The sequence below is a fragment of the Shewanella sp. BJSY2023SW001 genome, assembly GCF_047314685.1.
GTDB classification, from domain to species: Bacteria; Pseudomonadota; Gammaproteobacteria; order Enterobacterales; family Shewanellaceae; genus Shewanella; species Shewanella indica.
Genome location: NZ_JBKORF010000080.1, coordinates 1 through 115,343, shown reverse-complemented (window position 1 = coordinate 115,343; position 115,343 = coordinate 1). Strand labels below are relative to the sequence as shown.

The 115,343-nt window shown below is 53.5% G+C and carries 106 protein-coding genes (1 of these 106 running past the window's edge); 44 read left to right on the top strand and 62 right to left on the bottom strand.

Annotated elements, in window-relative coordinates; translation table 11 throughout:
* A protein-coding gene (locus tag ACMHXH_RS18105) for a LysR family transcriptional regulator (protein WP_039033136.1) crosses the window boundary here: on the top strand, positions 1-642 show its 3' portion. Its footprint begins 333 nt before the window's first position; 642 of the gene's 975 nt are visible here — the last part of the coding sequence; its start codon lies off the left edge, out of view; its stop codon occupies positions 640-642.
* 124 nt (positions 643-766) lie between these two features.
* Positions 767-1,654, top strand: coding sequence for a universal stress protein (locus ACMHXH_RS18100; RefSeq protein ID WP_335911840.1), 888 nt, complete (start codon positions 767-769; stop codon positions 1,652-1,654).
* Between the two features lies 1 nt (position 1,655).
* On the opposite strand, the gene folM is transcribed toward ACMHXH_RS18100, so the two are convergent.
* Complete coding sequence (folM, locus tag ACMHXH_RS18095) at positions 1,656-2,363, bottom strand: dihydromonapterin reductase (RefSeq protein ID WP_200887981.1); 708 nt, start codon at positions 2,361-2,363, stop codon at positions 1,656-1,658.
* A gap of 281 nt (positions 2,364-2,644) precedes the next feature.
* On the opposite strand from folM, the gene ACMHXH_RS18090 reads away from it, so the two are divergent.
* Positions 2,645-3,115 (top strand): DUF4920 domain-containing protein, encoded by a 471-nt coding sequence (locus ACMHXH_RS18090; RefSeq protein ID WP_039033133.1) that lies wholly within the window; start codon positions 2,645-2,647, stop codon positions 3,113-3,115.
* A complete protein-coding gene (locus ACMHXH_RS18085; protein WP_335911843.1) occupies positions 3,105-3,665 on the top strand; it encodes a PepSY-associated TM helix domain-containing protein in 561 nt (186 codons plus the stop codon). The genes ACMHXH_RS18090 and ACMHXH_RS18085 overlap by 11 nt, the downstream gene beginning before the upstream one ends.
* An 82-nt stretch (positions 3,666-3,747) precedes the next feature.
* Here ACMHXH_RS18085 and ACMHXH_RS18080 read toward each other — a convergent pair whose 3' ends face one another.
* The 6 genes from ACMHXH_RS18080 to ung all read right to left on the bottom strand — a co-directional run bounded on the left by ACMHXH_RS18080 (position 3,748) and on the right by ung (position 10,628).
* Complete coding sequence (locus tag ACMHXH_RS18080) at positions 3,748-5,751, bottom strand: TonB-dependent receptor (protein ID WP_335911845.1); 2,004 nt, start codon at positions 5,749-5,751, stop codon at positions 3,748-3,750.
* A 108-nt stretch (positions 5,752-5,859) separates the two neighbouring features.
* Positions 5,860-6,669 (bottom strand): class I SAM-dependent methyltransferase, encoded by an 810-nt coding sequence (locus tag ACMHXH_RS18075; protein ID WP_039033132.1) that lies wholly within the window; start codon positions 6,667-6,669, stop codon positions 5,860-5,862.
* Positions 6,670-6,709: 40 nt separating this feature from the next.
* Positions 6,710-7,450, bottom strand: a complete 741-nt coding sequence (locus ACMHXH_RS18070) for an ABC transporter ATP-binding protein (protein WP_039033131.1) — start codon at positions 7,448-7,450, stop codon at positions 6,710-6,712.
* Positions 7,447-8,454 (bottom strand): FecCD family ABC transporter permease, encoded by a 1,008-nt coding sequence (locus ACMHXH_RS18065; RefSeq protein ID WP_071475806.1) that lies wholly within the window; start codon positions 8,452-8,454, stop codon positions 7,447-7,449. The genes ACMHXH_RS18070 and ACMHXH_RS18065 overlap by 4 nt, the downstream gene beginning before the upstream one ends.
* Entirely contained in the window at positions 8,451-9,476 is a 1,026-nt protein-coding gene (locus tag ACMHXH_RS18060) for an ABC transporter substrate-binding protein (protein WP_144361567.1), read from the bottom strand. Before ACMHXH_RS18060 ends, ACMHXH_RS18065 begins: the two co-directional genes overlap by 4 nt.
* 483 nt (positions 9,477-9,959) lie before the next feature.
* Positions 9,960-10,628: a uracil-DNA glycosylase gene (ung, locus tag ACMHXH_RS18055; protein WP_335911847.1), complete on the bottom strand. Its 669-nt coding sequence runs from the start codon at positions 10,626-10,628 to the stop codon at positions 9,960-9,962.
* 332 nt (positions 10,629-10,960) lie between these two features.
* Between ung and ACMHXH_RS18050 the strand changes: the two genes are divergently transcribed.
* Together ACMHXH_RS18050 and ACMHXH_RS18045 are read left to right on the top strand one after the other, a co-directional pair.
* On the top strand, positions 10,961-11,287 hold the full coding sequence (locus ACMHXH_RS18050) for a DUF3144 domain-containing protein (protein ID WP_071475804.1): 327 nt from the start codon (positions 10,961-10,963) through the stop codon (positions 11,285-11,287).
* A 189-nt stretch (positions 11,288-11,476) separates the two neighbouring features.
* A complete protein-coding gene (locus ACMHXH_RS18045; RefSeq protein ID WP_335911849.1) occupies positions 11,477-12,376 on the top strand; it encodes a LysR family transcriptional regulator in 900 nt (299 codons plus the stop codon).
* Here ACMHXH_RS18045 and ACMHXH_RS18040 read toward each other — a convergent pair.
* Positions 12,365-12,982: a LysE family translocator gene (locus ACMHXH_RS18040; RefSeq protein ID WP_039033127.1), complete on the bottom strand. Its 618-nt coding sequence runs from the start codon at positions 12,980-12,982 to the stop codon at positions 12,365-12,367. The two genes, ACMHXH_RS18045 and ACMHXH_RS18040, sit on opposite strands and share 12 nt — an antisense overlap.
* A 191-nt stretch (positions 12,983-13,173) precedes the next feature.
* On the opposite strand from ACMHXH_RS18040, the gene ACMHXH_RS18035 reads away from it, so the two are divergent.
* From ACMHXH_RS18035 to ccoG, 3 genes are all read left to right on the top strand, one after another.
* Entirely contained in the window at positions 13,174-13,716 is a 543-nt protein-coding gene (locus ACMHXH_RS18035) for a thioredoxin family protein (RefSeq protein ID WP_335911851.1), read from the top strand.
* Between the two features lie 84 nt (positions 13,717-13,800).
* A complete protein-coding gene (locus tag ACMHXH_RS18030) occupies positions 13,801-15,222 on the top strand; it encodes a sigma-54 interaction domain-containing protein (RefSeq protein WP_335911852.1) in 1,422 nt (473 codons plus the stop codon).
* Between the two features lie 184 nt (positions 15,223-15,406).
* Complete coding sequence (gene ccoG, locus ACMHXH_RS18025; protein WP_335911853.1) at positions 15,407-16,813, top strand: cytochrome c oxidase accessory protein CcoG; 1,407 nt, start codon at positions 15,407-15,409, stop codon at positions 16,811-16,813.
* Positions 16,814-16,862: 49 nt separating this feature from the next.
* On the opposite strand, the gene ACMHXH_RS18020 is transcribed toward ccoG, so the two are convergent.
* Positions 16,863-17,432, bottom strand: coding sequence for an NADPH-dependent FMN reductase (locus ACMHXH_RS18020; protein ID WP_162206808.1), 570 nt, complete (start codon positions 17,430-17,432; stop codon positions 16,863-16,865).
* A gap of 222 nt (positions 17,433-17,654) precedes the next feature.
* On the opposite strand from ACMHXH_RS18020, the gene ACMHXH_RS18015 reads away from it, so the two are divergent.
* The gene (locus ACMHXH_RS18015; RefSeq protein ID WP_162206809.1) at positions 17,655-19,271 is read left to right on the top strand and encodes an AMP-binding protein; all 1,617 of its coding nucleotides are present in this window, start codon (positions 17,655-17,657) and stop codon (positions 19,269-19,271) included.
* Between the two features lie 63 nt (positions 19,272-19,334).
* Here the strand turns inward: ACMHXH_RS18015 and ACMHXH_RS18010 are convergent, their stop codons facing one another.
* Positions 19,335-19,859, bottom strand: a complete 525-nt coding sequence (locus ACMHXH_RS18010; RefSeq protein WP_039033120.1) for a cytochrome b/b6 domain-containing protein — start codon at positions 19,857-19,859, stop codon at positions 19,335-19,337.
* A 12-nt stretch (positions 19,860-19,871) separates the two neighbouring features.
* On the bottom strand, positions 19,872-20,414 hold the full coding sequence (gene hemG / locus ACMHXH_RS18005) for a menaquinone-dependent protoporphyrinogen IX dehydrogenase (RefSeq protein ID WP_234501206.1): 543 nt from the start codon (positions 20,412-20,414) through the stop codon (positions 19,872-19,874).
* 309 nt (positions 20,415-20,723) lie between these two features.
* Between hemG and ACMHXH_RS18000 the strand changes: the two genes are divergently transcribed.
* Both ACMHXH_RS18000 and ACMHXH_RS17995 read left to right on the top strand, forming a co-directional pair.
* Positions 20,724-21,926, top strand: coding sequence for an MFS transporter (locus ACMHXH_RS18000; protein ID WP_039033118.1), 1,203 nt, complete (start codon positions 20,724-20,726; stop codon positions 21,924-21,926).
* A 65-nt stretch (positions 21,927-21,991) separates the two neighbouring features.
* A complete protein-coding gene (locus ACMHXH_RS17995) occupies positions 21,992-22,822 on the top strand; it encodes a TIGR03899 family protein (RefSeq protein WP_039033117.1) in 831 nt (276 codons plus the stop codon).
* Between the two features lie 14 nt (positions 22,823-22,836).
* Here the strand turns inward: ACMHXH_RS17995 and cysC are convergent, their stop codons facing one another.
* From cysC to cobA, 5 genes are read right to left on the bottom strand one after another with little or no spacing between them, the layout of a single operon-like run.
* Positions 22,837-23,475: an adenylyl-sulfate kinase gene (gene cysC / locus ACMHXH_RS17990; protein ID WP_025009979.1), complete on the bottom strand. Its 639-nt coding sequence runs from the start codon at positions 23,473-23,475 to the stop codon at positions 22,837-22,839.
* 9 nt (positions 23,476-23,484) lie between these two features.
* Positions 23,485-25,221 (bottom strand): SLC13 family permease, encoded by a 1,737-nt coding sequence (locus ACMHXH_RS17985; protein WP_413738424.1) that lies wholly within the window; start codon positions 25,219-25,221, stop codon positions 23,485-23,487.
* Position 25,222: 1 nt separating this feature from the next.
* Positions 25,223-26,638, bottom strand: a complete 1,416-nt coding sequence (gene cysN, locus ACMHXH_RS17980) for a sulfate adenylyltransferase subunit CysN (protein ID WP_335911858.1) — start codon at positions 26,636-26,638, stop codon at positions 25,223-25,225.
* Positions 26,638-27,546: a sulfate adenylyltransferase subunit CysD gene (gene cysD / locus ACMHXH_RS17975; RefSeq protein ID WP_335911859.1), complete on the bottom strand. Its 909-nt coding sequence runs from the start codon at positions 27,544-27,546 to the stop codon at positions 26,638-26,640. The genes cysN and cysD overlap by 1 nt, the downstream gene beginning before the upstream one ends.
* An 18-nt stretch (positions 27,547-27,564) precedes the next feature.
* Positions 27,565-28,386 (bottom strand): uroporphyrinogen-III C-methyltransferase, encoded by an 822-nt coding sequence (gene cobA, locus ACMHXH_RS17970; protein WP_319618935.1) that lies wholly within the window; start codon positions 28,384-28,386, stop codon positions 27,565-27,567.
* A gap of 383 nt (positions 28,387-28,769) precedes the next feature.
* Here cobA and ACMHXH_RS17965 point away from each other — a divergent pair, with 383 nt between their 5' ends.
* Positions 28,770-29,681 carry a phospholipase A gene (locus ACMHXH_RS17965; RefSeq protein WP_186300054.1) on the top strand — a complete coding sequence of 304 codons (912 nt, stop codon included), beginning with the start codon at positions 28,770-28,772 and terminating at the stop codon, positions 29,679-29,681.
* 71 nt (positions 29,682-29,752) lie between these two features.
* Positions 29,753-31,225 (top strand): S41 family peptidase, encoded by a 1,473-nt coding sequence (locus tag ACMHXH_RS17960; RefSeq protein WP_335911862.1) that lies wholly within the window; start codon positions 29,753-29,755, stop codon positions 31,223-31,225.
* 547 nt (positions 31,226-31,772) lie between these two features.
* Here the strand turns inward: ACMHXH_RS17960 and ACMHXH_RS17955 are convergent.
* The 3 genes from ACMHXH_RS17955 to ACMHXH_RS17945 are packed head-to-tail and all read right to left on the bottom strand — an operon-like array spanning position 31,773 to position 36,071.
* The gene (locus ACMHXH_RS17955) at positions 31,773-32,534 is read right to left on the bottom strand and encodes a phosphoadenylyl-sulfate reductase (protein WP_039033112.1); all 762 of its coding nucleotides are present in this window, start codon (positions 32,532-32,534) and stop codon (positions 31,773-31,775) included.
* Positions 32,527-34,233 (bottom strand): assimilatory sulfite reductase (NADPH) hemoprotein subunit, encoded by a 1,707-nt coding sequence (cysI, locus tag ACMHXH_RS17950; RefSeq protein ID WP_335911864.1) that lies wholly within the window; start codon positions 34,231-34,233, stop codon positions 32,527-32,529. The genes ACMHXH_RS17955 and cysI overlap by 8 nt, the downstream gene beginning before the upstream one ends.
* Positions 34,234-34,265: 32 nt before the next feature.
* Positions 34,266-36,071 (bottom strand): assimilatory sulfite reductase (NADPH) flavoprotein subunit, encoded by a 1,806-nt coding sequence (locus ACMHXH_RS17945; protein WP_335911867.1) that lies wholly within the window; start codon positions 36,069-36,071, stop codon positions 34,266-34,268.
* 434 nt (positions 36,072-36,505) lie between these two features.
* Here ACMHXH_RS17945 and pntA point away from each other — a divergent pair, with 434 nt between their 5' ends.
* From pntA to ACMHXH_RS17930, 3 genes are all read left to right on the top strand, one after another.
* The gene (pntA, locus tag ACMHXH_RS17940; protein WP_039033109.1) at positions 36,506-38,032 is read left to right on the top strand and encodes a Re/Si-specific NAD(P)(+) transhydrogenase subunit alpha; all 1,527 of its coding nucleotides are present in this window, start codon (positions 36,506-36,508) and stop codon (positions 38,030-38,032) included.
* Positions 38,033-38,043: 11 nt separating this feature from the next.
* The gene (gene pntB, locus ACMHXH_RS17935) at positions 38,044-39,528 is read left to right on the top strand and encodes a Re/Si-specific NAD(P)(+) transhydrogenase subunit beta (RefSeq protein WP_144361577.1); all 1,485 of its coding nucleotides are present in this window, start codon (positions 38,044-38,046) and stop codon (positions 39,526-39,528) included.
* Positions 39,529-40,013: 485 nt separating this feature from the next.
* Positions 40,014-40,721 (top strand): hypothetical protein, encoded by a 708-nt coding sequence (locus ACMHXH_RS17930; protein ID WP_144361578.1) that lies wholly within the window; start codon positions 40,014-40,016, stop codon positions 40,719-40,721.
* Positions 40,722-41,151: 430 nt separating this feature from the next.
* On the opposite strand, the gene mrcB is transcribed toward ACMHXH_RS17930, so the two are convergent.
* The 3 genes from mrcB to ACMHXH_RS17915 all read right to left on the bottom strand — a co-directional run bounded on the left by mrcB (position 41,152) and on the right by ACMHXH_RS17915 (position 48,285).
* Positions 41,152-43,479: a penicillin-binding protein 1B gene (gene mrcB, locus ACMHXH_RS17925; RefSeq protein ID WP_039033105.1), complete on the bottom strand. Its 2,328-nt coding sequence runs from the start codon at positions 43,477-43,479 to the stop codon at positions 41,152-41,154.
* 14 nt (positions 43,480-43,493) lie between these two features.
* Positions 43,494-46,049, bottom strand: a complete 2,556-nt coding sequence (hrpB, locus tag ACMHXH_RS17920; protein ID WP_335911868.1) for an ATP-dependent helicase HrpB — start codon at positions 46,047-46,049, stop codon at positions 43,494-43,496.
* Between the two features lie 64 nt (positions 46,050-46,113).
* Entirely contained in the window at positions 46,114-48,285 is a 2,172-nt protein-coding gene (locus ACMHXH_RS17915) for a putative bifunctional diguanylate cyclase/phosphodiesterase (protein ID WP_335911870.1), read from the bottom strand.
* Positions 48,286-48,441: 156 nt separating this feature from the next.
* On the opposite strand from ACMHXH_RS17915, the gene thpR reads away from it, so the two are divergent.
* A complete protein-coding gene (gene thpR, locus ACMHXH_RS17910) occupies positions 48,442-48,990 on the top strand; it encodes an RNA 2',3'-cyclic phosphodiesterase (protein WP_335911871.1) in 549 nt (182 codons plus the stop codon).
* 1 nt (position 48,991) lies between these two features.
* Here the strand turns inward: thpR and ACMHXH_RS17905 are convergent, their stop codons facing one another.
* Together ACMHXH_RS17905 and pepB are read right to left on the bottom strand one after the other, a co-directional pair.
* Positions 48,992-49,450: a GNAT family N-acetyltransferase gene (locus ACMHXH_RS17905; protein WP_335911873.1), complete on the bottom strand. Its 459-nt coding sequence runs from the start codon at positions 49,448-49,450 to the stop codon at positions 48,992-48,994.
* 91 nt (positions 49,451-49,541) lie between these two features.
* Positions 49,542-50,819, bottom strand: a complete 1,278-nt coding sequence (pepB, locus tag ACMHXH_RS17900; protein WP_144361583.1) for an aminopeptidase PepB — start codon at positions 50,817-50,819, stop codon at positions 49,542-49,544.
* 164 nt (positions 50,820-50,983) lie between these two features.
* Here pepB and sfsA point away from each other — a divergent pair, with 164 nt between their 5' ends.
* From sfsA to ACMHXH_RS17860, 8 genes are all read left to right on the top strand, one after another.
* A complete protein-coding gene (sfsA, locus tag ACMHXH_RS17895; RefSeq protein ID WP_144361584.1) occupies positions 50,984-51,688 on the top strand; it encodes a DNA/RNA nuclease SfsA in 705 nt (234 codons plus the stop codon).
* A gap of 168 nt (positions 51,689-51,856) precedes the next feature.
* Positions 51,857-52,300: an RNA polymerase-binding protein DksA gene (gene dksA, locus ACMHXH_RS17890; protein ID WP_025010051.1), complete on the top strand. Its 444-nt coding sequence runs from the start codon at positions 51,857-51,859 to the stop codon at positions 52,298-52,300.
* 68 nt (positions 52,301-52,368) lie between these two features.
* Positions 52,369-53,238, top strand: a complete 870-nt coding sequence (gene gluQRS / locus ACMHXH_RS17885; RefSeq protein ID WP_144361621.1) for a tRNA glutamyl-Q(34) synthetase GluQRS — start codon at positions 52,369-52,371, stop codon at positions 53,236-53,238.
* A 113-nt stretch (positions 53,239-53,351) separates the two neighbouring features.
* On the top strand, positions 53,352-54,737 hold the full coding sequence (pcnB, locus tag ACMHXH_RS17880) for a polynucleotide adenylyltransferase PcnB (RefSeq protein WP_202932874.1): 1,386 nt from the start codon (positions 53,352-53,354) through the stop codon (positions 54,735-54,737).
* A gap of 1 nt (position 54,738) precedes the next feature.
* Entirely contained in the window at positions 54,739-55,227 is a 489-nt protein-coding gene (gene folK / locus ACMHXH_RS17875) for a 2-amino-4-hydroxy-6-hydroxymethyldihydropteridine diphosphokinase (protein ID WP_071475782.1), read from the top strand.
* Positions 55,228-55,304: 77 nt separating this feature from the next.
* On the top strand, positions 55,305-56,099 hold the full coding sequence (gene panB / locus ACMHXH_RS17870; protein ID WP_039033097.1) for a 3-methyl-2-oxobutanoate hydroxymethyltransferase: 795 nt from the start codon (positions 55,305-55,307) through the stop codon (positions 56,097-56,099).
* Positions 56,100-56,118: 19 nt separating this feature from the next.
* A complete protein-coding gene (panC, locus tag ACMHXH_RS17865; RefSeq protein ID WP_039033096.1) occupies positions 56,119-56,964 on the top strand; it encodes a pantoate--beta-alanine ligase in 846 nt (281 codons plus the stop codon).
* Positions 56,965-57,122: 158 nt separating this feature from the next.
* Complete coding sequence (locus ACMHXH_RS17860; protein ID WP_071475781.1) at positions 57,123-57,629, top strand: DUF4124 domain-containing protein; 507 nt, start codon at positions 57,123-57,125, stop codon at positions 57,627-57,629.
* Position 57,630: 1 nt separating this feature from the next.
* On the opposite strand, the gene ACMHXH_RS17855 is transcribed toward ACMHXH_RS17860, so the two are convergent.
* From ACMHXH_RS17855 to mpl, 5 genes are all read right to left on the bottom strand, one after another.
* A complete protein-coding gene (locus ACMHXH_RS17855) occupies positions 57,631-58,401 on the bottom strand; it encodes an ABC transporter permease (RefSeq protein ID WP_071475780.1) in 771 nt (256 codons plus the stop codon).
* Positions 58,398-59,336 carry an ABC transporter ATP-binding protein gene (locus tag ACMHXH_RS17850; protein WP_039033093.1) on the bottom strand — a complete coding sequence of 313 codons (939 nt, stop codon included), beginning with the start codon at positions 59,334-59,336 and terminating at the stop codon, positions 58,398-58,400. Before ACMHXH_RS17850 ends, ACMHXH_RS17855 begins: the two co-directional genes overlap by 4 nt.
* A gap of 126 nt (positions 59,337-59,462) precedes the next feature.
* Positions 59,463-59,993, bottom strand: coding sequence for a hypoxanthine phosphoribosyltransferase (hpt, locus tag ACMHXH_RS17845; protein ID WP_039033092.1), 531 nt, complete (start codon positions 59,991-59,993; stop codon positions 59,463-59,465).
* 7 nt (positions 59,994-60,000) lie between these two features.
* Complete coding sequence (locus ACMHXH_RS17840; protein ID WP_025010042.1) at positions 60,001-60,642, bottom strand: flavin prenyltransferase UbiX; 642 nt, start codon at positions 60,640-60,642, stop codon at positions 60,001-60,003.
* The gene (mpl, locus tag ACMHXH_RS17835) at positions 60,639-62,021 is read right to left on the bottom strand and encodes a UDP-N-acetylmuramate:L-alanyl-gamma-D-glutamyl-meso-diaminopimelate ligase (RefSeq protein WP_144361585.1); all 1,383 of its coding nucleotides are present in this window, start codon (positions 62,019-62,021) and stop codon (positions 60,639-60,641) included. Before mpl ends, ACMHXH_RS17840 begins: the two co-directional genes overlap by 4 nt.
* Before the next feature lie 253 nt (positions 62,022-62,274).
* Between mpl and ACMHXH_RS17830 the strand changes: the two genes are divergently transcribed.
* Positions 62,275-65,349: a DUF2339 domain-containing protein gene (locus ACMHXH_RS17830; protein WP_335911879.1), complete on the top strand. Its 3,075-nt coding sequence runs from the start codon at positions 62,275-62,277 to the stop codon at positions 65,347-65,349.
* An 87-nt stretch (positions 65,350-65,436) separates the two neighbouring features.
* Complete coding sequence (locus ACMHXH_RS17825) at positions 65,437-65,898, top strand: DUF1090 domain-containing protein (RefSeq protein WP_335911881.1); 462 nt, start codon at positions 65,437-65,439, stop codon at positions 65,896-65,898.
* Between the two features lie 38 nt (positions 65,899-65,936).
* Here the strand turns inward: ACMHXH_RS17825 and ACMHXH_RS17820 are convergent, their stop codons facing one another.
* From ACMHXH_RS17820 to ACMHXH_RS17800, 5 genes are all read right to left on the bottom strand, one after another.
* A complete protein-coding gene (locus tag ACMHXH_RS17820) occupies positions 65,937-67,214 on the bottom strand; it encodes an O-acetylhomoserine aminocarboxypropyltransferase/cysteine synthase family protein (protein ID WP_335911884.1) in 1,278 nt (425 codons plus the stop codon).
* A gap of 132 nt (positions 67,215-67,346) precedes the next feature.
* Positions 67,347-67,961 (bottom strand): disulfide bond formation protein B, encoded by a 615-nt coding sequence (locus ACMHXH_RS17815; RefSeq protein WP_039033087.1) that lies wholly within the window; start codon positions 67,959-67,961, stop codon positions 67,347-67,349.
* A gap of 10 nt (positions 67,962-67,971) precedes the next feature.
* Positions 67,972-68,586, bottom strand: coding sequence for a thiol:disulfide interchange protein DsbA/DsbL (locus ACMHXH_RS17810; RefSeq protein ID WP_226684395.1), 615 nt, complete (start codon positions 68,584-68,586; stop codon positions 67,972-67,974).
* Between the two features lie 48 nt (positions 68,587-68,634).
* Positions 68,635-70,395, bottom strand: coding sequence for an aryl-sulfate sulfotransferase (locus ACMHXH_RS17805; protein ID WP_335911886.1), 1,761 nt, complete (start codon positions 70,393-70,395; stop codon positions 68,635-68,637).
* A 15-nt stretch (positions 70,396-70,410) separates the two neighbouring features.
* The gene (locus ACMHXH_RS17800) at positions 70,411-71,151 is read right to left on the bottom strand and encodes a hypothetical protein (RefSeq protein WP_335911889.1); all 741 of its coding nucleotides are present in this window, start codon (positions 71,149-71,151) and stop codon (positions 70,411-70,413) included.
* Positions 71,152-71,382: 231 nt separating this feature from the next.
* Here ACMHXH_RS17800 and ACMHXH_RS17795 point away from each other — a divergent pair, with 231 nt between their 5' ends.
* The 4 genes from ACMHXH_RS17795 to ACMHXH_RS17780 all read left to right on the top strand — a co-directional run bounded on the left by ACMHXH_RS17795 (position 71,383) and on the right by ACMHXH_RS17780 (position 75,210).
* On the top strand, positions 71,383-72,093 hold the full coding sequence (locus tag ACMHXH_RS17795; protein ID WP_039033084.1) for a TetR/AcrR family transcriptional regulator: 711 nt from the start codon (positions 71,383-71,385) through the stop codon (positions 72,091-72,093).
* Between the two features lie 232 nt (positions 72,094-72,325).
* Complete coding sequence (locus tag ACMHXH_RS17790; RefSeq protein WP_039033083.1) at positions 72,326-73,663, top strand: Na+/H+ antiporter NhaC family protein; 1,338 nt, start codon at positions 72,326-72,328, stop codon at positions 73,661-73,663.
* A 99-nt stretch (positions 73,664-73,762) separates the two neighbouring features.
* Positions 73,763-74,437: a hypothetical protein gene (locus ACMHXH_RS17785; protein ID WP_052247930.1), complete on the top strand. Its 675-nt coding sequence runs from the start codon at positions 73,763-73,765 to the stop codon at positions 74,435-74,437.
* Between the two features lie 59 nt (positions 74,438-74,496).
* Positions 74,497-75,210, top strand: a complete 714-nt coding sequence (locus ACMHXH_RS17780) for an RNA pseudouridine synthase (RefSeq protein WP_144361622.1) — start codon at positions 74,497-74,499, stop codon at positions 75,208-75,210.
* 275 nt (positions 75,211-75,485) lie between these two features.
* Here ACMHXH_RS17780 and ACMHXH_RS17775 read toward each other — a convergent pair whose 3' ends face one another.
* From ACMHXH_RS17775 to ACMHXH_RS17765, 3 genes are all read right to left on the bottom strand, one after another.
* Positions 75,486-77,096, bottom strand: coding sequence for a hypothetical protein (locus ACMHXH_RS17775; protein ID WP_260852993.1), 1,611 nt, complete (start codon positions 77,094-77,096; stop codon positions 75,486-75,488).
* A 125-nt stretch (positions 77,097-77,221) separates the two neighbouring features.
* Positions 77,222-77,731 carry a hypothetical protein gene (locus ACMHXH_RS17770; protein WP_039033082.1) on the bottom strand — a complete coding sequence of 170 codons (510 nt, stop codon included), beginning with the start codon at positions 77,729-77,731 and terminating at the stop codon, positions 77,222-77,224.
* Positions 77,724-78,470 (bottom strand): winged helix-turn-helix domain-containing protein, encoded by a 747-nt coding sequence (locus ACMHXH_RS17765; RefSeq protein WP_039033081.1) that lies wholly within the window; start codon positions 78,468-78,470, stop codon positions 77,724-77,726. Before ACMHXH_RS17765 ends, ACMHXH_RS17770 begins: the two co-directional genes overlap by 8 nt.
* A 426-nt stretch (positions 78,471-78,896) precedes the next feature.
* Between ACMHXH_RS17765 and ACMHXH_RS17760 the strand changes: the two genes are divergently transcribed.
* Complete coding sequence (locus tag ACMHXH_RS17760) at positions 78,897-79,718, top strand: hypothetical protein (protein WP_039033079.1); 822 nt, start codon at positions 78,897-78,899, stop codon at positions 79,716-79,718.
* Between the two features lie 10 nt (positions 79,719-79,728).
* Positions 79,729-80,271 (top strand): hypothetical protein, encoded by a 543-nt coding sequence (locus ACMHXH_RS17755; RefSeq protein WP_039033078.1) that lies wholly within the window; start codon positions 79,729-79,731, stop codon positions 80,269-80,271.
* Positions 80,272-80,274: 3 nt separating this feature from the next.
* On the opposite strand, the gene ACMHXH_RS17750 is transcribed toward ACMHXH_RS17755, so the two are convergent.
* The 7 genes from ACMHXH_RS17750 to ACMHXH_RS17720 form a co-directional block, all read right to left on the bottom strand.
* Complete coding sequence (locus ACMHXH_RS17750) at positions 80,275-80,880, bottom strand: hypothetical protein (RefSeq protein WP_071475773.1); 606 nt, start codon at positions 80,878-80,880, stop codon at positions 80,275-80,277.
* Positions 80,873-81,661 carry a helix-turn-helix domain-containing protein gene (locus ACMHXH_RS17745; protein WP_335911894.1) on the bottom strand — a complete coding sequence of 263 codons (789 nt, stop codon included), beginning with the start codon at positions 81,659-81,661 and terminating at the stop codon, positions 80,873-80,875. Before ACMHXH_RS17745 ends, ACMHXH_RS17750 begins: the two co-directional genes overlap by 8 nt.
* Before the next feature lie 110 nt (positions 81,662-81,771).
* Positions 81,772-83,226, bottom strand: coding sequence for a sodium:proton antiporter NhaD (gene nhaD, locus ACMHXH_RS17740; protein ID WP_335911898.1), 1,455 nt, complete (start codon positions 83,224-83,226; stop codon positions 81,772-81,774).
* Between the two features lie 220 nt (positions 83,227-83,446).
* Entirely contained in the window at positions 83,447-84,184 is a 738-nt protein-coding gene (locus tag ACMHXH_RS17735; RefSeq protein ID WP_039033075.1) for a YdiY family protein, read from the bottom strand.
* 139 nt (positions 84,185-84,323) lie between these two features.
* Complete coding sequence (locus ACMHXH_RS17730) at positions 84,324-84,416, bottom strand: DUF2474 family protein (protein WP_226684478.1); 93 nt, start codon at positions 84,414-84,416, stop codon at positions 84,324-84,326.
* A 73-nt stretch (positions 84,417-84,489) separates the two neighbouring features.
* Positions 84,490-85,497, bottom strand: coding sequence for a cytochrome d ubiquinol oxidase subunit II (gene cydB, locus ACMHXH_RS17725; protein WP_162206911.1), 1,008 nt, complete (start codon positions 85,495-85,497; stop codon positions 84,490-84,492).
* Positions 85,498-85,499: 2 nt separating this feature from the next.
* A complete protein-coding gene (locus ACMHXH_RS17720; RefSeq protein WP_335911905.1) occupies positions 85,500-86,897 on the bottom strand; it encodes a cytochrome ubiquinol oxidase subunit I in 1,398 nt (465 codons plus the stop codon).
* 141 nt (positions 86,898-87,038) lie between these two features.
* On the opposite strand from ACMHXH_RS17720, the gene ACMHXH_RS17715 reads away from it, so the two are divergent.
* Positions 87,039-88,454, top strand: coding sequence for a PLP-dependent aminotransferase family protein (locus ACMHXH_RS17715; protein WP_039033071.1), 1,416 nt, complete (start codon positions 87,039-87,041; stop codon positions 88,452-88,454).
* Between the two features lie 163 nt (positions 88,455-88,617).
* Here ACMHXH_RS17715 and fba read toward each other — a convergent pair whose 3' ends face one another.
* From fba to tkt, 4 genes are all read right to left on the bottom strand, one after another.
* A complete protein-coding gene (gene fba / locus ACMHXH_RS17710; protein WP_039033070.1) occupies positions 88,618-89,685 on the bottom strand; it encodes a class II fructose-bisphosphate aldolase in 1,068 nt (355 codons plus the stop codon).
* 114 nt (positions 89,686-89,799) lie between these two features.
* Positions 89,800-90,975, bottom strand: a complete 1,176-nt coding sequence (locus ACMHXH_RS17705) for a phosphoglycerate kinase (RefSeq protein ID WP_039033069.1) — start codon at positions 90,973-90,975, stop codon at positions 89,800-89,802.
* A gap of 87 nt (positions 90,976-91,062) precedes the next feature.
* Positions 91,063-92,079, bottom strand: coding sequence for an erythrose-4-phosphate dehydrogenase (epd, locus tag ACMHXH_RS17700; protein ID WP_039033068.1), 1,017 nt, complete (start codon positions 92,077-92,079; stop codon positions 91,063-91,065).
* Positions 92,080-92,210: 131 nt separating this feature from the next.
* A complete protein-coding gene (tkt, locus tag ACMHXH_RS17695; protein WP_413738414.1) occupies positions 92,211-94,205 on the bottom strand; it encodes a transketolase in 1,995 nt (664 codons plus the stop codon).
* 445 nt (positions 94,206-94,650) lie between these two features.
* On the opposite strand from tkt, the gene metK reads away from it, so the two are divergent.
* Positions 94,651-95,802 carry a methionine adenosyltransferase gene (metK, locus tag ACMHXH_RS17690; RefSeq protein ID WP_039033066.1) on the top strand — a complete coding sequence of 384 codons (1,152 nt, stop codon included), beginning with the start codon at positions 94,651-94,653 and terminating at the stop codon, positions 95,800-95,802.
* Positions 95,803-95,867: 65 nt separating this feature from the next.
* On the opposite strand, the gene ACMHXH_RS17685 is transcribed toward metK, so the two are convergent.
* Positions 95,868-96,197 carry a hypothetical protein gene (locus tag ACMHXH_RS17685; protein ID WP_039033065.1) on the bottom strand — a complete coding sequence of 110 codons (330 nt, stop codon included), beginning with the start codon at positions 96,195-96,197 and terminating at the stop codon, positions 95,868-95,870.
* A 26-nt stretch (positions 96,198-96,223) separates the two neighbouring features.
* Entirely contained in the window at positions 96,224-96,760 is a 537-nt protein-coding gene (locus tag ACMHXH_RS17680; RefSeq protein ID WP_143078352.1) for a GNAT family N-acetyltransferase, read from the bottom strand.
* Positions 96,761-96,889: 129 nt separating this feature from the next.
* On the opposite strand from ACMHXH_RS17680, the gene ACMHXH_RS17675 reads away from it, so the two are divergent.
* Both ACMHXH_RS17675 and ACMHXH_RS17670 read left to right on the top strand, forming a co-directional pair.
* Positions 96,890-97,843, top strand: coding sequence for a GGDEF domain-containing protein (locus ACMHXH_RS17675; protein ID WP_039033063.1), 954 nt, complete (start codon positions 96,890-96,892; stop codon positions 97,841-97,843).
* A 120-nt stretch (positions 97,844-97,963) separates the two neighbouring features.
* The gene (locus ACMHXH_RS17670) at positions 97,964-98,830 is read left to right on the top strand and encodes a diguanylate cyclase domain-containing protein (protein ID WP_071475764.1); all 867 of its coding nucleotides are present in this window, start codon (positions 97,964-97,966) and stop codon (positions 98,828-98,830) included.
* Between the two features lie 54 nt (positions 98,831-98,884).
* Here ACMHXH_RS17670 and ACMHXH_RS17665 read toward each other — a convergent pair whose 3' ends face one another.
* Entirely contained in the window at positions 98,885-99,052 is a 168-nt protein-coding gene (locus tag ACMHXH_RS17665; protein WP_226684119.1) for a hypothetical protein, read from the bottom strand.
* A gap of 136 nt (positions 99,053-99,188) precedes the next feature.
* Between ACMHXH_RS17665 and ACMHXH_RS17660 the strand changes: the two genes are divergently transcribed.
* Positions 99,189-99,602: an META domain-containing protein gene (locus ACMHXH_RS17660; RefSeq protein ID WP_039033061.1), complete on the top strand. Its 414-nt coding sequence runs from the start codon at positions 99,189-99,191 to the stop codon at positions 99,600-99,602.
* A gap of 61 nt (positions 99,603-99,663) precedes the next feature.
* Here ACMHXH_RS17660 and ACMHXH_RS17655 read toward each other — a convergent pair whose 3' ends face one another.
* Complete coding sequence (locus tag ACMHXH_RS17655) at positions 99,664-100,986, bottom strand: dicarboxylate/amino acid:cation symporter (protein WP_039033182.1); 1,323 nt, start codon at positions 100,984-100,986, stop codon at positions 99,664-99,666.
* 297 nt (positions 100,987-101,283) lie between these two features.
* Here ACMHXH_RS17655 and ACMHXH_RS17650 point away from each other — a divergent pair, with 297 nt between their 5' ends.
* Positions 101,284-101,733, top strand: a complete 450-nt coding sequence (locus ACMHXH_RS17650) for a GNAT family N-acetyltransferase (RefSeq protein WP_039033060.1) — start codon at positions 101,284-101,286, stop codon at positions 101,731-101,733.
* A gap of 2 nt (positions 101,734-101,735) precedes the next feature.
* Here the strand turns inward: ACMHXH_RS17650 and ACMHXH_RS17645 are convergent, their stop codons facing one another.
* The 3 genes from ACMHXH_RS17645 to ACMHXH_RS17635 form a co-directional block, all read right to left on the bottom strand.
* Positions 101,736-103,100, bottom strand: a complete 1,365-nt coding sequence (locus ACMHXH_RS17645; RefSeq protein ID WP_144361595.1) for an L-serine ammonia-lyase — start codon at positions 103,098-103,100, stop codon at positions 101,736-101,738.
* 15 nt (positions 103,101-103,115) lie between these two features.
* Complete coding sequence (locus ACMHXH_RS17640) at positions 103,116-104,429, bottom strand: aromatic amino acid transport family protein (RefSeq protein ID WP_071475762.1); 1,314 nt, start codon at positions 104,427-104,429, stop codon at positions 103,116-103,118.
* A gap of 418 nt (positions 104,430-104,847) precedes the next feature.
* Positions 104,848-107,409 (bottom strand): acylase, encoded by a 2,562-nt coding sequence (locus ACMHXH_RS17635; protein WP_071475761.1) that lies wholly within the window; start codon positions 107,407-107,409, stop codon positions 104,848-104,850.
* 232 nt (positions 107,410-107,641) lie between these two features.
* On the opposite strand from ACMHXH_RS17635, the gene yjjX reads away from it, so the two are divergent.
* Both yjjX and ACMHXH_RS17625 read left to right on the top strand, forming a co-directional pair.
* Positions 107,642-108,178 (top strand): inosine/xanthosine triphosphatase, encoded by a 537-nt coding sequence (gene yjjX, locus ACMHXH_RS17630; protein ID WP_071475760.1) that lies wholly within the window; start codon positions 107,642-107,644, stop codon positions 108,176-108,178.
* A 191-nt stretch (positions 108,179-108,369) separates the two neighbouring features.
* Positions 108,370-109,371: a bifunctional helix-turn-helix transcriptional regulator/GNAT family N-acetyltransferase gene (locus ACMHXH_RS17625; protein ID WP_083399750.1), complete on the top strand. Its 1,002-nt coding sequence runs from the start codon at positions 108,370-108,372 to the stop codon at positions 109,369-109,371.
* A gap of 5 nt (positions 109,372-109,376) precedes the next feature.
* Here ACMHXH_RS17625 and ACMHXH_RS17620 read toward each other — a convergent pair whose 3' ends face one another.
* From ACMHXH_RS17620 to rplU, 7 genes are all read right to left on the bottom strand, one after another.
* Positions 109,377-109,766 carry a DUF3718 domain-containing protein gene (locus tag ACMHXH_RS17620; protein WP_039033055.1) on the bottom strand — a complete coding sequence of 130 codons (390 nt, stop codon included), beginning with the start codon at positions 109,764-109,766 and terminating at the stop codon, positions 109,377-109,379.
* Positions 109,767-109,899: 133 nt separating this feature from the next.
* Positions 109,900-110,382, bottom strand: coding sequence for a type 3 dihydrofolate reductase (folA, locus tag ACMHXH_RS17615; protein ID WP_039033054.1), 483 nt, complete (start codon positions 110,380-110,382; stop codon positions 109,900-109,902).
* A 23-nt stretch (positions 110,383-110,405) separates the two neighbouring features.
* Entirely contained in the window at positions 110,406-110,873 is a 468-nt protein-coding gene (locus ACMHXH_RS17610) for a threonine/serine exporter family protein (protein WP_174840187.1), read from the bottom strand.
* Positions 110,873-111,634, bottom strand: coding sequence for a threonine/serine exporter family protein (locus ACMHXH_RS17605; protein WP_039033053.1), 762 nt, complete (start codon positions 111,632-111,634; stop codon positions 110,873-110,875). The genes ACMHXH_RS17610 and ACMHXH_RS17605 overlap by 1 nt, the downstream gene beginning before the upstream one ends.
* A 23-nt stretch (positions 111,635-111,657) precedes the next feature.
* Positions 111,658-112,824 (bottom strand): Obg family GTPase CgtA, encoded by a 1,167-nt coding sequence (gene cgtA, locus ACMHXH_RS17600; protein ID WP_071475759.1) that lies wholly within the window; start codon positions 112,822-112,824, stop codon positions 111,658-111,660.
* A 135-nt stretch (positions 112,825-112,959) separates the two neighbouring features.
* Entirely contained in the window at positions 112,960-113,214 is a 255-nt protein-coding gene (gene rpmA / locus ACMHXH_RS17595; protein WP_011760936.1) for a 50S ribosomal protein L27, read from the bottom strand.
* A gap of 14 nt (positions 113,215-113,228) precedes the next feature.
* Positions 113,229-113,540: a 50S ribosomal protein L21 gene (gene rplU, locus ACMHXH_RS17590; protein WP_025012063.1), complete on the bottom strand. Its 312-nt coding sequence runs from the start codon at positions 113,538-113,540 to the stop codon at positions 113,229-113,231.
* Between the two features lie 273 nt (positions 113,541-113,813).
* Between rplU and ispB the strand changes: the two genes are divergently transcribed.
* Positions 113,814-114,785 (top strand): octaprenyl diphosphate synthase, encoded by a 972-nt coding sequence (gene ispB, locus ACMHXH_RS17585; RefSeq protein WP_039033051.1) that lies wholly within the window; start codon positions 113,814-113,816, stop codon positions 114,783-114,785.
* Positions 114,786-114,930: 145 nt separating this feature from the next.
* On the top strand, positions 114,931-115,343 hold a 413-nt coding region (locus tag ACMHXH_RS17580), incomplete at its 3' end, for a transposase domain-containing protein (protein ID WP_413738410.1).

The window sequence follows — 115,343 nt, the reverse complement described above, 5'->3', positions numbered from 1 at the left end:
AACTGGTTTCCAGAGTTAATAGAACAAGCCAATCAAATCGCTCCTAGAATGATACTTTGTACCCGCAGTTGGAATCAAAATAGTTTTGATGAAATTCTCACCGGCTCTATCAACTTTGGCATTCACGTTAACCAAACCTCGCTCAGTTCTCTCTACAAGGTAGATCTGCTACCCTGTTGCAGGTATTTCTTTATGCGTCATGATCATTACCTGGCGAAGAAAGGACATATTGATCTAAAGGATCTATTGGATTTCCCCGTGGTATTGCACGACTTGTGCGGTTTCAACTCTTATGGTCAATCCCTGATCGAAAAGACCATGAAGCTCAAATTTCCACACTTCAAGATCAGAGCTAAAATTAGCAGCATCAGTGAGATAATCGAAGTCCTCAAGAGCAGTAACGCCCTGGTGTATACCTCGGCACTGGCTTTCCCTCTGGAAGAAATAGGTACTGAGCTTTGTGTACTGGAAGCACCAAGCAGTCTATCCGATGTCGAGTTTATTTATAAACTGTATATCTCTTCCGCTCGCTACGGCTCAGTGGAGTCCGACTGGTTAATCAGCTTTATCAGCGAATCATTCCGTCATTTTGCCTGCCGTAAATATCAGCTGCTGGAGTCACTGATCTGCAACCAAGTCTAAGCAACCAAACAGAGCAAAAGCCACTATTGACAGGCGTTTCAAGAGCAAAAGGATCTGATGGCGCAGCCTGGTATAGCTAGACTTATACGAAGCCAAGATTAGACTTGGCTTCGAGGATAGCGTCATGAGTGTCTTTACACGCCTGCTGGCCGTTTCAGACGACAGCAATAGAGGAAAACTGGCCCTGAGAAAGGCTGTGCAACTGGCCAATGCCAGCCATGCCGAGCTCACACTGCTCAGAGTCAAAACCCCCCAGTATCAGGGTATTGGTCAGTGGTTACAGCAAAAAGTACATCCCCAGCCCTTGGTTTCCCATCTAAGGGAAAAACGCCCCCATTATCCATCGAGAGAGTTGAACCTTTGCGTGAAGCAATGTCAGGCCAAAGATCTGCCTACCGCCATTCTTATTGAGCTCAAACAAGCACATTACGATCTGCTGTTGGTAGAACATCACAGTTACTCAGCCCTGCAGTGTGAGTTGGGCCATACCTATGACTGGCAACTGCTGCAACGAGTTCCCCTGCCGGTGATGTTTGTCAGCGACTCTCCCTGGGAACAACAAGGGTCGTTGCTGGCGGCTTTGGAGCTGGATGAAGACACGGAAGATCATGCCCATTTCAATCACAGGTTGTTGCAACAAGCCAATGAATTTGCCGGATTACTTAAACAAAAATTACATCTGCTCAATTGCTATCAGGAAGCCGACATCAGCATGGCCTTCGATAACCTATTACCCGGCTGTCGCTCACTGAAAGACAATCAATGGCATAAACTGCGACAGGTTGCCAGGCCTTTGGCTTTGAGTGACGAACAGTTGCATCTGGCCAGCGGCATGCCGGATCATGTAGTACCGGAAGCCGCTCAAAAATGGCACAGCAACATAGTTATCATGGGGGCGGCAGAGCACAGGGGCTTGTTGAGTGAACTCAACGGCCACGCCTCAGAGCAGATGCTCAATCAACTGCGCTGCGATGTACTGGCGTTAAAACTCAGTTGCCCCTTGCTGCATTAAATCACTTCAGCGGCCGCCCACCATCAAGTGATAGAGTGCGGCCCGTTATATAGCGGCTGGTCATCAGATACTTCACCGCGGTCAGCATCTCCTGCTCGCCGCCCTCTTTAGGCAATAATGCCTTGGCAAGCGCCTTTTGCCGGTAGGCCGTGTCATCCTGCTCATTGAACAGCATCAGTGCCGGTGCTATGCCGTTGACCTTGACACCCGGCGCCAGCTTGGCGGCAAATGACAGGGTTAAATTATCCAGCGCCGCCTTACTGGCGGCATAGGCTATGTGCTTCTTACTGCCCTTCTGCGCCACATAATCGCTGATGTGGATAATATCTCGGCTGCCTATCTCATCTGTCTGCAGTAGCGGCGCCAGTGCCAGATTCAACTGATAGGGCACGGAGGCGTGGATCTGCATCATGCTGTCAAAAACCTCTGCGGCATCTATGTCAGGCCGCTCCGGCATCCAATCCGAGGCGTTGTGAATGATTGCCCGCAGAGACTCATGCTTGCTTTTTACCTCGGCAATAAAGGCTTTGATCTCGCTATTTTGCAAAAGATCCACTCGATACAGCTCAGCGCCCGCTGCCTTGAGATCGTCGATAGCAGCATAGTGGCTGCGATAAGTGCCGATAAGTGGGTAGCCCTGAGCCATCAAATCCTTGGCCATTGCCAGTCCCAGACGCTTTCCTATGCCGGTGATCAAAATAGGCTGCATGTATTTTCCTTTCATGTGTCAGTCACACTATTGTTTCACGTTAGGCCGCACTCTGACCAGTCTCGGACAGTGCTCTAACCTGGGCGCAGATGCTAATCTGAACATATTGGAAACCCTATGAAAATAAACAGATAACCTTGACTAATCGGCAAAGTGCCAACTCGCTCGCATATTTGAATTTCAAAGCCATAAATACTGCTACACCTGTGCTCGCTTCAACAGTATCGCCATACAAATACCCAGTATTATCAATTAAAAATTCAACTACAAAGGTCACTCCCATGCGTCTCAATCAGTTAATCTTATTGGTAGCCCTGTTTATTTCCCCTCTGGCCTACAGTGCCAACAGCCTGTTTGGCAAAGCGGTCGATCTGAATATCTTAGTGCCCATTTCCACATTGATGGCATCGCCGAATGACTATCTGGGTAAGGAACTCACAGTGGAAGGCACCATAGTCTCAGTGTGCAGTAAGCGAGGCTGCTGGATGGAGCTGGCAACCGACGACAGCTTTGATCGTTTGAGAATCAAGGTTCGTGACGGTGAGATGGTCTTTCCCATCAGTGCCAGAGGGCAAAAAGCCTATGCTACCGGAGCTTTAGAGGCAATTGAGCTGGATCTCGAACAAACCCGCGCTTATCTCGGACATCAGGCCCTGCAACACAACAAACCTTTCGATCCCGAGTCTATTACTCAAGCCGTGACTTTCTATCAGTTGCATCCATACGGGGTCGAGATCCGTGATGCTGAATAATAAGCTGCGCAAAAGGATACGTTTATTACACAGAGACATAGGGTATCTGTGCATAGGCATGACTCTGGTGTATGCCATTTCGGGAATTGCCGTCAATCATATCAATGACTGGAACCCCAACTATCAGATAACCCAAAGCGAAAGCCGTGTCGAAGGGCTGAGTCCTTCACTGGGTAATAATGACATTCAAAGCCTGTTGAGCAGGCACTTTTCGCTGCAGGATAATATCCGCAGCGGTTACCGCGCCAGCGCCACCGAGTACCAACTATTTCTCAAAGACGGCAGCCTGCTGAGCGCCAACCTGGTATCCGGCACAGTCTCGGCCGAGATGGTAAACAACAGGCCATTGTTGCAGGCGCTCAACTATCTGCACCTCAACCATGCCCGTGACGCCTGGACTTGGATTGCCGACATCTATGCCGCCATGCTGCTGTTTTTGGCATTATCTGCGCTAGTGATGTTGCGTAGCAGTAACGTGATGAAAAGCCGCAAGACCTGGCTGACACTCACAGGTATCCTACTGCCATTGCTGTTTATTCTGCTGCGCTAACGCTCTCTGAGCAAAAACGCTAGCAGATAACAAAGAACCCGGTCATAGCCGGGTTCTTCCGTTTTCTGTCCCCTTGAAGAGCTTAACGACCGAAACGGTATTCCACTCCCAACCAATAGTTACGTCCCTCCTCGGGGAAGCCCTCACTGTAGGCGTAGTTGCGGTCAAACAGATTATTGACCGAGGCATTAACACTCAGCCCCTGCCAGAGACGGTAATCGAAGCGAATGCCGGTCACGCCAAAGCCACTGGCTACCTGAGTGCCTCTGGAGCTGCTGAGGCTGTCGCTGCGAGCTTCCTGACTCAGGATGATGTCCAGCTTATCCAGCGGGGTCAGCTTAACCCAGGCAAAGAGTTGATGATCCGGCAGGCCGGTAACATCAAGCTGTTCATCCTCAACATCGGCGTGAATATAGCTGTAGCTCAGGCCTACACTGGCCCAATCGCTGAGATCGCCATAAAGCCCCAGATCCAGCCCGCTGTAATCTACCCTGCCGCTGTTGCGGTTTTGGATAAGCGTCGGGGTGATGTTATGGGTCAAAATCGCATCGGACACCCGGTTATAATAGACACTGCTGTCCAGTTGCCAGTTAGCGGCCAGAGTTGTCTGATAACTGAGTTCCAGGTTAGTCGCCCGCTCAGGCTCCAAATGCGGGTTGACTATGGCAGTTTGGCCATAGGCGGGCCTGAAAGTGGTGTAGCGTTCTTTCAATGTCGGAAAGCGACTGCGCTGGGATAGAGACAGTTGCAGTGTATCCAGGTTATCCAACTCATAACGGGCCATCACTTGCCAATTGAAAGCGTGCTGCGAGTTGTCTTCATAGCGGGTCAGGCTGCCATCCTTTTCATGTTTGTAGCCTTCAAGGCTCTTGCGGGAGTCATAGCTGATGCCCCCAACCAGATCCAGGCTCTCTCTCAGGGCCCATTGATACTCCACTGCCGCCGACAGGGTTCTGTCCTTGTACTTGTCAAACTCCCCCCCTGGCTCCCCCTGTTCCTTGTGCAGATCTTCCTTCCAGTGAGCGGCAAACGACAAGATATCGTCTTTGCGCATATCGATACTGAGCTGCAGACCGGCACCATTGCTGGCATCGTCATAATGACTGTAGGGGCCTTTTTGTTGCTGCAGGTTTTTCAGGCTCTTGTATATCCTCAGGGTGTTTTCAAATTCATCGCGATAGAGGCGACTGTGCAGCACAACCCCAGGGGTGAACTCTGTATAGCCGCTGTAGTAAAAGCTCTGTTTGTCGTACTGCGGCCACTGCCAATAGGTAGGGCGAATATCGGCTTCAGTGCCGGCATAAGGCGGACTGTTCTTTTCCCCTTCCTGGCGGATATAAGTAAAAATGTACTCGTCTGTTTCATTGGGAGTCAGCCCCAATTTGGCGGTGCCGCGGCTATCGCTGTATGCCGAGTTGGCGCGTTTGCCGTCACTGCCGGCGATCGGGTTGTCGTTATCGTGGGACAGGCCAACAAAGTCTTTGTCCAGCTTATTGCCGCTCAATTGGATAAAGCCCCAATCATTACTGCCGGCCAGGCTGGCATCCAGGCTATAACCGTTGTCCTCTCCACGGGCCCAACCTTGAGAAGCGCTCAGTTGTGCTTCAAAGCTCTTCTTGGGTCTGCGGGTCGTCAGGTTGATGGCACCGCCCATCATATTCGGTCCCTGCAGCAAAGAAGCATACCCCTTGGAGACTTCCACTGAGGCCAGATCCGACGCCAAAAAACGCCCCAAGTCCAGATTACCGTCATAGGGGATGTAAATCGGGACTCCATCAAAAAACAGCGGTACCTGCCTACTATCAAAACCCCGAACCTTAACCTGTACCTCGTTACGACGACCGGATTTTTGCAGGCTAACCCCAGGAATAATATTCAGCGCCTCTGCCACGTTCTGCTTATTCAGCATCTTGATGGTGTCTTGATTGACACTGTCCTGATTGGCGGCAATCGGGCTGCCCCAGACACTGATCCTTTCTATTTTAGTTTCGTTTTTACTCTCAGGTTCAGCCACGCTGCCATCGGCAAGCGCCAACGGAGAAGCCAGCATCAGCGGCAGAATAGAGTAATAGTGCTTTGGTTTCATACTACAGACCTTCAACATCCAATCGATATATAAATCTCTATATATCGATAATTAAAAAAATACCCGGAGCTCGGTGCGAGTCCGGGCAATAACTAATCAGACTCTGACTCAGGACAGGGGAGTCGCATCCCAATAGACCATGGCCCAGCTGCGATCGCCGGTTCGCAGCGGTTTGTCCTGTTGCTTATGACGCTGATAATACTCTTGCAACCGCAGTTTTTCGGGTTCATCCAGCGGCCCCAGCGACCAGGCAACGTTGTCTTCAAACTGAGCGTAACTCTCAGCCTGGTTCATGCAACCACTGGACTCGATGAAGTCCACCTTGGGCTTAATACCCATCTGCTGCAAAATATTCACCGCATACAGATAGTTAGGCAGAGTCACCACCTTACGACCTATGGCTTGAATAATGGCGGGGTCGATAAAGGTTGAGCTGACTGTATGTGTGGTATAAACCCTTTTGCGGGCCTGACGATTGAGCTTTTCCAGGGCACTCTTGAGGCAGCCCACCAGAGTCGAGCGCGACGCTACTGCGATATCACACACGGGGATATCACTCCAATCATCTTCCCAGGCTCTCTTAATCAGAGTGACATTGCTCAAACCTTCCGCATCGGCGCGGCGTTTGGCCACTTCCAACATGCCGCTGCTGTAATCCAGGCCATAGACGGCCTGCATCTTGTCGGCCAGCCCCAGACACACTGAGCCAGGGCCACAGCCCATATCCAAAAGCGTGTCGCAATCACTCAAGTCCATCAGCTTGAAAAAGCCCTCCAAGTAACTGTCCTTGGGTCTGGCGCAGTTTTCGGCCATCTTTTCCGCGCGCTTGTCCCAATGTTCGGCACTCTTGTGGCTACGTTCAGCCCTTTGCAGGTGCTCGCGGTACATGGCGGCAAAGTCCAGCTCTTCTATTATCATGAAATCACCTTGCTTAAAATTTAGCGCTCCCGTCAACACCTCAAAGGTGCTCGGCAATCGCAGATTCACTGACGCCATAGAGCTGCGCCAGTCCTGATACTTGCAACTGCCCGGCCACTGCGCCTTGTCTCAGGCCATGACCGGGTTCCACCAAGGCCACGCTATCGGCCAACAGCTCGGCATGACGTGGATGGTGAGTCGACATCAATACTGCGATTCCCTGCTGCTTGAGTCGTTTAACCTGAGCCAGCAACTTGATTTGATTGCCGAAATCCAGGCTGGCGGCCGGTTCATCCATCACCAGCAGTCTTGGCGATTGCAATAGGGCCCTGGCAATCAATACCAGTTGTCGTTCGCCGCCGCTTATCTGATCCATGGCGCAATCGGCCAAGTGAGCTATATCCAACTGCTTCAAAGCCGCCAACGCCCGCTTCTGCTCATTGGCGCCGGGCACGGCAAACGGCCCCAATCGCGACTGGCAGCCCATGAGCACCATTTCCAACACCCGAAATGAAAAACGGCTCAACTGCGCCTGCGGCACATAGGCCATCTGCTGTGCCAGCTCGCGCTGCGACCATTGATGAATTTGCCTGCCGGCTATCTTTATCTCACCGGCCAGTGGTTGCAGCAAGCCAAGCAGCGTTTTCAATAAGCTGGTCTTGCCGCTGCCATTACAGCCGAGCAAACAGACGATTTCAGCTTCCGGCAAACAAAGCTCTACATTTGCCAGCAAAGGCTTACCGGCATAGCCCACTGTGACGCCTTGCATGCTGGCGATCATTGGCCCCGACCTCCGCCTCTTAACAGTAAAAACATAAAGAAAGGCGCGCCGATACACGCGGTTAAAATCCCCAGCGGCAACTCGATTGGCGCCAGAGTGCGCGCCAGAGTGTCGGTCAGCAGCAACATAAAGGCACCCAGTAGCATGGACATGGGCAACAAGCGTCTGAAATCGGCGCCCACCAGCAGGCGGGCTATATGCGGCACCACCAGCCCAAGCCAACCTATGATACCGGCGATGGATACCGCCGCCGCAGTCAGCAAAGTAGCCGCCAAAATAAATATCAGCCGGGTTTTCGCTATATTAAGCCCAAGACTGCTGGCCTCATCGTCGGCCAGGCTTAACAGATTCATACGCCAGCGCAGCAGCATTAACGGTACCAAGCCCAGCAACATCGGCAGCAAGCTGGACTTGAGGTCTGCCAGCGTAATATCCGACAACCCACCCATCAGCCAGAAAGTAATGGAAGGTAACTGACTGTAGGGATCGGCCAACAATTTCATCAATGAAATACCGGCGCCACACAAGGCGCCAATAGCTATGCCCACCAGAACCAAAGACAATACTGGATCGCCCTGACGACTGAGCCGCGCCAGCAGACAAACCAGAGCCACCACCAGCAAACCGCCGAGAAAGGCAAACAGCTGGATGTTGTAAACCGGTAAGTCCAGGTAGATGCCCAGAACAGCCCCCAGGCCAGCCCCGGCGGAAACGCCCAGAATATCAGGTGATACCAGAGGGTTACGGAACATCCCCTGATAGGCGGCGCCGCTGGCGGCCAGACCGGCTCCTATCATAAGCGCCGCCAAAATTCTGGGCAGCCGCAAATGCCAAAAGACACTGATACTCTTGCTGTCCAGGGCGGCAACATCGCCGCCGATAGCATGCCATAGCGCTTGGCCCTGCTGCACCAGGCTAAGCGGATACTGGCCACTGGCCGCAGCAAAACAGAGAATACCGAGACAGATCCCGGCCGCCAGTGGGTATTTAATTCTGTCGTTCATGCGGAGCGCAGCAGATTGGCAGCCTGCTCTCCACTCAGCTCACTGTGGTAAAAATCGCGGTAGAAATCCTTAACCAATGCTTGCTTGGCCTGCTCATCAGCGCCGGATAAAAGCAGTCTAAGATAACTCATGCCCAGCAACCGGTTTATTCCCGGCGGTGAGTCAATCCAACCAAAGGGCTTGTTCGGCAACCAATAGACCCGCTGATTACGCACAGCCGCCAGCGTGCCCCAGACCGGGTCTTGACGAATATGGCGGATAAAGGCGGGATCCTGACTTATGATTAGCTCAGGCTCCCAGGCCATTAATTGCTCCAAAGAGACTTTGGCCAAGCCGCGGTAGTCACCGGCCTTGGCGACATTCTTAAGCCCAAGCTGCTCTATGGCTTCGGTATGAATGGAACCTGTAACTCCGGTTTCAAGCCCTGTCGCCCCGCGGCCGAAGTAAAAAGAGAGCGGCTCCCCCAAACTGCGGCCAAACTCTCTGGCATCACTGAGTATTTCGGCCGTACGCTTGGCAACAAAATCGGCTCGCTCGTTGACTCCCAACACCTGCCCCAATTTTCTCAGCTGTGCCGGAGTACCTGCGAGTGAGCCATCGAGCAGCAAAAACGGCACGCCGCTGATGCGTTCCACCTTTTGTGCCATCGACTGGTAGTTTTGGCTGAGGTTGCCATAGTCAACAACAAGATCGGCATCCAGAGTCATCAGCTTTTCCAACGAAAGACTGGCATTGCGGCCCACCAAACGGCCCAGTCTGGGCTTTTGCCACAGACTCGGAGCAAATCCATGCTGTTGTAACAAAGCCGGCTTGAGATGGGCGTAGCCGAGCAGTTTTTCCGGACTCAAGGCCAGCAACAGCAGATCAGCCGGCCCGCCGGCACTGACCACCCGCTTGATATCTTTAGCCTGTGGCAGCGACAATTGCCCATTTGGGGTCAACTCAGTTCCATTGGCCAGCATGGGCAAAAAGGCCAACAAGCCTAGACTTAAGCCGCCCTTAATAACACTCCTTCTATCCAATCTTGTTATCCTCACCGCCAATCGATATATACAAAAATATACAGCGCTGAAAATTACCTTTATCCACCCACTTTGGCAATGGATGGAGATCACAATTAAAAGATTTGCAACAGCGAACACTTAAAAACGCTATACAAGCGCGTGGAAGAAATAACTTAAAAGGCAGATAGTTATCTGGCAAACATAGACAAGGGTATCCGCACCGGCTCCTTTCTCGAACCAGTCAATAACACAATCAAATTATGGTCTTGCTGCTCAGGAATTATCAAGGCAGATCTGTGGCTTCATCCTATGTTCCCATAGATGCATTCGGGGCTGGTTGAGCATTATGGGGCAGGAGCGTGCAGACCTCAGTCGCCGCTCCGGCGCAGCATATAATTTATGTCGGCACACTAGCGTACCTTGATGAAATAGTCCGGCACTGCTGGCCTGCGCGGCGCAGTTCAAAGTTTACAGAATCAAAAGGGAGTCTGGGGATACGTCCTATACCTGCCAGTCTATTTCCGCTTGCTGCCACTGCTTGAGTTGCTGATTGATGGCCGAGAAATGGCCACAACCAAAGAAACCGCGATAGGCAGAAAGAGGTGAAGGATGCGGGCCGCTTAAGATCTTGTGCTGCGGCGCCCTGATAAGTTTGCCTTTCTTAATGGCATGACTGCCCCAAAGGACAAAAATAATCGGTTCTTCACGCTGATCGAGCAGCTGCAGCGCCCTGTCGGTGAAGGTTTCCCAGCCCGCTTTGGCATGGGAGTGCGCCTTGCCCTGTTCCACTGTCAGCACAGTGTTGAGCATCAAGACCCCTTGTTTGGCCCAGTTTACAAGATGGCCGTGATCCGGGATTGTGAATCCTGGGATGTCAGTCGCCAGTTCTTTGTACATATTGACCAGCGAAGGTGGCGCCTTCACCCCGGGTTTGACCGAGAAACACAGGCCATGGGCTTGCCCTGGGCCATGGTAAGGATCCTGACCGATAAGCACCACTCTCACCTTATCCAGCGGTGTCAGCTCAAAGGCGCTGAACACCTCGTTTTCAGGAGGAAAGATGGCCTTGCCGGCGGCGCGCTCTGCGGCGACAAACTCACTGAGTTGCTGAAAATAAGGGACCTGTTGTTCGGCGGCGATAAATGCCTGCCAGTCAGCGGAAAGCGCCATGGTGATAATCCTCTGCGTAAAAGAGGCCATAGCTTAAGAGTGCCGACTGCGGGATACAAGCGCCGAGCATAGACTCTGAGGCCTGTATTCGAAGGAACCCGAGTCAATTTTGCAAGCCAACCTTTTGAAGTGTAAGCCAAGATACCCCACGGACACAGACTTGAGTGACAGCAACTGCCGCAACGGTTGAAGCCACTTTTTACCCAAATGCCAAGAACTTTGCCCCAAGGCGCGGGGATTCAGATCCCAATCACCAATATTTTTCCTTGGCATAGCGCCTTTTTAGGTTAGAATCGGCCCTCAATCTTTGGCTTAGCAAGAGCGAATATAATATGTCAGATGCCAACAACCAAACCACCATATTCCAGTTAGCAGATCAGTTTATCGCCCTCGCCAATGAACTGACCCAGCAAGAAGGCGACGTCGGCAAGGTTGGCACCGCCCTGAGATTTGCCGCCGCCCGCTTCAACGCCTTTGAAGCCTCGATCAAGTCTGCCGATCTGGGCGCCGAAAAAGCCAATGCCCTGGAGTGGTTTACCGCCGAATATCGCGACATGTTGGATGACAACCTGGAAGATCACATTGCCAACCCTCCGGTAGTCAACAACGAAGAAACTACCGAAGCGGCCGATAATGCCGTGCAGCAATTCAAGATCTAGGCTCAGTTTATTGCAGCTGCGGGGCCTGGTCCCCGCACTATTACACCATTCCGGCTTTCCCCTTCTCGGTCTCGTCAGCGCATCACAACCTCTGTTTCTTCCGCGACACTTTCAAAAGTTATTTGAATATCTGCCAATTACAGGCATAAATACCAGAGTCATCAACAGGACTATTCTGGGTAACCGCGCATGATACGAGCATTGCAGGACTTGAAAATATTCAGCGAAACCGCCAGACAGGGCAACCTGTCGCGGGTGGCACAACAGCTTGATCTGACTCCAGCCGCCACCAGCGCTGCCATCAAGCGCCTTGAGGCCCAACTCAACACTGTGCTCTTTGTCCGCTCTACCCGCAGCCTGCGTCTGACTCAGGAAGGCGAAATCTTTCTGCAACACTGCAATGAAGCCCTGAATATTCTCGATAATGGCTTTCAGGCGATTCAACAAGGTCGGAGCCTGCTCAAGGGCAAGTTACAGTTGTCATTGCCATCGGATCTCGGCCGCAACCGCTTGCTGCCGATATTGGATGAATTTATGGAACGCCACCCACAGGTGAGTATCAGGGTGCAGATAAGCGATCGCCTGACGGATATCTATCGCCAACCCGTCGACCTAGTGATCCGCTACGGGCTGCCAGCCGACTCGGCGCTTATCGCCCTGCCGCTTTGTCGCCAAAATGACAGGGTGCTGTGCGCCTCGCCCGACTATATTGCCAGGTTCGGTGCGCCGGGCAGCCCAGAGGAACTGGCAAAGCACAACTGCCTGTGCTTTATGCTGGCCGATGCGACTCACAGCAAGTGGCATTTTCAGTCACAGTCGGGCCAAATCACTGTGCAGGTCAAAGGCGATAGAGTCGCCGATGATGGCGAGTTGGTACGGCGTTGGGCCGTGGCCGGCAAAGGCATAGCCTACAAGTCACGGCTCGATATCAGTGAAGAACTGAAAAATGGTCAACTACTACAGCTCTGCCCCGAGTGGCGCGGTGAAGAAGCACCAGTCAATATGCTCTGCGCCGACAGACGCCAGCTCAGTCCTTTGGTTATCGCCCTCAGGGAACATCTCGAGCAGGCATTGCAATCACAGCAGTGAATAGATCACCCGCCCGGCCAACAGGATAAGCACCAGGCCGCTAAGGCGGTCAATCAACTGTGCCTTTTCTCTCAGCTTGGGCAACACCTTGGGCTGAGACAAGAGGAAAGCTATCAGGGTGTACCAGAGTCCATCCACCAGCATGGGGGTCAAGACTATGATGCCTCGTCCCAGCAGACTGTCCGCGGCGGCGACAAACTGGCTGAACAAGGCCAGGAAAAACAGCAAAATTTTCGGGTTGAACAATGAGATGGCAATGCCGTCCCGGGCCGCTGTCAGCATGCTCGTCGGCTTGCCGGCACTAAGCTTTTGCTGCATTCCGCCCTTGGATTGCAGTGCCTGAATTCCAAGCCAGGCGAGATAAAGCGCCCCCAATAAGGCGATGCCATTAAACAGCAAAGGGGTGTGTTTCAACACCACAGCCAAACCCAGCAGAGTGATAAAGGCGTAAACACCTATCCCCAAAGAGTGTGCCCAGGCGCAGGTAATACCGCGACTGCGACCGCCACCCAAGGTGTGGCGCACCACCATGGCCAGGCTCGGCCCGGGTGACATGGCCCCCAAACACGAGATAGCCACCAGTCCCAACCAGTCACTCCAATTCATTGTTTCCCCTCGATGAAACCCACACCATTTAGCCCTGTTTTGTGACCCACAAAAGACAAGTACCATCCGCAACAGGTTGGTCAATATACTCTATGAAGCCAGCGCTTTCGAGCCGCCAATTTTCAATTAGTTTTAAGGCTTGCTGGCTATACTGGGCGCCCTTATAGCTCCCTAACCCCATTGAGGCCCGGATGATACTTACTCTCAGCATACTGGCTCTGCTCAGCCTAATAGCAGTGATTGTGCTGCTGTTAATCAAAAAACGCCGCGGCGCCAAGATCCCCATGGCGGTGATCCTGGTGTTGGGAGGAATGGCTTTTTGTGTCGCCGCCGTGGTCAGTTTTGTGTATCGCGGCGAAGATTATGAGGCTTACCGGGAACTGCATTGGCAAACCTTAGACAGCCAGGCAATCCCGGCTCTGGTGGCCGAAGGCAAAACAGTCGTCATCGATGTGAGTGCCGATTGGTGCCTGATTTGCCAGGCCAACAAGGCCAATGTGCTCCATCGGGAGCAGATTGTCAGAGCGCTGGCCGAGCCGAATATTGTATTGATGCGTGGCGACCTCAGTAAGCCCAACCCGGCGGTATCCAACTATCTCAGCTCCCAGGGCGTTGCCGGAGTGCCTTATAACCGCGTCCATGGCCCGGCCGTGCCCGAGGGAGTCGTGATGCCCAGCGTCCTGACGGTCAATGATCTGCTCAAGGTGCTGGCTCATGTTCAAGCCAGGCAGTAAGGCACGATATATCGTGCCTTTGTACTGACAAGCCCGGTAAGCGGCTCTATACTGGCGCAGTCCTCAGTGCCGAAGGAGCCGCCCTTGTCTGACTCAAACAGCTTTTTGCCCGAAAACCGCCTCTTGCTCAATGCCGTCAGTGAAGGCATTTATGGTTTTGATCTTAAAGGTAATGCCGTCTTTATCAACCCAGCTGCCGAGAAGATGACCGGCTGGAGCGCCGCCGAACTCCTGGGGCGCAAGATCCACGACTTTCACCATCACAGCCACGCCGATGGCAGTGTCTATCCCCACGAAGATTGCCCCATCTATCAGACACTCAAAGATGGCAAAGCCAGAGAAATCACCACGGAAGTCTTCTGGCGCAAGGACGGCAGCTGCTTTCCCGTACACTATAGTTCCACCCCAGTGTGGCAGGATGGTAAGCTCAAGGGCGTAGTAGCGATATTTCGCGACATTAGCCTGCAAAAACAGACTGAGTTGTCGCTGCGTCAGGCGCTGGAACAGGTACAGGCGCTATCGGAACAGCTGGCCTCGGAAAACTCCTGGCTGCAGGCCGAGCTGGAAGACAAGACGGGCACCCAGGAGATTGCCGGTAACAGCCCGATGATCCAAACTCTGCTCAAACAGCTGCGCCTGGTGGCCAATACCGACAGTACCGTGTTGATCCAGGGGGAAAATGGCACCGGCAAGGAGCTGGTCGCCCGCCAGTTGCACCGACTCAGCAGCCGCAAAGACAAGCCGATGATCTCGGTCAACTGCGCCGCCTTCTCTGCCGGACTCTTGGAGAGCGAACTATTCGGCCATGAGAAAGGCGCCTTTACCGGTGCCAGTCAGCGGCGCAAGGGGCGCTTCGAACTGGCCCATAGAGGCACCCTGTTCCTCGACGAAGTGGCCGAGCTCAGTCTGGAGGCGCAATCCAAGCTGCTACGAGTCATTCAGGAGCAGGAGTTTGAACGCGTCGGCGGCAGCGACAGTATCAAGGTGGATATTCGACTGATCGCCGCCACTCACCACGATCTGCAGCAGCGGGTGGAGCAAGGTCTGTTCCGGATGGATCTCTTCTACCGATTCAATGTCTTTCCGCTCAAGGTCCCGGCACTGAGACAGCGGCGGGAAGATATTCCCGAGCTGGTGCAACAGCTGCTCAAGAGTCTGTCATTGAAACTGGGTAAACCGCTGGCGGGCGTTGATGGCGATAGTCTGCGGCGGATGATGCAATATCAATGGCCGGGAAATGTGCGTGAATTGCAAAACCTGCTGGAGCGGGAAGCCATCCTTGCCCGCGAGCCGATACTGCATCTCGCTCCCTTGCCCAGCGATACACAGCTGCCGACCGTGGGTCAGACTCTGGCCGAAGTGGAGGCGGCTCATATCAAGGCGACTCTGGATGCCTGTCACTGGCGAATATCCGGCCCAAGGGGTGCGGCCAGCAGTCTGGGGCTGCCTCCCAGCACCTTGAGATCCCGGATGCAAAAGCTGGGGATCTGCCGCCAAGGCAGTTAAAGCCATAACAGGGGATTCAAAGCGTAAAAAGTCACGACATATCGCCAACTCACGCTATGTCGTGAGTTGGGTTTCCTACATCTAAATAAACATTAGATATAAATCAACAAGTTAATCCTGTATTTGAACTGGCACGTCTCTTGCGATTGTCTAGCCGTATGTCAGTCGTCATTCAGGAAATAGCATGGTTCAACAGGCAAGACAGTCATCGGAAGCGATTCCGGTCACTTTTATCCCCTCCCCCCAAGATAAAAAGAGCAGCCACCAAGGCGGTAAAATCCACTTTCGTAGCCAACGCGGTTATTTTCAGCGTTGGCGCAGCGGCCTCAACGCCCTGTTGATAGCCCTGTTTCTGTTACTGCCCTTTATCGATTGGCAGGGGCGACAGGCCATCTGGTTCGATCTGGCCAATCAACAGTTTTACTTTTTTGGTGCTAGCCTCTGGCCCCAGGATTTTACCCTGTTGGCCTGGTTCTTTATCGCCGCCGCCTTTGCCCTGTTTTTTGTAACCCTGTTTTGGGGCCGCGTCTGGTGTGGCTATCTCTGCCCGCAAACCGCCTGGACATTCGGCTTCGCCTGGGTAGAAGAGAAGCTCGAAGGCAGCCGTAACCAGAGGATCAAGCTGGACGCTTCGCCCATGAGCCTCAGCAAGGCTAGCAAACGCGGCGGCAAACACCTGCTGTGGATATTGATTTCACTGCTCACCGGCTGTGGCTTTATCGCCTACTTTGTACCGGCCAAGCAGTTGTATCCGGAGATTTTTACCTTCTCCGCCGGTTTTTTGGATAGCGCCTGGGTGTACTTTTTTGCCCTGTGTACCTATCTCAATGCCGGTTGGATGCGCGAACAGATGTGCCTGCATTGCTGCCCCTATTCAAGGTTCCAATCGGCCATGTTCGATTCCTTCACCAAGACAGTGACCTATGATGCCCAGCGGGGTGAAAGCCGCGGCCCAAGAAAGCGCAAACAAGCCACAGAGCTTGGCGACTGTGTCGATTGCAATCTCTGCGTCGAGGTGTGTCCCACCGGGATAGATATTCGTAACGGCCTGCAATATGAGTGCATCAACTGTGGCGCCTGCGTCGATGCCTGCGATCAGACCATGAGCAAGTTTGGCTATCGCCCCGGGCTCATCTCCTATACCAGTGAAGAGTCACTGACCGGGCAAACTCCACCACTGTGGCAACGCAAACGCTTTATTGGCTATGGTGCCGCCTTGTTAGCCATACTCTGCACCATGGGGCTGGATATCTACTCGCGGGATCCCATCACGCTCAATGTGATCCGCGACCGCCAGAGCCTGTACCGGGAAACCCTGGATGACGGCATAGAAAACAGCTATCTGCTGAAAATACGCAATAAGACCCAGCAGGATAAGCAATACAGGATAGAGATCAGCGGCGCCCTGCCCTATAAGTTGTCGACCAATAGCGTTCATATCGCCGCCGGCGAGCAGTATGAATTGCCGCTGACCCTGACTGTGCCTGTGGCGCAAATTGACAACAACCGCAGCAATCTGCTGTTTAAAGTGCTTGAGGCCGATGCGCCAGATAATAGCGTCAGCCAGAAGTCGGTATTTTTTGCCCCTTGAGTTGCCTCAGGGCGACGAAGTGTTTCACCCTGCTTCGTCGCCCGCTTTTTTATCCTCTACTCTGCTGGGCAATCAGCCCCTGCAGTATGCTTTTCACCTTGCTCTGCTGGTCATCTCCCAGCAGATAACCATCTTCGGTAAAGGCTTCGTGAGCCTTGGCAAGCGCCAACTGCTCGGGCAATACCAGCGCTCCCAGGTTGAACATCAGCTCGCGGACCGGGGTCAAGCCTCTGAGCCCCCCGAGAGCTCCCGGGCTTGCCGCCATCAAAGCTACCCATTTACCGGCAAATACATTGCCCGCGGGCTGAGTTGCCGGGCGGGACAGCCAGTCGATGGCATTTTTCAATGCCGCAGTCATGGAACCATTATACTCGGGGCACACCAGCACCAGACAATCGCTCCGCAACAGCTTGCCCTTAAGTGCCACGGCAGCTTCGGGAGCGCCAAATTCGGCCTCTTCATCCTGATTGAGCAGAGGCATGGGAAAGGCATTCAGTGTCAGCACTTCAGGCTCCAGCCCCAGTTCAGCGGCCACTGTTGCGGCATAAAGGGCTAGGCGGGTGTTGAACGAACCTTTCCTCAGGCTACCGGAAATAAACTTTATCCGCAGTTTCTGCATGTTTTTATCCTTAATTACAGTCAATTAACCCACTTATTGCACAGGATTTTTCATCAGTCACCATTGCCTTGACCGCGCTTTGCCTCTAACCTGAACTCTGATCATTACTAAGCACTCCAAAAGGTGCAGAAAGTGTCGGGGGAAGCACGGGCCAAAGTTAATATCATGGCTGGATAAGTATTCAAAACCCAATAACAATAATAAATTCCAAAGGAAAAGGTGATGACAAGAGTGATACAGAATCAGGTATACGATAGCCAGACTCAGTTGGATTTTTCCCGCTACGACTCTCTTGCAGATATGATAGTCAGCAGCTGTGAGCGTTATGGCGACAAGAGCGCCTTTGCCTGCCTCGGCAAGGCCATCAGCTTCCGGGAACTGGAGAGGGATTCACGCGCCTTTGCCGCTTTCCTGCAGCACAATACCCAGTTGCAAGTCGGCGATCGCATCGCCATTCAACTGCCCAATATCAGCCAATTCGTTATTGCCGCCTATGGCGCTATTCGCGCAGGCCTGGTACTGGTAAATACCAACCCCTTGTATACCGAACGGGAATTGATCCATCAGTTCAAAGATTCAGGCGCCAAGGCGCTGGTGGTACTGTCAGATCTCTTGCCGATTCTGGCCAAGGTCGTTGCCAGCACCCCGATAGAAACTGTGATATCCACCCATCCGCTGGATCTTATCGAGCCACAAATTCAACCCAAGACCGGCCTGAAAAACCTCGAATTTACCAAAGTTCTTGAACAGGGGCGTCAGCTGGAATTCACCGAAGTAAAGCTGAAGCTGGACGATTTGGTGGCGCTGCAATACACGGGCGGTACCACAGGCCTTTCCAAGGGAGCTATGCTCAGCCACAAAAACCTGATTGCCAACGCCCTGCAATGTGAATCACGTATCGGCGCCAACCTGGTTCAGGGAGAAGAGATCTTCGTCGCCCCGCTGCCCATCTATCATATTTACGCCTTCTTGGTGAATCTGGTGCTCTACTTCGAGCGAGGCGCCCTGACAGTACTCATTCCTAATCCGAGGGACATAGCCTCACTGATCAAGACCTTGGCCAAATATCCCTTTACCGGATTTGCCGGGCTCAACACCCTTTTTGTTGGCCTGTGCCACCAGCAAGCCTTCCGTGAACTGGACTTCTCTCATCTGAAGATCACCATTTCCGGCGGTACAGCCCTGACCGAAGCCGCGGCCAAACTCTGGCAACAAACCACTGGCTGTACCATATCCGAAGGCTATGGCCTGAGTGAGACTTCACCGGTTATCTCCCTCAACGCGCCGGGGTTGGAACGTCTGGGCAGCATAGGCAAGCCGGTTATCGAAACTCAGGTGCAAATTCTCGATGGCAATGACCAGCCCCTACCGCCGGGGCAAGCCGGTGAGCTGGCGGTGCGCGGCCCTCAGGTGATGAGTGGTTACTGGCAAAAGCCCGATGAAACTGCGGCTGTGATGACAGAGGATGGCTTCTTCAAGACTGGGGATATCGCCATTGAGAGCGAAGATGGCTATCACAGCATAGTGGATCGCAAGAAAGATCTGATTATCGTCTCCGGCTTCAATGTTTACCCCAATGAAGTCGAAAACGTATTGGCCCGCTGTGAATTGGTACTTGAATGTGCGGTTATCGGTGTTGAAGATGAGCGCAGCGGTGAAGCTGTCAAGGCGGTAATTGTACTCAAACCCGAGGCCGATGCCACCCAGGCTCAAGCAGCTATAGAGGCACACTGCCGGGCAGAGCTCGCGGCCTACAAGGTGCCAAAGGTGATAGAGTTTGTCGCCCAGTTGCCCAAGAGCACGGTCGGCAAGATACTCAGGCGTGCACTGCGCAAATAAGTCAGATAAAAATGCCGCTTAAAAGCGGCATTTTTATTACCAAAGTTTTTTACTTTCAGCGTGCTACTGACGGAAGAAGTCCAGCAAATGGCTGAGGGCACAGATGGCGTGCACTATCAAAAATCCGATAAAACCGTGAGCCAAATGTTTATGCCAACCACGCCAGAGCAGCGCATCACTGGAGCCTTGGGTCAAATACCAGAGCAGGCCGGTCAGGGCAACACCGAGCAGCAGTAACATCCCCAGCCCTTCTATCAGGCTGAACAGCCCCTTGCCACCGGCAACCGGTAACTTGCCTTTGAACAAGCCGCCGATATCGGCACCTATCTGGCGCCAATCGCCGATAAACAGGCTGAAATACTGACGCCAGCGGCCAGCAGTACAGTTACTCACAAGAAACGTCAGCGACAACGGCACACACAGTAACCCGAGATAAACATGGCTCAGATCCCAGAAGCCGGCACCGGCCCTGATGCTGCGGATCATCATCAAACTGCTGCTACCCAGCACCAGAAACAAACACAAGAGCATTAACAACAAGTGTTGATGGGCACTATAGAAGCGCCAAAGACGTTGCAACAGAGCCATTTCTGCCTCGCTTTAACCCGCTCTGGAGATCAGAGCCTGCGCCGCCAATTGCTCGGCAAATTCCTGCACCTTGTCCCAATTAGTGTATTCAATACAGGTATTGGGATTGGTCGGTCCCTTGGTGATCCACATGATGAAACGTATGATATTTCTGTCCATGGCTCCATAGCCCTGATAGTCAAGGTTGCCGCCAAATACGGCCAACTGCTTGGGCTTCCATTCAGTCTTGGCAAGAAACGCCTGCATGTAAGGGTTGGTTTCAGGAGTATTTTTTTCCGGCTTGCGCGCCACCAGACTCACAGAAAAGAAGCCATTGGCCTTGCTTTCCAGTTGCTGCTGATGTTGACGGATATAGTCGAACACGGCGGGATTGTGTTTGCCGTGTCGAATACTGGCTCCAATGGCGACCCGATCAAAATCGGCCAGATCCGGCGCATCATCTATCGCCGCCATGGTCACTTGCTGCCCCAAAGCGCCAAGTTGCTTTGCCATAACGTCACAGATCTTGCGGGTCTGACCATGCACGCTGGAATACAGCAGAAGAGTCTTGCTCACCTTAACCCCTAATAGTTCAATCTCTTAGTACTGATGTCATCTTAGGTGATCCATTAGCTCATTTACATGAAACAGATCACGGGCGAAGGGCGAAACGCTATCCAAGCCGCGGAAATACCGAGTAGTTCACAAAAAATAACCGCTGTGAGACCCTTTGAGTAACCGTCCCTCAAGGAGCCGTTATAGCAGTGGAACCTTGGCGCTACAGCAGCTTTACAGCCGAATAATATTTTTCAACAAAGTTTTCTGGTTATCTCCAGGTTCAGGCATTAGCATAAGCTGATACTCTGCAGCCATTTTCTAAACAAGATGCAGCAACCAAGCCGCAATCCCCAGGCCTTGCTACTATGGATGACCTTTGTCATGTCCTTGGTATTTGCCGTCTGGCAGGCCCTGTTGAACAACTTTGTTGTTGAAAGAGCACAATTTACCGGCGCCGAAATAGGCATGCTGCAAAGCCTCAGGGAAGTTCCCGGTTTTCTGGCCTTTAGCGCCATTTTTGTGCTGCTGTTGATTAAAGAACAGGCCTTCGCTCTGTTGTCGCTGGCGCTGCTGTGTATTGGAGTGGGCATTACCGGTTTCTTTCCCCAGGTATTGGGACTCTACCTGACGACCGTTTTAATGTCAGTTGGCTTTCACTACTTTGAAACCATCAATCAATCCCTGACCCTGCAATGGGTCGACAAGTCCCAGACAGCCGGTTTTATGGGAAAGGCCATGTCATGGCGCGCTGCGGCCGCCCTGGGGGGGTATGGCAGCATCTGGTTGGTGATGACAGTCTTCAAGCTGGACTATGTCTGGATGTACAGCCTTATAGGGGCCTTGGGGCTTTTAATGGTGATCACCCTCTACTGCTATTTCCCCAGGTTCGATACCGGCGAAGTCCAGCACAAGAAAATCATCCTCAGAAAACGCTACTGGCTTTATTACTTGCTGACTTTTTTCTCGGGAGCCAGACGGCAAATATTTATGGTGTTCGCCGGCTTTATGATGGTGGAGAAGTTCGGTTACAGCGTCAGTGAGATCACGGCTCTGTTTCTGATCAACTATGTAGTCAACCTGCTGTTTGCCCCAGCCATAGGCCGCTTTATCGGCCGCATAGGAGAAAGGCACGCCCTGACCCTGGAATATATCGGCCTGGTGCTGCTATTTATCAGTTATGCCCTGGTGGAGGACGGCCACATGGCAGCGGCACTCTATGTGATAGACCACCTGCTGTTTGCCATGGCGATTGCCATCAAGACCTATTTCCAAAAAATTGCCGAGCCCAAAGACATTGCCGCCACCATGTCGGTCAGCTTTACCATCAATCATATCGCGGCCGTGGTGATCCCGGTATTGCTCGGAGTGCTCTGGCTCAGTTCACCTGCGGCAGTATTCTATATCGGTGCCGGACTCGCCGCCTGTTCGCTGTTGCTGGCACGCCTGGTGCCCAAAGATCCTGCCCCTGGGCGCGAACTCAGTTGGCACAAGACTCTCGTTGCAGAAACCCAACAGCAGGAAGCCGGCTGAACTACTGGACAACTAACTGAAAACTATGCATAAATAAGCACAGTTTTTGCTAGAAGATAATTAAGATGGCAGAGGAAAAACTCCCCAGAGAAATCGAAGAGCCAGGTCAGGCATCGGCCCGCAAGAAGGCACTGCGCCTCGGGCGCCTGCTGGGACTCGCCTCTGAGCAGGACTATAAACCCGCCAATGCCAGCGTCGCCGAGCGGGCCGCCTTTCGCATCGACAAACAGCAAGCCCAGTACCAACGTAACCTGGAAAACATCTATGCCATGGCACTGAGCTATACCCCATCCGACGTGACCGGGGTGGAGCTGGATCCCGACTGGGTACATCAATTCTTCCAAATGGCCGAGCAGATCCACAATCGCAAGATGCAGGATCTGTGGGCTCGGATCCTCTCCAGTGAAATCATCAATCCAGGCAACTTCAGCCTGCGTACCCTGGCAACCCTGAAACAGCTGACCTTGAGAGAGGCACACATACTGGAAAAAGCGCTGGGGATGGCGGTCAAGGTCAACAATGAAAGCCGACTCAAGCTTATCAGTGGTTACAGAGTCAGCGGCGGCATAGGCCAGTATTTTCGTAAACACAGCGCGGTCAACCTGGGGTTGTCGCAATTCGGCATGCCCTACTCAAGCATACTCACCCTGGTGGATGGCGGCATACTGCACAGAGGCGAGTTCGAGACCGGCATATTGGACAGCAAGAGCCCACTGCAACTGCAGATCCAGCAGCAACACCTGAAGCTGACCCCCAAATCAGGCCACCTGTTGTTCAGCTACTACCGCTTTACCCCGGTGGGCGATGAACTGGCACTCTTGGTGCGCCCAAGGGAAGACGAAGCCTATATCAAGGCGCTGAAGGCCTTGTTTACCAAAGACTTCAGCATTAGCTAGGCATCAACTGAGCCTCAGGCGCTGGCCTGTAATCGCGTCGATGGGATCACTTCCAAGGCAGAGAGGTAATCCAGCAATGCCTGCACCTGGGTATTGAGATCGCCCTTGCTGGTATCTATGGTCAACTCGGCGGCCAACGGCTCTTCGTAGGGCGCCGAAATCCCGGTAAAGTCTCGGATCTCCCCCTTACGCGCCTTCTGATACAAGCCCTTGGGATCGCGGGCCTCACACACAGCCAGCGGCGTGGAAACATGCACTTCGATAAAACGTCCCGCGGCAAACCGACAGCGAATGGCATCACGCTCGGCCCGGGTCGGCGAGATAAAGGCCGACAGTACCAGCAAACCGGCATCCACCATCAGGTGCGCCACTTCGCCCACTCTTCGCAGGTTTTCATCCCTATCGGCGGCGCTGAAGCCGAGATCTTTGCAAAGACCATGACGCACATTGTCGCCATCGAGCAGATAGGTATGAAACCCCGCCTCGAACAGTGCCCGCTCCAGGGCGCCTGCCAGGGTCGACTTGCCGGCGCCGGACAGCCCGGTGAACCAAAGCAGCACAGGTTGTTGGCCCTTCTGGGCTGCCCTTGCCGCCTGATCGACAGCATGCTGATGCCAAACGATATCGGCATTGGGCTGGGTAGAATTCTTCATTGTCACTCCTTAAAGACCCGCATCAAAGGGGAACAGCATGGGCACCAGAAACAGAACTATCGCCGAGTAAAGCAGCGACAGCGGCAGCCCCAAGCGCACAAAATCAATAAAGCGGTAGTTACCGGCGTTGAACACCATCAGATTGGTTTGATAGCCATAGGGCGAAATAAAGCTGGCGCTGGCACCAAACACCACAGCCAGAATAAAAGGCCGACTGTCGACCCCGAAGCTGGTCGCAATCGCATAGGCCACGGGAAAAGCCAAGGCCGCCGCCGCGTTATTGGTGATGAGTTCGGTCAACAGCAAGGTCAGCAAATAAACCCCGACAAAGGCGCCAAAGACCCCAAAACCGGAAAAGGCGCCGAGCAGAGTATCAGCCATCCCTTTGGCCAAGCCGGTATCCAACATCAGCTTAGCCAGACTCAGGGCACTGCCGACAATCAACACCAGCTCCAGCGGGAACCGCCGTTTGAGCTCGCCCAGGGTCACGGCACCTATCGCCAGATAACTGAGCAGCAAGAGCACCAGCCCCTTGGCCAGCGGCAGCCAGCCCAGCAGACTGGCAGCTATGGTGAGCACAAAGCCCGCCAGCACCCACTGACTGCGGCGACTGTCCAGCCTGACACTCAGGTCCAGGCCGCTGACGGCGGCAAAGTCGGTACTGAGACGCGGATTACGGCTAAAGCCATCGCCCGGGGTCAACAGCAACACATCTCCGGCCTGCAGCACTATGTCGCCCAAGCCGCCCTTGAGTGGATGATGGCCACGGCGAATCGCCATTACGGCGGCATCAAACTGCTCCCGAAATCGCGAGGCCTTGAGTGACGATTCCACCAAAGCCGAAGACGGCGCCAGCACGGCTTCCACCAGATTCTGGCCCCTGGCCTGCTGCTTGCCGAACCACTCCAAACCATCGAATTGATGCAGCAACTCCACCGACTCCACCGCGCCGCTGAAGCGCAGCACATCCCCCGCGGCCAGCACGAGTTGCGGCGGCACAGGGCAGATGCGAATGCCGCTGCGCTCCAGCTCCGCCAGATAGAGCTTTTTCAGGGCCCTGAGTCTGTTGTCCTGCACGCTGCGGCCCACCAGGGTTGAGCCGGGCAACACCTTGGCTTCCAACAGATAGGGCAGACTTTCATCTCCATGTTGCTCATCGCCATCGGGCAACAGGTGTGACAGCAATACCAAAAGCGCAATACCGGCCACCACCACGGCCAGACCAATCAAGGAAAACTCAAAAAAGCCCAGGGGTTTCAGCCCGGCATTTTCAACAAAGGAGTTCACTATCAGGTTGGTCGAGGTGCCAATCAGGGTCAGGGTGCCGCCCAAAATCGCCGCGTAGGATAAGGGCAGCAATAACTTGGCCGGTGCGTGTTGCTGATTGCGACGCACCACGCCAATCAACGAGGCCACCACTGCGGTATTGTTGGTAAAAGATGACAGCAGCGCGGTGGAAAACCCCAGCTTGGCCATGGTCAGCCCCAAGGAGCCTGAGCCTATGACCTGGCTTAACCTGCCAAGCAATGGCGTCTTCTCCAGTGCCGTGGTTGCCAGCACCAGAAGCACCAGAGTCACCAGACTGGCGTTGGTAAAACTGCCCAGCAGCGACTCCAGTTCCAGCATACCCAAGAGGTAACTGAGCAGCGCCGCTATGGTAAACAGCATGGCCGGTGATGCCAGACCACTGACAAGTCCGGCCACCAGCGCGAGCAGTATTAACCCCAGGATCCAGGTTTCAGACAATTCAGTCTCCCTGAGCGCGGATATCCAGCGCCTGCCAATGGGGGAAATGCTTGCAGATCAAGGCATTGAGTTCCAATTCAAACTCACTGAAATGGGTCGTTTTTTCAGTTTCCCCAAGCGCCTGCTGCACCATACCGGCACCGACTGTGACATTGCTGATACGATCGATAAAGATAAAACCGCCGGTATCGCGATTGTCACTATAGGCATCGAACACCAGGGCCTCACTCAGCTCAAGTTCAACCAGGGCTATGGTGTTGAGGCTCAGCTCGGCAACACTATCCTGTGCCAGGGTATTCACATCTATGCTGTGCAATATGCGGCTGACACTGGCGGGCACCTTTTTGGTTCCCAGCTTGATGTTGTACTGCTTGCCGGGTGTCAGCGGCTGCTCGTGCATCCACACCACCTTGGCCAGCAGCCGGTTGGAAACGCCCACAGGGCTCGCCGCCGGTACTATCACATCGCCGCGGCTGATATCTATCTCATCATTCAGGGTCAGGGTCAGTGCCTGGCCGGCATAACCCTGCTGCCGCTCACCATCAAAGGTGACAATCGAGGCGATAGTCGACTCTTTTCCCGAAGGCAGCACCTTGACCCTCTGGCCAACTTGCAGACTGCCGGAAGCCAAAGTACCGGCAAAACCGCGGAAATCCAGGTTGGGACGGCTGACATACTGCACCGGGAAGCGGGCATCGAAGGCGTGATTAAAGCCGGTCACAGGCGCACTCTCCAGCATGGCAAGCAGGGTTTCACCCTGATACCAAGGGGTGCGCGCCGAGCGGTTCACCAGGTTGTCGCCATCGAGTGCCGACAGCGGTACAAAGCGGAGCTCTTCCAACTGTAACTGGCCGGCAAACGCCAGATAGTCGGCCTTGATCGCCTCGAAACGCTCCTCACTGAAATCCAGCAGATCCATCTTGTTGACGGCCACGATGAACTGCTTGATCCCCAAAAGAGAGCAGATAAAGCTGTGTCTGCGGGTCTGGGTCTGCACCCCGTAGCGACCGTCGATCAGGATAATCGCCAGATCGCAGTTGGAAGCGCCGGTCGCCATATTGCGGGTGTACTGCTCATGCCCGGGAGTGTCGGCAATGATGAATTTGCGCTTCTCGGTAGAGAAATAACGATAAGCCACATCTATGGTGATCCCCTGCTCGCGCTCGGCCTGCAGGCCATCCACCAGCAAGGCCAGATCCACGGCTTCGCCCGTGGTGCCATGGTTCTTGGAATCCTTGTGCAGTGCCGCCAGTTGATCTTCATAGATCTGGGCGCTGTCGTGCAGCAAACGGCCTATCAGGGTTGACTTGCCGTCATCCACGGAACCACAGGTCAGAAACTTCAAAAGCGATTTATGCTGCTGATTTTCAAGATATTGCTCTATACCCAGCTCATTGACTTGTTGTGCAACCGACATTAGAAATACCCCTCACGCTTTTTCTTTTCCATCGACCCGGACGAATCCCTGTCGATGACCCGTCCCTGACGCTCACTGGAGCGGGACAGCAACATCTCTTCGATAATCTCTGCCAGTGTCGCGGCACTGGACTCTATGGCGCCGGTCAGGGGATAACACCCCAAAGTGCGAAAACGCACCCGGCGATACTCGGGCACTTCGCCTTCATTGAGCGGCATCCGCTCGTCATCGACCATGATCAGGCTGCCATCGCGCTCCACCACAGGGCGCTGCTCGGCAAAATAGAGCGGCACTATGTCGATGTTTTCCTGATAGATGTATTGCCAGATATCCAACTCGGTCCAGTTGGAAAGCGGGAAGACCCTGATGCTCTCCCCCTTGCTGACCTGGCCGTTATAGGTGTGCCACAGCTCGGGGCGCTGATTTTTGGGATCCCAGCGGTGATGGCGATCGCGAAAGGAATAGACACGTTCCTTGGCGCGGGACTTCTCCTCGTCGCGGCGGGCGCCGCCAAAAGCGGCATCGAAACCGTATTTATCCAGGGCCTGTTTCAGGCCTTCGGTCTTCATCACGTCTGTGTGCTTGGCCGAGCCGAAGGTAAAGGGATTCATGCCCATCGCCAGGCCTTGCGGGTTCTTGTGCACCAGAAGCTCGAAGCCGTACTGCTTGGCCGCCTGATCGCGAAAACGTATCATCTCGCGAAACTTCCAGTCGGTATCCACATGCAGTAAGGGGAAAGGGATCTTGCCCGGATAAAAAGCCTTGCGCGCCAGATGCAACAGCACGGAAGAATCCTTGCCGATGGAATACAACATCACCGGGTTGTCAAATTCGGCGGCAACTTCGCGAAAGATCTGGATGCTCTCGGCTTCCAACTGTTCAAGGTGACTCAACACTGGCCCTGACATCTTATTTCTCCAATTGATTCAAAGTGCTGTAACAGCATCATGTTGTAGTTGCAGGCCATTGTTCGCCGCCTCGGGTTCAAACCAGCTGAGGCTGTCCGCCAGAGCGACGACTTCGCCTATGATCATCAGCGCCGGCATCACTACCCGCGAGTCCTGAGCCAGGGTTTGCAACTGCTCCAGAGTGCCGATAACACGCTGCTGCTGCCTGGTCGTGGCCTTGGAAACTATGGCCACCGGCGTCTGTGGGCTACGACCATGGGCAATCAGTTGTTGCTGAATAAGCCCGGCATTGAGGATCCCCATGTACACCACCAGGGTGTTGGCCGGGTTGGCGTAGCCTTGCCAATCCATGGGGCGGTTTTGCAGCTGGCAATGACCGGTAATAAAGCTGACCCCCTGGGCAAAATCCCTGTGGGTCAAGGGAATCCCCGCATAGGCGGCGGTACCGCTGGCGGCCGTGATGCCCGGCACCACTTCGAAGGCGACGCCGGCCTGCGCCAGAGTCTGCAACTCCTCGCCGCCGCGACCGAAGATAAAGGGATCGCCCCCCTTGAGTCTGACCACGGTTTGGCGGGTGAAGGCCTTGGTCAGCAACAAACGATTGATTTCACTCTGGGAAGCACTGTGCTCACCGGCCCGTTTGCCCACGGCAATGCGCTCGGCACCTTCGGGGATCAGCGCCAGGATCTCGGGACTGACCAAGGCATCGAACAGCACCACATCGGCGCACTTAAGCAGGTGCCACGCCTTGACGGTCAATAGCTCAGGATCGCCGGGACCGGCTCCAAGCAGATAAACTTTGCCTTTGGCCCGCTTACCGGGCAGTGTCAGTAATTCCATGCGCTATTCCCCATCTTGCTGATGCAAGCAATATAGCGGCTATACATATTCCACTATAAATAGAGAATCATTAGTTGTTATTACTTTTGGGTATATACGAGGAAATCGCGATAACGGAAAAGATATCTGGGACAGATAAATCTGTTAATAAAAAACATTTCTTTTTACTTTCAATGAATTACGAAAATAGAGTCGAACCGGATTGATGAAATTTTTTATTGTTTACTGCCGCATTTGGCACTAACTTATGGCAAAAAATTCTAGTTTAAGCTCAGTGACTACGACTCGGGATGGGAATGTGCAGGCTAAAGCCAGGATGTTACACTCTCAAGCCGAAACAATAGCCGGGCACCCATCAAGCCTCAGAGACAACAGGGAAGAATATGTATACCAAAATCCGTTCCAGCCTCAGCGGCCTGACCTTGGCCCTGGTCATATTACCGTCCAGCCAACTCTCTGCCGCCGAAGCCAATGGCCCTTCGCTGGTCGATCAAAGGGTGCAAGAGGAGCTGGAAACCTCAGAGCGACCCTTTGTAATCACCCCGCACAAGGTCAATTACATACTACCGGTCACCTATAATCCTTCGCCCAATATGGCCCCTTTTGAATCGAAAACGACTTCAGAAGATGAAACCTTGGATAAATATGAAGCCAAATTTCAAATAAGCTTCAAATTCCCGCTGATGTACAACGTGTTTGGCGACAATGGTCACCTGTTTTTCGCCTATACCAATCAATCCTGGTGGCAGGTGTACAACAAGGATATCTCCTCGCCGTTTCGGGAAACCAACCACGAGCCCGAACTCTTTATGTTGTTCAACAACGACTGGAAAATAGCCGGTTTCACCAACTCCTTCTGGGGCTTTGGTGCGGTGCATCAGTCCAATGGCAAGTCGGGCGACCTGTCCCGCAGTTGGAACCGTATTTATGGCACCATGGTGTTCGACAAAGGCCCAATCGCCCTGGCGGCCAAGGTGTGGTGGCGGATCCCGGAAAGCGAGAAAGAGTATGAGGGAGATCCCCGCGGCGACGATAACCCGGATATCACAGATTACCTTGGCCACTTCGAGCTGACCGGCGTCTATGGCATAGACGACCACAGATTCAGCCTGATGTTGCGTAACAATCTTCAAAGTTCCAACCGCGGCGCGGTGGAGTTTACCTGGAGTTACCCCATACTCGGTAACCTGCGCCTATATGCACAATACTTCAATGGCTACGGCGAAAGCCTTATCGACTATAACGATCACAATCAGCGTATAGGTATAGGGGTCGCCATCAACGATATCCTGTAAGCTATCAAGGGCGAGCTTAATGATTGCCTCTGTGCCATTTATAGGCCCAGAGGCTGATATCAGGGAGAGATATGAAGCCGGGATTCCGTGAAATAGTTAGCTGCTTTATCCTGCTGTTGCTGATCTCCTGTCTGCAGTTGGGACGATTCCTGCTGCCTGAGCCTGCGAAAAAAGAGCTGCTTAGCCAAAGGCAGATGCAGGCCGACCTGACTGTGCTGCTCAAACAATTGCAGCAGCACTCGGCCTTTATGGTGCTGGATCCGGACATTGAATCCCGGCTCGAGAAACGGCTGCAACGGCTGAAACAGGAATACCGAGACAGCATAGCTATCAATCGTTTCACCGCCGAAGTCAATAAACTGCTGGGAGAGCTAAAAGACCCCGGAGTCAGGGTCAAGCAAGCTGCGCTGCCTTCCGGCGTCTTGCCCCTCAGGCTCAAGCCCATGGAAGACAAATGGCTGGCGCTCAATGACAAGGACGAGCCCCTTCAAAGTGATACACCTTTTATCAGCCATATCGATGGCCTGCCCATCAGCCATTGGCAGAAGATTGCCAATCACTTTTTGCCGCCGGAGCAGCGAAATAACGTACCTATGCAGATACCTTGGCTGCAACAGCTGGATCTGCTGCGGCGGGAGATGGGGCTTAGAGTCAAAGATGAGGTACTACTGACGCTCTATGGGGCCGATCTCCAGCCACAAAATATAGAGATAAAAGTACCGCTGCAATTTCTCAGTGCTCCTCTGTCTATTCTGGCCAGTTGGCAACAATTGGCGCCTGACACAGCCCTGTTTACCTTGACGGATCTCAACGCCATAGAGACAGACCCTCAGCTGCAACAAGATCTGCTGCGCGCGATGAGTAATCACACCCTGGTGCTGGATCTGCGCCACGCCAACGGATTCAGCGACAGCCTGCTGCAGTTTCTCGGCAACTATCAAGATGGACTCAGCAGCCAACCACTGGGCTATAGCCGCTACCGCCGCTCACCGCAGCTACGGCGCGACTTTCTGCAGCCACTGCACTTTGAACCGCTCACTCAATTCGCACCGTTTCCGCCGGTACAGGCCGCACTGGACAATCAGCCACAGCCCAACCTGAGTCACTGGTATGCCCGACCGATCCCAAAACTGACTGCAGCGCCCGTGCCTGAGTCGGGGCGCCTGGTCCTGCTTATCGGCCCGGACTGTCGTCAGGAGTGTGAATGGATTGCCTATGCCGCCAAACGCTGGCGCAGGGCGCTATTGGTGGGCGAACCGACCCGCGGCGATCTGGGGCGTTTACATCATTTCACCCTGCCGGCCAGCGGCCTTAAACTGAGTATCAGCGCCTCACTTGGCTATGACGGTTATGGTCAGTTGCTTTCCGGGGTCGGCACAGAGCCGGATCTGCAACTGCCTACAGATGAACCCTTGCAATGGCAGGGATTACTGTCACTCATCTCCCCGGAGCAGCGTTTGCGAAAGTCTAAGGATGCTCAATCAGAACTCATGGAACCCAAGACTCAATTAAGCTCGACTACGCCCAGCTCAACTGCTCGGTAGCACCTCTCTGACGTCTTATTTTCAATAGTTGACTCATTCAAAAAGTCACTTGATGAAAACCTTAGTTAGTAGAGACACAGATGAAGTTGAAGTTTGGAACAAACAATTCCCGGATAGCCCCATGAAAGGGTAAGTGGGCTATCCGGGACACGGAGAGTGCTTTGAAGCTGCGCCAGCAAGCCAATCAAAGCTCGGGGTCACTCGCGACCGACTGCTGAAAAAACCTGGGCAACCGATGCCATAAAGGCGAGCCGTCTTGATGTGTATTGCCGACTGCACTGCCTGCCGCTAAGCCGATGTTTCATAAAAACACCCGATACAGAATGACATATCACACTTCCCCCAGCGGGAACTATGGATTATAAACCAGAAAACCGCCCTGTGCATAACCCTGTGAACAAATATGTACTAAAGTATAACCCTCAACGGTTAGAAGACCGTAACAATAGGAATCCTCAAGGTTAACTTTCCAAGATGACCACAAGATGACAAGCCGGACAACTTGTCCACAGACAGAAAAAGGCCGCTGATGACAGCGGCCCCAAAATCAGATCTCATAGTGCAATCCGCACTCGCGTTTTAACCCGTTGAAACGTGTCTCTTCTTCCGTCATCCCCAGCTCCAGGGGCTTGCTCGAATGGCTATCACCCACAGAGACATAACCCTGCTCCCAGAGGGGATGATAGGGCAAGTCATAGCACTTGAGATACTCATGCACCTGTTTGTTGCTCCACTCGATAATCGGCAGCATCTTGTAGCGCTTGCCGTGGATAGCCAAAATCGGCAACGCCTCCCGGGTCGATGCCTGGGAACGGCGCAAACCGGCAAACCAGGTGCCGACATCCAGCTCAGCCAGTGCCCGCTGCATCGGCTCTACCTTATTGATGCGGTTGTATTGCTCCAGCCCTTCAAGCCCCTGCTGCCACAGCTTACCGAATCTGGCCTCCTGCCAGGCGGCGCTCGTCTCGGCCCGATAGACTTTGAGATTGAGTCCGAGCCGCTCTGTCAGTTGATCGATAAAGCGGTAGGTCTCGGGAAACAGGTAGCCGGTGTCGGTCAAAATCACTTGTGTGCCTTGCTGCACCGAGTTCACCAGATGCAGCATCACTGCCGCCTGAATACCAAAGCTGGACGACAGGGCATGACTTCCGGGCAGATAGGCCAGGGCCCATTGGATCCGCTCCTCAGCGCTCAATCCGCCAAGATAGCCATTGATGGCAGCGAGGGCACTTTGCTGCTCAGAGGTCGGCGCATCCAGCAAGGCCAGCAGCGCCTCGGCGCTGTGCAATAAACTTGTGGTATCAGCCATGAAAGTCCCTCGCGGCGTCCAATACAGGTTTTACTATTCCGGCGCGCACCGTGAAATCACCGAAGCTCTCGCCGATTTCGCGCTCGGCGGCATAGCGACCAAACAGGGCATCGAGCTCGCTGAGGATCTCGACTTCCTGAATATTTTCACGGTACATCTTGTTCAATCGGGTGCCTTCGAAGCTGGCGCCCAGATACATGTTGTAGCGCCCGGGGGCCTTGCCCACAAAACCGATCTCGGCGGCAAAGGGGCGGGCACAACCGTTGGGACAGCCCGTCATACGCACGACTATCGCCTGCTCACCTATGGCGTGCTTGGCCTGCAGCGCATCCACATGGTCGATAAACTCGGGGAAATAACGCTCGGCTTCGGCCATGGCCAGGGCGCAGGTCGGCAGCGCCACACAAGCGATAGAATGGCCACGGGTTGCGGTGATCACCTGCCCCATCAGGCCATGCTTACGCGCCAGTGCTTCGATTTCTGCCTTATCCTCATCCGCCACTTTGGCGATGATGATGTTCTGGTTGGAAGTCATCCGAAAATCGCCCTTATGTATCTTGGCGATTTCCCGAAGCCCGGTCTGCAACAACTTACCCTGGGTATCTTTCACCCGGCCACCTTCGATAAACAGGGTCAGGTGCCAGTGGTTGTCTATGCCTTTAACCCAGCCGTATCTGTCACCGCGATCGCCAATGACCACATCACGCTTGGGGGCGAACTTAACCCCGGCGCGCTTCTCAACCTCGGCCTTAAAGGCCTCAAAGCCGTGATCCACTATGGTGTATTTGAGACGGGAGCGTTTACGATTGCTGCGGTTACCCCAATCGCGCTGCACTGTCATCACGGCCTCGGCAAACTTAATGGTGTCTTCGGCCTTGATAAAACCAAAGTCATCGGCCAGCCGCGGGAAGGTTTCCACTTCGCCATGGGTCGAGCCCATACCGCCACCGGCCACCAGATTGAAGCCCACCAGCTCGCCCTCTTGCGCCACGGCAATAAAACCCAGGTCATTGGTGTAAACATCCACATCGTTGTCCGGTGGCACAGCTACCGCCATCTTGAACTTACGCGGCAGGTAGGTCTTGCCGTATACAGGCTCGACCGCAGCCGACTGCTCATCTTCTGTGCTGAGCAGCTTCTCCTCGTCGAGCCAAATTTCGGCATAGGCACGGGTGTGCGGCAGCAGATGATCCGACAATTTCTTGGCCCAGAAATAAGCCTGCTGATGCAGCTTGGACTCTACCGGGTTGGGGTTACACATGACGTTGCGGTTCACATCACCACAGGCGGCAATCGAGTCCAGCGCTTCCCTGTCCAGCCCCTGAATAATGGTTTTCAGGTTGCGCTTGGGGATGCCGTGGTACTGGAATGTCTGCCGGGTCGTCAAACGTATGCTGTTGGAGCTGGTCAGCTCCGAGGCTATCTTGTCCACACCCAGCCACTGCTCTGGAGTACAGACACCACCCGGCACCCGGGCACGCAGCATAAAGCTGTACAGCGGCTCGAGCTTTTGCTCCTTACGTTCATTGCGCAGATCCCTGTCGTCCTGCTGATAGAAACCGTGAAACTTGATCAGTTGCTGATCGTCGTCGCTGAAGGCGCCTGTCACTTCCGTGCCCAGACCCTCGCGTATGGTGCCGCGCAGATAGTCACTGTCGGTCTTGATATGCTCGTTGGCGGATAATTTCTGCTCACTCATGGCCTTATCTCTTTATTCCTAGGTTCTTCAGCTCAGTAGACATCTTTCTGGTAACGCTTGGCGCTGCGCAGTTGATCGAGAAACACTTCGGCGGCCTCGCTCGTCAAACCGCCTTGCTCCATGGCCACTTCAAGCAGTGCCTGGTGCACATCTTTGGCCATTCGCTCGGCATCGCCGCACAGGTAGATATGAGCCCCGCGCTCAAGCCACTGCCACAGCTCTTTGGCCTGTTGTTTAATCTTGTGCTGAACATAGACTTTCTCTGCTTGATCCCGGGAGAAGGCCAGCGAGATCCGGCTCAGGGCGCCACTCTTGAGGTACTGTTGCCACTCGGTCTGATAGAGAAAATCCTGCTCGAAATGGGGATTACCGAAGAACAGCCAGCTGTCGCCGGTCACGCCCTCGGCCACTCTTTGCTGCATGAAGGCCCGAAATGGCGCGACACCGGTTCCCGGCCCTATCATGATCACAGGCGTCTGTGGGTCTTCGGGCAGGCGGAAGTGCTTGTTGGGTTCCACATACACCCGCACCTGAGCGCCCTCCTCGGCCCGGGCCAGGAAGTGAGAGGCGGCGCCGAAACGGCGTTGACCGTCACGTTCCTCTTCCACCAGCGCCACTGTGAGATGCACTTCAGACTCCACTTCACTCTGACTCGAAGCGATGGAGTAAAGCCTTGGGGTAATAGGGCGCAGCTTGTCCAACAGAGTCTGGGCAGAATCCAGCTTGGCACCATTGAGAGGGTATCGTTTCACCAGGTCTACCAGTTGGTGGCTGAGAATAAACTGCCGGGTCTGCTCCTTGTCTTGACTGATAGTGAGCAGCTCGTCGCTCTGTACGGTTTCGGCCCAAAACTGCACCAGACCGGGGTAGAGTTGGGTCAGCTCTTTGTGCTCAATCAGGGCATCACGCAACGCCAAAGACTCGGTGCCAAGCTGAACCCGGGTATCCGGCTCCAGCGCCAACGCCTCGAGAATTTCGGCCACCAGAGCCTCATCGTTATGGAAATAGACTCCCAGCGCATCACCCGCCTGATAGCTGATGGACGACTCGCCCAAATCGATTTCCAGATGACGGATATCCTTGAGTGAATCCCGGCCCGTTAGTTTCTGGCTGACTATCACTTCGGCGCTGTAGGGGTTTTGCTTGTCATATTCCTGGCCGATATTGCCATTGATACCTGCATTGATGGACACCACATTGGTCGCTGCGCCATCGGCCGCCTGCAGCAGAGGCTTAACCTGCTCAAGCAGCTCGGTTTGCCAGCTGTCACTCTGTAACTGATAGTCCACATCACAGTCCACTCTGGGCAGTAAAGGCTTGGCCCCGAGGGCACTCAGGCGGGCATCGAAGTCTTTACCTGTCTGACAGAAAAACTCATAGGAGGAATCCCCCAGCGAGAGAACCGCATACTGAAGCTTATCCAGCTTGGGGGCGCGTTTGGAGCCGAGAAACTTGTGCAGCTCAATGGCATCATCGGGAGCTTCACCTTCACCATGGGTACTCACCACGGCCACCAGCAGGGTTTCCTGCTTGAGATTACGGACATTGTATTCGCCCATAGATGCCAGGTTAACGCCATAGCCCAGACTCTGGGCCTTGGTGGCCAACGCCTTGGCGATACCCCGGCCATTGCCCGTCTGACTGCCATAGAGTATGGTCAGAGTTTGCCCGCTCTGGTTTTGGGGGGAAGCGCCCTCCTGCCCCTGAGCGCTGGCGGCCAGATAACCACTGACCCATGCCAGCTGCAGCGGGCTGAGCTCGGCGGTGAGTTGTTTAAGCTTATCCACTTGTGGTGCTGAGAGTGGCGAAGCCAGTGAAGAGAGTTGTTTCAGTAACATTGAGACGGCCCGGTGACAGAGTAATGTCAGCAGCTTAGCCCCACTATCGAAAAGCAAAAAAGAATAATATTTAATTTTTTATATCAATAAGGAATATGCATGGTATAAAAATTAAGCTACAAAAGTGTGGCCTGGCGCAAAGAATTTGCTCTGACCAGTGGAGAAACACACCACATGAAGAATATGAGCTTGTTTCCATTGAAAGACTTGCGACAATGCCAAAAGCACGCTAGGTGCCATGAAAGGAATATCTGTACCCCACACCCAGGATTTCATTCATGAGCGGGCTTGGTTCCTGAAAACATTTCAGGAAGTCCCCAATGGAAAGGGAAAGACCAGTCCCCCGAGTCCAGGTCAACAGACTTGCATTCTTTCACTCTGCCAGCGGAGTTTTGGCGGGGTGAATTTTGTTTATCAACCATCAGGGAATAGTCATGCAGATTGGAATACCGAGAGAGAGTCTCGCCGGTGAAACCCGGGTCGCTGCGACCCCGGCAACGGTAGAGCAACTTAAAAAACTCGGCTTTGAAGTGGCAGTGGAAGCAGGCGCGGGTGCGCTGTCCAGCTTCAGTGATGCCGCCTTCGAAGCCGCCGGTGCCAGTGTGGTACCGAATGTATGGCAGGCCGACTTGATCTTTAAGGTCAACGCGCCAACAGAAGATGAAATCAGCCAAATCAAAGATGGAGCCACCCTGGTAAGTTTTATCTGGCCGGCCCAAAATCCTGAATTGGTGGAAAAGTTGTCACAGCGCAACATCAATGTGATGGCGATGGACATGGTGCCGCGGATCTCCCGTGCCCAGTCCCTCGACGCCCTCTCATCCATGGCCAATATCGGCGGTTATCGCGCCGTGGTGGAAGCTGCCCATGAGTTTGGCCGTTTCTTTACCGGCCAAATTACTGCCGCGGGTAAAGTCCCACCGGCCAAGGTGCTGGTGATAGGTGCCGGGGTTGCCGGTCTTGCCGCCATTGGTGCCGCCGGTTCATTGGGCGCCATAGTGCGCGCCTTCGATACCCGTCTGGAAGTGGCCGAACAGATCGAATCCATGGGCGGTGAATTCCTCAAATTGGACTTCGGCGGGGAAGACGGCTCTTCCAGCGATGGCTATGCCAAAGTGATGTCTGATGAATTCATCAAGGCTGAAATGGCGCTGTTCGCCGAGCAAGCCAAGGAAGTGGATATCATCATCACCACAGCACTGATTCCAGGCAAACCTGCGCCCAAGCTCATCACCAAAGAGATGGTCGACTCCATGAAGCCGGGCTCAGTAATAGTGGACCTGGCGGCCGCTACCGGTGGCAACTGCGAATACACCCAAAGCGGCGAACTCTTTGTGACCGACAATGGCGTTAAAGTCATAGGTTACACAGATCTGCCAGGGCGTTTGCCGGCACAGTCATCCCAGCTTTACGGCACCAACCTGGTGAACCTGATGAAGCTGATGTGCAAGGAGAAAGACGGCAACGCCAGCATAGACTTCGAAGACGTGGTGATGCGCAACATGACGGTCGTCAAGGCAGGTGAAGTCACCTTCCCGCCGCCACAGATCTCAGTGACCGCAGCGCCCAAAAAACCGGCTGCCAAAGTCGAGCCGAAAAAGGCTGAAGAGAAAGCGCCATCCAAGCTCAAGTATATTTTGGGTGCTCTGGGTGTGGCCGCGTTCGGCGCCGTGGCCTCGGTGGCTCCGGCTGAGTTCCTGTCGCACTTTACTGTATTCGTGCTCGCCTGTGTGGTGGGTTACTACGTGGTTTGGAACGTGACTCATGCGCTGCATACGCCATTGATGTCAGTCACCAACGCTATTTCCGGCATTATTGTGGTAGGTGCACTGCTGCAGGTTGGCCAGGGCTCGGCCCTGATGACCGCACTGGCATTTATCGCCGTGCTGATTGCCAGTATCAACATCTTTGGTGGCTTTACCGTCACCCAGCGCATGCTGAAGATGTTCCGTAAGGATTAAGGGGGTATATCGTGTCTCAAGGACTGGTAACAGCAGCCTATATCATAGCGGCCCTGTTCTTCATCTTAAGCCTCGCCGGCTTATCGAAGCAGGAGTCTGCAAAAAATGGAAACCTGTTTGGGGTTATAGGGATGTCGATCGCTTTGATCGCTACCATACTGAATCCCGAAACCAATGGGGTTCACTGGATCATTCTCGCCATGGTGATAGGCGGTGCCATAGGTATTCGTCTGGCGCTCAAGGTTGAGATGACAGAGATGCCTGAGCTGGTCGCCATTCTCCACAGCTTTGTGGGTATGGCCGCCGTATTGGTAGGTTTCAACTCTTTCCTCGGCCTGCACCCACAGGCGATGAACGAAGTGATAGTCACTGTCGGTAATGACCTTAATGCCACTCTGGAAGCCGCCAGGGCAGCCATAGAGCAAGCCGCCGCCTCGGCAGCGCATGAGCCCATGACTGGCGCCATGCTCAACATCCACCTGGTGGAAGTCTTCTTGGGGATCTTCATCGGTGCCGTGACCTTCACCGGCTCTGTGGTGGCATTCGGCAAACTCAGAGGCATTATCTCCTCCAAGCCGATGATGTTGCCTCATCGCCACAAGCTCAACCTGCTGGCGGTAGTGGTATCCCTGCTGCTGATGATTTACTTCGTCAACGTAGGTGGCAGCATCTGGCCTCTGCTGATCATGACACTGATAGCCTTTGCCTTTGGCTGGCACCTGGTAGCCAGCATAGGCGGCGCCGACATGCCGGTTGTGGTATCCATGCTCAACTCCTACTCTGGCTGGGCGGCCGCAGCGGCGGGCTTTATGTTGTCCAACGACCTGCTGATCGTCACAGGTGCCCTGGTAGGTTCTTCCGGTGCCATCCTGTCTTACATCATGTGTAAGGCGATGAACCGTTCCTTTATCTCTGTAATTGCCGGCGGTTTCGGTACCGATGGCGCCGTTTCCAGCGGTGATGAAGAGATGGGCGAATACCGTGAAACCACGGCCGAAGAGGTAGCCGAGCTGCTGAAAAACTCCAGCTCAGTGATCATCACCCCCGGATACGGCATGGCGGTGGCCCAGGCACAGTATCCCGTGGCCGAGATCACCCAGAAACTGCGTAATCTGGGAGTGAAAGTGCGCTTCGGTATCCACCCGGTTGCCGGGCGTCTGCCGGGCCATATGAACGTGCTGTTGGCCGAGGCCAAAGTGCCTTATGACATAGTGCTGGAGATGGACGAGATCAATGATGATTTCGAAGACACAGATACAGTACTGGTGATAGGTGCCAACGATACGGTTAACCCGGCGGCCACTGAAGATCCTTCCAGCCCAATCGCCGGCATGCCGGTACTGGAAGTGTGGAAGGCCCGCAACGTCATCGGCTTCAAACGCTCGATGAACACAGGTTATGCCGGGGTGCAGAACCCACTGTTCTTCAAAGACAACACCCAAATGTTGTTCGGCGATGCCAAGGCCAGCGTAGAAGCGATTTTGAAATCACTCTAAGTAGCCTATCGCAGTAACAGCATGAGTAATAGAGGGAGCCTGATGGCTCCCTCTTCTTTTGCCTGCTCTTTACAGGTTTGAGCCCTCAGGCCGCTATCTCCTGCCCCCAAGCTGTCTTTAGGGAAGGTGCGAATAAGTCCTCGTGGCACAGAGGGGAGATTCACAAAGATAAACTCAGCTTTGGAGAATGGTATTAAAAGCAATCTGGCAATGCGGCATCACTATGCCGAAACAACTACCATGCCCACCTGCACCTCTTTATCTTTCTTGCCAAGCTCCGTCAGGGTTCGCTCAACGGCGTTTTCGGCGGCTTCTTGCGCCATGAGATAAGAAGTGCATACCTGCCACTAAGACCGGCTTTAGTGGTCTTTAGCCCACCGAATCTCCGCCCGTTCACTGTTCAATTTATGGACAATCAAATCATTGACCCTGCAAATTAGGTCTGTTAGATATACTCAGATTAAAAAATGCAAAGGAGATGTGAAATGAGTATACGGATCTTACTTGCAATTCTGTTATTGGGGTGTTGCTCTCAAAACGCGATTGCGAAACCAGAAAGCGATGTGCAAAAAAAAGTAGAAGCTCACGCTCAGTACTTTGGTTTTCAAAGTCCAGAGGCTTACTTGCACTTTTCAGCTGAATTAAATCAGCTGATGTCCGGGAAGAAAACCCTAGGAGAACCTCTTTTAAAAACGACTACTTACATCAACTCTTTGGGGGCTGGAACTACTTATTCTACACTTTCTGTTGAGCAAAAGAGTGAACTCTTTGCTTTGATAAAAGCACGTAGGCTAAACATGGCTCAAAGTCTTGGTATTCCAGAGTCTTCAATGGATAGACTTATCACTCAATATGCAACCTACTCTAGGCTGAATGCAAAGTTGCATAACATTGCTCTGGATAAGGTGTTTCAAACCACATCAGGTGAAGATGATGAAATTGAGCGGATAGAAGTCGAGGGACGTCTACTACAAAGTTGGGGAGGCTATGACTCACTCATGATGTACGTAGGAATCACCGAGATGGCAATGCAATCAGGTATTTCCCAATACACTCCTTTCGTTGTTCGTTTTACCTCAAGAGAGTCTGAACAAACTTTTATGTATAATAATTATTCTGGGTCATGGAGTATCTCAAATGAAACTCCGTGTATACAAGATAGTTGCCAAGGGTATCCTGTTCTAAATCCTTAACTAAAAGGATTGCAAAAAAGCCCCAGTAGAATTAATTACAGGGGCTTTTTTGTACTTAGAATTTCACCTGGAGGAACCAGTCAGAAGTTGTCTTAGTTACTCTAGTGCGAGCCTTCGCCTCTCCCTCCGCTGCAATAACTTTACCTTGCACTTGGTGACCTTCCCTGAGGGGAAATTCACAAGGATAAGCACTGCCTTGAGAATCGCATTAAACGTAATCTGGCAATGTGGTATCACTATGCCATTACTGTGAACAAAACGGTACGATTCACAGCCACTCTGGGATAGAACAACCGGTTGTTGGTCCATTTATCCCCCAAAAGTTGGTGTGGAAGCCCCCCCGATTAAAGCTCACGCACACTCAGTGCCCCAGCTTGGCCTGCTCAATAAGCAGGGCCGCTGGTATAGCCGCCCTGCTTAGTTTTAGCCGTTAACCACCGAGGATCCGTTTCCACCAAGGCAAAGGTTCACCGCAGTTGGGTGCCGGATGATAACTGTCGGCCAGCGCAGGAACCGCCACCACATTACGGCAATCGGCTTGTTTCGCCGCACCTGTATCCCGGTCGAAATAGCCCTGCACCACGCCGTTGACCGGCGGCAATCTCAGCCCCAGCGGCGGCCGCTCGGCGAGGAAACGTTGATAAACCGTCATGGCACCACTGCTGCCATAGAACTGGGTCTTGCCGTTGTCATCACGGCCAACCCAAACGGCGGCAACGTTACGCTCGTCAAATCCGGCAAACCAGGAATCGCGGCGGTCGTTGCTGGTGCCCGTCTTGCCCGCCAGCATCACTCCGGGGAAAGCCGCCCCAAGACGCGAAGCCGTGCCGGACTCCACCACCTTGGTCATGGCGTACTGAACCAGATAGTTGGCCGCAGGCGTTATCGCCTCATGGCGTGGCATACTGGCCACAGGCAGGGGCTGGTTGTCGCTGTCCAGCACGGCAGTCACCGCATTGAGCTTACGATAACGACCTCCGTCCGCCAGGGTCTGATATACCTGCGCCACCATCAAGGGGGAACCGTTCACGGCGCCGAGCAACATGGAAGGATAAGCCGATACAGCTTCATTCCAACCGGCCTCTTTTAGCGTCGCGGCTACGGCATCGACGCCAACCATCATGCCCAGATTCACGGTCGGCACGTTCATCGATTTCTTGAACGCCGTCAACAGCGGCACCTGGCCGCGGAACTTGCGATCCACATTCTGGGGCGACCAGGTCTTGCCCTGCTCATTCTTGAGGGTAATAGCCTCATCTTTGAGGGGGCTGGCGAGATTGAACTTACTGCCCTGTGCCAGCGCCGTGGCATAAACAAACGGCTTAACCAGTGAACCTATGGGACGGCGAATTTCCACCGCCCGGTTGAAACCCTCGTAGCCCGGCACCTTATCGCCCACCATGGCGGCAATCCCGGCGCTGTACTTGTCGGTCACCACCATGCCCACCTGCACCTCTTTATCTTTCTTGCCAAGCTCCTTCAGGGTTCGCTCAACGGCGTTTTCGGCAGCTTCCTGCGCCATGGGATCCAAAGTGGTATAGACCTTGACGCCGGACTGCTTCAGCAGCGCCGCACCATAGCGGTCCTTGAGTTCCTGTTTAACCACGGCAAAGAAGGCCGGCAGTTTCTGGTGCACCGGCTTGTCCGAGCGCCTTAATCCCAGCGGCGACTCCGCTGCCGCCTTGTATTGGTCGACAGAAATTTTGCTGCCTTCCATCAACAGCCTGAGCACCAGATCGCGCCGCTCCTGAGCCCTGTCAGGATAGCGCCAAGGGTTGTAGTAGGATGGCCCCTTGATAGCGGCGACCAGGAAGGCTTGCTGTGCCAGGGTCAGCTCTCCGACCGGGCGGCCAAAATAGAATTGCGATGCCAGCCCCATGCCATGCACGGCTCTGGATTTGTCCTGCCCCATGTAGACCTCATTGAGATAGGCCTCGAGAATTTCATCCTTGCTGTAACGAAAATCGATAATCAGCGCCATCAAGGCCTCCCTGGCCTTACGGATTAAGGAGCGCTCGCTGGAGAGGAAGAAGTTCTTCGCCAGCTGCTGGGTCAGGGTTGAGCCGCCCTGTACCGTGCGACCGGCACTGATATTGACCAGCAGGGCACGGGCGATGGCAAAGGGATTCACCCCGTGGTGCTCATAGAAGCTGCGGTCTTCCACCAAAATAAGCGCTTCGACTATGTGTTCGGGGATCTGTTCGGTTGGTACAAATAGCCTGTCCTCACCATCACCGGCGATGATCCTGTCCAGCAGCACAGGTTCGAGATGAAACACCGCCAGTTGACGTTTGTCGCTCATGCGCGCCACCGAAGTGACGCCGTTGGAGTCGAAACTTATCATCACCCGCTGCTCTGCCTGGCTTCCCTCAGGATGCAGGAAGGGGCGACGCCACAGCTCGATTCGGGTACTGGAGGCAGAAAACTCCCCCACCTGGCGCGGATTGGCCACCTTGCGATAGCCCAGCAGCTTAAGTTCGGCCATCAGCTGGGCGTGGCTCACCGCCGCCCCGGGATAGAGTGCCATTGAGCGACTGAACACCTGCGCCGGCAGGTGCCACTTCTGCCCTTCAAACTTACGGGCGATGATCTGATCCAGGTAGATACAATAGATGGTCAACGCCGCTACCAGAATAAGGGCCAGCTTCCAGGTTATCGACCATAACCTGCGCCACAACCCGGGGCTTTGCCGCGCCGGCTTGCTCTTGCTGCTGGTTTTTCTGGTACTTTTTTTCGTGGTACTTTTCTTGGTGGTCATGCTTATCCCAAAATTTACTGCTGGATATTCAAGGTCTTTTTCTTGGTGAATTTGGTCGGCAAAGTATTAGCCGGGTCGTCGGGCCACAGGTGTTTAGGGTAGCGCCCACGCATCTCTTTTTTCACTTCGACATAGGGCCCTTGCCAAAAGCTGGCCAGATCGGCCGTCAGTGCCAAGGGGCGCTGCGCCGGAGACAAGAGTTCCATGGTTACGGTCAGCTCCCCTTGCAGTAGCCGCGGGCTTTCGGCCATGCCCAGCGCTTCCTGCAGACGCACGCTCAGCAGCGCCCGCCCGCCGGCATCATAGCGGATCGGCGCCCGGGTGCCCGTGGCCATTTTCCAATGGCTCGGCAGCCATTCATTCAGCATCTGCTGCGCCTGCCACTCGAGGCGATTGAGCAGCAACTGCTTGATATCCAATGCCATTAACCCCTTTAGCTGCTTGATATCGCTCAAAAACGGCTCCAACCACTCCTCGAGAGAATCCAGCAGCGCCGGATCGCTGCTGTCCGGGAATAGGCTCGGATCTTTGGATCTTGCCAGTGCCAGCCTGAACTGGAGCTGCCTGACATCCTCATCCATATTGAGCAGCGCCAAGCCTTTACTGCGCAGCAACGTCATAATCGCCTGAGCCCTCAGCTTGGGATCCACCTCTTTCTCGGCTTCCCGCTTGAGCACTATCTCCCCAAGACGCAGTTGGCGCTCGGCAAAGAAACGTCCCTTGGACTCATCCCAGCCCGCCTGCTGTTGCCAAGTGCAGAGAAAAGCCAGCTCATTTTCCAGCAACCCCGCCGGTAATTCGGCCGCCAGATAGATGCGGCCGGCGCTGCGGCCCTCGGTCTCCTGGTAATCGGCCACCACCAGAAACTCGCAGCCGCTGAGGCTGTCACCGGCATCGAGCACCACGCCGCTGCCATTGGCCAACTGGTAACCCTCGACGCCTCTTGCCTTGGCTATCCTGTCAGGAAATGCCAGCGCCAACAACAGGGCGCAATCGGCACGATTCGCCAATTTCAGAAAGTCTGCCGCCTTGCCATTAAGCCCTAAGCGTCTGAGCCAGTTGCCGACTTGTCTGGCCTCAAGGCCTTGAGTGGCCTGAGAAAGTTTATCCATGATATCGGCGCCGTTGCCCGCAAGGCTTCTGGCCTCCAATAAGGCAGCCAGCAGACAAGCCAGACCGGCGAGCTCAGGTTCGCCGCGCCCCTGCCCCAAACTCTGCGCCCGAAGCAGCATATGCGCCAGCCGTGGCTGCGCCCCCAGTGCATAGGCCGCGCGGCCATGGGCGCTAAGCTTACGTTGCCTGTCTACCAATTGCAGCGACTGCAACAGCTGCCAGGCCACCGCCTCATTGGCTCTGGCCGGTGGCGTCAGTAAAGGCAAGTCACTGAGGCTACGCACACCCCAGCAAGCGGCATCCAAGGCCATGGAGAGCAAGTCGGCATGCAAGATTTCCGGCTCATCCGCTTGCGGCAAGCGGCCGTGCTCCTCCTGGCCCCAAAGCCTTAAGCAGAAACCCGCACTGGTGCGCCCAGCCCGCCCGGCTCTTTGAGTGGCCGATGCCTGGCTGATACGCTTGAGTCCCAAACGGGTCACGCCGCTGCGGGGGTTGAAACTGGCCTGGCGCTTGTAACCACTGTCCACCACCAGAGTAATCCCCTCTATGGTCAGACTGGATTCCGCCAGGTTGGTGGACAATACCAGCTTACGCTCACCGGCATTGGCCGGGGCAATCGCCGCATCCTGCTCTTTGGCACTCAGTGAGCCGTAGAGAGGACAAATGCGCACATTGGCCGCAACTCTGGATTGCAGATAGTGCTTGAGGCGCTGAATTTCCCCCTGTCCCGGCAGGAAGGCGAGTATCGAGCCCTGTTGCTGCGCTTCGCTAACCCCCAAAGCACTGGCCTGCTGAGGGTCCAGCAGCGCCAGCAACTGCCGCCCCATATGTTCAAGCCAAGGCGCCATGCCAGAGCCGGAACCCGAACCGCTGCGCCTCTGCGCCGAAACAGCGCTGTAGGCGATAGTCACAGGGTAGCTGCGACCCTCACTGGCAAGTAGCTTGGCATCCGGCATCAAGGTTTGTAACGGCAAACCTTCGAGCGTTGCCGACATGGCCAGCAAGTGTAAATCGTCCCGCAATGAGGCCTGCACTTCCAGTGCCAACGCCAGACCGAGATCTGTGCTCAGATGGCGCTCATGGATCTCATCGAAAATGATCATGGCAACGCCCTTGAGCTCAGGGTCCTGCTGGATCATGCGGGTCAGCACCCCCTCGGTGATGATCTCGAGTCGGGTGTTGCCGCTGACCTGACTCTCACCACGAATCCTGAACCCCACCTCTTGCCCCAGCGCCTGCCCTCTTTGGCGCGCTAAAAAGCCGGCGATGGCCCGAGCCGCCACCCGTCTGGGCTCCAGCATAAGGATCTTGCCGTCGATTTCCGGCCAGTCGAGCAGTGCCAAGGGCAGCGCGGTGGATTTACCGGCTCCGGTAGGTGCTTCGAGGATAACTTGCTGACAAGTGGCCAAGGTTTGGCGCAGTTGAGGCAACAGAGATTGAATGGGTAAGTCGTTCAAGATTCAGGGCATGGCTTACAAAAACAGGCGCTCAGTGTAACCAGTTTCCGCCGCTGTGGCTAACCTAACGAATTGGCTCGCTCAGCGCCAATAAGGGCCTGGGTTTACCTATGGCGTAACCTTGAGCATAATCCACTCCTAGCTCCCGCAGTTTCGCCACTATGGCCTCGGTTTCCACAAACTCGGCAATAGTTTGAAACGCCATCTGCTTCCCCAACTGACACATGGCGGCAATAATCGCCTGATCCGCCTTGTCTTCACAGAGATTGACCACAAACTGGCCGTCAATCTTCACATAATCCACCGCCAACTGTTTCAGGTAGGCAAAAGAGGAAAAGCCGGCGCCAAAGTCATCCATCGCCAGCTTACAACCCAAAGGTTTGAGCAGTTCAATCAACCTATGAGCCTGCTCGAGCTGGCTGAGAACCGAAGTTTCGGTGATTTCGATACACAGCTTATCGACCAACTCCGGCTCGGCCAGCAGACGCATCTCAAGCCAGTCCATAAACTCCTCATCCTCAAGCGAGGACGCCGAAAGGTTCAGCGACACCAAAGACAGGGACTGCCACAACTCAAGATGCCGATTGCCCCAAAGCAGCAGATGATCTATCACCCAGCGATCCACTCTGGACGCCAGGTTATAACGCTCTGCCGCCGGCAGAAATATCGCCGGTGACAGCATCTCTCCCTCCTCCTGATACATACGCAGCAAGATCTCCAGATGCATACCGCTATCTGTAGCCTCCAGCGGGCGGATCTCCTGAAAATAGAGCTCAAATTTGTCGTTGGCCAGGGCTCCCAGGACATCGACCGAGGCGGTCATTTCGCTGTAGAGCCGCTTGAGGCGGGGATCGCTGCTATCGTAGAGTAACCAGCCATTGCGCCCCTGCTCCTTGGCCAGCCGGCAAGCGGCATCGGCCTGGCCCATAACGGTATAGATGTCCTGCGCCAATGGTTCCAACTGGGCTATGCCTATGCTGGCCGAGACCCCATGTTTGCGGTTTTCCCAGTTGAATTCATGATTAAACAGCTGCTGACAGATACGCTCAGCGATATGTTTGGCCGACTCAGGGTTACAAAAATGCATCAGGATCCCGAACTCATCGCCGCCGAGCCTGGCCACCACATCCCCCTTGCGCACCAGCTGCTTGAGCCGCTGCGCCACCTGACACAAGAGCCTGTCACCCGCGATATGCCCGCTGACATTGTTGATCACCCGAAACTGATCCAGATCCACAAAGGCAATACACACGGGAGGAGCCTGTTCCTCGCCGAGCACCTTGGCCAGCAAGGCTTCGAAATGCACCCGATTGGGCAGGCCGGTCAAAGCATCATAATTGGCATGGAATGACAGCTCGCTGGCCAGCCTGTGACGTTCACTGACATCTTCAGCCATCAACACCAGGGTACGCTTATCAGCCTTGCTACGACTGATACTGAGCTTTTGCCAGGAGAGCTCCTGTCCATGCTGAAAACCAACCTCACACCAGGCCTGATTCAATACCCCATCGCGCACCACGGCCAGGGTATCGAGCAAAATGCCCTTGTCATCCTCACGCACCAAGGTCAGCAGATCCTGGCTATCAGCGGCTACCAGTGTCTGTTTGGCTATCCGGTTCATCATGGTCAGTTGGTTGCTGCTATCCAACTGCCCGCAAGCCAGGGGTAACTGCTGAAACAACTCCTGATACTTGCGCTCACTGGCCAGCAGCGCCAATGCGATACGGGTCAGTTCCATCGCCGAGCCTATCATGGCGGCCGCATGACTGAGTTCATTGACAAAGTCCTCCTGCCAGCATTTTTCGCCGCCGCATTGCAAGGCACCGACGGCGATATGGGTCTCCCCCAGATTCAGTGGCGGCAGAACCAACAGGCTACGTACCTGCCACTGGCGTAAAAAACGTTTCTCTTCCTGAGCTTCCTTGGGAAGCTCTTCAATACTGTCCAGGGTCAGGAGTTTGGGATGGCGTAACAGATTGCGAAAAAAAGGCATGTTCCCCAACCCCCACTCTCGGGTGGCTTGCAGAGTATTGAATTGGGGTTTGAGGTAGAGATTACGGGTCTTGAGCCGCCCGGGAGCCTTTCCAGCCGCCAGCACAAATACCCCGTCACAATCCAGTTGCCGGGTGATGATCTCCAGGGCGCGATCAACATTCTGCTCCAGGGTGATCAACGGAGAATCGCTGAAGACATCCACCAGGGCATGTTGCAATTGATTGGCTAGACTCACGGACATAATGGGGTCATTTCCTTACGACTGTTCCTGAACTGAAGAATCCATCTGATACCATTATGCTTCCATTTTAACGCAGTGAGTCAACTCTCATGCAAAATGGTATAAGCCACAGTATAGGTCAAGAGTATAAGCCAAAGCCTTAACCGGAAACGAAAAATGAGCCCAATTACGCCTAAAAGACTATTTCTCGGATTCTCGCCAGCCGCGGCAGAAAGAGCGAGCTTGCTGAAGTTGCAGCTGGCTTGTGAACAAGCTTATGAACCGTCAGCCCCAAGTCTCAAGAAAGTGACTGAGGCCAATCTGCATCTCACCCTGGCGTTTCTCGGCCAGGTGACGGCAGAACAGCTCGAGGATTTACTCGCTGCCATTCCCGGCTTGCCCTTGAAACGCTTTCGGGTGCGGCTCGAGCATCTCTGTTTCTGGCCCGGGCCGAAAATACTCTGCCTGGCCGGCATAGCCGAAGATCCAGCGTTAATGGCGCTCGCCAAGGCGGCGCAACAACTGGCAACAAATCTTGAGCTGCATAGCAGCGAATATGATTACCGCCCCCATATCACCTTGATGCGAAGGGCCAACAACCTACCGGAACTCGAAGATGTTCCAACGCTCGATTTAACGCCAAGCGAGCTGCAACTCTACGAGTCTTTGAGTACTCCAACCGGCGTCGAGTACCGGATATTGGCCAGTTGGCCGTTAAGCGACTGAATCACTTAAGCGCCTTGTGCATCACCACGCAGTCGAGCACTATGCCTCTTGGGGAGTGATATTGGCTTATCCCCTCACCGCAAAAGCCACAACTGCGATAGAAGTCGGCGGCATTGAGGGTAGACTCCAGCGTCAGAGCGGTCACGCCTTTTTCACGCGCCAAAGACTCGAGATAAGCGAGTAAGTCGCGCCCGAGCCCTTGGCCCATGGCTTGTGGATGCACGAACAGGGCTTCAATTCGGTCGTTATCCAGCATGCCGGTCGCCAGTATTTTTCCCTGATGTTCGATTAGATAAAAGTCTCTCTCCACCATGGTGATAAAGACAGAGGGCATCTCGCCTTGGGTCCAAATTCTGAGCTCTGCCTTTGTGTAAACCTCCTGGCAACCGGCTTGAATCGCCAGATTACGGATATCCCAGGCAGCTTGTGCGTCTTCCTTTCTTGCCTTGCGTAATTTCATCCTGCACTTCCCTTCGTTGAAAAATAGCGATACACAGGCATTAAAAAGCCGCCCTGTAGGCGGCTTGGTTTGACCGTTAAGTCCCTATGACTCAGTCTGCCAGCAGTTCGGCTATGGTCAACATACCGTGAGTCGTGGCGCCTGCAGCCCAGAGGGCCGAAGCGTTGTCTTCAAATGCGGCGGCCAGATCGATATGCAGCCAATCGACACCTTCATTGACAAAACGCCACAGGAAACCTGCGGCATTGGAAGCGCCACCGGCGCCGCCACCTTTTACAGGGCGGCTGTTGGCGGTATCGGCATAGGCAGAAGGGCACATCTCTTTATGCCAAGGCTCCAGCGGCAAAGGCCAAACATTTTCGGCCACTAGAGCCGCCTTTTGCTGCGTCAACGCCAGCAGTGGCTGACTGGGGGAGAAGATGGCGTTATAGTTGCGGCCAACGGCCATCACGGCGGCGCCGGTCAGAGTGGCGGCATCAATAACCCGAGTCGCACCGCTGGCGCAGGCGGCCTGCAGACCATCGGCCAGCACCAGGCGTCCCTCGGCGTCGGTATTGACCACTTCAACCGTGGTGCCGTTCTTGTAGGTCAGTATGTCTCCCAGCTTATAGGCACGACCACTTATCAGGTTCTCGGCGCAGCAGAGGTAGAGTTTAACCCGCTTGTCGAGACCGTTCTGAATCGCCAGTCCCAGCGCCGCAGTAACCGTTGCCGCGCCGCCCATATCCGCCTTCATGCCCAGCATGCCTTCGGAAGCCTTGATGCTGTAACCGCCTGAGTCAAAGGTGATCCCTTTACCTACCAGCGCGACGGACACGGGAGCATCTTCACCCAGAGGGTTAAAATCCAGTTCCAGCAATGCAGGTGGCCTTTCGCTGCCGCGGCCAACTGCATGAATGCCTATCCATTGCTCCTGCAACAAGGCTTCCCCTTCAACTATCCGGTAGCTGACCTTGTCACCGCCGAGTTCGGCCAGCCAATTGGCCGCCTGCTGCGCCAGTTTCAGTGGTGGCAGATTTTCCGGGGTTTCATTAATAAGACTGCGGGCAAACGATGCGCTGTAAGCCCTGCTGGTCAGCGCGCCCTTGAGCGCCTCATCACCGGCCCACTGGATCTCATGGCCGCCTTTGGCAGTGACAAAGCCCTGGGCAAAGGCCCACTGACAGTTGAGGTCCCAACCCTCTCCCACCAAAGAAACCTGATTGATCCCCTGGTTACGCAGTTTGCGGGCGGCCATCTGAATTTGTCGCAGGGCATCGTTTCCCTGCAGGTGGATCTGAGCCTGCTCAGCATTGTAGGTTACATCGGCCTTGCCCCAATGGGCCGCAGGGGCCTCATGGGTCAGCGCTATCTTCATGGATTGACTCATTTCGATTCCTTCTTCTTTTATATGTAGTGAACGCAAGGCGCCACAATTGCGTCCAGTGTACTGCATTCCTGCCTGGCACTTGAAGCCCTGCGCCGAATGAGAATTGTTGCCAACTGTAAAGCCTGCTAGGCTTTGGAGTTTTCAGTCACTTCAGGGAGATGGGGATGGAGTTTATCCCACCACTGCAATCCGGCATTTTGATCCAAAGGTATAAACGCTTTCTGGCCGATGTCAGGCTGGATGATGGCACTGAGATTACTCTGCACTGCCCCAATACGGGTTCAATGAAGAACTGCCAGTTCCCCGGCGAGCGGGTTTGGTTCTCCTGTTCAGACAATCCCAAGCGTAAGTACGCCCACACCTGGGAACTGATGCAAACCCCTGGAGGCGACCTGATTGGAGTCAACACCGGCCGGGCCAATGCCCTGGTAGAGGAAGGGATCCAAACAGGTGTCATCAAGGAACTACTGGGATACCAAAACCTCAAGCGGGAAGTGAAATACGGTGATGAAAACAGCCGTATCGATATTTTTCTCAGCGAAGGGGTAAAGGCCGATTGCTATATCGAAGTGAAGAACACCACACTCTTGGAAGAGGGTCACGGTTACTTTCCTGATGCCGTCACCAGCCGCGGTCAGAAACACTTGCGGGAACTGATGTCCGTGGTAAAAAGTGGCCAACGAGGGGTATTGGTGTTTTTAGTGCAACATACCGGCATAAAAACCGTATCAGCGGCCCGCCATATAGATTCAAAATATGCTGATTTATTGAACGAAGCCATAGATGCCGGGGTAGAAGTGCTTGCCTATGCCACAAGCCTTGCCCCAGAAGGCTTCAGGGTGGAATCAAGGCTCGAATTTATCCGCTGAACCAGCTGTAAAAAGTGATAAAAAGTTGATTTAATCGGGTTTAGCAGACATATTCAAATAATTAGCAATAAGTAAATCGAAATATTTGCCTAGGTAGAGAGATTCTGATATAGATAGCGGCCGTTCATAAGAACGCCCTACGACGCAAATGGAAACAGGAGATGCGTTATGCCTGAAGGCACTAAAAAACTTGGTGTACTCGCTATCGCTGGTGTAGACCCTTACCAGGAAAAACCCGGTGAGGAGTACATGAACTCACAACAACTGAGTCACTTCAAAACCATTCTTGAAGCATGGAGGAATCAGTTGCGTCAAGAGGTGGATCGCACTCTTACCCATATGCAGGATGAAGCTGCAAACTTCCCGGACCCGGTGGACCGTGCCGCCCAGGAAGAAGAGTTCAGCCTCGAACTGCGCGCCCGCGACCGCGAACGTAAGTTGATCAAGAAGATCGAAAAGACACTGCAGAAAATTGAAGAAGATGACTTCGGTTTCTGTGAATCCTGCGGCGTTGAAATCGGCATCCGTCGTCTGGAAGCCAGACCGACAGCCGATCTGTGTATCGACTGCAAAACGCTGGCAGAGATCAAAGAAAAACAGATGGCAGGTTAATCTAATCTGCCACAGCGCGGGGCCAAGTGTTACACTGGCCCCGCGATTTTTTTGTCACTCTGCCCTTGATGAACAACACTTCCTACATAGGCCGTTTCGCCCCCTCGCCTTCTGGCTCTTTGCATTTTGGCTCTCTTGTTGCCGCCCTCGGCAGTTATCTACGCGCCCGCTCAAAACAAGGGCTGTGGTTACTGCGAATAGAAGATATCGACCCCCCAAGAGAAGTCAGCGGCGCAGCCGATGACATAATGCACACTCTGGAAGCCTTTGGCTTACACTGGGATGGCGAAGTGCTGTACCAGAGCCAACGCCTGCAAGACTATCAACAACATATAGATGCCTTGCTGAAATCCAATCAGGCCTACTATTGCCAGTGCACCCGCAAACAGATCCAGCAAAGAGGTGGCGTTTACGACGGCCGCTGCCGGGAGTTGCAACTCAAGCAAGGTGCTATTCGCATTCACAACCAATTGGCGGTTGCTCAGTTTATTGATGACCATCTGGGTCAAGTCTGTGTCGACCCGGCCTTCGCCGCAGAAGACTTTATTATCAAGCGCAGCGATGGCCTGTACGCCTATCAACTGGCGGTAGTGCTGGACGACGCCTTTCAGGGCATCACAGAAATCGTCCGCGGCGCCGATCTCTTGGAGGCCAGTTGCCGACAGATAAGCCTATTTCGCCAATTCGGGTTTCAGGAACCGAGTTTTTTTCATCTGCCGCTGGCCAGCACCCAGGCTGGACGCAAGCTCTCCAAGCAAAACCATGCCACGCCGGTGGATAAACGCCATCCACAGCCGGCGCTGTTGGCGGCACTTGAGTTTCTCGGCCAGGCCGCTGTCACGCCCCAAGCCGATGTGACTCAGATGTTGGCTCAGGCGGTGGCTCAGTTTGATCCGGACAGCATTCCCAAACAGACAGAGATCCTCATCGGCCGCTGATATACTCATCGCCCGCTATTTGGTATATCATAGCCGCCAGTTTTTAACCCTTATTTTGCGTTAACGTTCCGAGGTGTCCCATTTTTCGCCGTATCAGTCAGTTTTGTAAGCAGTTGTTTGACGATGGTCAGACAGCCAAGGCTCAACAAGAAGACAACACAGACACAGGTTTGAGCCTGGAGGTTATCCCGCGCGATGGCCACAGCATTTCCCGCAGACAGATTAGCGAGAATGCGCTCAAGGTTTTGTACCGCCTGCATAAGTCTGGCTTTAACGCCTATCTGGTTGGTGGCGGCGTACGCGATCTGCTGCTTGGACTGGATCCGAAAGACTTTGACGTGGTCACCAATGCCACTCCGGAAGAGATCAAGAAGCTGTTTCGCAACTGCCGCCTGGTTGGCCGTCGTTTCCGCCTGGCCCATATCGTCTTTGGCCGGGATGTTATTGAAGTGGCTACCTTCCGCGGCCACCACGGTAACAGCGAAGAGAAGATTTCCAAGGTCAATTCGGCCGGACGACTGCTGCGCGACAATGTTTATGGCGACATAGATGAAGACGCCGAGCGCCGCGACTTTACCGTCAACGCCCTCTATTACAATATTGCCGACTACTCCATTCGCAGCTATGGCGGCGGTATTCATGATCTTAACGCCAGAACCCTGCGACTGATTGGCGATCCCGAGACCCGTTATCGGGAAGACCCGGTGCGTATGCTGCGGGCCGTGCGCTTTGCCACAAAGCTTGGGATGTCCATCGACAAGCGCACTGCGGCCCCGATCAAGAGCCTGGCTCCGCTGCTGAAAGATATTCCGGCGGCGCGTATGTACGAAGAAGTACTCAAGCTGTTCTTCGCCGGTAAGGCACTGAACAACTATCAGATGATGCGCGAATATCAGCTGTTTGCACCGATATTCCCTCTGGTGGAAAGCCTGCTGCGGGACGATCCCAAGGGCCCGGCCGGCAGACTGCTGAGCGAAATGATGCACAACACAGATGTGCGCGTCGGTGAAGACAAGCCTGTGACACCGGCCTTCTTCTATGCCGCGCTCCTTTGGTATCCGCTGCAAAACCGCGCCCAGGATATTGCCTTGGAGAGCGGTCTCAGCCCCTATGATGCCTTCTTTGCCGCCATGGGCGATGTACTTGAGCAGCAGTGCCGCTCGGTAAGCATTCCACGCCGCTTCAGCACTCCGGCACGGGATATCTGGCAGTTACAGATGCGCTTTGAACGCTCTCAAGGGGGCCGCGCCTTTAAACTGATGGAGCATCCCAAGTTCCGCGCCGCCTACGATCTCTTGCTGCTCAGAGCCAATGCCGAAGGCGGTAATCTGGCCAAACAAGCCAGTTGGTGGCAACAGTTTGTCGAGTCTGATGATGATAAGAGACAACAACTGATACGCAGCGGCAACAAAACCGGCGGCAGCCGCAACCGTAATGCCAATCAGCGCCGGCGCCGCAAGCCACGTCGCCCAAGCGAAAAACCACAGGCGGCCGAGTAAGATGACCGGAGTCTATGTGGCGCTGGGCGCCAACCTGGACTCTCCCGAGCGCCAGCTTGATAGTGCTTGCCTGGCGCTGCAACAACTGGCGCAACAAGGCAGCTTTCGCGTTTCATCCTACTATCGCTCGGTTCCCATGGGCGATGTTCCCCAGCCAGACTATGTCAATGCGGTGGCCTGTTTCGAGACCGAACTGGCGCCGCTGGAACTCCTTGACGCCTTGCAGGCAATCGAGTTGCAGCAAGGTCGACAACGCCTGGTGCGCTGGGGGCCCAGAACCCTGGATCTGGACCTGCTGCTCTACGGCGATGAGCAGATACAGACCCCAAGGCTCACTGTGCCGCACTACGGCATCAAGAGCCGTGAGTTTGTCCTCATTCCACTGGAAGAACTCAATCCTTCGCTGGTGTTGCCCTGCGGCACCGGCATAGCCACACTGATCACCGATGCCATGCGCCAATCGCTGCAATTGCTCCATCCCTCCGGCTGAGAAACTGAGCCGGATCGTTGCAGTCCAAAGCTTCATGGCATATAACACCACTTTACTCGGTTAATAAGAAGAGCATTATGTCTAAAATCACCACAGCTACCCTGCGTAAATTCAAGCAGGAAGGTAGAAAATTTACCGCTCTGACCGCTTATGACGCCAGTTTTGCCGCCGCTTTTGACAGCGAAGGTGTAGACGTCCTGCTGGTAGGAGACTCATTGGGAATGGTTCTGCAAGGGCACGATGATACCTTGCCTGTCAGTGTCGAGGAGATGGCCTATCACACCCGCTGTGTTCGCCGTGGCATCAGCCGCAGTTTGTTGATGGCCGATCTACCCTTTATGAGCTACGCCACTCCCGAACAGGCAATGACCAATGCCACCAAGCTGATGCAGGCCGGCGCCAACATGATCAAGATTGAAGGGGGCCAATGGTTGCTGGAAACGGTTTCCATGTTGACCGAGCGCGGCATTCCTGTCTGCGCTCATATAGGACTGACACCACAATCAGTGCATGTGTTCGGTGGTTTCAAGGTGCAGGGCCGCGATGCCGACAACGCCCAGCGGATCCTCGATGAAGCCAAGGCGCTGGAAGGTGCCGGTGCCCAACTTTTGGTACTCGAATGTATCCCGGCAGCGTTGGCAAAACAGATAACCGAAGCGCTGCAAATTCCGGTGATCGGCATAGGTGCCGGCAAGGATACTGATGGCCAAATCCTGGTGATGCACGATGTACTCGGGATTTCCAGCGGCTATATCCCGCGCTTTTCCAAGAACTACCTCAAGCAGACAGGTGAAATCCGTGAGGCCGTGAAGGCCTATATCGACGAAGTTCAGCAGGGACAATTCCCCGCAGAAGAGCACACCTTTAACTGAGCCGGGGATTCGCCAGATTATGCTGACCACAGCCAAAATAGATGAGATCCGTGCCCGGGTACGGGAATGGCGCCAAAAGGGGGAAACCATCGCCTTTGTCCCTACCATGGGCAATCTGCACCAGGGGCATGTGAGTTTAATCCTCGAAGCTGCGCGCCGCGCCGATCACGTGGTGGCCTCGATTTTTGTCAATCCATTGCAGTTTGGCAAGAATGAGGATCTCGATGCTTATCCCCGCACCCTGGGCGCCGATCAACAGAAGCTGACCGAAGCCGGCTGCGAGCTGCTGTTTACCCCAACACCCGAGCTTATCTACCCCAAAGGGCTGGATGCCCAGACCTTTGTGGAAGTCCCCGGGATCTCCGATGAGCTTTGCGGTGCCAGCCGTCCAGGGCATTTTCGCGGAGTCGCGACCATAGTCTGTAAGCTGTTCAATATAGTGCAGCCGGATATCGCCCTGTTTGGCCGTAAGGACTACCAACAACTTCTGGTGATCAAGACCATGGTGACCGATCTGTCGTTGCCCATCGAAGTCATAGGGGTAGAAACCGTTCGCGAGGATTCCGGCCTGGCGCTGAGTTCGCGCAATGGTTACCTCACCGAGGCCGAAAAGGCGCTGGCGCCCAAGCTCAAGGCAAGCATGGATAAACTGGCCGAGGCGATCGTACTGGGACAGGATATCGACCAGGCCATCAGCAATGCCAAGGAGTTCCTGCGCGCCGCCGGGCTTGAGCCCGACTATCTGGAAGTGCGTGAAGCTTCAAGCCTCAAGCCTGTGAACAGCGATGACAAATCGCTGGTGATCCTGGCCGCCGCTTATCTGGGTAAGGCCCGCCTCATAGACAATATGATATTGTCACGCTGATCTCTTTTTAAGGGGTAGGATAGCTACCCCTCCATTTTCTGCCCAATAGCTTCCCCCAGCCACAATAATTTCCTTAGTCAAAAACTGGTCTTCAATAAAGGTTTGAGTCATATTGGTTACACTTGTTTTAGATATGTGACGAAAGGATTCCCACCCCAATGTTGTCCGGACAGCCCAGACTCTGGCTCTTTGTTGCACTGCTGCTCGCTTGGCAAGTTCAGGCAGGTACCGTCTATAAATGTATCAAAGAAGACAAGGTGGTATTCAGCCAGCAGCCCTGCCCACAAGCCTTCACCCAGCACAGAATTGAATACCAGTATGGCGTGACCACGGAAACGGCCGAGGGAGAAAGAGTTGATCCGCTGCAATCCCTTTTGGAAAACGACAGCCTGCCCGAAGACAAGCTGTTGCGCCGACTGGAAGCCGAAGTCTATCGGCTGCAGCAGGAAAACAGCTATCTGGAAATACTGCGAACCAGCGAGCTACAAAAGCAGGAGCGGCAACGCTATTGGCAGAAAATGGCGCGGGAAGATCCCGCATTTATTGAGCAGCGCGGCAAGATAAATGCCCACTTTGATGAGCTCAAACGCGCCAATGATGACAAGATAGCCAAGCTGCAGCAATACAGACAATTGCTGCAGCAGAAAACCGAGGCTCAGCCCTGAATCAGCTGCGCAGCCCTATCCCACGAGAGATCAGATAATAGGCCAGCAACCACAGACCCGCACAGAACCCCAGCATCACCCCAATGGACAGCGGCACGCTCATATCGGCAAATCCCAGGAAACCATAGCGGAACACGTTGATCATATACACCACAGGGTTCAGCGCCGATACGCCACGCCAAAAGTCAGGCAACAGCGACAGCGAGTAAAACACCCCGCCAAGATAGGTCAGCGGCGTCAACACAAAGGTGGGGATGATGCTGATGTCGTCGAAGCTCTTGGCAAACACGGCATTGATAAGGCCGCCAAGGGCAAACAGCACTGAGGTCAGAAACACTGTGACTATCACCAATCCCAAGTGCTGCACACTGAGATCGACAAAGAACATGGCTACCAGGGTCACTATCAGGCCCACCAACAGTCCACGGGCGACACCGCCGCCGACATAGCCGGCTATCATCACATAATGAGGCACAGGCGCCACTATCAGCTCTTCCAGGTTACGCTGGAACTTGGCGCTGAAAAAGGAAGATGCCACATTGGAGTAGGAGTTGGTGATCACCGACATCATGATAAGGCCCGGGGCGATAAACTCCATATAGGACACCCCGCCCATCTCACCGATGCGACTGCCCACCAGATTACCGAAGATCAGGAAATACAGTGTCATGGTGATCGCCGGCGGTACCAGCGTCTGTATCCAAATGCGGGTAAAACGGGTAATTTCCTTGATTAAAATACTCTTGAAGGCAACCAGATACAGACCTCTCATGCCTGGCCTCCTTGGGCATTTTCAACCAGTTTCACAAACAACTCCTCCAATCGATTGGCCTTGTTACGCATGGATAGCACTTCAATCCCCTGCTCGCTCAGTAAACCGAAGACGGCGTTCAGGCTGTGGGACTTCACCAAGTCCACTTCCAGGGTCATTGGATCGGTAAGCCTGACGCTAATATCGCCAAGCTTGGGTACCTCAACAAGCGGCTGCTTGATATCCAACACAAAGGTTTCCATATCCAGTTTCGACAGCAGGGATTTCATACTGGTGCATTCCACCAGCACGCCCTTATCGATAATGCCTATGTTGCGGCAGAGCATTTCCGCTTCTTCCAGATAGTGGGTCGTCAGTATGATGGTGACGCCTTCAGCGTTGATTTTTTTGAGAAACTCCCACATGGAGCGCCGCAGTTCTATATCCACCCCGGCGGTAGGCTCATCGAGGATCAAAAGCTTGGGCTCGTGCATCAAGGCCCTGGCTATCATCAAACGCCGCTTCATGCCGCCGGAAAGCTGCCGGGATTGGCTGTTGCGCTTGTCCCAGAGATCCAGTTGCCTGAGATATTTCTCGGCCCGCTTATGGGCCTCGGCTCTGGGCACACCGTAATAACCGGCCTGGTTAACCACGATTTGCAGTACTGTCTCAAACTGGTTGAAGTTGAATTCCTGCGGCACCAGGCCAATACACAATTTGGCCTGCTCCAGCTCTTTATCCAGATCATGGCCAAAGACCCGCACACTGCCGCCACTTTTGTGCACCAGCGAACTTATGATACCGATAGTGGTGGACTTACCGGCACCGTTTGGGCCGAGCAAGGCAAAAAAGTCACCCTGAGCCACTTTCAGGCTGATCCCTTTGACGGCTTCGACACCGCCCTTATAGGTCTTCTTAAGATTGTCCAGCTCCAACGCCAGAGCTTTGGTCGTCATAGATGTTTCTCCTAAAGAGCCTCCAATACCTGGGGTATCGGCAGCGGCCCGGGACGCAAAAAGCAAGACTCCCGCCGTGGCGGGAGTCTGTCTTACTATATAAACAAAGCCGACATCACAGCTTGCTTACTCCTGCGGGATCACCTTGGCGATATAAGGCAGGTTGCGATACTGCTCGGCGTAGTCGATACCGTAACCGACCACAAATTCATCAGGAATAGTAAAACCGACAAAGTCTACCGGTACATCGACTTCACGGCGATCCGGCTTATCCAGCAGAGTACAGAGCGTCAGGCTCTTTGGCTCACGCAGCAGCAGCATTTCGCGTACCTTGTTGAGCGTGTTGCCCGAGTCAATCAGATCTTCGACGATCAACACATCACGATCGGCGATTTCCGACTGAACATCTTTGAGTATCTTCACGTCTCTGGTGCTGGTCATGGCATTGCCATAGCTGGAAACAGACATAAAGTCGATCTCTACATGGCCCTTAATCCGACGGCAGAGATCGGCCATAAAGACCACTGAGCCCTTGAGCAGGCCGACCATCAGCAATTTGTCGGCATTGGCATAATGCGCATTGATGCGCTCGGCTAATTCATCCAGTTTCTGGTTGATCTCTTCTGCCGAGATCATCACTTCGGTGGTGTGTTTCATATCACTCTCAATTGTCGATCTCACTGTCTTTGGGTTTGTCATAACCCCAGCGATCCGTTAATGCATGTTCGACACCCAGATGATCCAGGATCCGGGCGACCATGAAGTCTATCAGATCTTCAATGGATTTGGGATGGTGATAAAAGCCGGGTGCGGCCGGCATTATGATGGCGCCCAGTTGGCTGAGTTTCAACATATGTTCAAGATGAATGGCGTTGAAAGGTGTCTCTCTGGGCACCAACAACAGCTGACCGCGCTCCTTGAGCACTACATCGGCGGCCCGCTCCAGCAGGCTGTTGCTCATACCTGTGGCCACCGCAGCCAGGGTGCCGGTTGAGCAGGGACAGATCACCATCTGCTTTGGCGCCGCTGAGCCAGACGCCGGTGGAGAGAACCACTCATCCTTGCCGAGCACTCTCAGTTCACCGCCTTCGGGAAATAGTTTTCTGAGCTGCTCTGTGGCCTTGTCCGGTGCGCTGCTGAGTTTGAGCCCATGTTCCGTTGCCAGCACCACCCGAGCGGCGCTGGACACCATCAGAAAAACCCGAAACTCGGCCTTGAGCAAGCACTCCAGCAGCCTCAGCCCATAGGGCGCCCCGGAGGCGCCGGTCCAGGCGAGGCTGATACTCTTAATCTGCTGATATTTCACGCTTTGACCTCGCCACTTCTGGCTTTAAGGGCCTGGAGCAACTTTTGATGCAAGCCGCCAAAGCCACCATTGCTCATGATCAGCACGGTATCGCCGGGCTTGGCTTCACCACTGACCTTGGCCACTATCTCATCTATGTCGTGCAAAACCTGTACCGGCAGCGGTGCCGCCTGCATGGCCGCGGCAATATCCCAATCGATATTATCCGCCTGATACAACACGGCTTCATCGGCCAGGGCCATGGAGTTGGCCAGTGTGTCTTTATGCACCCCTTGCTTCATGGTGTTGGAGCGAGGCTCAAGCACGACAGTGATTTTGCCCTGGCCTACCTTGGCGCGCATTCCCTGAAGAGTTGTGGCGATTGCCGTTGGGTGATGGGCAAAGTCGTCATAAACGCTGACCCCTTCTACGCTGCCCAGTAACTCAAGACGACGCTTGGGCGGGGTAAAGTCTGCCAGCGCCTTGAGCGCATCTACCGGCAAGACTCCAACATGACGCGCCGCAGCTATCGCCATGGTGGCGTTGTCTATGTTGTGACGCCCAATCAGGCCCCAGCTCAAAATGCCCTGGGATTCACCGCGGAAAAATAGCTCAAATTCGTGACCATCGTCTGCCAGCATTCTGGCACTCCAGTCACCCTGGCCCGCTTCATGGCTCAAGGTTTCCTGTTCACTCCAGCAGCCCTTGGCTATCACGCCGGCAACCGCCTGGCTGTCTTGCGGCCAGATCACCCGGCCATCCCCAGGCAGGATTCTGAGCAGATGGTGAAACTGCTTCTGTATCGCCTTGAGATCGTCGAAGATGTCGGCATGGTCGAACTCCAGGTTGTTGATCACCAGGGTTCTTGGCTGGTAATGCACAAACTTGGAGCGCTTGTCGAAGAAAGCGCTGTCATATTCGTCGGCCTCGACCACAAAGAAAGGCGACTCGCCCAACCTGGCCGAAATACCGAAATTCTGCGGCACTCCACCAATCAAAAAGCCAGCTTGATAGCCGCAGGCTTCGAGGATCCAGGCCAACATGCTGGCGGTTGAGGTTTTGCCATGGGTACCGGAAACGGCCAATACCCAACGTTCGGGCAATATATGGTCATGCAGAAACTGCGGGCCCGAGGTGTATTTCAGGCCGCGATTGAGTACGGCTTCCACACAGGGGTTGCCGCGGCTCATGGCATTGCCTATCACCACGAGATCCGGCTCGGGATCCAGCTGTGAAGGATCAAACCCCTGAATAAGGTCTATTCCCTGCTGCTCAAGCTGGGTGCTCATGGGAGGGTATACATTGGCATCGGAGCCGGTGACCTTATGTCCCATGGCGCGGGCCAGCAGTGCCAAGCCCCCCATAAAAGTGCCACAGATCCCCAGAATATGTACGTGCATTAAGGCCATCCTTCTGCAGTGAGTCCGCTCGCCCCACGTTGGGCGAGTTTGCATGCCGCTCATTGTACCTATGCCACCGGCAAGACGCGAGAGGCCTCTGCCTGCTGTTCAGCTTTCTCTCATCTTCCGCTAAGCAATGTGATTAATAGATAAAGGAATTTTCCAAAATCTGAGCCGAACGCTGGTCAGGACAGGGCCGCGCGTTTAAAATGCCCGCAGCCTACGCAAATGCGATTAGCATCAGGAAAGCAGCATGCAGTTAACGGAAGAACTCCAACATCTCAGGCGCGAGCTTGAAGATCTCAAACTCAAAGAGACGAACCTGGAAATCAGGACAGATATCCGCCTCGACGCGATAGAACAAAGAATCGAGGCGCTGTTTGCGGCCGTCAATCAGCTTGCCGAAGAGCAAGCTCAGCCTTTGGTCGCCAAGGTTGCCGAGCCGTCTGCAATGCCTGAACCAAATGAACCTCAGGCCGAGCCAAAAGCTGCCGACTTGTCTTTCGAGTCACAGGCTCAGCGCCAGGACGCCTGGCAGCGCAGGGCCGATATTCAGCCTATCGAGCACACCAAACCAACAACAGCTGAAATAGCCGCAACACCAATTGCAACCAAAGCGCAAACCGCCGCCCCAAAAGTATCCCCCCAAACACAAGAGGGTCGAGGGCAGCAGACTCCCAACTGGGGGCGTAAGTTTGATCAGGCTGTGGCCGCTTTTTTTGCCGCTATGCTGAGCCCGCTTTTGGGACTCTTCGCACAAGCCAAAGATTTTTATCAGCACTATCAAGCCAAAGGTCAGGGGCCGGTATTTATGATGACCCTGGCCGGGATCATCGCCATGACTCTGGGCTTTGGTTATCTGCTGCAATATTCCATGAACCACTGGCTGTCGGATACCGGAAAGGCCTTGACCGGCTTTGTCTGCGCCAATGGCATTCTGGCCTTGGGGGCCTTTATCCGCAAACGGCAACGAGCAATGGCCGATTTCGGCTCGGGTCTAGTGGGCCTTGGGCTGATTATCAACTATCTGTGCGCCTATTTTGTCGGTCCCTACTTCGAGCTGGTACCGGATGGCGTCAGCTATCTGCTGCTGTTGCTTATCACTGTAGCCGGTTACAGTCTGGCGCTGAAACTGGAAGCCAGAGTCATCAGCATAGTCGCCTTGCTGGGTGGCTCCCTGGCACCACTGATGCTGCTTTCCGGCAGTCAGGCGCCTTTGATGTATCTCCCCTTCCTGCTGCTGATTGGCGGCTGCTCTTTACTCTTGAGTCACAAGATACGTTGGCCTGTGCTGCTGGAAACGACAGCCATACTGCACATAGCCTGTATCGAGAGCCTGAGTTTCTTTGTCGATCTGCCGCTGCAAGGGCAAGGGATAATGGGAGTTCTGGCGCTCATCTCCCTGCATGGCCTCTTTTATGGCTATGGACTTGGCAGCCTTTGGCTGTTTGGCCGGGAAGGTCTCAGCCACAGGCTGCTGGCTCTGCCGGCGGCCTTGCTGGCCTTTTGGGTCTATAGCCTGAGCCAGTTCAGCCCCCACGCCGGCGAGCTGCTGCTGGCCAACGCCGCCGTGCTTATCGGCCTGTCGCTCTGGCTTAAACAAGACAAACAGCTGCAGACGCTATTATGGCTGGCGACCGGTGCCTGTCTCGGTTTTGCCGCGCTCAGCCTGCTCAGTGGTGAGCTGCTGGGGCTGGTGTTACTGCTCGAAGCCTTGCTGTTGATGTGGCTAGGTTGCGGTGAGCGGCAAGCCTCGCTGCGAATCGAGGCCATCACCCTGCTGGCTCTGGGACTGGTCATCAACCTGTTGGCCCTTGGTGATATGCTCAATGAAGCGCCGGTGCTCTTGTCACTGCCGCTGCTGGCTTGGGGGCTAAGCACGCTTACGTTATTTGGCTTTAACCAACTGCTGGGCAAACAGCCCGAGCTCAGCCGCTGGGAGCAACAACTGCTGCAACTGGGACGCGAGCTTGCCAACGTGCTGCTGGTGTCTTTAGCCCTGGTTAGCGCCTGGCTGATAAGTGAAAACTACTTCCTGGTGATAATTCCCGGATTGAGTCTGACCTTGCTGCTACTCGCGCGCAGGCAACAACTCAGGGTCAGCGAGGCCTTGGCCTGGGCCTTGTTGTTACCGCTGGCGGCTCAGGTCATCTTCGCCGTTGTGGATGTGCATAGCCTGAGTTTCCGCGCTCAGCCGCTGTATGCGCAAATCGCCAGGGTAGAGCTGTTCCTCTGCTTATTACTGGCCTGGTATGCATACCGGCGCTTCCATCCCAAGGGCGAGCTTAAGCGTTTGGCCTGGTACACTCGCCTGGCCTGCCTGGTGCTCTTGCCACTGCTGTGGCTGCCCAAAATTGCCCTTCGCTTTGAAGATTGGCTAGCCCCGGCCTTGTGGTTATCCTGCTTTGTCAGCTTAGTATTGGCCCGCAAGTTCAGGCAGCCGATACTGAAACGCGAAGCGGATGTGCTGCTGGTGCTGGCTATAGCCCAAACTGCTGTTGCCTGCCTGGCAGGACAATGGCCCGGGCTTATCGCACTGCTGCTGGGCAGTCTCTATTCCGGTCTGCTGCTGTGGCGCTATCCATTCTTGCCAAGGCTCTGGCAAGGCCCCTGCCGACTCGGCTGGCAGTTGTCACCCTTCTATGGCGCCCTGCTGCTGGCAGTGGTGAGTCACAGCCTGGAGGTCTTGTTCAGCCACACTCTGGCACTGAGCAGTGTGGTGCTGAGCGGCTACTTCTTTATCCTGCTCAGCCGCAAACCGCTCAAGGCCCTGCGCCCGGGTTACCCCTTTGCCTTTGCCAGCTTCTTTATCGCCTTGCTGCTGCCCTGGATTACCTGGCTCGACAGCCTGCAGTCGTTGCAGCTCGATGCCCTGACCCGGCCCTCTGAACCTTGGCTGATGGCGCTGGCACAAGCTTGCAACCTGGCCTTGCTGGCGCTGTTTATCCGTAAACGGCCATTGGCCATGAGACGCTATCGTCAGCAGTTGCCGACCAATATGGTGTTTATCGCCTGGCATGCCCTGTTGCTGCTGGCCTATCTGCCTCTGGCCTACCAGATGCCAACCGGATTCGATGCCACCTTAAGCACAGTGCTCATGGTGTCCCACGGCTGCTGGCTGATGTTCCTCAGCCTGCGTCCCGGCTGCCAGATTATGCTCAAACTGGCCGCAGGTCTGTTTGCCATCAGTTGCCTCAAGGTATTGCTGCTGGATATGGCCGCCGCCGATCTGCTGCAAAAGATCATCGTCTTTATGCTGATTGGCGCCTTGCTGCTCGGGGTGGCTTACTTCTACCAGAAATCCAGAGCCCGGCTGCTGTCACAATAAACCAACTCAAAGGCGCCTGTGGGCGCCTTTGGGAATAAGTCTGACTGAAGTTTTGCTAACGACCTTTTACTCCATTCTTGGTAATTTATGAAACTGACCCAAATAACCCTATTTTCCCTGGCTCTGTTTTCGCTCCCCGCCCTGGCCGGTGGTCATTGCGCCAAAAAAGAAGCCGCAATCGAAAAGCAGATCTTTGATGCCAAAGAGCATAACAACAGCCACAGAGTACGGGGGCTGGAAACTGCGCTGGCCAAAGTCCGTGCCCACTGCACTGAGGCCGGTGAAATCCAAAAGCAGCAAGATTCACGCGATGAATTGGCAAACAAGATCCGTGACAAGCAGAATGAGATTCGCGAGTTAGGTGAAGAACTGGCCGAAGAACGCGCCAAACTGAACGCCGATATCGCCGAGGCCGAGCGCAAGGGCAAAGTCGATAAGGTCACCAAATATCAACGAGAACTGGCCGAGGAAGAGGCTAAAACAGCAGCTAAAATCAGCGCTAAAGAAGCTGAAATACGTGGATTGAAGTCCGAGATGGACGCCAGATAAGTATTAGCCCCGCTTGGCGGGGCTTATTGATGACATCATCAAGCCTGGGACGCTTCCAGCGCCTGGGCCACATCGCTGATGATGTCGTCTATATGCTCAATTCCCACAGAGATCCGGATTAGATCTTCACTCACCCCGGCACGAGCCAACTCCTCGGCGTTGAGCTGCCTGTGGGTCGTGGTGGCAGGATGACAGGCCAGTGACTTGGCATCGCCTATATTCACCAGACGCAGGATCATCTGCAGCGCATCGATAAAGCGCCCACCGGCCTCTTTGCCCCCCTTGATACCAAAGCTGATAATGCCGGACGCCTTACCCGAGGTGATTTTGTCGCAATTGGCCTTATAAGGGCTGTCTGCCAGGGCGCCATAATTGACCCAGTTCACCAGCGGATGGGACTGCAGGTAACTTGCCAGCGCCTCGGCATTGCTGCAGTGGCGCTCCATCCTCAGGCTCAAGGTCTCCAGCCCCTGCAACAGTAAAAAGGCGCTGTGTGGTGATAAAGCCGCGCCGGTATTACGCAGCGGCACCACTCGGCAACGGCCGATATAGGCCGCCGCGCCGAAGGCTTCGGTATACACCACCCCATGGTAAGAGGGGTCCGGCTGATTGAGCACAGCAAATCTGTGTTTATTGGCGACCCAATCAAACTTGCCCGAATCGATGATCACCCCGCCCACTGTAGTACCGTGGCCACCGACATACTTGGTGAGCGAGTGGACAACAATATCGGCGCCATGTTCGAAGGGGCGGCACAGCACAGGGGTCGCCACTGTGTTATCCACCACCAAGGGCACACCATGTTTGTGGGCAATTTCTGCCAGACGCGCGATATCGACAATATTGCCGGCGGGGTTGCCTATGGATTCACAAAACACCGCCTTGGTGCGCTCATCAATAAGCGACTCCAGGGTATCGAAGTCATCGAACGAGGCCATGCGCACCTCTACCCCCTGGCGCGGCAGAGTGTGAGCGAACAGGTTATAGGTGCCGCCGTAGAGCTGGCTGCTGCTGACTATGTTGTCGCCCACTTCCGTCAGCGCCTGCAGCGCATAAGTGATGGCCGCCATTCCCGAGGCCAGCGCCAGCGCGCCAATGCCGCCTTCAATGGCCGCCATTCTGGCTTCGAGCACGGCGTTGGTGGGGTTCATGATGCGACTGTAAATATTGCCGGGCACCTTGAGGTCAAACAGATCGGCGCCGTGTTGAGTATCGTCGAAAGTATAGGACGTCGTCTGATAGATGGGCACCGCCGCCGACTTGGTGGTGGTTTCCGATTCATAACCATGGTGCAACGCCAGGGATTCCAGTTTCATCTCGCGCTCCTTGATGACAGATAATGCTGACTGAATGAGTGAGCAATCAAATTAACAGACAGACGTCCAGATGTCCAAACAAAAAGAAACCACCCCTGAGGGTGGTTCTTGCCAGGTGCGATTAGCTGTCAGTTATGGCTTGGCCTTGAAGCTCGCCAGCCAACCCACTATTGCGCCGCCAAGGCCGATGGCAAACACTGAGTAGGCTATGATGCAATAGTGCGCCATATTCATGCCAAACAGTGACCAGTCATCTTCACCGCAGCCGCCGGTAGGAGCGAACTCAAATGGCAGCCACTTATCCAGCGGCAAGCCCAGAGGGAAGTGCGGCTCGGTGGAGCAGGCTGAACCTGCCGCCGAACCTGCCTCGGCAAAGAAGTCCATCGACTCATCCACTACCAGGTGCGCGGCGTCGTGGATATTCATCAGTTGAATCGACCAGGCCATTCCCTGGATCACGCCGTAGAGGGCCAGGGCAACACCCAAGGCCTTGAGCACATGGTTCTTCGGATTGATCAAAATGATGGCACCGGCCAGTACTATGCAGCATTGGCTGAAGCGTATGTAGACACACAGCTCGCAGGGGTCCATCTCCAGAAACACTTGAAAATAGCCCATAGCGGAAGCGAGCAAAAATACCGCTGCGCCCAGCATTATGCTCCAGAGTATTCGCCCCTGTTGCCAGCGGGCCAGAGTGGGAACGGGTGCCTGGGTAAACTCCCGAAACAGCATACTCAATTTATTCATCCGTTACTCCTTACTTGGCGGCCAGTTCGGCCACCAATTCATCGAGCATCTGCATGCTGCGAATAGACTTGGTGTTGATCAAGTACTTGCCATTGACCACCAGTGCCGGGATCCCCTGGATCTTGGCGACTTCCACGCCTCTGTCCCATTTGCTCAAGAGTTGTTGCACCTCAGGGCTATTCTTGGCCGCTTCAAAACCGGCGCGATCCAGGCCTGCGGCCTTGAGGCCAAAGTCGATGACTTCATCGGCGGAGGCAAAGCGGGCCTTGTCGTCATGATACTTCTTGTACAGTGCCATCTTGACTGTCTTGAAAGCCTGCTCGGATTGGGTTTGGGCATAAGCCAGCACCAGGGCTTTCTCCATGCCGAATGGCGGCTTGGTGGTGATGTGATAATCATCGAAGGTCACCCCCTTGGGCAGATTTTTCACCATGCCGGGGATCACTGCCTTGTCGTACTTGTAGCAGAAGGGGCAGTTGACCGAATACACCTTCACCACTTGATTGGGAGCATCAAAGCTGGCGGCCCCCAACAGTTGATAGTGTTCGCCTTCATTATATTTGGCGGCAGAAACAGAGCAGGACAACAACAGGGCACTCAGTGCCAACAGACTTTTCTTCATCATGATACGGACTCCAAACAGGCGGCAGCCCGGCTGCCGCCACAAAAATAATCAACGATTGAACATACTTTCGGGGTGAACCACGGTAGAGCGATAGCCAGGCTCGTGTTTCATCAGGGTCTTCACCTTGATTTCGACCTTGACCTCGTTGGTCTTGGGATCCACTTCGGTGATCCAATGCTCGGGAGCCTTATCCCCTTCCAGCAATCCGGCAGAAGCCGAGGCCATAAACATGGTCTTGTGATCCGCTTGCCACTCTGTGATGGAAGTGATTGGGCTATACCACTCGTATCCCCGCTCTTTGCCGTACTCCCAGGTCTGCTGCACTGTCATCTTGCCCATGTTGACTTTGTACTCGACGCCGCGGGAATACTTCATGGTCGGCAGCGCAGGTTGTTCCAGACCGCGGCCATCGCCGTTGTCAAACACTGTGACTGTGCCCCTGTCCGGTACCGGCCAAGCCGTGTGCTGAGTCCAGGTCCAGTCAAAGCTGCCTTCGCAGCCCTTGGCGTCACACTTGAGTGCCTTACCTTTGGTATCAACGGGTTTCAGTACCTTGGCGGCCAGTTCTCCTTTCCAACCTTCGGGAGTACCGAGGATCCACTTGACCTTGTTATCACGGCCAACCTTGATCACCGCAGACTGGTGGCGTGAGCTGACAATGATGCTGTCATCGGCCGGGTCATAACCTATGGAGTTGATATGCAGCCAGTTGCGGCCGGTTCCGACCCCGGCAACATCGCCGTAGGGTTCGCTGGCCAGCTCTTCGGTGGTTTTGGTTTCACCGGCCTTGGAGACATCCACGTTCAGGCAAACGGCCCCCATATCCAATGACTTAAGCACAGTGTCACGCATAGGGTCGAGTATCTTGTTGAAGTCCCAAACCTTAACGACATCACCGTTCTGATCCACTTCAATCACATGGTCGCGCACTGTGTCGACCTTGAGGCCATCCGGCGTGACATAATCACGCTTACCCACCCTCAACAGCAGGTGACCATTGGGCATTTCGGTGATCTCATGGGAGAAGCCATTAAAGCCCCGTGGAAGTTCGCGCTTGAAGATAGGCTTGCCGATAAAGTCATACTTGGCGTAGTAAGGCACCTGGAACCCTTGATGCAGTTCAAACATCAAACCCTGACCAAAGATCAGCTTGCCATCACGGGTCTGCTTGAAGGACATGGAGCCGCCCGGACGGTCATAGATAACATCGCTGTTCAGATGCCAACGCACATCGCCGTTGGTATCTATGATGTTCTGGGTCGGGATCCAGTCCCAGTGGTCACGGATATTGGGTGGTATCACCTGCCCATCAACCAGATAGAATCTATTTTCAAAGCCTTTGGCGACTTTGACCGGCTCATACTCGTACTGGGTGCGGGCATTGCCGTCAATATGCAGGTGAGGCAGTGCGCTGGTGCGGATCTTGTATTCCTCGGTCACTGACTTACCGGCCAGTTTGTAGCTGACCTCAACCCGGTTCAGATAATCGGGATAGAGGCCAAATACCGGAATACCACTGTGGGTGTTGAGCTGAGTCAATCCCACAGGGTACTGAATATCAATCCCTTTCTTTCCCTTGCCTTTTACTGTGACCTTGACGTCACTGATGGACTTGCCACCGAGATCGATCACCGCCACCAAAGGGCTGAACTTGTAAGGATCTACATAGACAAATCCCAACTGCCCCTGAGGTATGGCACTGGAACTGGTACCCGGCAGATCGCCGCCGGCAATCACCTGGGTTGAGAAACCCGTTAATGTCAGACTGGATGCCGCCAACATTAAGTAACACAGTCTCTTCATTTTCATCTTGTCACCTTCCAATTAAAGTTGATATTGCAGGGAATAAAAAATAGCGTCGTGATATCCTTGTTTTCCTAAGTTATTTTCCGCATACCGATAACTCAGGATAAAACTCAGATTTTTGCTAAAAGACCAATTAACAGATAAAGCTCCATTAAAACCAAAATCTTTTCCATCACCAGATAAAATCAAATAATCATCTTCGCGATTAAAAAAGTGTTCTTGCCACCAGGTCAACTTAAAGTCTTGCTTAAATAGATTTAGCTTATGGCTTGCCAGAAAATAAACATACCCACCGTTGAAACCACCTTCAAAGTTAGCGTCAAAGCTCTTATAAGTGGCATCGACAAAATGTCCTGCCAGAGCAACTTGTAGATAAGTATCGTCATAACTTTTGTCCCAGCTCAGTCCCAACATGGTGTTGGTTTCGCCCCAACTGGGTTTACTCTTGTCAAACACTTGGCCATAGAGATTCCAATCTGTCGCCCCTAAGTTAATCTGACCTATCACATTAATCTCTGTGCCGTAGTAGGCTCCATCATCCGGGTCTTCCCACTTTACATGGCCATAAATATCCCCATACTCATTACCAACGGCACCTTTCAGAGTGATAAATGGGTTATTGTCTTTGGCCTCGCCAAAATAATCCGATGCTTTGGATTGCCAATCCATCATCCCGGCTTCAACAGCCAGCATAGCCGCCTGACAGTGGCCACCAAGGCAGGCAGAGATAATTAAGGGGTATAACAATTTCGTGTTCATATTCAATCCTTCCTTCCCGACTCAAGTTAATTATTTACAGAAGCAGAATTGAATAGGTGAACTAAATCACATGAAAATGTTTATTTTGTTTTTTTGTTAAAAGGTTTAATAAGGATCATCAAAAAATAAAATTTTATTTTTTGATGAGCGAGATCACAAAGAGCTAATTAACACTCAAAAACTTTTATTCTCCAACTTATAATAAACCAACACTTTCTTGAGTATTTTAAAATGGATAAGCCCGAGCATAACCGTATACGGGAAGCTATTTTGGATTTGGCAGAGTCTGTTATTGCCAAAGAAGGATTATTGTCACTGAAAGTATCAGACATCACCAAAGGATTGGGCATATCCACGACTCTGTTCTACAGCATCTTCAAGACCAAGGAAGATATTCTGGTGGCTCTCACCTGTCGCGCCTTTGACCAGGTACTTGGGCTTCGTTGGTGGCTCAATCTGGAGGGTTACTCAGGATTAGAGAAATTTATCGCCTATATTCTCAATGAGATCCAATTTACCGAGACCTACTGCCTACGCAGTTCCATCTCCACCATCTCCTGCAACAGGTTGATCTTCAACAAGGCCAGTGCCACTTATCTGCGTAACCTAAATCGACTGGCCATGGATTATTGGGAAACCCCGCTCCAACTTCTGGCTCAAGCAAAAGAGCAGCAGGAGATCTTGGCCAGTGATGTGCAGATCCAGCAGTTTTGCCATCTGTTATGCACCTATCTGAGAGGCCGTGAGTTGGTGGGGAATACCTATGCCGGTAAGGAGTACAGCCTGGATGTCAGGTTTGATAATGCTCGGCTACTCACTCAACTGCTCAAAGAGTTGTGCCCTGGCAAAAGGCTCAATCCCCAAACCCTTGCCAGGGCGCAGCAGTTGCGTCGCGAATTACCCCGCTACAGAGAATTACGCCAACAACAGCTAAACACTTGAGTGAACCAAAGGCCTTGGGTAATTACACAAGCGACCGGGATTTAAGCCGCACAGTGCACAAAACCAACACAGAAGTAAAAACATCTAGACGTCTAAATTGACAGGCGACTGGCTATCCCCTATTCTTTCGCCTAATTTGTCAGGAGATGATGCCGTTAAGACAATGCAATTCAGCGAGTTTGGCTGCTACGGAGGGAATCCCCGGCCAAACGTGATTTACAGAGAGTAGATTTTGACCCAGAACAACACTTCTCCAGCCGTTAAAGCTCCGGCCTCATTTGTGGCGCTGCTGCCACTATTTCTGTTTCTGGCGCTGTTTATCGGTGCCGGGGTCTATTTCCAAAGCCAAGGGGTAGATTTTGCCTTCTATCAGTTGCCAAGTCCGATAGCGATATTACCGGCGATTGTACTGGCCATTTTGCTGTCCAAGCAAAAGCTCAACCAGACCATGAACACCTTTATGGCGGGGATAGGCCACAACAACATCATCGCCATGTGCCTCATCTACCTGTTAGCCGGTGCTTTTGCCGCCGTAGCCAGTGCCACTGGTGGGGTCGATGCCACAGTTGCCCTGGGGCTTAAACTGATCCCGGCCAATCTGTTGCTGCCCGGTTTTTTCATTATCGCCGCCTTTATCGCCACCGCCATGGGCACCTCCATGGGCACGATTGCCGCTGTAGCCCCTATCGCCCTAGGGGTTGCCGATCAGGCAGGGATTGAACTGCCACTGATGGCCGGCTCTGTGATGTCCGGCGCCCTGTTTGGTGACAACCTGTCTATTATCTCGGATACCACTATTGCCGCCACCCGCACTCAGGGCTGCGAAATGAGAGACAAGTTCCGCGAAAACCTGATCTTTGCCATTCCGGCGGCGATCGTGACCCTGCTGCTATTCGGTTTCCTATCTTCCGGTCAAGCCGAACTGCCACCGCAGGAGGTCGACTTTGTTAAGGTGTTGCCTTACTTGAGTATTCTGGTGCTGGCCGTCGCCGGGTTAAACGTATTTGTGGTACTGGCCATCGGCATTTTGCTGGCCGGGACCACGGGATTTCTCACTCAGGACTATTCGTTGCTGACCTTCGGCCAAGACATCTATAAAGGCTTTGGCAATATGCAGGAGATTTTTATCCTCTCCATGCTGGTTGGTGGTTTGGCAGCCCTGATGCAGCAGCAAGGTGGTCTGAGCTTTGTCAGCCAACAGATTGAAAAACTGATCGCCCGTTTCTCCCGCGCCAAAGGCGAAGCCTCCTGTCGTGCCGCCGAGTTAGGTATGGCCGGGATTGTCGCCCTGACCAACTCCTGTGTGGCCAACAATACCGTCTCTATTGTGGTCAGCGGTGATATCGCCAAAGATCTGGCCGCCAAACATGGCGTGGCCCCCAAACGCGCCGCCAGTGTTCTGGATATTTTCGCCTGTATTATTCAGGGACTTATTCCCTACGGTGCCCAGGCCTTGCTGATAGCTTCCCACTTCAAGATCTCTCCGCTGGAAGCGGTTGCCAACACTTGGTACTGTATGATCCTGGCATTGGTCGCTGTAGTGATTGTGATACTGCGCCCCCGCAGTTAAACTAACAAATACAAAAACCAAACCGGTCCCTGCGACCGGTTTTTTGTCGCTGCCGTTTGGCAAGCATTATTGAATACTGATATTCAAACGAGCCACTGCATGCCCCCTTACGAGCAATATCACAAACAAGATCCGCAGCGCCTGGCATTTATGATGTCTCTGGTAGGCGTTAGCATAGCGGCACTGGGTATGATTTCCTCCTTTTGGGCCGCTTATGACAGTATGGGCAGTGCTATTTTCAACATGCGCATGGACAGACTGGGTGACTATTTAAGCTCGCCACTGGCCTATGTCTACAACATCTCGCTACTGCTCGGCGGTGCTTGCTTCACCTTGGCCATGGGAGGCCTCTGGTGGCAAAAGCACAGCGCGGCGGCCAACTTACTGTCAAGGTCGGGGATAGCTGTGGGGGTGGGGATAGCGGCGCTTGGTGTGTTTCCCTATAATGAACTCTTTGCTCACCAGTTGGCGGCCATCTTCTTTATTGCCAATACCTTGGTGATGTTTACTCTTTGCTGCTACTGCTTTGTTTCCCATCGAGCACTGTGTAACCTGCCGCTGTGCCTGTTTAGCCTGCTGGGAATAGTATCCGGTATTGGCTTGTTATCTCAGTTGCAATGGCCATCGATGAATTATGCCTCTTGCCCGGCGCAAACCCTCTGCCTTTCGGTATGGTTTATGTGGTTGCACTCCATTGCCACTGTGTTTGCCGGCCTCAGCCTATCGGCCACGGTTTATCGGCTGTGGCACTGGTCGCAGCCGACAAACGACTGATGTAACCCTGGCAATAAAGGCCTGCAATGACCCACGCAAGAGCATCTCAACAAGCCACAATCCGCCTCGCTCACTATCTGGCGCAAACCGGCCTATGTTCAAGGCGCGAAGCCGCCAGGCGCATCGAAGCCGGAGAGATTTTTCTGGGTGACAAACTCGCTAAACACACAGACAGAGTCACCCTCGCCACCGGGCAGCGCCATTGCCTCGAAAAGCTGTTTTATCTGGGCGAGCCCGTCGCCGCCCCGGCAGCTTACACTTATCTGCTATTCAATAAACCCGTCGGCATAGATTGCCGCCTAATCAAGGATGACCCGAGCAGTCTATTGCATCTATTGCCTCAGGATAAACGCCTGTATCCGGCCGGAAGACTGGATAAAGACTCCCGCGGCCTGTTGCTGCTCAGCAACGACGGCGAGCTGACCCAGCAACTGATGCATCCGGATTTTTGCCACAGCAAACACTACCGGGTCACTCTGGAGCGAGCATTTACTGACGCGTTTATCCATGCCTTGAGAGCGCCTATGGATTACGGTTATGGCCAGGTGCGGGCATCACAAGTCACACCGATTTCGGCAAACAGTTTTGAAATTATTCTGACTCAGGGCAAGAAGCGGCAAATTCGCCGTATGTGTCGGCATTTGGGCTACAGAGTCACAGACCTCTGCCGTACCCGGATAATGGAGTTAACGCTTGATAAGCTTGCTGAAGGGGAGTTTAGGGAGCTCAGCCATGCACAAATCGCTGCGCTTAAAGATGCAGTACAACCTTGACTAAACAGCTGTATATTTTTTACGACTCTAAATTATTGGCAAAACCAAGCGCCTGGTTAACTGTATAAACCCAAAACAATATTGTTTGTGGCAACACTCACTCCTCATACTCTCTCAGACAAATCAGCTCTCACCCACGTCGATAGAAAACATTTATAGTGGCCCGTTGTCGCCCCTTGGTTGAACGCGCCATAGGCGGCGTATTGGTCAGCCTGGGGCTGGGATTGGCCTTTTCCTCTGTGGGACGTTCCTGAGCAGTTTCTCCGTTAAGGCCGTCAGGGTTGACTGCCTTCACCGTTTTTAGGCTCGCTTGCCCGGGAAGTGGCGACTTTATCATCCTTCCCGCCGCCGGGTTGCAACTCAGACAGAAGATCGGCAGCCTGCGTCACGGCAGCCAGATTCGCCTGATGCTCTTCTTCCTCCACAGTCTTGGATTCGACGCGATCTTCCTTACTGCGCCTGAACTCGCCATTGGCCTTGACCTCGGAATCATAGGGCAGATCCTCAATTCCCGGCAGTGAATCAGGAATATCGCTGGGGCTGACATCCACTATCTGTGAGCGGTTCATGGTGATCTTGTATCTGGCATAGCGCGGCGCCTGCTTGCCCTCTTTGAGTACGGCGACCAGATTTATCTGATAACGCCGCTCCACCGACTCGTTAGTTATCCTGCCATCGGTTTCGCTGTAAATTTTGGCCTTACCCCGTTCCAGATAGCGGGCAAAGGGCACTAAGCTGAACACCACCTGCTCCTGCAATGTGTTATAACCGGAGAGAAACTCGGTATCTGCCACCTTGGTTTGAATGCCGTAGTGAAGAATTTCAGCGTCGACCTTATTTTGGCTATGGCGCCGCCGGAGGATCTCTTTGACATCATCAGGGAGATCCCGACTACGCATAAACTCAAGCCAAATCAGCTGCTTGGCAATAAACTTCTGGTTGGTTGTATCCCTCAATATCCGACTCCAACGGGGGCGTCCCCGTTGGATATAGCGCCACAAAGCATTGCGGACATCATCTTTAAAGATCTCCCGCGCGCCGTAAATCAGCGCCAACACCAACACCAATACCAGAGTCACGCCGCTGAATATCCCCTGAGCCTTGATGATCAAGGCTGATACCACCAGCATCACCAGCGCGGTAGCCAACCCTGTGGTTAACTTTTTAAGCCCAGTGTTCAGAGGTTTAATCTCCTCTTTGAGCACCACCCCTTGCTGAATAAGCCGCCTGAGCAGCAACATCTTGTTGGCAATACGATTGGGATCTTGCAGGGTTTGCGCCGAGTTATAGAGTCGCTCGGCCCGATAGTGATTTTCTACCCGGCAGAGGGTGATCACCTTATCCGACACATGGCTAAAGTCACTGTTTCTGGGACCATGGGCCAACAGCTTCAACAACTGCTGTTCACAAAACCAGGATAAGTAGTTATCGGCATTCTCAAAATAGTGTTTCCATCTGGCATCGGCCGGTTCGTTACGGCGAAACTTCTTCAGCAAAATCGCTGTCTGCTCGGTTAACTCCTCCAGCAAAGGATAGAAGTTTTCCGGCTCGGATTGCCGCGAAATCTCTTTGGCATCGTTCTCCATCGCCACCACAAACTGGTAGGCAAACAGGTTCAGATAGAGGCGAAACTCTTCGACGGTACGCTTCTTCTGGCTTACAAACCTGGATTGTACCAGGGGCAGATGCAGACCATCCGAGTAGTAAGAACGCCGTCCGAGAATGGCGCTGAAGTAGTATTCCTCTTCATTCAGGCTCTGCGGCCCTATGCCCATCTCCTTGGGCAGGGAAAAGTAGAGATCCAGCTTGCGCTGCTCCCCAACACCCATCAGATGACTGAATTTGATGGATAGATTTTCTTCCTGCTTGATACGTAGTTTGGACACAATAATGGAAAACTATCAATGAATTGATGAAAGAACCAGACTATAGCCCAAGCAACACGGGAATGGGATAGCGCACAGGCGTTAACTGAAAGGAAATGGTGAAATCGTCAGCAAAAATTCAGCCGTCAATGGATCAGGCGGCAGCCACATACTGTGTTACTCGGTTGGAACAACACAATAGCATAGTCTTTGGCTTCATCGGCATCAAGGATCTCCAGTGCCAGGTGATGCAGGCCTTCATTACTGAGGTTGAAGCTGGAAACATAAGAAAGGTATTGCATATGGGCGGGCCTTGCGCCCTTGCCGGAAAGCTCCTGTTTATCTGTAACCAGGATTTGATAACGCCCCGCCTCTTCCGAAGCCAGTTGCCCCTGCATCAAAATGCTGCCGGCCGGGGTGCCATCCATGTTGAAGTAGCGATAGTTGACCAGAGCTCGCTTGCCTTTGGTCTGCAGATCCAGCAGCAGGTAGTGCTGCGCATCTTCGCCCTCGTTCAACTGCCGGTCGTAGAGTTCAGAGCTGCAATTAAGCGCCAAAGCGGGCGCTGTTTGACTGAAACGATAGATCACCAGCAAACAGCCGAGCAAAAAGATCAGGATCAGCAAATTTATCACCCAAAGCCAACGTCTAGCCACAGAGATCAACCTCCTTAAGCCAAGGTACACTGACAAATGCCTTGACCTGACGTCCATCGCTTATTTTGAGATTGCGTACCACGGACTGTCCCAAATACTCGCCTCTCAATGTGAGGTTAAGGACTTGTTTGTCATGGGAAAGAGAGACATATAATTTGCGCCAAGGGCTGCTCTTACACTGAGCCAATGCCGAGGTCAGCACCTTGCCCTGTTCGGTCAACAACTGATTGTTGGTACGGGAATTGGAGTAGAAAAACAGCTCCATTCTCTGACCAGATAGCAGTGTCAATTCCTGCTTGTTCAGTGGAATGGTGGGTACCACTCTGGGTAAACGATACAGATAGAAGACACTGAGACCAAGCATGAGTATCAGTACCAAGCCCACCAGCAGTTGCTTGGGACCGGCATTCAACCTGGACTCCAGCACTCCCGCGGGTTTACGGGCCACAGATGAGCGTAGCAGATACCCCTGCCCCTTGACCGTTTCAATCAAAGACTCATATTCGGGCCCCAGAAAGGCACGCAACATACAGACAGCACGGGCTACAGACGAATCACTCAAAGGGGGATGATTGTCATCACCGGCGCGCAACTCGATACGGGAGACCAAACGTCCCTGATTGGCAAGCAGGAGTTTCAGCACCTGCAACTCCGCCCGAGGGAGATGCCAACTGTCTCCCCTGCCTTTGTGTTGTAACTCACCGCTGGCTTCATCAAACCAGCAGTCGCCTATCTGCATCATCTTCCTCCTGTTTTATATGAACATGAGTGTATGCAAGAAATCTAATCACTACTGTGATCCTCATAACCCTGACACAGGAAAAAGTTTAAAAAGTGATCCAACTCAGGCAAGGAAGCAAGCAAGAGGGAAGCAAGTAGCGTTTTGTGAACCAGTTCCCATGGTTGAAGGCTTTGAAAACAGGCCTGAAGATTGATAAACCAGCCATTAATTAACATGAATAAAACAAATAAGGTGATTCTGCCCAACCCTTAATCCTCAAAAAGGATTAAGAATAGCCACCCTAATCACCTTAAAAGGTTAAAACTCCAGTCTTTGACAACTCAATATTCATGCGCGCTAAATCACAACCTTCATATCTTATCCCCCTAATCTGAATACAACCGACCCGGTCGGGAAAAACAAAGACAACAAAGGGTGATAAATATGAGCATTAACAGACGTCAGGCCCTGGGCCAGATTATCGGAATTAGCGCCGCAGCAGCCGGAGCCAGCCTTACGGCCACTTGCGCCTTTGCTGCCACGGATGAGTCAGGAAACTACCGCCTGGAGTTGGGTGAAAAACTCAAATATGCTCCATTGGATCCTATGGAGACAGCCAAACTGGCTTATGAAACCGGCGGTGGCTGTATGCATCAGGTATTTCACGCCACTGTGACCATGCTGGCTCGGTCTGCCAGTGTCGATGCCGACAAGTTTGCCACTATTCCAACGGCGCTGGCCGGCTACGGTTTTGCCGGTGTTACCGGCCAAGGCACGCTTTGCGGTAACCTCAATGCAGTAGGTATGTTGGTTAATATTCTCGATGACATTAATGGCCAAAACTCCGCCGTCATAGGTTCCTTGTTCCGTTACTACGAGAATACCGAACTGCCTTTGTCCAGCGATGAGTTCGTTGCCGGTATTGGCTCCACCGCCGAAAAGACTGCCCTGGTGGTCAAATCCTCGGTAGCCAACAGCGTATTGTGTCACTCCTCTATCAGTAACTGGTCCAAGGCCTCAGGCAAGACCTTCTCTGAAAAAGGTGAACGTTGCTATCGTTTGTCGGCCTCTATTGCCTATCACTTAGTGGAACTCTTGAACCGAGCCTACAAGGGTGAAGACTTGGGCGCCCTGCCTGAAAGTAAACCCAGCTCAGAAGCCCAGAGCTGTCAGAGCTGTCATGGCTCCACAAGTACTATGGGACCTGCCGCCAGCGTCAAGACAGACATGGAATGTACCACCTGTCATACCGGGCACTTTAACTGAGGATTATCCAATGAAAATCAGCTATCTGAGCCTGCTGCTCGGCTCGGCCCTGCTATTGGGAGGCTGTGGCAGCGATGATGACAACAATAATGGTGGCGGTGAGATCACGCCTCCGCCACCACCTGTGGAAAAACCCAGTCAGGATATCGCCGAAGCAAGTAGTATTGAGTTGACTCTCAACAGCTTCGACCCAGATTCAGGCCAGGTCACCTTTGCCCTGCAAAACGCCGAAGGCAAAGCGCTCACCAATGCCGCCAAGTACCAAATCACCTACTTTGGCTATCCGGCAGAAGAGCAAGCTTCCACCAAGCCCAAAGCCTGGAAACGCTGGCATGTAACCTATGGTTACAGCTGCGACCCGACAACCGAGTGCGCCGAGCCGCTGCAGGCTCTGGAAAGTGCCGGCAGCTACAGTTTCAGTCCATCAGGGCTCGACTGGGACGCTAATGCTGCTACTGGCGCGGTTAGCCGTTACAAGGTAGCCATAGAGGTGTTCGGAACTGAAATCAGCAATGAAGTGACGCTCTATTCTCCCACTACAGACGTAAACTAAAGGTCACCAATCCCAAATGCCGCTGATCAATGAGAGCAACGGCATTTGGGACTCATCCTCCTCCTCAAACTCAGTCATACGACAGGCCCAAAGATGATTGCCTGGACTCAGTTGAATAAGTGAATAGTCGGCCAAAATATCCATCTCCAGAACATGCAACCTGAGCTCCAATTTACCCGACTGAGCCAAAGCCTTATTGATAGCCTCCCGCATTGCCATCAAGTATGGAGGGAGTTCTTCTTCACCTAATAGCAGTTTATCCTGATAGGGTTCCAGACTCATCATATAGCTTAGTGAACCAAGCTCAACGCCTTCTATAGTACCTGCCAGCTCAATACCCGCCCACGGCTCATTATCATAGCGATAACTGACCTTCAGTCTGGTCTGCCCATTTTCTGTGGTTATCCCAAGCCTGAGTTTCTCCCCTCCCCTTGGTCCCCCGGCTTTGCCGGGGTTAATTAAACTCGCTTCACAATTAAAGCTTGGGTTTAGATACTTGGAAATCAAGGTGTCAACCGCCAGGATACCCACAACAAATAACAGCAGTAACAACAGCAATATCCAGCTCCGGTTTTGGCGTAAGCGCCACGGCAGAGTCGATTCAGTCACAGCGCAACGCCTCCTTCAACCAAGTATGCTCGGGGGCACAATCATTCATCTGAGACATGGTCAACTTGTAAGCTTTAAAGTACTCCCCTTGGTCACTTTCTCCCTTGAGCACCATACTCAATACCTTACTGTCATCACTGAGGGAAATGGAAATCGTACGCCAGCTATCAGGGCAAGGAGCCAGCCAGCCTTCAATGCTCTGAGTAAGATCTTTCAATGTCGCCAATGCCTTGGGTTCGCCATAGAGACGCAGGAAGGTAGTATTGCCCGAAGGGTGCGCGAGTTTTATCACTTCATCCGGCGTTTCCAGATAGCGCAGCGGTCCGACTCTGGACGATAGAAAAAACAATACCAACCCACTCAGCAGTAACATCCAAAAAAAATGATACCAGGGTGCCTTTCCCTTTAAAAACAGAGAGATTGACTTACGTTTTTGAGTTTTGCTGTGCAGTAAAAAACCTTGCCGGTCGATGGGCTCCAACAGGCCACAGTAATCAGGCCCCAGGTATTGGCGGATACGGGCCACCGCTTGTTCCAATAAATGCTCTTGGTTGACGGGAATGCCCGCCTCCTGCAGCAATTGCATTCTGGAAACCACCTTGCCCTGATGGCTCAACAAAACACTCAACACACATTGCTCTATTTCAGACAAGACCCAAATCTTACCGGACCCAGTATGTTTGAGCGTGCCGGTATCGGCATCAAACCAACAGCAACCTATCTGCATGGCATTGCTCAGCAGCAAATGAATGGCGGCAGTATAAGGGAAAAAAACACCCATCCAGAGTGATCTGCATGGGTGTTTTCAGGCTTTTAAGAAAAGCGTGAACCTTCTCTCAGACTTTTCTCACGATTAAAACTTTGTTAATTAACAATATGATACATGCTTTTCTAAAATGTAGAACTGTTAAGCCAGAGATGTATCAGAATACTGGCGATATAACCCAGGGCGATAACAGGCGTCCACTTGAGGTGAGCCCCAAAAGTATAAATGCCCCTCGCTTGCCCCATCAGAGCGACCCCTGCAGCACTGCCGATAGACAGCAAACTGCCCCCGACTCCGGCAGTCAGGGTTACCAGCAGCCATTGGCCAAGAGCCATATCCGGATTCATGGTCAGTACGGCAAACATCACAGGAATGTTGTCTATGATAGAAGACAGCACCCCAATGGCGATATTGGCATAAGTGGGATCCCACTGGGTGTACATGGCGTGAGACACCATACTCAGATAGCCGATAAAGCCCAAGCCGCCGACACAGAGCACCACGCCATAGAAGAACAGCAAAGTATCCCATTCGGCTCTGGCAATACGGCTGAAGACATCGAAAGGCACCACGTTACCCAGTTGCTCCAGACGCTTTTCATCCTGCATCAGGCGCGCCTTCTCCTGCGCCCTTGCCAATGCTTTGGGGAAATTCTTCCTCAGGTAGAAGCCAAAGCACTGCAGTAGTCCAAGGCCTGTCATCATGCCCAGCACAGGTGGCAGCCCCAACAATGAATGAGCACAAACAGCCATAGAAATAGTAAACAGGAACAGCAGTACTATCCGCTTGGCGCCTGTCTTGGTATAAACTTTTTCAACCAGGGCATCGGATTTTTCCCTGGAAATAAACAGGCTCATGATCAGCGCCGGCACCAGGAAGTTCACCAGTGATGGCAGGAACAGCTTAAAGAACTCGGAAAAGTGCACCATGCCCTTTTGCCACACCATCAAAGTGGTGATATCCCCAAAGGGACTGAAGGCACCACCGGCGTTGGCCGCCACCACTATGTTGATACAGGACAGGGTGATAAAACGGCGATTATCGGCGCCCATTTTCATTACCACGGCGCACATCAATAATGCCGTGGTCAGGTTATCGGCGATAGGTGAGATAAAGAAGGCCAATAAGCCGGTAAGCCAAAATATCTGGTATAAACTGAAGCCCTTGCCGACCATCCAACAACGTAAAGCATCAAACAACCGCCGCTCTTCCATCGCGTTGATATAGGTCATTGCTACCAGCAAAAACAGCAACAATTCGGCATATTCGAGCAGGTTATGCTTAAAAGCTGCCTCGGCCACTTCCGACATACCGTTTTGGGTATAGATATAACCTATCATGCCCCAGATAAGACCGGCGGCGACCAATACAGGCTTGGACTTCCTCAGGTGCAGTTTCTCCTCCCCCATCACCAGCAAATAGGCGATGGTAAATAGAGTCAGTGCCAGATACCCCACAGTTGAGTCGGTCAGGTTCAGATTATTTACGGCTTCCGTGCTAGCCAGGACCGCAGGCGAAAACAGTCCGGACAAAATTCCTCCTAAGGCTGCGCAGCCCCCATGCAAACGCATCAACTTCATTTCAATGATCTCTCGGTAGGAAATTAACTAAAACCTAGCACAGAGACAGGAAATCAAATCTTGATAAAACGCAAATTTCTGTAATTTAAGTGAGCAAGCCCAAGCCTTAAGCGGCAGACAACTGAAGAAAGGTTACCAAAGACTGGCAAAAAAACACCATAGATCACAAAAGCGCCCGCAGGCGCTTTTATCTGGTTCACACTTTTTATATCACGACTTTTTAGAAGGAGTACAGCAGTGTCATGTTGGTTTCGGTATCTGTGCTCTTTTTGTCATCCAGCGGATCGCTGTTATAACGCACGACCACGGCGAACTTCATCGCCAATGCACCTATGATATTAGCGGTCAACGAAGTCTCGGAACGCGCGTCGAGCTTGTCACCATAGTCGGCAACAAACATCTGGCGGAATTTGGAGGTCTTGCTGATCTCAAGCTCATAGTTAATCACTCCGTGAGCCACCCAGCTGGCATCTGAGTTATAACCCAGAATAGCACGCTGCTCACTGTCCAGACGCTGATACTGGTAACCAGGACCTATCTCGGCATCCAGGAAACTCTTGCTGCCCTGGAAAACCCGGTAGCCGTAACCGGCTGCGCTGTTGAATTTATAATCATAACCTGTAAAGGGATCGGCTTCGTAACTGGTGTTGGCAAACAGATAACTGCGCTCATCCAGACGGTAGTTGCCCTGAACACCACCAAAGTAACGCTTGGCGGTAACTTCTTCAGAATCTTCCTTATACAGACCTTCGAGCAGATACTGGTTTTCCCAGTTACCCAGTTCGTGTTTCATCGCCAGGCGACCCTTCACCGAAGAGGTATCAGTGTTACCTGTGGTCAGGGTAGCACCCAACTCCGCCTCACCGGCAAATGTTTTATCACCTTCGACAAAGTCGGCCCCTGCGTGAGCAAATGGTGCGACCAGCAGAATGGCTGCAGCGCTAAGCAGTTTTTTCATTCTTGTGCATCTCCGTTCAAAGCAATCCCTAAAAAAACGGGCGCCATCTTAACATCTACAGCGAAAAATACGAAACAGCTCGCATTTTTCAGCCGAAAAACCTGATTGCGTACACTATCTTGATAACAATGGCCCCCAATCATGCCCGCAACCCGGCCGCAGACATCAGCAGTCGCAATAGCGAAGAGACACTCAGCAAAGAAAGAACACTCAAGCACCAAAGCAGCAGCATCCAGCAGCCTGGACGGCTATCGAGCCAAGCCTTAGCGGGGGCCAACAGCCGGATGGCCCGGCCCCTCAAAGCATTAATGATAGGCATCATCGACGCTCACCTTGCCGCGGAACACATAATAGGTCCAGCAGGTATAGACCAAAATAATCGGGATAATGAACAGGGCCCCCACCAGCATAAAACCTTGGCTCTGGGGCGGTGACGAGGCCTGCCAAATGCTGATTCCCGGTGGAATAATGTAGGGCCAGATGCTGATCCCAAGACCGCAGAACCCCAGTAACACCAACAGCAGCGTCATCACAAAGGGTTGGTAAGTATCTTGCCTTTGCAGCCCCAGGTACAGATTCCATCCCAGCAGCGCCGTCAACAAAGGCACGGGTGAGAGGAAAATAAGGTTCGGCAGTGAAAACCAACGCTCGGCGATTTGGGGATGTGCCAAAGGCGTCCAGATACTGACCAGCACTATGGCCACCAACAAGCCTATGAGCAAAGAGCGGCTCAGCAGAAACATCTGTTGCTGCAGATGCCCCTGGGTCTTCATGATCAGCCAACTGCTGCCAAGGAGCCCGTAAGCGACCACCAGGCCGACACCGCATAAAAGCGGGAAAGGCGCCAGCCAGTCGAGCTGCGAGCCGGCAAAGCTGCGATCTATGACGGGGAAACCGGATATCACAGCCCCCAGCACCACCCCCTGAAAGAAGGTCGCAGCCACAGAGCCGATGGCAAATGCCCTGTCCCAGGCTTTTCTGTGGCCTTCAAATGCCTTGAAGCGAAACTCAAACGCCAAGCCTCGAAAGATAAGCGCCACCAGCATAAAGGTCAGCGGAATCGCCAAGGCATCGATAATCACCGCATAAGCCAGCGGAAAGGCACCGAACAATGCGGCCCCGCCCAATACCAGCCAGGTTTCATTGCCGTCCCACACAGGTGCCACCGAGTTCACCATGATATCTTTGTCATCCCTGTCTTCAACCAAGGGCAGCAGTATCCCCACTCCCAGGTCGAAACCATCCATGACTATGTACATCAAGGTGGCGAAAATAATAATCACAAACCAGATAACAGCCAGATCGATACCCATACTCAGCTCTCCTTATGCAGCTCGTCGCTGTGAAACTGTGAAATTCGCCCGACCAACGCCGGGCTTTCGGATAAGGCTTCCTCGACCTTGGGTCCCTGACGGATAAGATTGAGCAGATAGAGATACCCCAAACCAAACACCAGGCTGTAGACCACAAAGAACCCCAGCAGGCTCAGGCTCATATGCAGCTCGCCATGGGCGGAGACCGCATCCTGGGTGCGCATTACCCCATGAATGATCCAGGGTTGCCGCCCCACTTCCGTGGTTATCCAACCGGCCAACAGCGCTATGAGTCCCGATGGTCCCATGCACAGACTGAAGCGCAGAAACCAGCGGCGCTGGTACAGGCCACCACTGTGTCTGAGCCAAAGGCTGACGACACCGAGCAGCAGCATCAACATGCCCAGTCCGACCATGACCCGAAATGACCAAAAGACGATAGGGACATTGGGCCTGTCTTCCACGGCAAACTCCTTCAGCGCCGGCACCTGGGCCTGGCTGTCGTGCATCAAGATCAAACTGGCCAGCGCCGGGATCTTGAGGGCATAGTCAGTGGTTTCTGTCTCCATATTGGGCCAGCCAAACAGGATAAGCGGTGTCGGCTCACCCGAGCTGTTGTCCCAGTGGCCTTCCATGGCGGCGACTTTAGCCGGTTGATGCTCCAGGGTATTGAGCCCGTGAATATCCCCAAGCAAGGCCTGCAAAGGTGCACAGGCGAGGATCATCCACAGCGCCATGGAGAACATCTTGCGCACCGCCGGGTTGTCGTTGCCTTTAAGCAAGTGCCAGGCGCCCGATGCCGCCACCATCAAGGCGCAGCAGATAAAGGCGGCCACCGCCATATGCGAAAGACGCGGAATAAAGGAAGGGTTGAAGATAACCGCCAACCAGTCTGTCGGTACTACTTGACCGGCTTCAATGACAAAGCCCTGCGGCGTGTGCATCCAACTGTTGGAGGCCAAGATCCAGAACATGGACATTAGGGTGCCGAGGGCAACCATGCAGGTGGAAAAGAAGTGCAGCTGATCGCCGACTTTCTTCCAGCCAAACAGCATCACCCCCAAAAATCCGGCTTCGAGGAAGAAGGCGGTCAACACTTCATAGGTCAGCAGGGGGCCGGTAATACTGCCGGCAAACTCGGAAAAACCGCTCCAGTTGGTGCCGAACTGGTAAGCCATCACCAAGCCGGAAACCACCCCCATACCAAAGTTGACCGCAAATACCTTGGACCAAAAATGATACAACTGCTTGTATAGCGGATTACGCTTTTTGAGCCAAAGCCCTTCCAGTACCGCGAGATAACTTGCCAGGCCAATGGTGATGGCCGGGAAGATAATGTGAAAAGAAACCGTGAAGGCAAACTGTATGCGTGCCATTTCGAGTGCATCCAGTCCAAACATGAACCACCTCAAAGGGTCAATAAACCTGGCAGGCATCTTAAGGACTGAGACAAAACTATAATAGATACAGAAAATACGATTTTATATATAACAGATTGAATAATTGTTATGCTGGACACGGGCAATAAAGCAGAGTAAACCATGGCCAAATATGAAACCCTGATCCAGCAATTGAGGCAGCAGATACAGAGCGGTGTCTGGCAGGTGGGTGACCGCTTACCTTCACTCAGGGAGCAGACTCAGCAGAGCCAGATGAGTTTGATGACAGTGATGCATGCCTATCAGGTGTTGGAGAGCCAAGGTTGGATAATCTCCCGCCCCCGCTCAGGTTACTTTGTCGCCCCGAAAGTGGCTGCCCCCAAGCCTCAAGGTCTGCATCAGTCCAGTGCTGTGACCCGCGCCGAGTCGGTGGATATCAACGCCTTTATCTTTGAGGTGTTGCAGGCCAGTCGCGATCCGGGGATCACGGGGTTTGGCTCCGCCTACCCGGACCCCGGGCTGTCGCCCCACAAACAGTTGAACCGGGCCTTGATTTCAAGCGCCAGAACCCTGGATTCCGCCAGCGCTCTGGACAATCTGCCACCCGGGAACCCGGCGCTCAGGCATATCATAGCCCAGCGCTACGCGGCGCAGGGAATGAGCATCTCGCCGGATGAAATAGTGATCACCGCGGGGGCACTGGAGGCATTGAACCTGAGCCTGCAGGCGGTTACCCGTCCCGGGGATTGGGTGGTGATAGAAAACCCCGCCTTCTACGGCGCGCTGCAGTCGCTGGAGCGCCTCGGCCTCAAGGCGCTCGCCATTCGCACCCATCCCCAGGAAGGGATAGATCTGCAGTCTCTGGCCCAAGCGCTGCAAACTCACAGGGTCAAGGCCTGCTGGTTGATGACCAACTTTCAAAATCCCCTTGGCTGCAGTATGAGCGATGACAAGAAGCGTCGTTTGCTGAAACTCTTGCAGGAACACGACTGCTTTTTGATTGAAGACGATGTCTACAGTGAACTCTATTTTGGCAAGGAGAAGCCCCTGCCGGCCAAGGCCTTCGACCCGGACAACAGAACCCTGCACTGCGGCTCCTTCTCCAAGTCTCTGGTGGGCGGTTTTCGCGTCGGTTGGGTGGCCGCCGGCAAGATGGCGCTCAGTATTCAAAAACTGCAACTGATGAGCACCCTGGCCACCAGCACCCCGGTGCAATTGGCACTGGCCCATTACCTGTCGACCCGCAGTTATGAGACCCACCTGCGACAATTGAGGCGCACCCTGGAGCAGCGAAAGTTTGCCACCTGGCAGGCATTGAAGAGCCGCTTACCCGACAGTGTCAGAGTGCATTATGGCGATGGCGGCTATTTTCTCTGGGTAGAGTTACCCGAGGGGCGGGACACCACAGAGCTTTATCGCCAGGCACTCTGGCAAGGAATAAGCCTGGCGCCGGGACAGATGTTCTCGGCGCACCGGGAGTTCAGCCACTGTTTTCGCATCAATGCCTCACTGCCTGGCGGGCCAAAATTGGAGCAATCGATAGCCAGCCTGGCCAAGCTTATCAAAAAGGCGTTGTGATGACTCAAGAGCCATCCGGAAAACACTCCGCCAACCTCAGCCCTATCACCCAAGTGTGTCGTAACAGCCAAGGCGCAACAACTAGCGCCCACCTCGGATTTACACTCTGGAAGCTAAAAGTAAAAAAGCCCGCGAATGCGGGCTTTCAATACAGAGAACGGGATTACAGATTGATCTGTGGGTCCAGTTCGCCGGTCTGATAACGCTTGTACATGGCCTGCAGTGACAGTGGCTTGATCTTGGAGCCCATACCGGCACAACCGAAGGCTTCGTAGCGCACGGTACAGATGTCGGCCATAGCTTCCATAGAGGCCTTAAGGAATTTGCGTGGATCAAACTCAGTTGGGTTTTCGGCCAGGAACTTACGTACCGCACCGGTTGATGCCAGACGCAAATCTGTATCGATGTTAACCTTACGTACACCGTGCTTGATGCCTTCAACAATCTCTTCCAGCGGCACGCCGTAAGTTTCAGGGATCGCGCCACCATACTGGTTGATGATCTGCAGCCACTCCTGAGGTACAGAAGAAGAACCGTGCATGACCAGGTGAGTGTTGGGGATACGGGCGTGGATCTCTTTGATGCGGTCGATACGCAGCACATCGCCGGTAGGCTTGCGGCTGAACTTGTAAGCACCGTGGCTGGTACCTATGGCGATAGCCAGGGCATCCACGTGAGTGTCGGCCACGAAGCGGGCAGCCTCTTCCGGGCTGGTCAGCATCTGCTCATGGCTCAGGGTGCCTTCGGCGCCGATACCGTCTTCTTCACCGGCCATACCGGTTTCCAGGCTACCCAGACAACCGATTTCACCTTCAACAGAAACACCACAGGCGTGGGCGAACGCCACTGTCTTGCGGGTGACATCGACGTTGTACTCATAAGAGGCAGGAGTCTTGCCGTCAGACATCAAGGAACCGTCCATCATCACAGAGCTCATGCCGAGCTGGATGGAACGCTGACACACGTCAGGGTGGGTACCGTGATCCTGGTGAATACACACAGGGATATCCGGATACTGCTCAAGGGCGGCCGCCATCAGATATTTGAGGAACTGAGGACGGGCATACTTACGGGCACCGGCTGAGGCCTGCACGATCACAGGGCTATCAGTGGCTTCGGCGGCCTGCATGATAGCACGCATCTGCTCCAGGTTGTTGACGTTGAACGCCGGGACGCCGTATCCATGTTCGGCGGCGTGGTCCAGCAGTTGGCGTAGGGAAATAAGGGCCATTTTTTTACTCCAATAATAGGGTGAATTACTTCACCGAGGTCGCTATCGCTTGGATTTAACTTGATGCTCCCGGCAAAGCCGGGAGCGGTTTCTTTATAATTCTTTTGACTTTGCTTAGTTACCGCGGGCCTTGAGCATAGCCACTGCCGGTAACTCTTTACCTTCGAGGAACTCGAGGAAGGCGCCGCCGCCGGTAGAGATGTATGACACCTTGTCGGCGATACCGTATTTATCCACGGCGGCAAGAGTATCACCGCCACCAGCGATGGAGAAGGCCGGTGACTCGGCGATCGCCTGGGCGATACGCTTGGTGCCTTCGCCGAACTGGTCAAACTCAAACACCCCTACCGGGCCGTTCCAGACTATAGTACCGGCTTTTTGCAGGATAGCTGCCAAGGCTTCGGCGCTGTCCGGGCCTATATCAAAAATCATCTCATCGTCGGCAACCTCGGCCACTGGCTTCAAGGTAGCCACGGCTGCAGGGCTGAACTCCTTGCCAACCACTACATCGGTAGGCACAGGGATATCGCCGCCACGGCTCTGGGCATTGGCCACCAGGCGCTTGGCTTCATCGATAAGGTCGGCTTCATAGAGTGACTTGCCCACAGGATGGCCGGCGGCGGCTATAAAGGTGTTGGCGATACCACCACCTACCACCAGTTGATCCACTATGCCGGATAGAGACTCAAGCACTGTCAGCTTGGTTGACACCTTGGAGCCTCCGACAATCGCCACCAAGGGACGTGCCGGGTTATCCATCGCCTTACCCAGGGCATCCAGCTCGGCTGCCAACAATGGGCCGGCGCAGGCTATCGGGGCAAACATGCCGACTCCGTGAGTCGAGGCCTGGGCGCGGTGAGCAGTACCGAAGGCATCCATCACATAGACATCACACAGGGCCGCCAGCTGCTTGGAAAGCGCCTCGTCGTTTTTCTTCTCACCCTTGTTGAAGCGGACGTTTTCAAACACCACGACTTCGCCTTGGGCAACTTCGACGCCTTCAAGATAGTCTTTTTCCAGGCGCACCGGGCAATCCAGCGCCTTGGCCAGATAGTCAACCACAGGCTTGAGGGAAAACTCCTCATTATATTCGCCTTCGGTTGGTCGTCCCAGGTGGGACATCACCATCACGGCAGCCCCTTTTTCCAGTGCCAGTTTGATGGTGGGCAGTGACGCCCGCAGACGCGCGTCACTGGTGACGACACCATCGACCACCGGCACGTTGAGATCTTCACGGATCAGCACACGCTTGCCCTGAAGATCCAGCTCTGACATCTTGATAATTGCCATTTTTACGCTTCCTTCTTAATCAAAAACAAATCTGTTTCACTAAGGGCGGCAGCTTCCCTGCCCCCTGAAATAATCTGTCGCAGTCTCTCAGGCGCTGCGGGCCTTGATCATCGCCAGTGCCGTATCCAACATACGGTTGGCAAAACCCCATTCGTTGTCGCACCAAAGCAACAGCTTCACCAGTTGGCCATCACTGACCCGGGTCTGGGTACCATCGACCACGCTGGAGCGCGGATCATGATTAAAATCGCATGATACCAGAGGCTCATCAGTATAGCCCAGAATCCCCTCGAGCCGGCCGTGGGTCGCCTGCTCCAACACTTGGTTTACCTTGGCAATATCCACTCTGTCGTTGAGGGTCACAGACACATCTATAGCGGTAACATTAATAGTGGGCACCCGCACAGAGATAGCCTCAAACTTATCCTTCATCTGCGGCAGGATACGCTCTATGCCGCGGGCAAGCTTGGTATCTACCGGAATAATTGATTGCCCGGCGGCGCGGGTACGGCGCAGATCGTCGTGATAGGCATCTATCACCTGTTGATCATTCATCGCCGAGTGGATAGTGGTAATGGCACCGCTCTTGACCCCAAAGTGCCGGTCCAGCACATCGATGACAGGGACAATACAGTTGGTGGTACAGGATGCGTTGGACACCACTGTGTGTTCGGCGGCCAACAGTTCCTGGTTGACACCATAGACTATGGTGGCGTCAACATCCGCCGAAGAGGGGTGACTTATCAATACCTGGCGGGCACCGGCCTGGATATGAGCCTCACAGCTCTGTCTATCAGAGAGGGCGCCGGTAGCTTCGAACACCAAGTCGATATCCAGCTCGCCCCAGGGCAGTTTGTCCGCCTCCGGCTCGGCCAACAGGGTAATGCTGTCATCCCCCAGTTGCATCATGCCATCGGCAAGGCTCGCGCGGCTATGGAAGCGACCATGGGTGGTGTCATAGTTGGTGAGGTGGACTATGGCCTCGGGCTTAGCCAGTTCATTGATAGCAACGATCTGAATTTGCTGCCTTTTACCCGATTCGTATAAGGCACGGAGAATTGAACGGCCGATGCGGCCATAACCATTGATTGCGACTCTGATCATGGAGATCCTGTTCCTCTAATGAGGGATGCTGATTGGGTAACGGCCTGACTTCCCGACAGGCCGTTGCACTTCCTGTGCGGCATTCCATTGCCTGGTTGCCGCACAGTCATTTCCAATCAGGCAGGCGCGGCTCAGGCGAGCAGAGCCTTACCGGCTTCAACCACTTTATCGACAGTGAAACCGAACATCTCAAACAACTGATTGGCAGGCGCCGACTCACCGAAGCTGGTCATGCCAATAATGCGACCGTTCAGGCCGACATATTTATACCAGTAATCGGCTATGCCCGCTTCCACGGCCAGTCGTTTTGTGACATTGGCTGGCAGTACAGCTTCTTTATAAGCCGCGGTTTGCTGGTCAAATACGTCGGTAGATGGCATGGAAACCACGCGCACCTTGGCGCCAGTAGCGGCCAGCTCAACCTGGGCCTTAACCGCCAACTCGACTTCGCTGCCGGTGGCAATGATGATCAGCTCAGGCGCGCCTTCGCAATCCACCAGCACATAACCGCCCTTGGCCACATCATTCAGTTGCTCGGCGCTGCGTGGCATCTGGGTCAGGTTCTGACGCGAGAAGATCAGCGAAGTTGGGCCGTCTTTGCGCTCAATGGCGTATTTCCAGGCGATAGCAGATTCTACCTGGTCACATGGGCGCCAGGTGCTCATGTTGGGAGTCATACGCAAAGAGGCAATCTGCTCAACCGGTTGGTGAGTCGGGCCGTCTTCACCCAGACCAATGGAGTCGTGGGTATAGACCTGAATGTTCTGCACCTTCATCAGCGCGGCCATCCGCATGGCGTTGCGGGCATATTCCATAAACATCAGGAAGGTGGCACCGTAAGGTACAAACCCACCGTGCAGGGCAATACCGTTGATGATGGCGGTCATACCAAACTCACGCACACCATAGTGCAGGTAGTTGCCGCTGGGATCTTCGGCCGAAATAGGCTTGGAACCTGAGTACATGGTCAGGTTGGAAGGCGCCAGGTCGGCACTGCCCCCTAAGAATTCAGGCAACATTTTACCGAAGGCTTCCAGTGCATTTTGCGAGGCCTTACGGGAAGCGATATTGGCAGGATTGGCCTGCAGCTGCTCTATGTAGGCTTTGGCATCGGCGTCAAAGTTGGCAGGCAGTTCACCGTTGAGGCGACGCTTGAGCTCGGCGGCCAGCGCGGGGTGAGCGGCTTCATAGGCAGCGAACTTGTCGTTCCAGCTGCTTTCGGCGGCCTTACCGGCTTCCTTGGCATCCCAGGCAGCATAGATTTCAGATGGGATCACGAATGGCTCATGCTTCCAGCCCAGGAATTCACGGGTGGCGGCAATTTCAGCATCACCCAGCGGCGCACCGTGGCAATCATGAGAACCGGACTTGTTGGGAGAACCGTAACCTATTACGGTCTTGCAGCAGATCAGCGATGGACGCGGATCAGCCTTGGCGGCTTCAATGGCGGCGTTAATAGCTTGTGGGTCGTGACCATCGACACCGGCAACCACGTGCCAGCCATAGGCTTCAAAGCGCTTGGGAGTATCATCGCTGAACCAGCCTTCAACATGACCATCGATGGAGATACCGTTGTCATCCCAGAAGGCGATCAGTTTGCCAAGACCCAGGGTACCGGCCAGTGAGCAGGCCTCATGGGAGATACCTTCCATCAGGCAACCGTCACCCATGAAGACATAAGTGTGATGATCGACAATATCGTGACCGTCACGGTTAAACTGAGCCGCCAGAGCCTTTTCCGCAATCGCCATACCTACAGCATTGGTAATGCCTTGGCCCAAAGGCCCTGTGGTGGTTTCTATGCCGGGAGCATAACCATATTCAGGATGGCCCGGAGTGCGTGAGTGCAGTTGACGGAACTGCTTGAGATCTTCAATGCCCAGATCATAACCCGCCAGATGCAGCAGTGAGTAATGCAGCATGGAACCATGGCCGTTTGACAACACAAAGCGGTCGCGGTCGGCCCATTGAGGGTTCACAGGGTTGTGCTTGAGGTGATCCCGCCACAGGACTTCGGCGATATCAGCCATCCCCATGGGAGCACCGGGGTGGCCGGAATTGGCCTTTTGGACAGCGTCCATACTTAAAACACGGATAGCGTTAGCGAGTTCTTTACGGGAAGACATGCTCTCTCCTGCTTGATCTTAGAGGTCTTGGGCAAATTGGAGCCATATTTTCCCCTACCGGGCAGAAGGACGCAAATAAAATTCACCCACTCACAACGCCAAAAGCAGCCCAGGCTTTGCTTTGTGTTTACATTTGCGCCTCATTTGCGAAGCTTGCCGCTCACAAAGCTGTCAACTTGCCTGTCCGCTGTTCGCTTTCAATGCGGCTACCTGGGTTAAAGCGCCATAGGAAAACTCCTCACCCAGAAACAGATGAATCTGATACATTTCAGCAAAATAGCTGAAAACAGTGGAAAAAGCTCTTAGTCATTTGAGCCGATTCCTGCGCCATGGCGCACAAATATTTGCGACAAGGGGTGTCATCCAAGTCGAATTCCACTAAAATGGCCGTCTAGATGTAGATGCTTCTACACGTTTGAATTCCACAGACGAGATTTTCCGAATTATGGCAAAACACTTGTTTACCTCTGAGTCAGTCTCAGAAGGACATCCAGATAAAATCGCCGATCAGATTTCTGATGCGGTACTCGACGCGATTCTGGCTCAGGATCCCAAGGCCCGTGTAGCCTGTGAAACCCTGGTCAAGACAGGTATGGTACTGGTGGCCGGTGAAGTCACCACCTCAGCCTGGGTCGATATTGAAGAACTGACCCGTAAAACCGTTCGCGAAATAGGTTATACCCACTCGGATATGGGTTTTGATGCCGACAGCTGTGCGGTACTGAACGCCATCGGCAAGCAGTCCCCCGATATCAACCAGGGTGTAGACCGTGCCGATCCCAAAGAACAGGGTGCCGGTGACCAGGGTCTGATGTTTGGTTACGCCAGCAATGAGACCGACGTGCTGATGCCAGCTCCTATCACCTACGCTCACCAGTTGGTTAAGCGCCAGTCAGAAGTCCGCAAGAGCGGCGCTCTGCCTTGGTTGCGTCCCGATGCCAAGTCTCAGGTGACTTTCGCCTACGAAGACAACAAGATTGTCGGTATCGATGCCGTGGTACTTTCTACCCAGCATTGCGAAAGCGTCAGCCAGGCGGATCTGGTGGAAGGCGTGATGGAAACCATCATCAAGCCAGTATTGCCTGCCCAGTGGCTGAACAAGGACACCAAGTACTTCATCAACCCAACCGGCCGTTTTGTTATCGGTGGCCCTATGGGTGACTGTGGTTTGACCGGTCGCAAGATCATCGTTGATACCTATGGCGGCATGGCCCGTCACGGTGGTGGTGCCTTCTCAGGTAAAGACCCATCCAAGGTTGACCGTAGCGCCGCTTACGCTGCCCGTTACGTTGCCAAAAACATAGTGGCTGCCGGTCTGGCTGACCGCTGTGAAATCCAGGTGTCTTACGCCATTGGTGTGGCCGAACCGACCTCCATCAGTGTGGAAACCTTCGGCACAGGCAAAGTCTCGCAAGAATTGCTTATCCAGTTGGTACGTCAGCACTTCGATCTGCGTCCATACGGCCTGACCGAGATGCTGGATCTGGCGCGCCCCATCTATCAAGGCACCGCCGCTTACGGTCACTTCGGCCGTGACGAGTTCCCATGGGAGCAAACCAACAAGGCTGAAGCCCTGCGTACCGACGCAGGTCTGTAATAGACTCAGCTTGCAAAAAAACCGCCTCAGGGCGGTTTTTTTATATCTATTTATCGGGCGATATCTCAGTAGCAGTGATCGAAATGGGCCGTTTCCATACAGAGGTAACCCAACTGCTCGGCCGATAGCGGCGTGATATCCAACACTTTCATTGGAGTGAATTCGGTATCAGTCAACTGGCGGATCTGCACCTGATAGCTATTGCTGCGCCCACAGTCGAAACAGACGCCCAAGGCTTGCAGCAGATAATGCGGCTTGCCATCGATTTTGGCTTCAAAAGCCTTTGCCTGTTGACCCTGCAGCGCCAAAACAGACACCAGGTATCTGACATTATCCCAGGCAGAAAGCCTTAGCGACTCACAGGATTGCAGTAGGGTTTCTGGCGTGTTTTGCATCTTACTCTCCCGCGTCAAAGCGCCTGTTAACCCAGCAGCAGATAGAAATCCCGGCCACAAAGGGTGACAAAATCCAGGGTGCGCATGCGGCCATCCCGGCTATGGGCACGTATAGACGCCTCGTTATCCTCGGCGATCAGTGCCAGCCAAGGCGCACTGATGTTGGCTCTGGCGGCGCCATAAAGCTTATCAAACACGCCCTTGCCACGATAATCAGGATGCACCCAAACCGGACCGTAGTGCAAAGTCTGCTGCCAATTCAATTCCAGGTCAAAGCGATTCTGAGCCAGTTGCCGACAGAGGGCCTGACACAAAGGCGAATGCTTAAGTTTATCCCAACTGCCGGTTATCAGATAACCGGCTACCTTAGTCGCGTCCAACGCCAACCACACCAGGCCGGAAGCCACCAGAGGCTCAAGCTCCTTGGCAGAAAAGCCCTGCCCTTGCATGCCTTGAGTGCGCTCTCTGGCACTCAATTCATCCTGGCCGAAGCGCTGCTCCAGACTGGCAATCGTCTCAATATCGGCCGCCTCGGCCTGGCGGTATTGCATGGTTTGCGGCATTAAAAAGACTCAGCAAGAAAAGAAGCCGCATTATAGCCAAAGCAGGTTTAAGCCGCACTCGATTTGCGAAATTCCTATACTGCTTCCACACTTAAAGTTGAACTTAAGCCACATCACTCAGGAAGAGACATGCTCCCGGATACCATAGACCCAGGCAAGAGCCTATTGGAAAATGAAAGCCACAGACTCAACCTTATTCGCTGGATGCATCAATGTGAGCTAATGAAACGTTACTACCAGGCCGACAAAGTCTTTGTGCTGCAAAAGACAGAACAGGGATTTGAAGTCATTGTCAGCGCCGCCGATGCCAGCCACAGGTTCCCACCCGGTAAGGTATTCTCTGCAGACGAAAGTGTATTCCTGCGTATGGTCGATAGCCCACCCGAGGGCGTTAATCTGGATCTCACCCGCTCCACCTATAATGACAATCCAAAAGAGTTCAGCAATGTCCTTGGGATTCTATCCCGGCCCGTGCTCTGGCCCGATGGCTCGGTGTTCGGTTGCCTGTGTGTCATCAATGCCCATGCCAACGAGCAGCAACACATAAGCCCTTATATGCTGGAACCGTTTCAAATTCTGCTGCAGCAAGACTTGGCGCTCCTATGCCAAAGCCATAGAATCGAATCGCTATCCATGCGAGACCGGGAAACAGGCATACTCAACCGTTATGGTTTCATTATGATGGCGCCAAGACAGCTCAATCTCGGTCGCCGCTTCGGTGCTCATTCAGGCATTATTTTTTTCGAGTTGATACCCGGGGCGAATATGGATGCCGAAACGCTGGCACGTCATCATAAGGAACTCGGTAACCTGATCCTCAGTACCATAAGAACCGCGGATATTGCCGCCCACTACAACGACAGCCAATATGTCCTACTGGTGTTTGTCGATCTGGAGCGGGATCTGGAACATATCATCAAGCGCCTTGAGCGGCAGATGAACCAGTTTTCGGCTCCATTGCAGTTGGACTCCAGCAGTTGCTTTTTCAGCCCGGACTCAGCAGCCAAGTTGGCCCCCATGCTGGAAAGTGCCAGAGCAGGGCTCAAGTCATCCAAACAGAAGAAAGAAGCAGAAAAGCCTTGATTCAAAGCACAGAACAAGCATTAAAAAGACTCAGATCCAATAACTGATTATTTGCATTTTATTAACGCAAACGGTTAGGTATCCTGAGGCAATCCCTGCCATCAAAAATACGATAACTATATGCATGCGCAACTGACGGAAAAAACCAGCAGCTTAAGAGACCACCCCAACGACCCTTTGAAGCTTAGCCATTGGCAAAACCGTTTAGCCACTGTCAGAGAAATATTTCACGCCCAAACTGTGCTGTTACTACAGCATATGCCAGACACCAAGCTACAGGTCCTGAGCCACAGTTCGGTGGCTGAAATCCCAACTGAATTTGAAGATATTGCCTCTATACTGCAACACTTTGCAGCTCACCCGGCCGAGACCATCAAGTACCCACTTCATTGGTCCGATGGCAAGCTGTTTGGCGAATTACTGATCCTAAATGGCAAACCCAAGGTAGCGATAGAGCAGTTGCAGTCTTTGCTCGAGCCTATGCTTGAGCTACTCAAGAGTGAGCTTGGACAGTTGCAACTGATGGAACAGATGGCGTCTCTGTCTTTACAAGATGAACTCACAGGTATGCTCAATCCCAGGGGCTTTAATCTGCTGGCATCAAGGCAGCTGAGTCTTAGTCGCCGTTTGGGCTCCCATGCCGGACTTTTACTGTTGGAAGGCAAGGAACTTAACTCAAACCGTATTGCCGGGCTGCAACAAGATAAGGCCCTGAAAATACTGGCAAGGGTGATACTGGAGAACATGCGTGAAGCAGATATCTGCACCAGGTTGAATAAGAGCCAATTCATTATCCTGGCATTTGTAGACAACCAAGCGCATTTGGATATTCTCACCAGCCGCTTAAAAAAACGAGTTAGTCGCAGCGATTGCGGCCTACAACTGCTGGTTGGGAAAAGCTTCTTTGCACCTGACTCCCACTTCGAACTTTCACCTATGTTGGAACTGGCAAAGCAAGATCTACTGCAATATAAGGCCTCAAGTTAATCCGGGAAAGCCGCTTGCGCCATGGCCGTTCATGCTAATTTTGAACTTAAGCGTTTATTGCGTTTTTTGATCCTGTGCCTTGGCCCATTGGATAAAGATAACCACAGGATATGGCGACATAAATACCAACCCCAAGCCTATCAGCGAGGCAATAATCAACATTCCGCTGACCTCAAGTGCCATAGTAGTCAACATATAAAGCCCAACACCGACAAGCAGCATTAACACTCCGATCCAATGTAACAACTTTAGAAGGCCTATCACTGAGTTAGCATTGGATATCACCCTTCTCCCCCTTTTTAATCCGCGTTATTCTTGTCACACTATAAAGGCTTTATAGACTAATGGAAAAATGACCATGATTAAGAAAACTCTCGTAGCTGCTGCGCTGCTATTTGGTCTGGCTGCCTGCCAAACCACCCCGGATACCCAAGGTCAGTTTCTGCCACTGGAAGGCAGCTGGCAAGTAGAAAGCATTATGGGACAACCGACTATAGATTACAGTCCCGCCCAGTTGGTTTTTACCAAGGACGGCAAATTGTCCGGTAACAACAGCTGCAATAACTTCTTCGGCACCTATTCCCAGGAAGGCCTGAAGTTAAAACTCTCACCCGCCGGCAGTACAATGAAAGCTTGTGTCGATGCACTGATGGCCCAAGAACAACTGGTGATGCAGGCCATGCCTCAGGTGACCCAAGGTGAAATGAGCAATGGCAAGCTCTTGCTCAAGGGTGTTGACGGCCAGGTTCTGCTGCAACTCAGCAGCCTCTGATTTTTCCCTTCAGTCATAAAAAAACCGCCTTCAGGCGGTTTTTTCATTTATGTAACTCATATCAATTACGGCCATGCTCTATAGTGTCAACGGCATTCTGTTCAGCTATCAGAGCACTCTGCTGCATATCGGCATTGTAGTGTTCAATATCCAGTTCATTTTCCGACTTGGCAATCACTGTGGTAGCCACCAAGTCGCCGGAGACGTTAACCACAGTGCGGGCCATATCCAGAATACGGTCGATACCGGCAATAATCGCCACCCCTTCCAGCGGCAAACCTACTGTGGTCAGCACCAGCGTCAACATCACCAAACCGGCGCCGGGCACCCCCGCAGTACCTATAGAAGCCAGCGTCGCAGTCAGAATAATGGTGATGTAGTCCACCCAGGTGAGGTCTATGCCAAAGGCCTGAGCCACAAACAGCGCGGTCACCCCTTGGTAGAGTGCGGTGCCATCCATGTTGATAGTGGTACCCAGCGGCAGCACAAAACTGGAAATCTTCTTGTTCACCCCCAGGTACTCACTGGCACACTTCATACTGGCCGGCAAGCTCCCCGCCGAGCTTGACGTGGTGAAGGCGACGGCCATCGCATTGCTTATCCCCTTAAAGAAATGCAATGGATTGAGACGGGCAAAGACACTCAAGACCAAGCTGTAGAAACCGACAATATGCAGGAAACAGCCGATATAAACGGCAACAATCACCTTAATGAGCGGCAACAACATCTCCATACCGTATTCACCAGCCACCCAAGCCATCAAGCCAAACACCCCATAAGGCGCCAGACTCATCACCATATCGGTCAGCTTGTACATAGCTTCTGCCAGACTCTCGAATACCCGAATCGCAGGCTTGCCATGTTCCCCTATCAACACCAGGGCGATCCCCAGTGCCACGGCGAATACGATCACCTGCAGTATCTGCCCTTCGGCCAAAGCCGATACTGGATTGGTAGGCACTATGTTGATCAGGGTTTCCATCAAAGAGGGAGCCTGGGCAACCTTTTCGGTACCGATTTCAGGTGTCATGCTCAAGCCGGATCCCGGACGTATGACAGAACCGACAATCAACCCCAAACTGATGGCAATGGAAGTGGTACCCAGATAGAAAGCAAAGGATTTAAAACCTATCCGCCCCATCTTGGCGGTATCCTGCATTGAGGTCACCCCCACTATCAGCGAGCAGAACACCAATGGCACTATCAGCATCTTGATAGTGTTGACGAACAAAGTCCCTATCGGCTTGAGATAGATGGCGTCTTTACCCAGCATCAGTCCTGTACTCATCCCCAGAACCATACCTATCAGTATCTTCAGCCACAAAGGCAGCCCCGACCAGCGTGACCACAGACGGCCGATGCGTGAAGGTTCGTGTTTTGACATGTGTAAACCTTGATATTTGAAAAAGAGAGGGGCCATTTCCTTGGCAGATGGCCAAGATCAGACATCAAGGCCGGTGCGCGAGTTTAGCACAATGCCCCTGTCGCAAGGATGATCTGTATCACGCTGCCCGGCTCCTGGGTGGAGTTACCATGAGCTGAGGCTGGATAATCCGGGTAAAACTTGAAGTGACACTTTTGATCCAGTCCCCTTTGCGCCTACACCTAACTGCTGATAAATTGTGCCCCGCACACGCAAACCCTACGGGCGCAAAAGCAAACAGAACTCAAAGGAATAATTATGCTTATAAGAAAAGGTACCCCAAGAGACGCCGAGGCCCTGGTGGCCTTCAACCAGGCGATGGCACAGGAAACCGAAGGACTGTCACTGAACAGCGACACCCTGAGCCGCGGCGTCAGCACTCTATTGGAAAACCCCGCCAAAGGTTTTTATCTGGTGGCGGAGATAGATGGAGAGATTGCAGGCTCCTTGATGGTTACCTATGAATGGAGCGACTGGCGCGCCGCCGACTACTTCTGGATCCAGAGTGTCTATATCAAACCTGAACACAGACGCAAAGGCATATATCGCGCCCTGTATCAGGAGGTCAAGGCACTGGCAGAGCACCAAGGCGGCGCCGCAAGCTTCAGGCTCTATGTGGAGCAGGAAAACACCCGCGCCCAGCAAACATACCAATCACTGGGCATGAGTCAGAGCCACTACTTGATGTATGAAGAAAAGCCCGCCTGAGTTCAGGCGCAGATACTGGTGACCTTAATAGCCAGGCCACCCTGGCTGGTTTCCCGGTACTTGGCGCTCATATCCTTGCCGGTTTCATACATGGTGGCTATCACCTTATCCAGGCTGACTCTGGGCTCACAGTTCCTGCGCAGTGCCATTCGGGCCGAGTTAACCGCCTTCACGGCGGCAATGGCGTTACGCTCAATACAGGGCACCTGAACCTGCCCGGCGACAGGATCGCAAGTAAGCCCCAGATTGTGCTCCATGCCGATTTCGGCCGCCATACACACCTGGGCCGGGCTGGCCCCCATCAGCTCGGCCAAACCGGCCGCCGCCATGGAGCAGGCAACCCCGACCTCCCCCTGACACCCTACTTCGGCGCCCGAGATAGAGGCATTGCGTTTGTAAAGTCCACCTATGGCCGCGGCCGTGAGCAAAAAGCGACTGTACTCTTTCTGCCCCAAAGGACGAATAAATTTGTCGAAGTAAGCCATCACGGCTGGAATAATCCCGGCCGCACCATTAGTCGGCGAAGTCACTACCCGGCCACCGGCCGCATTTTCTTCACTGACCGCCAGGGCAAACAGGTTCACCCAATCGACTATGACCATAGGATCGCTGGAAAGGCGCTCCCCGGTTTGCAATTGCCGCAACAGTGCCGGTGCCCGCCTTGGCACTCTCAATGGCCCGGCCAGAATCCCTTCGGTATGACATCCCTTGTCGATGGCTTGCTTCATTGTGTGCCAGATATTGCCAAGACCACGGTAGATGCGCTCCTCCGGAGCCAACGCCTTTTCATTGGCCAGCATCAAGGCACTGATACTCATGCCATGTTCACGGCACAGTGCCAGCAACTCTTCGGCATTGGTAAAGGGATAAGGTAAGCTCCGCTCACTCACAACTTGTTTGCCAAAGTCGGCCTCTTCCACCACAAAACCACCGCCGATGGAATAGTAGGTCTTGCTGCTCAATACCAGCTCACCGGCCCAGGCGGTGAGCCGCATGGCATTTTCATGCAGCGGCAGGGCCTCACTGTGAAACTTTACAGCATCGGCCGGAAAGGCCACCTTGTGCCCGTGTCCGAGCACGAGTTCACCACAAGCCTGCACCTGTTGGATAAATGTCGGAATCGCATCTATGTCCACAGTCTCCGGACTATTGCCCGCCAACCCCATGATGATGGCGATATCTGTATGGTGGCCCTTGCCGGTCAGCGACAGTGAACCATAGACATCGACACTTACCCGGGTCAGGCGACTCAAACGTCCGTCAAGATGCAGCTGCTCGACAAAATCCCGCGCCGCCTTCATAGGGCCTACGGTATGGGAACTGGAAGGACCCACACCTATCTTGAAAATATCAAAGGTACTGAACATGCTCCCCCCAGTAACTTAGCCTTGGAAGAAGGAGTAAAAAATGGCGGTCATGGACATCAAACCGGCCACTATCACAAAGATGTTGCTCAAGCGACCGCGATAGGCCTTGAGTGCCGGTACTTTGTAAACGGCATACATAGGCATCAGATAGAGAATGGCCGCAATCACTGGGCCGCCCAAAGCTTCAATCATCGTCAGGATACTGGGATTGGCAATCGCCGCGCCCCAAACGGTCAGGAACATAAACAGCTGAATACCGCGATTCAGCCCCTTGTCGCTGCAACGCTCTCGAACAAACGGCAACTGTTTGGAGGCAATTCCCTTCAATCCTTCAGTGGCTCCCAGATAGTGGCCGAAGAAAGAGGATACTATGGCCACAAAGGCAACAACCGGCCCCACATAACTGATAAATGCACTGTCATGGATATTGGCCAGGTAAGACAAAATCGGCAGGTTGGATGCCTTGGCTTGTGCCAGTTGTGCCGGACTCATGGCCAGAACACAGGAAAACACAAACAACATCACAAACCCCAGCAGCATCATGGCGGTATTACGCAAGATCATATCGGCCTTCTTGGCCGCATTGGCGCCATGTTCCCGCTTTAGCGATACCGCAAACTGGGAAATAGCCGGAGAATGGTTAAAAGAGAAGATCAACACAGGGATGGTGACCCAAACAATACCGAGAAACTCTCCGGCCGATGGAACCTGCATCAAAGCATCCATCTTCCAATCGGGAATGAGATAGAGCGACATAAACAGCAAGATGCCGACCAGAGGATAGACCAGGAACTGGGTCACTTTGAGCATCAACCGCTCACCGGCTACCATCACAGCCATCATACCGGCAATCAAAGCCCCGGACAGTAGCCAACGCGGTAAAGATGCCATCCCCAATTGATGCACCATAAAACTGTCAACCGTATTGGTGATACTCACGCCATAGATCAACACTATCGGATAGATGGCCAAAAAATAGAGCCAGGTAATGGCGCGACCGGCACCAACACCGAAGTACTCCTCGACCACTTGAGTGATATCACTGCCTTCAATCTTCGAGGCACAGACAAAGCGAGACAAGCCCCGGTGAGACAGATAAGTCATGGGACCTATCAAGATGGTCAGCAACAACAGCGGCCAAAAACCACCGAGACCGGCATTCATAGGCAAAAACAGGATCCCGGCACCCACTGCAGTGCCAAACAGACTCAACATCCAAGTAGTGTCCTGGGCCGTCCAGGATAGTGAGCCAGACACTTGTCCCTTTTCCGGGGCCGTGGGGGTCAGTACAGCGTCTTGAACCTGCGTACCTGTGATCTCTTGTTGCATAAGGATTACCTTAACTTCGGCTGAAATTGGCGGCAAGCATAGCCAATCGCCCGGCAAAGAAATTGATCTGAACCGCCATTCACGGCACTGAATTTGGGCTCTGAGTCATAACTGGGATCCAGATCTGCCTTTTGCTGTAATAAAATTTCAATTAGGCAACAAATTAATTCCACCCTGCAAAGCCGCGGAAACAAAGGTGCTACCTTGAATGCCAGCCGGTAAAGCATCAAGTTTGCGGAGAAAAAAGACAACAGAGATCACCAGCACGTTCGTGAGAAAAATATGACATAACTCAGCAAGGCCGAATTAAAACCCGACAGCGATCACCATCTAAATTGTAATTTTATTAACAAACCGGCAGCAGGCAAAAAAATGCCGCTCATCGAGATGAGCGGCATTGAAGCAGAATGAATAGTGCTTAACGCTCGAGCGTCAGTTCTATCTTGGATACGGTTGCCGCATCAATATCCGCTTCTTTGAACAGCAAGGGGCGGAAACGTTTCTCACTGGAGTAGAGCGCGGTCTGATCGGCAAATTCGGGACGCAGAATATTGCTGGTCTCTGAGTAGGTCAGTATCCCTCTCGCCTCCGGGCCCTCATCGGTAAAGCTCACCGCCATCATCCAACTGGAGCCATAACGAATCTGATAGCCTTTGGCGCTCAGACCTGAATCCAGCGCTTTGCCGCTCAGTACATCGGTTGCCGGAGCGTAAGAGTGCTGTGGGATCAGAGTGTCGTCACCACTGGTTCTGGTGGAAAATACGTTGAAACCACCCTCGGCATGATGACTACCGGGCCAGGGCAAACGCACGCCACTGGCGCTGCCATCCGGCAATGAACGCTCGACAAACTGCACACTGCCAAGAGGCGCATCGACGGCAAAACCGGCCGCTTCCAGGTTGAGCGCGGCATGCGCCAGCGCGGTGAGCGCCGAACCGTCAGAACTCAGCCCTGTGGGAGTGGTCGCCGGCTGCAGATAATCAAAGCCTTGGGTCAACATGGTTTTGTCATTGAACAGATGGGCGAACTCCCGAAGCAAAGCACCGCCTTTACTGTCGTTGTCCTGATGACCATTCCAGGCCTTGAGCGCCGCGCAGGCAGCGCTGATATCCTTGGCAAGGGTACCGACCATTACAGGTTCACTGCCCTTGGCTTCACACTGGGCAATCAGATCATCCAAAACCATTTCGGCCAGATAGCTGCGGTTGTTGAGCACTGCCGCCTCCAATTCATCCAGGTTGAACTTACCATCACTACCGGCGGCATCACCAAGCAGCTTGAGTCCCATGCGGGTTCTCATGCTCAGTTGACCACGCTCCGGGCCATACATGGGAGAAAAATACTCCAGCGGCTCGGCCGGGTTGGTAGACCAGAAGGAGTTATTGGAGTTTTGCACAAAATCTGTGCGTTCCAACTTGGGTGCCCGCTCGAAAGGCGTGGGGCCAGCGAAAGCGAACAGTGAGGTATTGCCCGGCAATATGGTAAAGCCCGCCTGCGCCTTGGCCGCCTTGATCTCAGGGGAAGTCTTCAGCAATACCACAGCCGCCTCGGATAATCCCGGCACGGTAGAGTCATCGATATAGAAGGCGTTGCCTTCCCTGTCGGCATACATGGTGTTATTGAAGATCATGCCGTCATAGTCTTTAAATGCCTGCACAAACTCCTGTTTGTTGGCAGCCATATTCATCGCCAGCCAGTGATCCACGGGATCCAGGGTCGCCATGTTGGCATCCTGCAACATAAAGGCCTGACCATCATCCCAGCCAAAAGGTGCCTGGGTCGCAGGCGCTTCGACTATAGGTCCTTTGGGAGTGGTATAGATATCTTTTTCGGCTACCAGCATACCCGCCGGACCGGCATTGACCAGCACCTGCACGGTTTCCTTGCTGATAGGCATAGGCTCACCGTCAAACAGATACTGCATCCGGTCGCCGGAAACCAGCTCCAGGTTATAGACCACAAAATGTTCGGCGGTGGAGAAGGTATGAGTCCAGGCGAGATCTTTGTTGAAACCAATATTGATTGGGCCCGGCATGCCGACCAGCGAGCCGCCCATCACATCCAGGTGTCCGGGAATGGTGGCATGGGACTGCCAGAATCTCAGGTTACCCGTATGCGGGAAGTGCGGGTTCCCCAGCACCATGCCCTTGCCGTTTTCCGTCTTGTCTTTGCCAAGGCCCCAACCGTTGGAGCCCAGTTCACCCGGGTTGGTCTCCGGGGTTGAAATATTGGCGGCTCTGGCAATCAGCTTGCTGTTGATGTCATTGACAAAAGCTGTCTGGGCGGCAGAGGCCGGAGCCGGGCCGACTATTCGCGGCAAATATTCATCACCATCCCCCGGATTGGCGTAAAAGATCAGATCCAGGAAGTTGGCCGCCCCCGGCAACAGGGCGATTGAAAACAGGTAGGTCACCACATCTTCAGCTTCAATAGGTTTGACCCAGGGCTGCCCGGCACAGAAGGGCTCGGCCTGTTGCTTGCCTTCGGCCACATCGCTCAAATACCGGTTATAGCCGGCGACAAACCCGCTGATCAGAGCCCGGGAGTTTTCGCTGAATTCAGGCCATTTGGCCTCGGCCTGAGCTCTGACCTTGAGCGCCTTGTAGGCAAAGTCGGAGATCAGGTTACCATTGTCTTCCCGGGCCGGGATCCCTGTGGTGAAGTCCAGGCTGGCATGGGGGCCGAAATACATGGAACGCTCTGAGTTGGCCTTAACAAAACCATCGGCCAGGATGCACAGATTGTCCTGCGCCTGCACATAGCCGTTACCGAATCCCAGGCTTTCCAAATTGTCGGCTTGAATATGAGGCACACCGAAACTGGTGCGACGCACGCTGACCGAGAGCTTACCATCCGGTGCAAATGCCTGCAGTGTGTTGTCGACCGGAGGCGGGTTATGATCATTATCGTCATCCGAACAGCCAACGAGTACCAGGGTGCCTGCCAGCCCCATGGCGTACATGAGTTTGTTGAATTTCATTATAATTATCTCTTTTTTAATGCCATTTATCCGACAAGGCCCAGCCCCTTGAACAATACAACTCCCCAAAGTCATGCGGGTTTGTCGTGGCGCCTATGTCGTGTCCCTCGGTGCACCTTGCGTTGTGATTTATGGCGCGTCACAATGACGCCCAATTCAAGGTCGCACCTCCGACCATTTAAACAATGATTCAAACACCCGTCTACATTAAAGATCTATCAAACAAACAAATATGAAACAAAAACAGTTACAGATAGTGGTGGGTTCTACCAACCCGGTGAAAATCAAAGCCGCCGAGAATGCGGTTCGCGCCCTGCATCCCGACGCCGAGATCCACTGCCACGCCATGAAGGCGCCATCCGGTGTCGCGGAGCAACCCATGACAGATGCCGATACCCGCCAGGGAGCCATCAACAGGGTGGAATGGTGCAAGGCGAATGCAGATGCCGATTACTATCTGGCAATGGAAGGTGGGGTGGATGATTTCCCCCAGGGGCCAGCCACCTTTGCCTATGTGGTTATAGCCACCAAAGAACGCCTCTGCGTCGGCCGCAGTGCTCACCTGCCCCTGCCGCCCAAGGTTTATGCCGCGCTCAAGGCCGGTGAAGAACTGGGAGATGTGATGGATTCGCTGTTCAATACCATCAATGTCAAACAGGCAGGTGGCGCCATAGGGCTCTTGACCCAGGGGCATGCTACTCGCGAGAGTATTTATCACTCGGCCTTGCTGCTCGCATCGGCGCCACTGCGTTACCCGGAGCTTTACTGATACCAGCAACCGCTGTTATTAATAACGGCGGTGTTGTTGACCGCCCCACTTCAATCTTTCCCAAGCGACCTGTGTAAATGCGGGACGATGACCAAACCCAGCTGTTGCAAATAGATACAGACTGAGCTAAGTTGAATTCAGAATTAGTTGCTTTACGCAACCATTTTATCATTTGCGAGGTAATTCCTTAGATGTCCCTCAGTACAAAACCGTTAAGTTTGGGCTCATCCAAGCCTGATGTTAAAGAGCCGAGCTCTCACCAGGAACCATCTCAGGATGAACTGGCCCAGGTCAGTCCTGTACTCAGACAACTGTCACGTCACTTGGTACGGCAACTGGGTATGTTGTCCGGCGCCTGTGGGCAACTGCCACTGACCCCGGTGCAGGCACACACACTGCTGGAGCTGGGACAGCAAGATCTCAGTATCAAGGAGCTGGGAAACCTGCTCAATATCGATAAATCCAATGCCAGTCGTGCCGTCAGTCATCTGGTCAAGAAACAACTCGTGCAAACCAAGGCTAATCCCAGGGACAATCGCTGTCTGCAGGTCAGCCTGACTCCGGCCGGGCATAGGATGCTGCAACAATTGGATAACCAACAGGATAACCAATTTGCTGACATTCTTGCCCAGCTGGCACCAAGCGAGGTGACCCAACTAGAAGCCAGCCTGCGCTGCTACAATAAGGCGATTACCAAGGCCAAGAGTCAACAAGGGGTAATAATCCGGCCACTGCAGGCGGCAGACGATGCCGAGTTAGCCGCCGTGATACGCGCAGTATCGGCCGAATATGGCCTGACACCCGATAAGGGTTATAGTGTAGCCGACCCGACCCTGGATCACCTGAGTCGCCAATATACTCAGCCAGGAAGCCAATATTGGATAATTGAAAAACAGCAGCAACTGCTCGGCGGTGCCGGTATCGCCCCCTTACCCGGCGAAGATGGCGTGTGTGAGTTGCAGAAAATGTACTTTATGCCCGCACTACGAGGCCTGGGGCTCTCCCGCCGTTTGGCACTGCAATGTCTCAGCTTTGCCCGCGAGCAGGGATATAAGGCCTGCTATCTGGAAACTACCCAACTGTTGCCACAAGCGCTCGGCCTCTACGCCAGCCTGGGCTTTACCACCTTACCCAAGCCCCTTGGCAATACCGGCCACAGCGCCTGCGAAATCCCTATGTTGTTGACACTTTAGCGGATTCAGCTGCCTAAGCGCTCTTTAATGGCCAGGGTAATAATGCTGGCGCCAAAACCATTGGCGTCGGCCCAGTCGACTATGGTCTTGCCGTCAGCTTCCACCACTTCCAATTCGGTTTTTGACAAGCGCTTGGCGATAAACTCGCCGGTATCTTCGGCGTTGCTGTGATAGGCAGTGCGCAGCAGGCTTTCGCCGTCACAGGAAAGTCCTGAATAGATATTACGCAGCTTCACTCGATTTTCTTTCAATTTCTTACGCAGGCGATTTTTGTCGTTGGACTTGACGTAATCACAGATACTGGCAGCCAACAGATCTTCGGCTTTAGCAGTTGAAGGGGATGACACTGAAGATACAGCAATCAGTGCAGCAATGGCCACGGGCAACAGACGCATCTGACACTCCTTTTTGTAATTGTTATTAAAACCAAGAGTCCCCGGCAGACTTGTCTGCCGGGGACTCTTGGGCATAAGGATCGCTTCGTGGCCGGTGCCACTCACGTTTCAGGGTTCAAAAGTCTGCTCAAATTTAACATTTTCTAATCATATTAATAAAGCGAAAACCCAATCCATTTACACCGCGACCACTTTCCTCGTAAACTTGCTGCCAGCTGCCATCGTTCCATTCAGGAAAGCGAGTGTCCCCTTCCACTTGCAAGTCTATCTCTGTCAGATACAGCTTATCGGCCTGAGGCAAAATTTCCCGGTAGAGCTGGCCGCCACCTATCACCACCAGTTCTTCGCAGTTTCCTGCCGCTTCCACAGCCTCTTTGAAGGAAGAAACCCGGGTCACACCTTCCGGTGCATAATCGCTCTGGCGGCTGATCACTATATTGTGGCGCCCGGGCAGAGGACGACCTATAGATTCAAAGGTCTTACGTCCCATCACCACCGGCTTTCCCAGAGTCATCTGCTTAAAATGGCGCAGATCTTCCGGCAGGTGCCAGGGCATTTGGTTATCTTTGCCTATGACTCTGTCATGGGCCATGGCGGCAATCATGGCGATGCGCATATACGCTCCTTGTTATTATTGGATTAAATCACCGGGCGAGTACGGAAATACAGCAGGCTGGGCATGGCCAGACCGACAGATAAAGCCCCGAGAATGAACACGGTTTTCAGGCCATTGGTAACCACCTGCTCCCATAGCTCGGTACTGAGTTGTGACTGAGCGGTCAATTGCACCAAGGCAATCACAGTGTTGTAGGCATAGGAACCCGGGATCATAGGGATAATTGCCGCCACGGCATACAACAGCGGCGGTGCCAGATGACGCTTGGCAAAGGCGATGGTTACCATGCCTATGATGCCGGCAGCGGCAAAGGTGGCCCACTCTATCGGCAAGCCAAACTGCAACATCAAGGTCCGAGAGCTGTGGCCTATGGCCCCGGCCAGGGCACAATAAAGCAGATAACGCCTGGGAACATTAAACAGCATGGCAAAGCCCATGGCGGGAATCGCCGAGAAAAAGGCGTCATTCAGCAGTAACAACAGAGTGTCCATCACAGGAAGATACCCCCAAGCTGCATAGCGATGGTAATACCTATCACTGAGGAAACTGTCATCAGGGTCGCCTGCCCCCAGCGGGAGATCCCTACATTCATATGGCCTTTAACCATATCCGATATCGAGTTGATCATCGGAAAGCCGGGAACCAGCATCAGCACAGAGGCCGCCATCGTCAGCTCAGGGGTTTGGGTCACAGGATAGAGATACCCCAGTTGAGCCACCAAGCTGGTGACAAAGGCGGTCACGGCAAAATTCACCAACACATTGAAGTGACGTTGCGCCATAGCCAGGCGCACAAACATGCCGATCACAGAGGCAAAGAAGGTGATAAAGCATGCGGCCAGATCGCCACCGAAAAGATGACAAAAACTGCCGCAGGAAAGACCTATCATTGGGATAAGCAGCCACTTGGGATAGGTTTTGGGTTGCAGTCTGGCAAGGCGTTTGCGGACTTCATTGGGGCCATAGAGGCCTTTTTCGGCCAGCAGGCAAATACGCTGCAGCTCGCACACCACTGTCATATTGATGCCGTGCTCGCGAATGCGCCGGGTAGTGGTAATACAACGACCGGAAACCAAGCTGGTGAGCACCAGTGAATTGGATGAGATGGATAGCTCGACACTGGCCAAGCCAAGTGCCCGGCCAAGACGCTGACTGATCTCTTCAACCAGTTCAGATTCAGCGCCATAGGCCAGCAATAGCTGAGCAACCCGGACAACCTGCCGGGTGATATCGTTTTGGGTATCAGCGTACACAGGTGTTCAGACTCGCTCAGATATTATCTTTGGTAAATAACCTCAACATCGTAATCATCGTCGTCGAAGTCATCGTCGAACTCATCATCATAGTCTTCGTTGAGGTCTTCCAGGCTATCCTGGTGGTAGTTATCCCACTTGAACTCGACATCGGCGTCAGGATCTTGCTGTTGCTCTTCCGCCGGTAGACTACTGATAAAGTCATAGAGCTTTTCAGCCAGTTCCTTGGTGCCTTCACGGGTATAAGCCGAGATGGTGTAAACATCCCCTTCCCAGCCCATCTCCTTGACTATGCTGTCGACTCTTTCCTGAAGCTCTTCTTCCAGCAGCAGATCTGTCTTGTTGAACACCAGCCAACGTGGCTTGGAAGCCAGCTTGGGCGAGTATTTCTCAAGCTCAGCGACAATCGCCTTGGCCGCTTCTGCAGGACTTGAACCATCAATAGGCTCAATATCCAGGATATGCAGCAATACACGACAACGCTCAAGGTGTTTGAGGAAGCGAATACCTAAACCGGCACCTTCGGCAGCACCTTCAATCAACCCTGGAATATCCGCCACCACAAAGCTCTGCCCTGGGCGAGGATTTACCACACCGAGATTAGGCACCAGGGTGGTAAAGGGATAATCGGCTACTTTCGGTGTCGCGCGGGAAACCGCCCGAATAAAGGTCGACTTACCGGCATTTGGCATGCCAAGCAAACCCACATCCGCCAGTAGCATCAGCTCAAGGCGCAAGCTGCGCACTTCACCGGGAGTCCCCAAGGTCTTTTGTCTGGGGGCGCGGTTAACACTGCTCTTGAAACGAGTATTGCCAAGACCGTGGAAACCACCTTTGGCCACCAACAGCTTCTGACCATGCTGGGTCAGATCACCGAGCACCTCATCGGTTTCTTCATCAACCGCCCGGGTTCCCACTGGCACCTTAAGCACCAAGTCCTGACCACCTTTACCGGTACAGTCGCGGCCTCGGCCGTTTTCACCGCGCTCAGCCATATGGAAACGCTCAAAACGGTAGTCAATCAGGGTGTTGAGGTTTTCGTCCGCTTGCAGATAAACGCTGCCGCCGTCGCCACCATCGCCACCGTCTGGACCACCATCCGGCACGTACTTTTCACGTCTGAAGCTGACGCAGCCACTGCCACCATCTCCAGCTTCAACTCTGATCACTGCCTCATCGACAAACTTCATACATACTCCTGGCACCACGGAATGAGGCAATTATACTGCCTAACCCTGCAAGGCGCCAAAAAACAGAAACTATGGCTCTCGCCCAAAACAAAAGCCCCACCAATGGCGGGGCTCAAAGCAATTCTGGTTTGAAGATTAATCTTCGATGCTAACGAACTTACGGTTGTTAGGACCTTTAACTTCAAACTTAACTTTGCCGTCAGTCAGGGCAAACAGAGTATGGTCACGACCGATACCTACGTTAACACCTGCGTGGAACTTAGTACCACGTTGACGAACAATGATGTTACCAGCCAGAACTGATTCGCCGCCGAAGCGCTTTACACCAAGACGTTTGCTTTCTGAATCGCGGCCGTTACGAGTAGAACCGCCAGCTTTTTTGTGTGCCATGAGTCAGACTCCTATTAAGCGTTGATAGCAGTGATTTTAACTTCAGTGAACCACTGACGGTGGCCCATTTTCTTCTCGTGGTGCTTACGACGGTTGAACTTTTGGATAGTTACCTTTTCACCACGGCCATGACTAACAACTGTAGCCACAACTTTACCGCCTGCTACCAGAGGGGTACCCACCTGGACGTTTTCACCATCAGCGATCAGCAGAACTTGATCGAATTCGATAGTTTCACCAGTGGCAACTTCAATTTTTTCCAAACGAACAGTATGGCCTTCAGCAACACGGTGTTGCTTACCACCACTTTGAAAAACAGCGTACATAGCTATTTTACTCCGAAATTCTTAACACGCCGGCTCATCTCTATGAGGCTGGGTGCTACAAAAACTTTAATGACAATGGGCGCGGAGTTTACGCGAATAATCCCTTACAGGCAAGCCCTAATTGAAGCTCAAGAAAAAAAGACCGGATTAACTCGCACATTGCTCCCTCTGCTACTGTCTTGTTCATTAATTTTAGGTAAACTTCGGTCTATTACAATACTTAAGCTTATCGGGAGCTGCCGATTCGGCGTTCCTTCATACCTAGAGTCTACTATGGATTTAACTGCTATCCGTCAGCTGGCTGACGCCGACATGCAAGCCGTCAATCAACTGATCTACAAACAACTCGAATCTGATGTTGCCCTGATCAATCAATTGGGGTTCTACATCATCAACGGTGGCGGCAAACGTATGCGGCCGTTACTGTCGATTCTGGCAGCAAGATCACTCGACTATAGTGGTGAAGCACACCTGAAGCTGGCCGCTATCATAGAGTTTATTCATACCGCTTCACTGCTCCACGACGATGTGGTGGATGAATCCACTCTGCGCCGTGGACGGGAGACAGCCAATGCCCTGTTTGGCAACAGCGCCAGCGTGCTGGTCGGCGACTTTCTTTATACCCGCTCTTTCCAGATGATGACAGAGTTGGAGTCGATGAAAGTACTGCAGGTTCTGGCCAACACCACCAACGTACTGGCCGAGGGTGAAGTGCTGCAGTTGATGAACTGCAACGATCCGGATACCACTGAAGCCAGCTATATGCGGGTTATTTATTGCAAGACCGCCAAACTGTTTGAAGCTGCAACCCGTCTGGCCGGTGTGCTGGCCGGTTGCGACAGCGAAATGGAAACGGCGCTGGCCGACTACGGCAAATACCTGGGCACCGCCTTCCAGTTGACTGATGACCTGCTGGACTACACAGCGGACGCAGAAGAACTGGGCAAGAACATAGGTGACGACCTCGCCGAAGGTAAACCCACTTTGCCGCTGATCTACGCCATCGCCCACGGTACAGAGCCACAGCGACAGATGATCCGCCAGGCGATTGAACAAGGTGATGGCACTGAGCATATCGAAGAGATCATCAATGCACTCAACACCTGTGGCGCACTGGAATATACCCAGCAAAGGGCCTATGAAGAAGCCGATAAGGCCGTAGCGGCCCTTTCGGTACTGCCAGAGTCCGACTACAAGCTGGCGCTGGTAAGCCTGGCTAAAATCGCCGTAGCCCGCAGTCACTGATAGACTAAAGACGACGATTTAAAGTCCATCAGTTAAATTTGTCGTTTAGCCCAAGTAAAAAAAAGGAGCGCTCAAAGCGTAATGCCGATCAGTTAAGACAGATCGCTTGACGATCTCACTGAAAGGATCAAAATCCGATGACCTCATGTCATCGGATTTTTTTATGCAACTTTCAGAAGCTTTGGCGCGTACTCATATCAATCGTCTTACCGAATTCACCTGTCTGGCCGATGTGCTTGAGCCTGAGTTAATTCAGTCGTGCCTTGATTCACATGGTGTTGCCAGTTTAAGGCGNCGTAAGTTACCTATGGATGCCATGATTTGGGCGGTGATTGGTATGGCTCTATTCAGAGGCGAGTCCGTCCGCTCTCTCATCAATAAGCTTGATATCGTCTTACCTCAAGAGGTGGATTACGTTGCGCGCAGTGCTGTCACTCAAGCGCGCAAGCGGCTGGGCTCTGACGTTGTTCAGGATGTGTTTAAGCGAAGTGCCAAGACCTGGCATGAGAGAGCTGAGCATCCGCATTGGTGTGGGCTCAACCTCTATGGGGTCGATGG

Bases quoted from the DNA above. Each gene is read 5' to 3' on its own strand.
- ACMHXH_RS18100 (WP_335911840.1), top strand. From the start codon at position 767: ATGAGTGTCTTTACACGCCTGCTGGCCGTTTCAGACGACAGCAATAGA.
- folM (WP_200887981.1), bottom strand. From the start codon at position 2,363: ATGCAGCCTATTTTGATCACCGGCATAGGAAAGCGTCTGGGACTGGCA.
- ACMHXH_RS18090 (WP_039033133.1), top strand. From the start codon at position 2,645: ATGCGTCTCAATCAGTTAATCTTATTGGTAGCCCTGTTTATTTCCCCT.
- ACMHXH_RS18085 (WP_335911843.1), top strand. From the start codon at position 3,105: ATGCTGAATAATAAGCTGCGCAAAAGGATACGTTTATTACACAGAGAC.
- ACMHXH_RS18080 (WP_335911845.1), bottom strand. From the start codon at position 5,751: ATGAAACCAAAGCACTATTACTCTATTCTGCCGCTGATGCTGGCTTCT.
- ACMHXH_RS18075 (WP_039033132.1), bottom strand. From the start codon at position 6,669: ATGATAATAGAAGAGCTGGACTTTGCCGCCATGTACCGCGAGCACCTG.
- ACMHXH_RS18070 (WP_039033131.1), bottom strand. From the start codon at position 7,450: ATGATCGCCAGCATGCAAGGCGTCACAGTGGGCTATGCCGGTAAGCCT.
- ACMHXH_RS18065 (WP_071475806.1), bottom strand. From the start codon at position 8,454: ATGAACGACAGAATTAAATACCCACTGGCGGCCGGGATCTGTCTCGGT.
- ung (WP_335911847.1), bottom strand. From the start codon at position 10,628: ATGGCGCTTTCCGCTGACTGGCAGGCATTTATCGCCGCCGAACAACAG.
- ACMHXH_RS18050 (WP_071475804.1), top strand. From the start codon at position 10,961: ATGTCAGATGCCAACAACCAAACCACCATATTCCAGTTAGCAGATCAG.
- ACMHXH_RS18045 (WP_335911849.1), top strand. From the start codon at position 11,477: ATGATACGAGCATTGCAGGACTTGAAAATATTCAGCGAAACCGCCAGA.
- ACMHXH_RS18040 (WP_039033127.1), bottom strand. From the start codon at position 12,982: ATGAATTGGAGTGACTGGTTGGGACTGGTGGCTATCTCGTGTTTGGGG.
- ACMHXH_RS18035 (WP_335911851.1), top strand. From the start codon at position 13,174: ATGATACTTACTCTCAGCATACTGGCTCTGCTCAGCCTAATAGCAGTG.
- ccoG (WP_335911853.1), top strand. From the start codon at position 15,407: ATGGTTCAACAGGCAAGACAGTCATCGGAAGCGATTCCGGTCACTTTT.
- ACMHXH_RS18020 (WP_162206808.1), bottom strand. From the start codon at position 17,432: ATGCAGAAACTGCGGATAAAGTTTATTTCCGGTAGCCTGAGGAAAGGT.
- ACMHXH_RS18015 (WP_162206809.1), top strand. From the start codon at position 17,655: ATGACAAGAGTGATACAGAATCAGGTATACGATAGCCAGACTCAGTTG.
- ACMHXH_RS18010 (WP_039033120.1), bottom strand. From the start codon at position 19,859: ATGGCTCTGTTGCAACGTCTTTGGCGCTTCTATAGTGCCCATCAACAC.
- ACMHXH_RS18000 (WP_039033118.1), top strand. From the start codon at position 20,724: ATGCAGCAACCAAGCCGCAATCCCCAGGCCTTGCTACTATGGATGACC.
- ACMHXH_RS17995 (WP_039033117.1), top strand. From the start codon at position 21,992: ATGGCAGAGGAAAAACTCCCCAGAGAAATCGAAGAGCCAGGTCAGGCA.
- cysC (WP_025009979.1), bottom strand. From the start codon at position 23,475: ATGAAGAATTCTACCCAGCCCAATGCCGATATCGTTTGGCATCAGCAT.
- cysN (WP_335911858.1), bottom strand. From the start codon at position 26,638: ATGTCGGTTGCACAACAAGTCAATGAGCTGGGTATAGAGCAATATCTT.
- cysD (WP_335911859.1), bottom strand. From the start codon at position 27,546: ATGTCAGGGCCAGTGTTGAGTCACCTTGAACAGTTGGAAGCCGAGAGC.
- cobA (WP_319618935.1), bottom strand. From the start codon at position 28,386: ATGGAATTACTGACACTGCCCGGTAAGCGGGCCAAAGGCAAAGTTTAT.
- ACMHXH_RS17965 (WP_186300054.1), top strand. From the start codon at position 28,770: ATGTATACCAAAATCCGTTCCAGCCTCAGCGGCCTGACCTTGGCCCTG.
- ACMHXH_RS17960 (WP_335911862.1), top strand. From the start codon at position 29,753: ATGAAGCCGGGATTCCGTGAAATAGTTAGCTGCTTTATCCTGCTGTTG.
- ACMHXH_RS17955 (WP_039033112.1), bottom strand. From the start codon at position 32,534: ATGGCTGATACCACAAGTTTATTGCACAGCGCCGAGGCGCTGCTGGCC.
- cysI (WP_335911864.1), bottom strand. From the start codon at position 34,233: ATGAGTGAGCAGAAATTATCCGCCAACGAGCATATCAAGACCGACAGT.
- ACMHXH_RS17945 (WP_335911867.1), bottom strand. From the start codon at position 36,071: ATGTTACTGAAACAACTCTCTTCACTGGCTTCGCCACTCTCAGCACCA.
- pntA (WP_039033109.1), top strand. From the start codon at position 36,506: ATGCAGATTGGAATACCGAGAGAGAGTCTCGCCGGTGAAACCCGGGTC.
- ACMHXH_RS17930 (WP_144361578.1), top strand. From the start codon at position 40,014: ATGAGTATACGGATCTTACTTGCAATTCTGTTATTGGGGTGTTGCTCT.
- mrcB (WP_039033105.1), bottom strand. From the start codon at position 43,479: ATGACCACCAAGAAAAGTACCACGAAAAAAAGTACCAGAAAAACCAGC.
- ACMHXH_RS17915 (WP_335911870.1), bottom strand. From the start codon at position 48,285: ATGTCCGTGAGTCTAGCCAATCAATTGCAACATGCCCTGGTGGATGTC.
- thpR (WP_335911871.1), top strand. From the start codon at position 48,442: ATGAGCCCAATTACGCCTAAAAGACTATTTCTCGGATTCTCGCCAGCC.
- ACMHXH_RS17905 (WP_335911873.1), bottom strand. From the start codon at position 49,450: ATGAAATTACGCAAGGCAAGAAAGGAAGACGCACAAGCTGCCTGGGAT.
- pepB (WP_144361583.1), bottom strand. From the start codon at position 50,819: ATGAGTCAATCCATGAAGATAGCGCTGACCCATGAGGCCCCTGCGGCC.
- sfsA (WP_144361584.1), top strand. From the start codon at position 50,984: ATGGAGTTTATCCCACCACTGCAATCCGGCATTTTGATCCAAAGGTAT.
- dksA (WP_025010051.1), top strand. From the start codon at position 51,857: ATGCCTGAAGGCACTAAAAAACTTGGTGTACTCGCTATCGCTGGTGTA.
- gluQRS (WP_144361621.1), top strand. From the start codon at position 52,369: ATGAACAACACTTCCTACATAGGCCGTTTCGCCCCCTCGCCTTCTGGC.
- folK (WP_071475782.1), top strand. From the start codon at position 54,739: ATGACCGGAGTCTATGTGGCGCTGGGCGCCAACCTGGACTCTCCCGAG.
- panB (WP_039033097.1), top strand. From the start codon at position 55,305: ATGTCTAAAATCACCACAGCTACCCTGCGTAAATTCAAGCAGGAAGGT.
- panC (WP_039033096.1), top strand. From the start codon at position 56,119: ATGCTGACCACAGCCAAAATAGATGAGATCCGTGCCCGGGTACGGGAA.
- ACMHXH_RS17860 (WP_071475781.1), top strand. From the start codon at position 57,123: ATGTTGTCCGGACAGCCCAGACTCTGGCTCTTTGTTGCACTGCTGCTC.
- ACMHXH_RS17855 (WP_071475780.1), bottom strand. From the start codon at position 58,401: ATGAGAGGTCTGTATCTGGTTGCCTTCAAGAGTATTTTAATCAAGGAA.
- ACMHXH_RS17850 (WP_039033093.1), bottom strand. From the start codon at position 59,336: ATGACGACCAAAGCTCTGGCGTTGGAGCTGGACAATCTTAAGAAGACC.
- hpt (WP_039033092.1), bottom strand. From the start codon at position 59,993: ATGAAACACACCACCGAAGTGATGATCTCGGCAGAAGAGATCAACCAG.
- mpl (WP_144361585.1), bottom strand. From the start codon at position 62,021: ATGCACGTACATATTCTGGGGATCTGTGGCACTTTTATGGGGGGCTTG.
- ACMHXH_RS17830 (WP_335911879.1), top strand. From the start codon at position 62,275: ATGCAGTTAACGGAAGAACTCCAACATCTCAGGCGCGAGCTTGAAGAT.
- ACMHXH_RS17825 (WP_335911881.1), top strand. From the start codon at position 65,437: ATGAAACTGACCCAAATAACCCTATTTTCCCTGGCTCTGTTTTCGCTC.
- ACMHXH_RS17820 (WP_335911884.1), bottom strand. From the start codon at position 67,214: ATGAAACTGGAATCCCTGGCGTTGCACCATGGTTATGAATCGGAAACC.
- ACMHXH_RS17815 (WP_039033087.1), bottom strand. From the start codon at position 67,961: ATGAATAAATTGAGTATGCTGTTTCGGGAGTTTACCCAGGCACCCGTT.
- ACMHXH_RS17810 (WP_226684395.1), bottom strand. From the start codon at position 68,586: ATGATGAAGAAAAGTCTGTTGGCACTGAGTGCCCTGTTGTTGTCCTGC.
- ACMHXH_RS17805 (WP_335911886.1), bottom strand. From the start codon at position 70,395: ATGAAAATGAAGAGACTGTGTTACTTAATGTTGGCGGCATCCAGTCTG.
- ACMHXH_RS17800 (WP_335911889.1), bottom strand. From the start codon at position 71,151: ATGAACACGAAATTGTTATACCCCTTAATTATCTCTGCCTGCCTTGGT.
- ACMHXH_RS17795 (WP_039033084.1), top strand. From the start codon at position 71,383: ATGGATAAGCCCGAGCATAACCGTATACGGGAAGCTATTTTGGATTTG.
- ACMHXH_RS17785 (WP_052247930.1), top strand. From the start codon at position 73,763: ATGCCCCCTTACGAGCAATATCACAAACAAGATCCGCAGCGCCTGGCA.
- ACMHXH_RS17765 (WP_039033081.1), bottom strand. From the start codon at position 78,470: ATGCAGATAGGCGACTGCTGGTTTGATGAAGCCAGCGGTGAGTTACAA.
- ACMHXH_RS17760 (WP_039033079.1), top strand. From the start codon at position 78,897: ATGAGCATTAACAGACGTCAGGCCCTGGGCCAGATTATCGGAATTAGC.
- ACMHXH_RS17755 (WP_039033078.1), top strand. From the start codon at position 79,729: ATGAAAATCAGCTATCTGAGCCTGCTGCTCGGCTCGGCCCTGCTATTG.
- ACMHXH_RS17745 (WP_335911894.1), bottom strand. From the start codon at position 81,661: ATGGGTGTTTTTTTCCCTTATACTGCCGCCATTCATTTGCTGCTGAGC.
- nhaD (WP_335911898.1), bottom strand. From the start codon at position 83,226: ATGAAGTTGATGCGTTTGCATGGGGGCTGCGCAGCCTTAGGAGGAATT.
- ACMHXH_RS17735 (WP_039033075.1), bottom strand. From the start codon at position 84,184: ATGAAAAAACTGCTTAGCGCTGCAGCCATTCTGCTGGTCGCACCATTT.
- ACMHXH_RS17730 (WP_226684478.1), bottom strand. From the start codon at position 84,416: ATGCTGCTGCTTTGGTGCTTGAGTGTTCTTTCTTTGCTGAGTGTCTCT.
- cydB (WP_162206911.1), bottom strand. From the start codon at position 85,497: ATGGGTATCGATCTGGCTGTTATCTGGTTTGTGATTATTATTTTCGCC.
- ACMHXH_RS17720 (WP_335911905.1), bottom strand. From the start codon at position 86,897: ATGTTTGGACTGGATGCACTCGAAATGGCACGCATACAGTTTGCCTTC.
- ACMHXH_RS17715 (WP_039033071.1), top strand. From the start codon at position 87,039: ATGGCCAAATATGAAACCCTGATCCAGCAATTGAGGCAGCAGATACAG.
- fba (WP_039033070.1), bottom strand. From the start codon at position 89,685: ATGGCCCTTATTTCCCTACGCCAACTGCTGGACCACGCCGCCGAACAT.
- ACMHXH_RS17705 (WP_039033069.1), bottom strand. From the start codon at position 90,975: ATGGCAATTATCAAGATGTCAGAGCTGGATCTTCAGGGCAAGCGTGTG.
- epd (WP_039033068.1), bottom strand. From the start codon at position 92,079: ATGATCAGAGTCGCAATCAATGGTTATGGCCGCATCGGCCGTTCAATT.
- tkt (WP_413738414.1), bottom strand. From the start codon at position 94,205: ATGTCTTCCCGTAAAGAACTCGCTAACGCTATCCGTGTTTTAAGTATG.
- metK (WP_039033066.1), top strand. From the start codon at position 94,651: ATGGCAAAACACTTGTTTACCTCTGAGTCAGTCTCAGAAGGACATCCA.
- ACMHXH_RS17685 (WP_039033065.1), bottom strand. From the start codon at position 96,197: ATGCAAAACACGCCAGAAACCCTACTGCAATCCTGTGAGTCGCTAAGG.
- ACMHXH_RS17680 (WP_143078352.1), bottom strand. From the start codon at position 96,760: ATGCCGCAAACCATGCAATACCGCCAGGCCGAGGCGGCCGATATTGAG.
- ACMHXH_RS17675 (WP_039033063.1), top strand. From the start codon at position 96,890: ATGCTCCCGGATACCATAGACCCAGGCAAGAGCCTATTGGAAAATGAA.
- ACMHXH_RS17670 (WP_071475764.1), top strand. From the start codon at position 97,964: ATGCATGCGCAACTGACGGAAAAAACCAGCAGCTTAAGAGACCACCCC.
- ACMHXH_RS17665 (WP_226684119.1), bottom strand. From the start codon at position 99,052: ATGCTGCTTGTCGGTGTTGGGCTTTATATGTTGACTACTATGGCACTT.
- ACMHXH_RS17660 (WP_039033061.1), top strand. From the start codon at position 99,189: ATGATTAAGAAAACTCTCGTAGCTGCTGCGCTGCTATTTGGTCTGGCT.
- ACMHXH_RS17655 (WP_039033182.1), bottom strand. From the start codon at position 100,986: ATGTCAAAACACGAACCTTCACGCATCGGCCGTCTGTGGTCACGCTGG.
- ACMHXH_RS17650 (WP_039033060.1), top strand. From the start codon at position 101,284: ATGCTTATAAGAAAAGGTACCCCAAGAGACGCCGAGGCCCTGGTGGCC.
- ACMHXH_RS17645 (WP_144361595.1), bottom strand. From the start codon at position 103,100: ATGTTCAGTACCTTTGATATTTTCAAGATAGGTGTGGGTCCTTCCAGT.
- ACMHXH_RS17640 (WP_071475762.1), bottom strand. From the start codon at position 104,429: ATGCAACAAGAGATCACAGGTACGCAGGTTCAAGACGCTGTACTGACC.
- ACMHXH_RS17635 (WP_071475761.1), bottom strand. From the start codon at position 107,409: ATGAAATTCAACAAACTCATGTACGCCATGGGGCTGGCAGGCACCCTG.
- yjjX (WP_071475760.1), top strand. From the start codon at position 107,642: ATGAAACAAAAACAGTTACAGATAGTGGTGGGTTCTACCAACCCGGTG.
- ACMHXH_RS17625 (WP_083399750.1), top strand. From the start codon at position 108,370: ATGTCCCTCAGTACAAAACCGTTAAGTTTGGGCTCATCCAAGCCTGAT.
- ACMHXH_RS17620 (WP_039033055.1), bottom strand. From the start codon at position 109,766: ATGCGTCTGTTGCCCGTGGCCATTGCTGCACTGATTGCTGTATCTTCA.
- folA (WP_039033054.1), bottom strand. From the start codon at position 110,382: ATGCGCATCGCCATGATTGCCGCCATGGCCCATGACAGAGTCATAGGC.
- ACMHXH_RS17610 (WP_174840187.1), bottom strand. From the start codon at position 110,873: ATGGACACTCTGTTGTTACTGCTGAATGACGCCTTTTTCTCGGCGATT.
- cgtA (WP_071475759.1), bottom strand. From the start codon at position 112,824: ATGAAGTTTGTCGATGAGGCAGTGATCAGAGTTGAAGCTGGAGATGGT.
- rpmA (WP_011760936.1), bottom strand. From the start codon at position 113,214: ATGGCACACAAAAAAGCTGGCGGTTCTACTCGTAACGGCCGCGATTCA.
- rplU (WP_025012063.1), bottom strand. From the start codon at position 113,540: ATGTACGCTGTTTTTCAAAGTGGTGGTAAGCAACACCGTGTTGCTGAA.
- ispB (WP_039033051.1), top strand. From the start codon at position 113,814: ATGGATTTAACTGCTATCCGTCAGCTGGCTGACGCCGACATGCAAGCC.